Genomic DNA, 111,175 nt, shown 5'->3' with positions numbered 1-111,175 from the left:
TTTGCTTTCTGTGGCACTGTCCCGCGAGTCGCCTCGGGTGGCCGTTAGCCACCACCCTGCCCTGTGGAGCCCGGACGTTCCTCGGGAAGCCCCCGTCAAGGGGACTCCACGCGGCCGTCCGCCCGGCTCGTCTGCCGTGTCGACCATGTTACCGGGCGTGCCGGCCTCTTCGGTGCCGAGGCCATCGTCGCCAGCCGGGCAGGTGAGTTCGTCGGCGAGGCGGTCCCGGACGAGCAGGGAGATGCCGTGGGCGCCGGGGATCTCGTCCCGCGCCGGTCGTGCCGTGGAGTGGCGGCGGGACAGGGCCGTCAGCAGCCAGGGGAGGCGGGTCTCGGCCTCCAGGGGGTCGGGGCAGGCGGCCAGGTCGGTGTGGGCCTGGCGGATGGCCGCGGTCAGTTCCGGGTCGTCGACGACCGGGTCCCGGAAGTGCGGTACGGCGTCCAGCGTGCCGTCCGCCAGCAGGGACGGGTCCGCGTACAGGGCGCGGTAGGCGTAGCCCTCGGTCGGGGTGGCCGGTCCGCCGGTGTGCATCTCGCCGGGGGCGAGGACGACGATCGCGCCGGGTCCGGTGTGGATGTGGCCGCCCCGGTAGGCGATCACCTCGGCGCCGCCCACGGTCACCCCGATCGAGAACTCGGAGTGCGTGTGCGGGGCGTACACGTGTTTGTCGAAGCGGGCCGTCAGCATGTCGAGCGACGGGCCGCAGCGGCCCAGCCGTGCTCTTGTCCACCGTGCGTGTTCAGCCATCCTCGGTACCCCCCTGGCTAAGGGTGCAACGCCTTCAGGCCCCGTTTCCATGCCGCGTCCAGGTCGGCGTCCGCCGGGAAGCGGCCGTGGATCTCCAGGACCACCATGCCGTGGGCGAACGCCCAGGTGGCGCGGGCCAGGTCCCGGTCGCCGCCGCAGGCTCGCAGGAGCGGGAGGGCGGCCCGGTCCTCCAGGCCGGCGGGCAGCGCGGTGCGCGGGAGGGGGCGTTCCGTGGCGAGGCAGTAGAGGTGGGGGTGGGCCAGGGCGTAGGTGCGGTACGCCCTGGCCAGCGCGTCCAGGGAGCCGGAGGACTCCCCCGCCGCCGCCTCCAGCGCCTCGGCCGACTCCTCCAGCATCTGCGCGGTCAGTTCGACCTCCACCGCGTGCTTGTCGGGGAAGTGCTTGTAGAGCGACGGTGCCTTGATGCCGAGGCGGTCGGCGATGGTGCGCATGGTGAGGACGGAGGGTCCGGACTCCTCCAGCAGTTCCCGGGCCGCCGCCACGATCTCCCGCGCCCTCGGCGTCAGCCGGTCAGTCACATCAGTCCCGTCAGCCACGCTGGAAGCCTTCCGTCGTCCGCAGTCCGTATCCGAAGGCGCGATCGTACGAGATGTGGGCCAGCCAGCCGCACAGCGCGGCGAAGGCCGGGGGCCAGGCGAACGGCGCGAAGGCGTAGACCACCAGCAGCGCCAGCGGGACCAGCGCCCGGTGCATCGCGTTGTAGTACGGCACCGCGCGCGGCGGCAACTGCCCCTTCGCCATCCGGGGCGCCTCGTCGAGCGCGACCAGGAAGGTGAGGTCGGGGAGGAGCAGGAAGAGCAGGGCGAGGGCGCCGGCGAGCCAGCCGTGGTTCACGCCCTCCAGGACCGCGAACGCGGTCCAGAACAGGGCGGCGGCCAGCCAGGCCGTGCGGCGGGCCACCGTGGCGGCGGTGCGGAGGGCGGGGGTGACGTTCGTGGTGCTGGTCATGGCTGCCTCCAGGGCAAGTCAGCTAACGCCGTTAGCCATGACTGTAGGGCTAACGGTGTTAGCCGTCAAGGAGGAGGGGCGGCTACCCACGCCCGAAAAGGACGGGCGGCCACCGCGCGCCAACAAGGACCGGCAGCTACCCCACCATCCGCTCCAGCGCGTCGAACGCCGCCCCCATCCGCCGCCGGTGGTCCTCGACGATCTCCGCGAACGGGTCGCCCGCGAGCTGACGGCTCACCGAGGTGACGCACACCGAGCGGTACGCGGCCACGGTCACGGCCGCCACCAGCTCCGGGTCGGCGAGCCCGGCCTCGGCGAGCGCCCCGGCCAGCGCCCGCTCCACCTCCTCGACCGCCTCACGGGCCCGGGCCCGCAGCGCCGGCGAGTCGGCGACGACCGGCCAGAAGCCCCCGAAGTTCTCCCCCACCCCGCCCAGCGGATGCCGCGTGTCGATGAAACGGAAGGCCAGGCGGCGCAGCGCCGCGAGCGGGGCCTCGCCGGGCGCTCGGTCCCGTACCGCGCCGGCGAAGGCCGCGACGGCCTCCGGGATGCGGTCGAGGAACAGGTCCTCCTTGCGCGGGAAGTAGTTGAACACGGTCATCGCCGACACCCCGGCCGCCCGCGCGACCTCCGCGACGGTCACCCGGTCGAAGCCGTGCTCCCGGAACATCACCGTCGCGACGTTCGAGATCCGCTGCCGCGTCTCCCGCTTCTTGCGCTCCCGCAGGGATTCCCGCTGCCCGCCTGGCCTGTTCTCCTCGATCACGAGAAAACTATAGCCGCTCGAAAGTTTTAGTGACTACAGTGAAATCATGAGCGAGAGCATGACGACTGCAGACAGCAGCAACGGCAAGGACGACACGAACGGCACGGACTACGACGTGGTGGTGGTCGGCGGCGGGCCCGTCGGGCTCTTCCTCGCCGGCGAGCTGCGGCTCGGCGGCGCGGAGGTGCTGGTCGTGGAGCGGCTGGCCGAGGTGGACGAGACCATCAAGGCGGGCGGGATCAACACGGCCGGCGCGGTGAGCCTCTACCGGCGCGGACTGCTGCCCGAGCTCGCGGCGGCCTGGGAGCGGAACCGGTGGCGGATGCGGGCCTTCCTCGGTGACCGGGACCGGGAGCAGCGGGCCGACGGGGCCGACGCGCCCCGGACTCCCCCGAAGTTCGCCGGGCACTTCGCCGGGATCATGATGCGCGGTGACCTGTTCGACGGCTCCGACCCGGCGTTCGCCGACATCGGTCCCGCCGACGGCGTCGGCCTCGGTGTGCCGCAGGTGGAGCTGGAGCGGATCCTGGGCGCCCGCGCCGAGCGGCTCGGTGTCGAGGTGCGCCGGGGCGTGGAGCTGACCGGTTTCGACGCCGACGACGAGGGGGTGTCCGTACGCCTCGGCGGTGACCACACCGTCCGCACCGGCTGGCTGGTGGGGTGCGACGGCGGGCGGAGCACCGTCCGCAAGCTCGCCGGGTTCGGCTTCCCCGGGACCGAGCCGGAGATCACCGGGTACCAGGCGGTCGTCGAGATGAGCGGCGGCGAGCGGCTCGGGGCCGGGTGGAACACCACCGACGTGGGGACGTACGTCAACGGGCCCTTCCCCGGCCGGATCCTCACCGTCGAGTTCGACGGGCCGCCCGCCGACCGCTCCGCTCCCGTCACCGCCGCTGAGCTGCAGGCCGCCCTGCGCCGGGTGTCGGGCGTGGCCGAGGTGACCATCCACGAGGTGCACTCCTCGACCCGGTTCACCGACAACGCCCGGCAGGCGAGCGGTTACCGCAAGGGCCGGGTGCTGCTCGCGGGGGACGCGGCGCACGTGCACTCGCCGTTCGGCGGGCAGGGGCTCAACCTCGGGCTCGGGGACGCCATGAACCTCGGCTGGAAACTGGCCGCCGTGGTGCGCGGGGCCGCCCCCGGCTCCCTCCTCGACAGCTACACCGCCGAACGGCACCCGATCGGCGCCTGGGTGCTGGACTGGACCCGCGCCCAGATCGCCGTGATGCGCCCCGACCGGCACGCCCGCGCCCTGCGCCGGGTGGTCACCGACCTCGCGCTGACGACGACCGGGACGACGTACCTCGTCAAGCAGATCTCCGGCGTCTGGCAGCACTACGACCTGCCCGGAGACCACCCGCTGACCGGGCGGAGCGCCCCGGACCTGGAGCTCTCCGACGGCACCCGGCTCGGCGACCACCTGCACGACGGCCGCGCCCTGCTCCTCGACCTCGCCGACGACCCGAAGCTGCGCGCCCGCGCGGAGGCGTACGGCGACCGGGTGGACGTCGTCACCGCGGCCTGCCCGGGTCGGCCGGAGCTGACCGGTCTCCTCGTACGGCCGGACGGGTTCGTCGCCTGGGCCACGGACGGGAACGACCGGGACGAGGGCAACCAGGGTTCGAACGGCCGGGGGGCCGACCTCGACGACGTGCTGGCCCGCTGGTTCGTCGCCGCCTGAGGCTCGCTCGCGTCCGGCGGCTCCGCGCCGTCGTACGACGGCTCACGCGGGCGCGAAGCGTACCTTCGTCGTCCCCGGATCGGCCTCGGTCAGCCGCACCGGCAGCCGCTCGCCCAGCGGAAGAGGGGTGGCGGCCTCGATCCGGCCTATCACGGCGGGCTGCTGCAACAGCACCTTGCCCACGGTCGGCCGGTGCGGCTCGACCTCCACCACACACCCGTCGAAGACCTCCCCGACCCGGTCCTTGAGCAGGGCCGCCTCGACGATGTCGACGCACTCCCGCTCGACCGTACCGGCGCGCCGCGCCCCTTCGGCCATCTGCTTGGGGAGCGTGTCCAGCGCCATCAGCACCCAGTCGGGCGGGTCCTCGCCGGCGGCCGCCGCCAGGCACAGTTCCGAGGCGTAGCGGTCGGCCAGCCGGCGCAGGGGCGCGGTGCAGTGGGCGTAGGGGGCGGCGACGGCCGCGTGGGTGGTGTTCGAGGGGAGGACGCCGTCCTGGAAGACCGTGTAGCCGGCGCCGCGCAACAGCGTGGTGCACTCCTGGAGGAAGGCCGCGTGACGGGGGCGGCGCGGGTTCAGGGAGCGGATCAGCGCGGCGTAGGAGACGTGGTGCGGCCAGTCGATGCGCAGCGCGTGCGCGGTACGGCGCAGGCGGGCCACCGCGCCGTCGGGGGCGGTCGGGAGGGTGCGCAGCACGCCGGTGCCGTGGGCCAGCATCAGGTCGGCGGCTGCCATGCCGGTGAGCAGGGAGATCTGGGCGTTCCAGGCGTCGGCGGGCAGCGGGGCGCGGTAGGTGAGCTCGTAGGTGTGGTCGTACTCGACGATCTCCTGCTCGGGCACGTTGAGGGAGATGCCGCCGCGCGCCACCTCCAGGCGTTCGCGGGCCTCGCCGATCTCCCTGAGCAGGGCGACGGGCTCCTCGGCGGTTCCCTCGTCGATCCGCTTCTGCACGCCCGCGTAGTCGAGCTTGGCCCGGCTGCGGACGAGGGCCCGGCGGACGTCGGCGGTCACGGTCCGGCCCTCCCCGTCCAGGTCGATGGTCCACAGCACGGCCGGGCAGGTCTGGCCGGGGAGCAGGCTGGCCGCGCCCTCGCTGAGGACGGCGGGGTGCAGGGGGACCTTCTCGTCCGGGAAGTAGAGGGTGTTGACGCGGTGGTGCGCCTCGGAGTCCAGGGCGCCGCCGGGTACGACGAAGGCGGCGACGTCGGCGATGGCGTACCGGACGCGGTAGCCGCCGTCGTGCCGGGACAGGTGCATCGCCTGGTCCAGGTCGTTCGCGGTCGGCGGGTCGACCGTGAAGAAGGGGATGTCGGTCGCGTCGTGGCCGGGTACGGCCGGGAACCTGGCGGTGCTCTCGGCCTCCGCGAGGACCTCGGACCGGAAGGTCTCGGGGACGCCGAGGTCGGCCCGGAGGGCGGCGAGCGCGGCCCGGAGGGGAGCCTCGGGGGCACCCTTGACACGGATGTGGCGGCGGGGCATAGGACGAGCGTAGTCACATCGCACCGCTCCGGCGCCTTACGCTGGCGCGAAGCGTTGATGATGAACGTCGTCGGTGAAGAGGAGTACCCGTGCTGGTCCTGCTGCCGCCCTCGGAAGGCAAGGCGCCCTCGGGCCGTGGCGCCCCGCTGAAGCCCGAGTCGCTGTCCCTGCCGGGACTGGCGGCGGCGCGCGAGGCGGTGCTCGCGGAGCTGGTCGACCTGGGCGCCGGTGACGAGGAGAAGGCGCGCGAGGTGCTCGGGCTGAGCGAGGGGCTGCGCGGCGAGGTCGCGAAGAACGCGGCGCTGCGGACGGCGGGCACCCGCCCGGCCGGGGAGATCTACACCGGGGTGCTGTACGACGCCCTGGACCTGGCCTCCCTGGACGCGGCCGCGAAGCGGCGGGCCGCGCGGTCGCTGCTGGTCTTCTCCGGGTTGTGGGGCGCGGTCCGGGTGACGGACCGGATCCCGTCGTACCGCTGCTCGATGGGGGTGAAGCTGCCGGGTCTCGGCGCGCTGGGCGCGCACTGGCGCGGGCCGATGGCCGAGGTGCTGCCGCAGGCGGCCGGGACGGGGCTGGTGCTGGACCTGCGGTCGGCGGCGTACGCGGCCGCGTGGAAGCCGAAGGGCGAGGTGGCCGGGCGGACGGCGACCGTGCGGGTGCTGCACGCGCCGACGCGGAAGGTGGTCAGCCACTTCAACAAGGCGACGAAGGGGCGGATGGTGCGGAGCCTGCTGGCCGCCGGGATCGCGCCGGCCGGTCCGGCTGAGCTGGTGGAGGCGCTGCGGGAGCTGGGCTACGAGGTGGAGGCGGAGGCGCCCGCGAAGGCGGGACAGCCGTGGGCGTTGGACGTGCTGGTGACCGAGGTCCACTGACGTCACTCCCACGCCCGCTGCTGCATTGCAACATGCGCAACGCCCTTTGCGTGCTCTGCATCGCATCGGCAGGATGTTCGCCATGCCCACCTCCGTGCTGGACCTCGCGCCCGTCGTGCCCGTCGTCGTGATCGAGGACGCCGCCGACGCCGTACCGCTGGCGCGGGCGCTGGTGGACGGCGGGCTGCCCGTCATCGAGGTGACGCTGCGGACGCCGGCCGCGCTCGACGCGATCCGGGCCGTCGCCGCCGCGGTGCCGGACGCGATGGTCGGTGCGGGTACGGTCCTCACGCCCGCGCAGGTGACGGAGTGCGTCGCGGCCGGGGCGCGGTTCCTGGTCAGTCCCGGCTGGACGGACAGGCTGCTGACGGCGATGGCCGCGTCCGGGGTGCCGTACCTGCCGGGGGTGTCGACCGCCTCCGAGGTGGTGACACTGCTCGAACGCGGGGTGCGGGAGATGAAGTTCTTCCCGGCGCAGGCCGCGGGCGGCACGGCCTACCTCGGGTCGCTCGCCGGTCCGCTGCCGCAGGCACGCTTCTGTCCCACCGGGGGGATCGGCCCGGACAACGCGCCGGAGTACCTCGCCCTGCCCAACGTCGGCTGCGTCGGCGGCACCTGGATGGTCCCGGCGGACGCGGTCGGCGCCGGGGACTGGGACCGGGTTCGGGAGCTGGCCCGGGCCGCGGCGGGGCTGCGGACCGGGCTCGGGCCCGGGGGCGGGTCCGGGGTCAGGGACGCAGGTGGGACGTGTCGTTGAAGAGCCGTACGCTCGCGTTGCCGTCCGCGTAGTACGCCACCGCGGACAGCGAGGCGGCCGAGAGTTCCATCCGGAACAGGGACTGGAGCGGGGCGCCGAGGGCGAGTTGCACGAATGTCTTGATCGGCGTGACGTGCGTGACCAGCAGCACTGTGCGGCCCGCGTAGGCCGCGATCAGCTTGTCGCGGGTGGCCGCGATGCGGGCGGCGGTCTCGGCGAAGCTCTCGCCGCCGCCGGTGGGGTGGGCCGACGGGTCGGCCAGCCAGGTGGTCAGGTCGTCGGGGTACCGCTCGCGGACCTCGCCGAAGGTGAGGCCCTCCCAGGCGCCGAAGTCCGTCTCCTTGATCCCCTCCTCGATCGTGACGTCGAGGCCGAGGCGGTCGGCGACGGCCGCCGCGGTCTGGCGGGTGCGGGTGAGGGGGGAGGCGAGGATCGCCTCGATCGTGCCGCGGCGGGCGAGGGCCTCGGCGACACGTCGCGCCTGCTCCAGGCCGACGTCGGAGAGGGCGGGGTCGGTGCCGCCGCTGCCGGAGAAGCGTTTCTGGGGGGTGAGGGGGGTTTCGCCGTGGCGGAGGAGGACGAAGGTGGCGGGGGCGCCCATGTCTGGCGACGCCCAGCCGGAGGTCGGCTGAGGTGCCGTCGCGAGATTGCGTGCGGCGCGGGAGGTGGCGGTGGGTGCGTCGGTCGTCGTCACAGTGCCGGTGAGTGGGGGCTGGTCGCGCAGTTCCCCGCGCCCCTTACGGGGCGCTGCAGTCGGCGTCGGCGACCAGGGCTCGCCCCGCTTGCCCGCGTCCATCGCCTCGTTGGCCAGGCGGTCGGCGTGTTTGTTCTCGGCTCTCGGGATCCACTCGTAGGTGACCTGGTCCGGCGGGAACACCCGGGACGCCTCCGCCGCCAGCGGCTTCATGTCGGGGTGCTTGATCTTCCAGCGGCCGGACATCTGCTCGATGACCAGCTTGGAGTCCATGCGGACGTGGACCCTGGCGGCCGGGTCCAGGGCGTGGGCCGCGCGCAGGCCCGCCAGCAGGCCGCGGTACTCGGCGACGTTGTTGGTGACGACGCCGAGGTATTCGGCCGCCTCCGTCAGCGTCTCGCCACTCGCCGCGTCGACGACCACCGCGCCGTAGCCGGCCGGCCCCGGGTTGCCCCGGGAGCCGCCGTCCGCCTCGACGATGAACTCCCTTGCCACGTAAGCCCCTTGAGACCCTCGGCTGTTCCTACAGGCCCGACTCGGAGGTGCGCACCAGGATCCGGCGGCAGTTCTCGCAGCGGACCACGGTGTCGGGTGCGGCCTTGCGGACCTCGGCCAGCTCGGTGATGGCGAGCTCCTGGCGGCAGCCCTGGCAGGTGCGGGCATAGAGCTTGGCCGCGCCGATGCCGCCCTGCTGCTCGCGCAGCTTGTCGTAGAGCTTGAGCAGGTCGGCCGGGACCGAGCCGGCGATGACCTCGCGCTCCTTGGTGACCGTCGCCGCCTCGGCGTCGATCTCCTCGGACACGGCGTCACGGCGGGCGGTCGCCTCGTCGATCCGGCCCTGGACCGCGCCGACCCGCTCGGTCAGCTCGGCGACCCGCTCCTGCGCGGACTCGCGGCGCTCCATGACCTCCAGGACGACGTCCTCCAGGTCGCCCTGGCGCTTGGCGAGGGAGACGATCTCCCTCTGGAGGTTCTCCAGGTCCTTCGGGGAGGTGACCGCGCCGGAGTCCAGGCGCTGCTGGTCGCGGGCGGCGCGCTGGCGCACCTGGTCCACGTCCTGCTCGGCCTTGGTCTGCTCGCGGGCGGTGTCGCTCTCCTCGGTCTGCGCGGCCACGAGCAGGTCGCGCAGCTGGGTCAGGTCTTTGGTCAGCGACTCGATCTCGGCGTGCTCGGGCAGCGACTTCCGCTTGTGCGCCAGCTGCTGGAGGCGTACGTCCAGGCCCTGGACGTCGAGGAGTCGGATCTGGTCGGCGGGCGCTGCGTTCAGTTGGGGGCTCCAAGGGACGGTGAGTGGCTGGTCCAGGGGTCGGTGACCGTCCTGGAGACGTGCACGCGCAGGTCCCAGCCGTGGCGGTCGGAGATTTCGTCGAGCTGGGTCGCGGCCAGCTCGCACCAGGGCCATTCGGTGGCCCAGTGCGCCGCGTCGAGCAGCGCGAGGGGGCTGTGGGCGACCGCCTCCGACGCCGGGTGGTGGCGCAGGTCGGCGGTGAGGAAGGCGTCCACGCCTGCGGCGCGGACGACGTCGAAGAGGCTGTCGCCGGAGCCGCCGCTGACGGCGACGGTACGGACGAGGGCCTCGGGGTCGCCGGCCACGCGGATGCCCTGTGCGGTGGCGGGGAGGCGGGCGGCGGCCCGGTCGGCGAGCTCGCGGACGGTCACCGGGTGGTCCAGCTCGCAGACGCGACCGAGGCCCCGGCGGCCCTCCGGGTCGGTCGGGTCCGGGACGAGGGGTCGCACGACGCGCAGGTCCAGGGCGCCCGCGAGTGCGTCGGAGACGCCCGGGTCGGCGGTGTCGGCGTTGGTGTGGGCGACGTGCAGCGCGATGTCGTTCTTGATCAGGGTGTGCACCGCCCGGCCCTTGAAGTGGGAGGCCGCGACCGTCGTCGTACCGCGCAGGTAGAGGGGGTGGTGGGTGACCAGCAGGTCGGCGCCGAGCTTCACCGCCTCGTCGACGATCCGCTGGACCGGGTCGACGGCGAAGAGGACCCGCGTGACCGCCTGGTCGGGGTCGCCCACGACCGTACCGACCGCGTCCCAGGACTCGGCCCGCTCGGCGGGCCAGAGGTTCTCCAGCGCGGTGATGACTTCTGACAGACGGGGCACGGGGAAAGGCTACCTGCCTGTTCCGTGGGGCTGTACCTGCTCGCCCATCGGAGTCGGCACCCAGCACACCGGCCCCGGTTTCCTCAGGCGAATCGTCGAGTGTGCACCCGTATGTGTGAAGCCGTCGGCAGCCGCTGCCCCGCCTGTGCGTGCGAAAACTAGCTTCGTGGCCGGAGGTGACCGAGCGATGACGGCCTGTGCGATCGAACCCTCGGCTGCGGACGGGGAAGACAGCGCGCCAGGGGCGGGCTGCACGATCACGGTGGACGGGGCGTACGCGGCCCGGCTGACCCAGCAGGAAGGTTCCTGGTACCCGGAGCGGTGGACGCTGGACGGCCCCGAGCCCTACGCCGTACCCCTCCCCGGCAACCAGCCGGAGGAGCCGGACACGGAGGTGCAGCCGCTGGGCGACGGGCGGGTGCTCATCCGCCGGCTGGTGGACGGGCGGCACCACTTCGCCCTCCTCTATCCGACCGGGCCGGGTACCGGCGAGCTGCCGCTGGGCGCGGTGGAGTGCCCGGACGAGGGTGCCTCGCTGCGGCTGCTGCCGCCGGCGCCGGGGGGTGTGCACGCGTGCGCGCTCGCCGTGGGGCCGCGTTCCTCCGCCGTCTGGCTGGTGGCGGGCGGGGCCTTCGGGCCGGAGCGGCTCGCGGTGGTGCCGGGGCGGTGTTCGGGCGGGGTCTGGCTGGACCGGGCCGGGCGGATGCTGGCCCTGGACCGGGAGCTGGGCGGGCGGACCAAGGCGGTCGTGGTCGATCTGGAGCGCGCCGGCGAGGTGTCGCCGCTGCTGCAGATCGCGCCGGACAGCGACGACCGGCTGCTGCTCGCCGACCCGGACAGCGGGCTGATCCTGGTCGGCTCGGACGCGCCCAGCCCCGGGCAGGAACGATTGGGCTGGGGTGTCCTCGGCAGCACGCTGCCGGTGCGCTTCCCGGAGAGCCTGCGGGTGCCGGAGTGCCCGGACTGCGTGGTCACCCCGTTCGCCGCGCAGCCGGGGCAGGTGCTGGTGCCGGAGAGCTGCGCGGTGGCGCTGCGGATCGACGGCCCGCTCGGCAGCTGGCTGGGGGCCTGGCGGCCCAGAGCGCGCAGGATGTGTCATCTCCCGGCGCCCGAGGGGTGGTTGACGGGCGCCGGGGTGTGGACGCGGGACGGGGTGCTGCGGCTGCCGTACGCCACGGGGGAGGTCCCGTGCGGCGTGGCGGCGGTGGCGGTGCCCTGGGGGGAGACGGGGGAGCACGGGGGGCCGGGGGACGCCGGCCCGGAGGATCCGGTTCGGGACGGCACGGCTGCCGGGGCGTCGGGTACGCCCGGGGAGCCGGCGGAACCGGATCCTCCGGGACCTGTCGTGGCCCGGCCGGTGCCCCTGCAACAGGCCCCGCTGGCACGGCTTGTAACGAACTAGCTGCGGTCGGCGTGCCCGCCTGGATTCGCCCCGTGGTGGGCCGGTTAAAATCACCGCGCTGTAAGGCTTGTTGTCGGCTGTGCCGGCGTGCCACTTGGGTGCGGCTGTGCCGGCGTGCCGCTTGGGTGCGGCTGTGCCACTCGGGTGCGGCTGATCGGTGCGCGCGGCGGCATACCAACCAGTGGTATGTCACACATCACTGCCGCTTCAGCCCCAGCACCTCCGCCGCCGCGAACGTCTCCCCCACCGGCCGCTGCGCGTAGTGCGGCGTGAGCGCGGCGTCGAGTTCGGCGTAGTCGAAGGTGTCCTGCTTGCTGTCGAACTTGGCCTGCACGCGCGGTCGTTCCACGATCGCGACCATGCCGCCGTGCACGACGAGCAGCTGGCCGTTGATCCGCCCGGCGGCCGGGGAGGCCAGGTAGCCGACGAGCGGGGCGACGTGTTCGGGGGCCAGGGGGTCGAGGCCCTCGGCGGGCTGTTCGAAACCGGCGAAGACGTCCTCGGTCATCCGGGTGCGGGCGCGCGGGCAGATCACGTTCGCGGTGACGCCGTACTTGGCGAGCGCGAGGGCCGTGGAGGTGGTCAGGCCGACGATGCCGCCCTTCGCCGCCGCGTAGTTGGGCTGGCCCGCGGAGCCGGCGAGGAAGGCCTCGGAGGAGGTGTTCACGATCCGGCCGTAGACCTTCCCGTCCCCCGCCGCCTTGGCGCGGTCCCGCCAGTGCGCAGCGGCGAAGTGGGTGGTGTTGAAGTGACCCTTGAGATGGACCCTGATCACCGAGTCCCACTCGTCCTCGGTCATGGAGAAGACCATGCGGTCGCGCAGGATCCCGGCGTTGTTGACGAGGATGTCCAGCTTTCCGTAATGGGCTGTCGCCAGGGCGAGAAGGTCCCGTGCCTGGGAGAAGTCGGCGACGTCTCCCGTGTGGGCGACGGCCCGGCCGCCCGCCGCGCGGATCTCCTCGGCGACCTGCTCGGCGGGCGCCGCGGAGGCCGCCCCCGAGCCGTCCCGGCCCGGCCGGCCGAAGTCGTTGACGACGACGGCCGCGCCCAGCCGGGCCAGTTCGAGCGCCTCGGCCCGGCCCAGGCCCCGGCCGGCCCCCGTGACGACGGCTGCCAGCCCTTCCAGCGGCCTCTCCTGCATACGGCGGCCCCTCAGATCTCTATGCAGGTGCGCAGGGCGGTGCCCGTGCGCATCTGGTCCAGGGCCTCGTTGATGTCGGCCAGCGGCACCCGGTGGGTGATCAGGCCCTCCAGGTCGATCCGGCCCGCCCGCCACAGGGCGATCGTCCGCTCGTAGGAGCGGACCACGTCCCCGCCGCCGTACATGGACGGCAGGATCCGCTTCTCGTCGAAGAACAGCTCGAACATGTTGAGCTGGAGGAAGTCGTCCATGCCGCCCGCGCCGACGACCACGAGGGTGCCGCCGCGCCGGGTGTTCTCGTAGGCGGTCCGGGCGGTGGCTGACCTGCCGACGACCTCGAAGACGTAGTCGAAGCCCTCGCCCGCGGTGACCTCCTGCTTGGCGCCGGGCAGCTCGTCCGGCGAGACCGCCCTGGTCGCCCCGAACCTGAGCGCGGACTCGCGCCGCGACTCGACCGGGTCGACGGCGACGATCTCGGCCGCGCCCTTGAGCCGGGCCCCCTGGATCGCCGAGATCCCGACGCCTCCGCAGCCGATGACGGCGACCGACGAACCGGCCTGCACGTCGGCCGTGTTGAGGGCCGCGCCGAGCCCGGTGGTGACCCCGCAGCCGATCAGCGCGGCGATGTCGAAGGGCACGTCGTCCGGGATCGGCACCGCGCACCCGGCGTCGACGACGACCTCCTCGGTGAAGGTGCCGGTGCCCGCGAAGCCGAAGACGTCTCCGGTGGGGCGCTTGAAGTTGGGGGTGCCGGCGTTCATGAAACCGGCGAGGCACAGCTCGGTCTGGCCGCGCTTGCAGGCGGGACAGGCGCCACAGGCCGGGAGCCAGCAGACGACCACCCGGTCACCGGGTTTCACCCGGGTGACGCCCTCCCCCACCTCCAGGACCTCGCCGGCGCCCTCGTGGCCCGGCACGAACGGTCCCGGCTGCGGCAGCACCCCGCTCATCGCCGACAGGTCCGAGTGGCACAGCCCCGTGGCGCGCACCCGGATCCGCACCCTGCCGGGCCCGAACCCCACCGCCTCGACGTCGTCGAGGACCTCCAGCTTCTCCTGGCCGATCTCGTGCAGTACGGCTGCGCGCATGGTGCGGCTCCCCTCAACTGCTCAGCTGCTCAACTGATCAAGAGTGTTCGACGATCGTGTCGGCGAGGACGGGCGCGTCCTCCCGCTCCACAGCGCTGACGGCCACCTGGACGCGCCCGTCACCGCGCCACATGCGGATCCGCAGCGTCTCCCCCGGGTACACCACCCCGGCGAACCGCGTCGTGTACGACCGCACCCGGCTCACGTCCCCGCCGAGCAGCGTGTCCACGACCGCCTTGAGCGTGATCCCGTAGGTGCACAGTCCGTGCAGGATGGGCCGGTCGAAGCCGGCGAGCTTGGCGAACTCGGGGTCGGCGTGCAGCGGGTTGTAGTCGCCGGAGAGGCGGTAGAGCAGGGCCTGGTCCTCGCGGACCGGGCGCTCGACGGTGCGGTCCGGTTCGCCGGCTGGCGGCTCCAGCCGGGTCGAGGGGCCGCGGTCGCCGCCCCAGCCGCCCTCCCCCCGTACGAAGATCTGCGCGTCGTTGGTCCACAGCGGTCCGTCGGCGTCCGCGACCTCGGTGCGCATCACCAGGACGGCCGCCTTGCCCTTGTCGTGGATCGCGGCGATGCGCCCCGTGGCGGTGGCGGTGCCGGCGGCCGGGATGGGGCGGTGCAGGATGAGGGACTGGCCGCCGTGCAGCACCTTGGCGAGGTCGACGTCGATGCCGGGCATGGACAGTCCGCTGATCACCCCGGGGGAGCCGGCGCCCGCGACGGTGGCGAAGCTGGGCAGCACGTGCAGCCGGGTCTCCAGGGTGTAGCGCAGTTCGTCGGGGTCGGTGGCGGGGCGGCCCGCGCCGATGCCGAGGTGGTAGAGCTGGACGTCCCGGCGCTCCCAGCGGATCTCCCCGGACCTGGGTTCGGCGGCGAGGGCCTTGGCGGCGTCGATGGGCATACGGCTCCTGAGGTGTCTCAAGACCTCGGCACGGCCGTCCGCACCGTCGGCCGCACCGAGGTCGTCCACGGGTGCAGATCTAGAACGCGTTCCATTCCAGCGCCCCTTGTATAGCCCAGCGCTCCGCACTTGTGAAGGCTCCTGACGTCGTGTCAGATGCAGTGCCGCCGGACCATGACATTTGTCCTGCCCGCCGCCGTACATCCGCCTCTGCCGGACCGGCGCGGCCTTCCGTAGGGTCGTACCGCCGGACAGTACGGCCGGACGGAGCGGAACGGAACAGATCCGCACAGAACGGGGGAAGAGTGTCATGGCGTGGTGGCAGCAGGTGAAGTGTCAGGCGGACGGCTGGCGGACGGCTCGCGCCCAGTGGCGGGAGGACATGACCCGCTTCAAGGAGCAGCAGAGGGCCGCCCGGAAGAACGGTGAGGTGCCCGAGCACGCGGGGCCGCCGCCCTCCGGGTTCGCCCTGCTCCCGTGGCTGCTGATGGGGCTCGGCTCGCTCTCCAACCTGCTCCAGGGCAAGACGGCCGACCCGCTGATCGGCGGCTTCGGCCTGCTCGTCTTCAACTCCCTGTACATCTACGTGACCTTCCGCTCCTTCCGCAAAGAGGCCAGGGAGGCCACCTCCACCCGCGTCGCCCTGCTGCTGATGGGCCTGCTGACCACGGGCCTGGCCCTCGGCTACGGCGGCAGCTGGCTGATGTTCTTCCCGCTGCTCGGCCTGGCCGCGGGCGCGGCGCTGCGCGGGCCCTGGCTGGGCCGCACCGGCATCCTGCTGGCAGGCTTCGCGGGTGCGGTCTCCTGGTACCGGGACGGCTCCGACGCCATCACCATCGCCTACGGCACCTTCCTGTCGACGATGATCACCGCCGCGATCCTCTCCCTCTCCGAGGCCGTGCGGGAGCTGCGCGCCGCCCGCGAGGAGCTGGCCCGGCGGGCGGTGGAGAAGGAGCGGCTGCGCTTCTCGCGGGATCTGCACGACCTGCTCGGGCACACCCTCTCGGTGATCGTCGTGAAGTCCGAGGCGGCCCGGCGGGTCGCGCCCCGGGATCTGGACGCGGCGCTGACGCAGATCTCCGACATCGAGTCGGTCGGCCGGCAGGCGCTGACCGAGATCCGCGAGGCGGTCACCGGCTACCGGGAGGGCAGCCTGGCCGCCGATCTCGTCCGGGCCCGCTCGGCCCTGACGGCGGCGGGCGTCGAGCCGGTGGTCCGGCAGGCGGGGGCACCGCTCGCCCCGCAGACCGAGACGCTGCTCGGCTGGGTGGTGCGCGAGGCGGTCACCAACGTGGTCCGGCACAGCGGCGCCACGCGCTGCGAGATCATCGTCGACAGCGCCGCCGGGCGGGCCCGGCTGACGGTCACCGACGACGGCTCGGGCGCGGTGGCCGCCGAGCCCTGTCCGGAGGGCATCGGCGGCACCGGCCTGAAGGGGCTGACCGAGCGCCTCGCGGCGGCGGGCGGCTCCCTCACGGCCGGCCCGGCGCCGCGCGGCGGCTTCACGGTCACCGCGGAGCTGCCCACCGAGGCGCTGGAGCTTCTGACCCCGGCGGCCGCTACGGCGCCCAGGGCGAGCTGACCACCCAGCTCACGTCGTCGGTCCAGGACGTGGCGCTGTCCCAGGCGTTGGAGCCGCCGTCGCTGGCTATGTAGAGGTTGTAGTTGTAGTGCCGCAGGTATTTCGTCGGATAGTTGTACGAGGCGAAGGACGTGCCGGTGCCGCTCTTGCCGGTCGTCGGACAGAAGGTGGCGTCCTGTCGATACGTGGTGGTGCCGTCCATGGGCTGCCGGTAGATCTTGAAGTTGTAGTGGCGCAGGTAGTCGCCGGGGTAGTTCCGGGACTCGAAGGAGACGCAGGAGCTGTCGGCGAGACCGGGGCGGACGATCCAGGTGGCGTCGCTCTTGTCGAGGGCGGAGCTGCTGGAGGTGATGGCGGACAGCACGCCGGCGTTGTTCTGGTGGCGGACGTAGTCGGCGGTGCAGCAGGACGTGGTGGCCTTCAGGGAGATCTCCGAGGCGGAGCCGAGGCTGCCGGCGGAGCCGGTCGCGCCGCCGTAGCCGACGGAGACGATGTTGGACTGGACGGCGTCGTCGGCGGCGTCGGTCGGGATGCCGGAGGTCATCACGCCCTCGAAGAACGAGCCGATGGAGCCGTTGCTGTTGTCGCCGCCGGTGCCGAGGACGATCGCACCCTCCTGGTGCATCGGCGAGTAACCGCTGCTGGTACTGGGCTCACCGCCGGAATAGGTGGTGGTGAGACCGCCCGATTGTGCGTTTCCCCATTTCAGTGCGAAATGGTCCTGCCCGTTGTTCTTCAGCAACGCGGTGACGAACGGTATCGCGCCGGTGCCCGTGTTGGAGGAGTTGGTGCTGTAGCCGAGGTTGGACTCGAACAGCCCGTTCTCCAGGTCCGCCTGGACCCAGGGGCCGGAGCCGTAGCAGGGCGAGAACCAGCACTCGGTGCCGAAGTTGATGGCGTCCATGTGGCCGTTGCCGGTGTCCTTGTTGTTGGTCTCGGCGTTGCCGTAGTCGAAGCAGCAGCTGCCGTTCACATGGGTGCCGGAGGTGACCATGTACATCCCCTCGGCGGCGCCGTTGGTGGCGACACCGGAGGTGGAGTTGTCCCGGTAGCCCATGCCGGCCGAGATCTCCAGGCCGTAGACCTGGTGCCCGCCGACGGTCACCGGCAGCGCGTCCGCCGGGGCCCCGACATCGGCCGCGCCGGCCCCGCCCGCGCCCTCGACCGTGAGGTCGTTGTGCCTGCTCGACTGGTCGTAGATCTTCGTGATGATGCAGGTCGTACCAGCGCAGAAGGAGTTCTGCGCGGCCGCGTTGGCGTAGCCGCCGGTGGCCAGCAGGCCGATGTCGGCCGAGGCGCCGTCCGAAGCGCGCTGCACCCGGTAGAGGGAGCCGCTGTACGACGAGTACAGCGCCCGGACCATGCTGTGCGCGGCGACGCACGGGGTGCCGGCGGCGGCGTAGACGTCACAGGGCAGCGAACTCGCGGCGGACGCCTCGGGGACGCCGGCCCCGACGACGAGGGCGGCGATCGTCGCTAACGCGGCGAGCACGGACAGGACGGCTCTCCGGATGCGCGGCGGACAGGAGCGCAGGGCTCGTACGGGCACTGAGAACACGGTGCACCTCTTCTTGGTTCCTCGTAGGGCGGTGCGGGTTCCTGGCGTTCGGTATCCCGAACGCCGTTCGATCGAAATACCGAACCTATTCAGCTGTCGAAATGCCGACCATTCGCCGACCATTCGGGGAATTGCAGAGGCGATTGTTTGAGCACCGTCAACCGCCGTCAAGACCTGCGGCGCGGAACAATGGCTATTCTTTAATTGCCGGGCCCGAGGCTACGCTTGGGCTGTGTACGAGCCTGCGAACGAGATGCCCCGGGACCACCGGCCCGCCAAGTCCATCCGGGTGCTCCTCGCCGAGGACCAGGGGATGATGCGCGGGGCCCTCGCCTTACTGCTCGGGATGGAGCCGGACATCGAGGTCGTCGCCCAGGTCGGCACCGGCGACGCGATCGTGGACGCCGCGCTCGTCCACCGGCCGCACGTGGCCCTCCTCGACATCGAACTGCCGGGCATGAGCGGCCTGGACGCGGCGGCGGAGCTGCGCGAGCAGGCGCCGGACTGCCGGGTGCTGATCCTCACCACCTTCGGCCGGCCCGGCTATCTGCGCCGGGCGATGGAGGCCGGGGCGGCCGGGTTCCTCGTCAAGGACGGGCCGGTGGAGGAACTGGCCCGGGCGATCCGGCGGGTGCTCACCGGGGAGACCGTGGTCGACCCGGCGCTCGCCACCGCCGCGCTCAGCGCCGGGCCGAACCCGCTCACCGCCCGCGAGTGCGACGTACTGAAGGCGTCGGTGGACGGCGCGACCGTCGCCGACATCGCGGCGAAGCTGCATCTGTCGGAGTCGACGGTCCGCAACTACCTCTCCGCCGCGATCGGCAAGACCGGCACCCGCAACCGCGCGGAGGCGGTACGGGAGGCCCGGCAGCAGGGGTGGCTGTGACCTCCCGGCGAGCCGGCCGGCGGACGGCGGTGCGTCACTTCGTCACCTCCGCCGACTGGTAGACCGTGCCCTGCGGGGCCACGCAGACGAACCAGTTCGCCGTAGGGAAGCCGTCGACCGCACGGATCGCGTTGCCGTCGTCGTGCGCCGAGAAGCCCACGAGGGGGTGAGCCACGCCGGTCCTGCCGTCCTTCCAGTGGCAGGTGACCTCCTGGGCCGTCTTCGCGACGATGCCGATCACCAGCCGGCCCGAGCTCGCGGGGTCGGACGAGAACCGGGTGGCGATGGCCTCCAGGTCCGTGCCGGCGTAGGTCTCCGGTGTGCGGACGGTGTTGAACATGACCTGCTGGCCGTGTTCCCCTTCCCAGCCCCGGGTCGCGAAGTACGAGATCTTGCCGATCAGATCGGCGGGCACCCGGACGTCCGCCGGCTTCATCCCCATCGCGTCCATAGCGTCGAACTGCCGGTCCGCCTCGGTCTCGTTTCGGGGCGCTCCCCACACCTGGACATTGGCGCTCCACTCCCTGCCCTGGTACGTCCCGCGGGACAGCGTCGTCCACTGCGGGTCGTACACATGCCGTGCCTCGGGTGATGCCGGGTGTGCCGCCACCTGCGTCCGGTGCTCCCCGGGCAGCCCGGCGACCGCCAGCGTCGCCCCCGCCGACCCCGCCAGCACCGCCACCGCCGTGGCCGCCGCCACCGCCCACCGCCGGGTCCTGCGCCGGCGGCCGCCGCGCAGGACCGCCTGCACGGGGGCTATGCCGATCTCGACCTCGTCCGCGGCGTCCGCGAGGAGGAGGGCGATGTCCGACTCCGCCTGTGTCATGTCGTGGTTCTCCCGGTCCGCGCTCATCAGTTTCGCCCTCCCTGCGTCACCATGTCGGCCAGTCCCGGTATGGCCCTGAGCTTCGCGATCCCCTTGGCCGCGTTGCTCTTGACCGTGCCCGCCGAACAGCCCATCGCCTGCGCCGCCTGTGTCTCCGTCAGGTCCTCCCAGTAGCGCAGCACCACCGCCTCCCGCTGCCGTGGCGGCAGTTGGGCGAGTGCCTCGATCAGGGCGCTGCGGTCGTCGGCCTGGGCGATCCGGTCCCCCGTGTCCGGCGTCTCGCGCACCAGGCCCGAGTCGTCCTTCGGTGCCAGGAACTCCTTGAGCTTCCTTCTGTGCCTGCGCGCGTGCGCGTTGATCATCACGCGCCGTACGTACGCTTCCGGGTCGTCGGCCGAGCCGACCTTCCGCCATGCCACGAAGACCTGTTCGAGCGTCGACTGGACCAGGTCCTCGGCGGCGTGCTGCTCCCCCGTGAGGAGAAATGCCGTACGCATCAGCCGCGGCCAGCGGCCGATCATGAAGCTCTGGAACTCCTCGCTCCGAGCATCCTTCCGCTCCCCCATGGGCACCTCCTAGATACACAAAGGAGTCCACGAGCCGCCCGGACCGTTGCCCGCCGTCCCGGAATTCTCCGGCCTACTTCGCGGAGGCCTTCCGGCGCGGCAGCCACAGCAGCATCAGCACCGCCCCGGCCAGCAGCACCCCGGTGCCGGCGCGGAAGACGGCCGCGTACCCCGCCGTCAGGGCGGCCGCCCCGTCGCCCCCGCCGGTCCGGGCCGCCGCGACCGTCGACATCACCGCGAGTCCCAGCGAACCGCCCATCGTGCGCGAGGTGTTGACGAGCCCGGAGAGCAGTCCGGCCTCCGCCGGCGCCGCCCCGGACGTGGCCAGCGCGGCCAGCGGGGTCGCGGCCAGGCCCGCGCCGAGCAGCATCAGGATGCCGGGGAACATGATGGCCGTCGGATAGGCGCCGTGCGGGCCCATCGTCGACTGCCAGGCGAACCCGGCCGCCGCGACCAGCGTGCCGGAGACCGCCACCGTCCGCGCCCCCGCCCGGCGCATCAGCCGCGGCGCCGTCTTGGAGCCGACGAGCACGGCGACCGAGCTGGGCACCAGGGCGAGACCGGCCTCCAGCGGGCTGTAGCCGAGGACGTTCTGGGCGTAGAGCGTCATGAAGTACCACATGCAGAACATCGCCGAACCGGAGACCAGCATGGCCGCGTTGGCCGACGCCACCGGCCGCCGGGCGAGCAGCCCGAGCGGCATGAGCGGGGCCGCCGTACGCGCCTCGACGGCCAGGAACAGACCGAGCAGGGCGAGGCCGGCGGCGAGCGGGAGCAGGGTGGCGGCCGCCGTCCATCCCTCGGCCTCGGTCTGCGAGATGCCGTACGCCAGGGTCCCCAGGCCCGCCGTCACCAGCAGGGCGCCGGGCAGGTCGAGGCGCCGTCGGTCACCGGCCCGGCTCTCCGTCAGCCAGAGCACGGATCCGGCGAGGACCAGGGCGCCCACCGGCACGTTGATGAGCAGCACCCAGCGCCAGGACAGCGCGTCCACCAGCACCCCGCCGACCAGTCCGCCGGCCGCGCCGCCGCCTGCGCCGACCGCCGTCCAGGTGGCGATCGCCCGCGCCCGGGCCGGCCCCTCCGGCACGGCGGCCGTGAGCAGGGTCAGCGTCGAGGGCGCCAGCACGGCGGCGCCCAGCCCCTGCACGGCGCGGGCGAGCAGCAGCTGCCAGCCGTCCTGGGCGAGCCCGCCGCCGAGCGAGGCCAGCGTGAACAGGCCGAGCCCGACCAGGAACATCCGCTTGCGGCCGTACAGGTCGCCGGCCCGCCCGCCGAGCAGCATGAAACCGGCGAAGGCGATCGCGTACGCGTTCACCACCCACTGCAGGCCCGAGGCGCTCAGAGCCAGGTCGGTCCGCATCGACGGGAGCGCCACGTTCACCACGGACACGTCGAGGACGACCAGGAACTGCCCGGCGCACGCCAGCGACACCACCAGCCAGGTGGGGGGCGCGACCCGGCGGGATATGTGTGAGGTGTCCGCGGCTTCGAGCATGGGCGTCATGCTCTCAAGGCGGTTACGGTCCTTGCATCGGCTTTTCGGCCCACCCGGCCGCCCGGCCCTCGGTCGCCGGCCCTCGGTCGCGGGCCCTCGGTCCCCGGTCGTACGGCCTACGCCGCCCGCCGGAACAGGGTCACCACGGCCGCCCCGCCCAGCCCGATGTTGTGCGCGAGTGCCACCCGGGCCTCCGGCACCTGCCGGTCGCCGGCCGTGCCGCGCAGCTGCCAGACCAGTTCGGCGGTCTGCGCGAGCCCGGTCGCGCCCAGTGGATGCCCCTTGGAGATGAGCCCGCCGGAGGGGTTCACCACCCAGCGGCCGCCGTACGTGGTCGCGCCGGACTCGACGAGCTTGCCCGACCCGCCGAGGGCACACATGCCGAGCGCCTCGTACGTCAGCAGCTCGTTGACGGAGAAGCAGTCGTGGAGTTCGACGACGTCGACGTCCTCGATGCCGAGGCCGGAGCGGTCGTACACCTGCCGGGCAGCGGCCCGTGACATGGGCTGCCCGACGACGTCGATGCACGAGCCCGACGCAAAGGACTCCTCGGTGTCGGTGGTCATCGCCTGCGCGACGATCTCGACCAGCCCGGAGAGGCCGCGCCGTTCGGCGAACCGTTCGGAGACGACCACGGCCGCCGCCGCGCCGTCGGAGGTGGGCGAGCACTGGAGTTTGGTGAGCGGGCGGTGGACGGTGCGGGCGGCGAGGATGCCGGCGACGTCGTACACGTCCTGGAACTGGGCGTACGGGTTGTCCGCGGAGTGCCGGTGGTTCTTGGCGGCCACGGCGGCGAGTTGCGCCTCGGTCGTGCCGTACCGCTCCATGTGCTCGCGGGCCGCGTCGCCGAAGATCTGTGCGGTGGGCGGGGTCATCTCGAAGCCGTGCCGGGCGGCCATGACGCCGTAGTGCCGGGCGACCGGGGAGGTCGAGAAGTCCCCGCCGTCGGCCCCGCCGCCCAGCGCACCCCTCTTCATCTTCTCGAAGCCGAGGGCCAGGACGCAGTCGGCCGCCCCGCCCTCGACCAGCTGGCGGGCGAGCATCAGCGCGGTCGCACCGGTGGCGCAGTTGTTGTTGACGTTGTAGACGGGGACGCCGGTGAGACCCAGCTCATAGGCAGCGCGCTGACCGGCGGTCGAGGGCTGGAAACAGTAGCCGACGGGAACCTGTTCCACATCGGCGTAGGAGATCCCGGCGTCGGCGAGCGCGGAGCCGCCGGCCTCCCGGACCATGTCCCAGTACTGCCAGTCACGGGTCTCGGGCTTCTCGAACTTCGTCATCCCGACCCCGGCCACATAGGCCTTCATGGCACTCATGGCGCGTGAGATTAGAACATGTTCCACTAACAGGCCAGCCCCTGACGGGAGATCAGAAACCCATGGGACGGTCAAGGATTCGTTAGGAGCTCGAAGCAACGGAATAGTTGCCTGTGCATACGAGGTTTACCGAGCACTTATCCCGCACGCATGCCGTACTTCCCGTCACTCTCTCGGCCCGGAGGCCCCACTCAATGACGCACACGACGACCGACCAGCCCGCCCGGGGCGCGAGCGGGGCCGTGGTCCCGGTGCTCGCCTTCGCGGGCATCGTGGTCGCGGTGATGCAGACCCTGCTCGTTCCGGTCATCAAGGACCTCCCGCAGCTGCTGGGCACCGAACCCAGCAACGCCACCTGGGTCCTCACCTCGACGCTGCTGTCGGGAGCCGTGGCCACCCCGATCATGGGCCGCCTCGGCGACCTCTACGGCAAGCGGCGGATGCTGATCCTGAGCCTCGCCGTGATGGTGGTCGGCGCGCTGATCAGCGCGCTCACCAGCGACCTGCTCACGATGATCGCGGGCCGGACCCTCCAGGGCTTCGCCATGGGCGCGATCCCGCTGGGCATCGGCCTGATGCGCGACATGCTGCCGCGGGAGAAGCTCGGCTCGGCGATGGCGCTGATGAGCTCCTCGATCGGCGTCGGCGGCGGCCTCGCGCTGCCCGCCGCGGCCCTGGTCGCGCAGCACATGGACTGGCACGCCCTGTTCTACGGCGCCGCCGGCCTCGGCGTGCTCTCCATAGCCCTGACCCTCCTCGTCGTACCAGAATCCCCGATGCGCGCGGAGGGCTCCTTCGACGTGCTCGGTGCGATCGGCCTGTCGGCCGGTCTGGTGCTGCTCCTGCTGCCCATCACCAAGGGCAGCGACTGGGGCTGGTCGTCCGGCACCACGCTCGGCCTGTTCGCCGCCTCGGTGGCCGTCCTGCTCCTCTGGGGCGTCTTCGAGCTGCGCCACTCGGCCCCGCTGGTCGACCTGCGCACCACGGCCCGCCCGGCGGTGCTCTTCACCAACCTCGCCTCGATCATGGTCGGTGTCAGCTTCTACGTCGTCTCGCTGGTCCTGCCGCAGCTGCTCCAGCTCCCGAAGGCCACCGGCTACGGTCTCGGCCAGTCGATGGTCACGGCCGGTCTGCTGGTCGCCCCGCTGGGCCTGACGATGATGTTCACGGCCCCCGTCTACGCCCGCCTGTCGGCCAAGTACGGCCCGAAGACCACCCTGATCCTCGGCATGCTGATCATCGGCATCGGCTACGGCTCCGGTCTCGGCCTGATGAGCGCGCCGTGGCAGAGCCTGGTCATCGCGGTCGTCCTCGGCGCGGGCATCGGCCTCGCCTACTCCTCGCTGCCGGCACTGATCGTCGGCGCCGTCCCGGCCTCGGAGACCGGTGCGGCGAACGGCCTCAACACGCTGATGCGGTCCATCGGCACGTCCGTGTCCAGCGCCGTCATCGGCATGGTGCTGGCCAACACGGCGAACCACGTGGGCGGCGTCGCGATCCCGACCATGCACGGCTTCCGGGTCTCGTTCCTGATCGCCACCGGAGCGGTCGCGGTGGGTCTGGTGCTCGCCCTGCTCCTGCCGAAGCGGGGCCGGCCGGCCGAGGTCGCCCAGCACACGCAGCTGCGGGCGAGCAGCGAGGAGGACGCGGTGCTCGCGGGCGCCGAGGCGGTGCTGCGCGGCTTCCGCGGCCGCGTCCTGGACGCCACGGGGGTGCCGGTGGCCCGCGCCAAGGTGACCCTGATCGACCGGCGGGGGCGGCAGGCGGGGGCGACGCTGTCCGCCGAGGACGGCACGTATGCGCTCGCGGTGCCGGCCGAGGGGGCGTACGTGCTGGCCGCGAAGGCGGCGGGCCACGGCCCGCTCGCCTCGGCGGCGACCCATGCCGGGGACGACCGGGCGGTCGACCTGGACCTCGCGCTTCCCGGGGAGACGGTCAGCGCGTGACACTCCGTGGGGGCGGCCGCGACTGTCGCCCCCACCACCGTCTGCCGTCTGCGGCGCCGTCGTGGCCGGTCGCGCAGTTCCTCCCCCAGCCTTCGGCCGGGGGTACCCCCAGCGCCCCTTTGGGGCGCTTGGGCCCAGGTCGACTTGGTCCTCGCGCTCCCCGGGGAGACGGTCAGCCACACCACCGTCCGCCATCCGCCGTCCGCGGCGCCGCCGTGGCCGGTCGCGCAGTTCCTCCCCCAGCCTTCGGCCGGGGGTACCCCCAGCGCCCCTTTGGGGCGCGGATTACGCGGGCTCAGCCTGCGGCCGCGCGTTCCCCGGTGGGGCGCCTGCGGGTGGACTGGTCGGTGAGGGACGGTGGCTGCCAGACGCCGTCGGCCCGGTAGAGGTCGGTGCCGGGGGCCACGATCTCGTCGATGCGGTCGAGCACCGCGTCGTCGAGGAGCAGTTCGGCCCCCTTGAGCAGCCCGGTGAGCTGGTCCATGGTGCGCGGTCCGATGATCACCGACGTCACGGCCGGGTGCACCAGCGGAAACGCGACGGCCAGCTCCGGCAGGGTGCAGCCCATCTCCTCGGTGAGGGCGATGAGCTTCTCGACGGCCGCGTACTTCGCTACGTTGCCGGGGATCGCGGGGTCGAAGCGCTGCGGGGAGAGCCTGGCCCGGCCGGTGGCGAGGTCGACGGGGCGGCCCTCGCGGTGGGCGCCGGAGAGGAATCCGGAGGCGAGCGGCGACCAGGTCAGCACGCCCATGCCCAGGCGCTGCGCGGTGGGCAGCACGGCCCGTTCGATGCCGCGGGCGAGGATCGAGTACGGCGGCTGCTCCGTGCGCATCCGCATCAGCCCGCGCCGCTCCGCCACGTAGTGCGCCTCGACGAGGTCCTCGGCGGGGAACGTGGAGCAGCCGAACGCCCGGATCTTCCCCGCCGTCACCAGGTCACCGAGGACGGACAGGGTCTCCTCGATGTCGGTGGTGTGGTCGGGGCGGTGCACCTGGTAGAGGTCGATCCAGTCGGTGTCCAGCCGCCGCAGACTGTCCTCGACGGCCTTGAGGATCCAGCGCCGCGAGTTGCCGCTGCGGTTGCGGCCCTCCCCCAGCGGAAAGTGCACCTTCGTGGCGAGCACCACGTCGTCGCGCCGGCCCTTGAGCGCCTTGCCGACGATCTCCTCGCACTCACCGGCCGAGTACATGTCGGCGGTGTCCACGAAGTTGACACCGGCGTCGAGCGCCGCGTTGATGATCCGGGCGCCGTCCTCGTGGTCGGGGTTGCCGATGCCCCCGAACATCATCGTGCCGAGACAGTGGGTGCTGACCTCGATGCCGGTCTTGCCGAGGACGCGATAACGCATGTCGGTGCTCCGTCACAGGTGGGGCGGGTTGGCGGCGTCAGTGTAGGTGCTGGAGTGCGCTTGAAAGCCAGCTCCTGCGGCCAACTTGATGGGCGCACAGCGGACTTGGAGGAGGTGCCCCGCTCGGGCGGCCCTCTTCCGCCACCGCCCGCGGCGGGCCGGCGGGGCCGCCGCAGACCCCCTGTCGACCGGACGGCGAAGCGCGTGCGGCAGCATGGACGCCCGGACAGCAGACACGAGTGAACGAGTGAGAGGACGCCCATGACCGCGGCAGCCCCCAAGCCCGAGATCCTGGCCGCGTTCGAGGCGGCGAAGGGGTTCATGCCCGTCGGCGAGGGACTCGCGCTGTACGCGGCCGCCGTCGAGGCGGGGCGGCTCGGCCTGCCCCTGCTGGAGGTCGGGACGTACTGCGGGCGGTCGACCGTCCTGCTCGCCGACGCGGCCCGCGCGGCCGGGGTCACCGCGCTCACCGTCGACCACCACCGGGGCAGCGAGGAGCAGCAGCCGGGCTGGGGCTACCACGACCCGGAGACGGTCGACCCGGAGATCGGGCTGATGGACACGCTGCCCACCTTCCGGCGCACCCTGCACAGGGCGGGCCTGGAGGACCACGTGGTCGCCGTCGTCGGCCGGTCCCCGCAGATCGCCGCGTTCTGGAACTCCCCGCTCGGCCTCGTCTTCGTCGACGGCGGCCACACCGACGAGCACGCCACCGCCGACTACGAGGGGTGGGCCCCCCATGTGGCCCAAGGCGGACTCCTCGTGATCCACGACGTCTTCCCGGACCCGGAGGACGAGTTCACCGGCCAGGCCCCTTACCGCGTCTACCTCCGCGCCCTGGAGTCGGGCGCCTTCACGGAGGTCTCGGCCCACGACTCGCTGCGTGTCCTGCGGCGAACGGGGGCGGGGATCTGAGGACGCGGTTAGAGTCGCCGCCATGTCGGAGTCGAGGATCAAGGCGGCCGTCGACCGGGGCGTCCGGGAGGCCCTGGCGAGCCCGGAGTTCGCCGAGTCCGTCGACCAGTACACGCAGGCCACCACACCCATGCCGGAGGCGCCGCAGGCCCCTGCGAAGCCCCTCCACGAGATGTCGCCGGAGGAGTGGGACGCGCACCGGCGTACCTACTGGGAGGCGGCGATGCCGACCCGTTCCAGGACGTTGACGATCAGCGACCTGATCGGGCGCCGGTACGACGGCGACGAGGCGTAGACAGGCGCATTGCCGAGGCACCCGTCGTACGCCTGCCGGTGCCGGTTACGCTGCACCCGTCCCGCATGGGTGTTCGGGACTGCCGGGCCTCCCGATGGGGCCCGGCTCCACCATGACGGGGCGGGGGCCAGCGTGAGCCAGTGCACGACCACGACGACCAGAGGAACGCGCTGCTCCATGCCGCTGATGGTCTGGTACGGCCTCGGTCCTCACCCGGGGGTCTGTACGCGTCACGCCACCGGCGAGCAGAAGGCAGCCTCAACAGCGGCGTTGGACATCCCCGTCGACATCGCGACCGCGGACCCCGCCAGGGTGTTCCCCGGGGTGTCCATCACGCCGGACCGGGTCACCTGTGACGCGGTAACTGGCTGGGTGGCCAGGATCCGCGGCACGAACAAGAAGTACGTGTACGCGCGCGCCTTCCTTGAGCGCAGCCATACCGCCCCCTACGGTTTCCCGCTGCCCGGTACTGGCCTGTACGAGTGTCGGGAGATCGGCCCACTAGGCCGCTTCTCGTGCTTCTTCGTGATCAAGGGCGCGTTTCGCCGTAAGGTGCGGCTGGTGACTCCGGAGGAAGCTGCGCGGATGGCCAGCCGGATGGGACCACAGTCCTCGGGGTGACGCCGGACCGGACACGCCCCTGGCCGTGGAACACTCCCTTCGTGAAACTCCCTCGTGACCCCCGATACTGGATCACTCTGGTGACGCTCGCGGTGATAGCCGCTGGTGCTGCTCTCGTCGTAGGCGCCGCCTTCGCTGGCTGGACGTTGGGGCTTGGCACTCGTGACCGGGCGGTCACCGTGAACACGGCCCTGGTGATCTACACCTGTCTTGTGACCGCCGTGGCCGCCATCGTGGCGCTATGGGCCTACCGGGCCGCCACTGGCCGCCCTGCCCTAGACATTGAGATCACGTTCAACTTCAGCTTCCCGAACGAGCCCGTCTTCGCGGCGGTACATGACGAGGACGACATCACGGGGTGGCGAAAGCTGGAGAGCTTCAAGCAGACGTGGGCGACGGTGACGCTCAACAACGCGAGCGCGTACGCCGCCAAGAACCCGGGCGTCAGGATTGGCCTGGAGGGATTGGGCAGCCTCGGACCGCAAGAGGGCTGGCAAACGGTCACCTTCGTCTCGTCCGTGGGGATCACGGCGATCCAGTGGGACGGCGGAACCGACAGCATCGTCCACGGGCAGTGGTCACGGGCACTGCCGACACTTGATTTCAGTGACGTCCGTGAACTCGTGCCCGGTGAGACTGCCCTGGTCGTCACCATCGTGGCGGACGGCGTCGAGCCGCTCGTCAAAAGGCTTCCTGTCAGGGTTCTGGACCAGGAGGAGTACGGCGCTTATACAGAGCAGCGAGCCCAGCAGGTGACGCTGGACTGAGTTGACTGTGCCTTCAGTGTCGCCTTGCGGAGACGCCGACGGCCCGCTGCCTGGGGCGGGTGGCAGCGGGCCGTCGAGGGCGGCCGGAGCGGGGGCCGCGCGAGGGTGCTGGCAGTGTATGGCGACGGGCGGCCACCACGGCGGCGCGTCATCCTGACGACGTTTTTGTGCTCGCCTTGGCCGGCGCGCTTCCCAACGGTTCTGGCCAAGGCGAGCGATCACGGGCCCGTCCGCCCATGCCGCATGGGTGCGGGGCTGACGGGCGTCTTTCGAGCCCAGGCTGGCCCGCGTGGAGGCCTCAGGCTCGGGCCTGGACGATGAGGGTCCCGATGTGCCCGGCCTTGGGCGCGTCCACCACCGTCGCCTCTGCCGCGGTGAACCCTGCCCGGAGCAGATGCCGCTCCCACACCGCGGGCCGGTAGCTGTACCGGTAGGTGAACGTGGCCTTCCCCGCGAACCCGCCCTTGTACATGCCCTGCGGACCGTAGGCGCCCGGGATGGCCGGCGGCTGGGAGAACACGAAGACGCCACCCGGGGCCAGGTGCTGACGGACGAGGGGAAACAGCCGAGACGGATCGGTGAACCAGGCGGCGCCGAAGATGGAGTACACCGCGTCGTACCGGCCGCCGTCCGCGGCGAGCCAGTCCAGGATCTCGCCCTGCTCGATCCGCACCCCGAGCGGCGCCCACTTCTCGCCCGCCAGCTGCACCATGCGCGGCGACAGGTCCACACCCGTCGCCTTCACGCCCCGCTGCGCGAGGCGGGCCAGCGCGCGGCCGGTGCCGCACCCGACCTCAAGCACGGACTCCGGGCTGCCGAGGAGTTCCGGGCCGGGGCCGTGGCCGGCGTACTGGGTCCAGCAGAACGACGGTTCGGCGTCGTCCTTGAACGCCGACTCGGCGAAGGCGTCCCACAGTTCGGTCTCGGCGGCGATGTCGTGCGGTACGGGCACAGCGGTTCCTTGGGTCGTCGGGATGCGGAGCCCCCGCCCTCGGGGGTGCTGTGAGGGCGGGGGCGACTGTAGCCGGGGTCAGTGGCTGTCGGGGACCTTGTCGTCGCACGGCGAGCACTCCGTGCCGTCGATGGCCCACAGTTCCTCGTCGATCGCCCAGCCCTGGGAGCGCAGGAAGTCGCCGGTGCGCAGGCACAGGCCGTCGCGGCGGCGCTCGATGAACGGGGCGTGGTGCTTGAACCGGCCGCCGTTGTAGAGGCGGCAGATGCCCCACCAGACGGGTGTGTCGAGGATGAGCTGGTGGACGCCGATGTCGACGAGCCTGCCGACGCCGAGGTGCTGGTCGGGGTTCTCGATGGAGCCCATGACGTACATGACGGCGTTGGCGAGGATCCGTTCGGCCATGTCGCGGACCATGGTGTGGTCGCGGAGGAGCAGGGCGACCTCGCGGTCCCACAGGCTCATGCCGGAGTCGAAGATGTTGGTGGTCAGCTCGGTGATGTGGGGGGCGACCGCGTTGAGGAGTTCCTGCGGGTCCCGGGTGCGGGTGGTGGCGGGGTGTTCTAACGCAACGGTCACGTTGTCCTCCTGTTGTGGACGAGTGCCAGCAGGTTGTGGGGTGCTGACCCGCCCGCCCCATGGAGCCTGGGGTGCGGGACGGGCGGGAGTTCAGGGGGGCGGCTACGGGCGACTACGGGCGGGCGGAGCCGCGGCGGGCGGCGCATCCGCCGGGCCGCCGGAGAACGGACTGAGGCCGCGCAGCCGGATGTGCGCGGGGCAGGCGTAGCGGCTGACCTGGCGGCTCCCGGACCCCTGGTCCTCGACGTTGATCAGCCGGACGTTCGCGGTGTAGCCGCGGCACCAGGCGCAGAACCCGAACCCCGGCATCAGGCGCCGCCGAGAATCCGATAGTGATCGCACAGGGCTTTCACCGACCTGGCAAGCTTCATCGCCACCGTCATCTGACCGGGGCTGTTGTAGCCCGGACGCAGGCCGAGCCGCATGCGGGCCTCCCGGCAGCAGACCAGCGCGCACGCGCTCGGGACGTCGCCGGCCGGGAAGTCGCGGGTCATCGCCTCGATGGTGGGGATGAGTTCCTCGACATGTCCGCGGAGGGCGGCGGCGAGCGTCGTCACCTCGCTGGTGGGGATGGGGCGGGCGTCCGGGGCGAGGAACCGGTGCGCGGTGCTGCGCATGGTCTCGATGTCCGGCGCGAGCTGCTGCTGTGCCTCGGTCATGGACGTGTCCGCGGTCATGCCTGCACCCCCACGCGGTAGCGGAAGCCGCCCGGACCGAACGCCGCGGCGAGGACCGCAGGGTCGGTGAGGACGCCCGACCCGTCCGGGTAGTTCAGCCACAGGTGCTTGCGCAGAACCTGGCCCGAGGGCGGGCAGTGCAGCGTCCAGCCGTGCGGCTTCACGGACACCGCCCGGACGTCCGCGAGTTCCTCGGCGGCATCGAGCGGCACGAGCCACCACGCCACATCCCCGAGGGGTGTCCGTCAGCACGGGGCCACGCTGCCCTTCGCGGATCCGGGTGAGGGCGGGCATGGTGTGGTCGAGGCGGGCCTCGGCGACGAGCCAGTGCGCGCCGGACTCTATGGGCGCGAGCTGCTCGGCCTGCCAGGCCTGGCGTACGAGATCGGGGTGTGCGGAGCAGTCGGCGAGCCACACGTCACCGGCCGCGTGCCGCACTTCCATGCGGGTCAGTTGGGCCATGACCTGGACGGTAGGGAGACGGGTTCCAGCCGCGGGCGCCGATTGCGCCGGATTGCGCATCCCGGCTGCGGGTTGGCGCGGGTTGCTCAACCGAGGTCGAGTGACGCCCTTGCCCGGCCGATCAGCCGACGCGCCTGCTGCCCGTAGACCGCGGACTCGTCGAGCCGCTCCCACACCCGCCCGTACAGAGCGACGTCCTCCGACGACTCCAGCGTGAACTCGGTGTTGATGGTCTCGACGACGACGCGTTCCTCGTCGAAGACCCAGAACCCGTGCTTCGGGGTGAGCCTCAGGCGGGCGCCGAACGGGACGATGCCCAGCTCGATCTGCGGGAGCCCAATCAGCCCGATGAGCCGGTCCATCTGCCCGGCCATCACCTCAGGCGGCCCTACGTGGGCATGGAGTGCGCCCTCCCACACCAGGACCCGGAACGTCTTGTCGCCCTCGTACAGGACCTCTTGGCGGCGCATGCGGGCGTTCACGGCCTCGTCGGTGTCGCGGGGCGACTGCATCAGCTCGGCGTTCAGGATGAGCACGTGCCGGGCGTAGTCCGGGGTCTGGAACAGGCCGGGGATGACGGTGGCCTCGTAGCCGCGGATGGTCGCGGTGCGCCGGTACTCGGCGACGTAGCGGTCCTGGACCGCCCGGTGCCCGGTGGCGAGCTGGCGGCGCCAGGAGCGTTGCTGGGACTCCAGACCGCGCAGACGGCTGTGAAGGTCCGGGACGGCGGCGGGAGCGTCCAGGGCGAGCGCCCACGCCTCCAGGTCGGCGGCGGTGGCGGTCTGCTTGCCGTTCTCCAGCCGGGACACCTTGGAGCGCTGCCAGCCCAGCCGCTCCGCGAGTTCCTTGCCCTGCAGGCCGGCCTCGGTGCGCAGCTCGCGTAGCCGCTCACCGAGGGCCTCGCGGCCGGACTGGTAATCGGTCACCCGGCAGACGGTACCGGGGCTTGGAACTGCCTGGTAGGTACGGCGAAATGCCAGGCAGCGTCACGGGCTTGGCAGGCGCGGACGACGGTCTCAGGGTCCCCGTGAACCGTCACTCCGAGGGTCACGCCGTCCTCGTCGATGACGAACTTGACGACCGTGCGGGAGTCGAAGATCCAGAAGTCGTACGCGGGGAGGCCCAGCTGCGCGGCCTCGGTGCGCCGAAGGTTGCGGATGTCTTCGCCGGCGGCGACGTTGCCGAGGCCTGTGGCGAGGAGGAACCGCTGCCCTTCGGTGGGCGGGTCGTCGACCAGGCGTACCCGCTCGAACCGCTTGCCCTGCTCGGTCTGTGCCCTGACGTTGGCCTGCCAGGGGTTGCCGGGGTCGTAGTCGAAGGTGGCGCCGGCCTTCCAGCGGGCCCAGTTCGGGCTCGTCCGATCGGAGGCGTACCCGCGCTGGGTCTCCAGCCGCCACGCGGTGTGCTGGCAGTCGGTGAACAGGTGGGTGATCTCGTCGAACGGGATCAGGTCGGGCACGCCGTCTACTCCTTGGGGGCGAAGCGGGTGAGGAGTTCGCGGGGGATCCGTACGAACGTCTCGGACGGCTTCACGTCCCGCAGTTGGGCGAGGTGCTCGGGGTCGGTCTCGCGGTCGCCCTGGACGAGGATCTCGCCGGTCTCTACGACCTCGTACAGGGTTGGGCAGTTGCCGTTCTCGGAGGTGGTGCCGAGGAACCTGAGCGTCATGGGTGCTCTCCGTTCTGGCTGGTGGGATGCCCAGCATCCTCGGTGTTGCGGCGGGATGCTGGGCGATTGCGCGGGATTGCGGGAGCGGGGCGACCGCTATCCGGTTGTCTGCAACAGGCCACGGCAAGAGTCCCCAAACGCATCGAGAGACCGACAGATGGGGCCTTCGACTGCGTGCTGCGCCTACTCCTGCACGGTGCCGTCCAGGGCGGCGGCGACCTTCGGGGCGAGCCGCTTACTGTCGGCGCGGGCGCCGGTCGCGATCGTGGGCAGGCTGACCGCCCACGTGTCGCCCGTGACCGATACGCCCCCGAGGCTCTTGGACATCGGCACCCACGCGGCGAGAGCCTCGGGGTTCGGGAACAGGTTGATGCCGGCACTCCCGGGCTTCGCCTTGGCGGTCTGGTCCGTCACCGAGAAGTCGTAGGCGGTGCCCCCGATCTGACTGATGTAGCCGTCGTCGGTGTTCTTCTGCGGCTTGGAGGCGGTGAGCCCTGCGGCGTTGAGCGCGTCGACGATGGCTTGCGCGCTGGCGTAGTGCCGTCCCTTCGCCGAGGTGCCGGCGGTCGCCGTGCTGGCGGTGCTCGTCTGCTTGCTGTCCTGGTCGCTGTTGCTGCACGCGGTGAGCGTGAGGGCGAGGGCAGCGGTGAGGCTGGCGATGAAGGTGCGGGTGCGCATGGTCCCCCCTGGACGTGCGTGTCGAGGTGGGCATCATGCTCGGCGTGAGCGGCCGGGGTGGGCGCTGTGTCCCTGTTGTGACCCTTGGGTCGGTGAAGGTCAGGTGGGGGCGCCGTTCACCGTGTCGCCCGGCTTACGCGGCGCGATCGGCGCCATACCGGGCATCTTGGCGGCGGCCGCGTTCCATCCGGCGCGGAACATGTCGGCGCGCAGGACCGCGACCTCGTCGGCCAGCGCCTCCATCTCCTCCACGGAGACAGACATCCGATGCGGTTGATCAGTCAAGCTGTGTTGGGGAAGGCGGTCTGCTCGTCGTAGGGGATGCGGTGGGTGAGGCAGTGGTGCAGGCAGCCGAGTAGGCGGTTGAAGAGGTTGCGTTGGGCTGCGACGTGTCGGTCTTCGGCTGCGCGGCGGCGGTCGTAGTGGGCTCGTGCTCCGGGGGATGCGGTGAGGGCGGCGAAGGCCCAGATGTAGCCGGCCGAGGCGAGACGCTGGTTCTTGATGTGCCTGGCCAGGACGGTGGTCTTGCGTCCGGAGGATCTGGTGATGGGGGCGGATCCGGCGTAGGCCTTCAAGGCGCGGGGGCTGGTGAAGCGGGTGTGGTCATCGCCGAGTTCGGCCAGAACGCGGGCTCCGGTCAGTGCGCCGAGACCGGGGAAACTGGTGATGATCTCGGCGTCCTGGTGGGTGGTGAAGGCCGTGGTGGTGGCTGCTTCCAGGTCGTTGGCACTGGTGCAGGCCGCGTCGAACTGCCGCAGCAGAGCGAGGGCTTTGGTGCCCATGGCCTGCTCGATGACGGGTGGCTGGTGCATCTGGGGTTCGCGCAGCAGCGTGTGAAGGCGTTCGACCTCGCCGGTGATCTCGCGCTGGCGTCCGGCCTTCTTCAGGATCGCTTGCAGCTGGGCGCATGTGAGCTGGGCGGCCTGGGTCGGAGTGGGGGCTGCGGCGAGCAGAGCGCGGGTGACGGGTGAGGCGAGGCCTTCGCGGAAGTGGCGGAAGACGGTGAGGAAGCCGGGGAAGTATTCGCGCAGGTGGGAGCGCAGCCGGTTGCCGGTCTGGACGCGGTCCCAGACGGCGTCCTGCTGGGCTCGGGCCAGGACGGTGATGGCCTGGGCGAGGTGGCTGTCCGCGGACAGGGGCCGATGTTCGGCCGGGTCGGTGCGCAGGATGTTGGCCAGGACTTTGGCGTCGAGGTGGTCGGACTTCTTGCGGCTGAGTGCGTAGCGGTCGCGGTAACGGGCGGCGGTCAGCGGGTTGATCACGTAAATGGGTCTGCCGGTGGCGCGTAAGCAGGCGACCAGGAGTCCGTGAGAGGTCTCGATGGCGACCGAGATCGGGTTCTCTGGGGTGTCGCCGTGCTGGGTCAGCAGGTCCAGGAGCTGGCTGAGGCCGGTGGGTGTGTCGTCGATGCGGAGCTTGTCCAGGAGGGTGCCGGCTTCGTCGAGCAGTGCGATGTCGTGGTGGTCGGTGGCCCAGTCGATGCCGCAGAACACGCTGGTCATGGTGGTGTTCTTGGGTGGGTGGCGGTGGTGTGAGGTCGTCGCCGTGGCGGGTTGCGCGTCTCCCTAATGGCAGGGCTCGGGGCCCGTCATCCGATTAGCCGTTCGCAATCCCAGCGGTCGCCAGGGGCCTCGGTCAGCTGCGGAACTGGGAGCGTTCGCCGAGCGGTGAGAGGTGTTCCCTGGCGGCGGCTTGGACCACGAGAGGCAACGATGCCGCTGTTTGTGTGCGAGCGGGGGTGGCGGGGCCGGTCCGCGCGGGACGAAGGCAGGAGCGCGGCCGGGCCCCGCCACCCCCGGCGCTGCTTCACAGAGCGGGAAGGCATGTGGGGCCGACTCTGTCTTGAGAGGTCAGGCCTCAGGAGCGACTACGGATCACCACATGCCCGCCCGCTTATGGCGCCATTAGGAGTGGAGTTGTAGCCGAACTTCTTCCTGGTCGGGTTCATCGCCTCTATACCGATGCCGGACTCGGTCGGCATGTACAGGGCGTGGACGATGGTGTTGCGTCGCTCGCGGAACTTGTCCGCTCTGGTGAGACAGGCTTCGATGTCGGGAACGTGTTCATCGGCAATGACGCCAACCTTGAGGGACAGGCGGCAGAACTCGATGAGCTGGCTGGTGTTCGCAGCGTTCGCGTACATGAGCAGCGTCGGCTCGTGGGCAATAGCGCCAAGCAGGCTGCGCAGGCCGAAGTCGAGTTCGGCACCCGCGACGGTGACGCGGCCGACGGCTTCGAGGAAGGGGTTCCGCTCGCGGGGAGCGGCGTCCGTGGTCATGCCGGGCATGGTACGGCGACGCATTGGGACGATGCTGCTGATTTCCGAGCCCGTACAAGATCCCTCACACCGCATGAGGCATGCGGTGTGACGGTACATGACCTGCGGGTTCTCATGGTGATGGCCCCCGCATGTCATACCAGGGAGCAGGCGTATGCCATGCCACTATGCGCGCCATGAGCGTAATCCACTGGGGCGACGTCCCGGCGTGGGCGGGTGCAATCTTCGCGGCATCGGCTGCGGGTGCGGCCATTTGGACGTTGGCCAGCCAGCGAGCCCAGCTCAGCGAGCAGCAGCAGTTCATCGGCGAACAGCGGAAGCTCATGGCCGAGCAGTCCGCAACCTTGGCCCTGGAGCGCGCGGAGCGCCTTGCAGTCGCCAAGGCCCGCAGACTTGAGCAGGCACGGCACATTGAAGCGGCCAAGACCACCGACCGCTTTGCCCGAATGGCGAGACTCTTTATTACCAACCGTAGCTCCGCACCCATCACCGATGTACACGTCAAGTTTGGAGAGTTGGCTCCAGGCTGGGTGTCGGAGGGAGACAGCGGCTATGTGGACAAGGACAGAGGAAATGAGCGCCCACATCCTTTGCCAACTATCGGTCCCAGTCGCACATTCTGCTTCGCCGCGTATAACGACGTTGAGGTCCCGGGTGGACTTGCGGTAGCCGCATTCACTGACGATTCGGGCGTGCGGTGGCAGTTGGACGAGCACGGCAATCTTGAGGAGATGCCGTCCGATCCCACGGCTCCCTTGCCTCCCTGACTGGCCGATTCCGTAGGTCGCGGCCCCGGTGCGCTCTCGCCGGAAGCCGTCAACCTACCGGCCGTGGAGCGGCTCGGCCGACCGGTGCTCGATCGTCGTGCCGCGGTGCGACGGTCGGTCTTCGGCCATCAACCGGGCCTCGAAGGCCAAGACCTCGGTCAGGGGGAAGAGCACGGGGGCGCTCCGGCTCTCGCCGCGCTTGAAGGCCTTCGGTGCCTTGCCGCGGTGCCGGGCGATGTAGATGGCGCGCGTGGTGGTGTTCCAGCGCTTGGCCAGGTCGGCGACGGTGAGGTGGGTGGACTCTTCAGCCTGCTGGTCGCGTGTCATGCCAACCCTTGGTTGCCCGTACGTCACTGGCGTGCCAGGCCTTGACCTTCTCCAAGTCGAAGCGGCGGGTTGCCTTCTTCGAGCCGGTCGACCGCATCGGCTCGACAGGCATGCCGTCCTCGATCCAGCGCAGGACCATCCAGTCGGAGACGTCGTAGTACGTCTCCAGTTCGCGCTGGCTCAGGAGGGGGACGAGGCCGGCGGGAAGGTCGACGCGGCGGTCACTCTTCTTCGGCATCAGGCCTCCGTACTTCCTCGCGGGCCTTGCGGCGCTTCGCGGCCGACGCGAGCCCCATGCGGGCGTAGTGCGCCTTCCGCAGGTTCTCGGCGACCTTCACGATGAACTCGTCGTCCGCGTCGGGGTGAAGCTCGCGGGCCTGCTTCTCGAAGCGGGCCTCGGCAGCGCGGCTGCCGGGGGCAGTGCGGGCGGTTCGGTCAGTCGTGTTGGCCCAGCTGATGTGGGCGCCGAGGGTGGCGCGATGCTCGCGCTCGACCTTCAGCGACGGCGCGCACGCCTTCATCGGCACCGGGCCAAGGTTGTTGGCCTTGAAGATCGCAGTGATGGCGGCGAGGTCCGGGGTCTGCCGGGAGGCCGGGGTGCGGAGGACGCGCCACGTGCCGTAGATGCCGGCGGGCAGCTTGTCGAGGATCTTCTTCGCGGCGCGCTTGCCGCGGTCGGCGCGGCGGGCGGCGTCGGTGGCCCGCTCGTACTCGCGGGCGGCGGCCTCGATGGTGGTGGTTTCGGGCATCTCATCGGCGCCGTACACGTCGGCCGGGTCGGGCGCGATGTCCTCGACGGCCGGGGTCTCGACCGGAGAGAGGGAGCGGAGGGTGTCGGCGGCCGACTCGACGAGCGCGCCGATCAGGCCACGCACACTACGGGCGCGGCGAGGGGCCATGAGAAGGTTGAACACAGCGGATCTCCTGTTCAGAGCAGGTAGTCCGTCAGGCCCCGGCCGGTGTTGCGAGCACCGGTGCGGGGCCGCCCCGTTTCCGGAAGGGACCGTGTTTCTGTGTACACAGACTAGGCCGCACACGCCTAGCCATGCAAGGGTTTTGCCGATATTCTCGTGTACACAGAAATACCGACCTTCCAAGAAGGGCTGACTATGATCCCGTGGACACAGCAACCGACCAGCACGGGAGGCTCAGTGGCTCGGCCACGCACAGGAGAGATGCCGATCCAGCACGTCAGGGCCCCCGACGAGGATTGGGCGGACCTGGACACGGCATCCGACGGCCGGCGCCCCGAGGTCGTACGGGAACTCATCCGCTGGTACCTGCGCCGGCCTGGCGCCCGCCTCCCTGAGCGCCCTCCGGCGGCCGACTGGCCAGCCACACGGGCCGCGGCCGCAGTCGCGTGGTTCGCATCACTTGGCCACGACGTCGACCTCAACGCCCCCGAGGCAGACGCCTACGGCCAACGGATCTGGCGCTGCCGTAAGTGCGGCAGCCACGTGGCCATGAACGACAAGGGCAAGCCGCACTCGCCGAGTGGCAAGGCTCGGTGCGCCCAGGAACGTTCGACGGCCGTCGAGTCCTGACAGAAGCGGCGACCGTCTCACACATCTCTCACAGTCCATGCGGATGGAGCGTCATCCAGACGGGCTTTTCGGGTCACTCGAAGGGCCCTGGTGGACCGTATGGACACCCCGGACGACGGTTAGGGTGGCAGACGTGTCGTACACAGGCCCGGAATTCGATCCCCCGCGGCGGCCCCGGTTCCGGCGGGCGCCGCTGGCCGTCGGTCTTGCCGCGCTGGTGCCCGGTGCGCTGCTCGGATGGGTGGTGTACGAGGGGGTGGGCAGGCCCGGCGGGAGCTCCGGCACGAGCGGTGCCGGGCAGGCGGACGCGGCGACGCCCAAGTCGGCGGCCGCGGTGCCGGGTGACGACGCCAAGGTGCCGACCGCGAGCCCGAGCGCGGCCCGCCCGCTGCAGGGCAAGGTCGTCGTCATCGACCCGGGGCACAACCCGGGGAACTTCCAGCACCCGTCCGAGATCAACCAGAAGGTGGACATCGGGACGAACTGGAAGGAGTGCGACACGACGGGCACCTCCACGAACGCCGGGTACAGCGAGGCCCGTTTCACCCTCGACGTCGCGCACCGGCTGCGCACCCTGCTGGAGAAGCAGGGCGCCACGGTGAAGCTGACGCACGACGGGGACCGGCCGGCCTGGGGGCCGTGCGTGACGAAGCGCGCGGAGATCGGCAACGCCGCGCACGCCGACGCGGCCATCTCCATCCACGCCGACGGAGCACCCGAGGGCGACCGCGGCTTCCACGTCATCCTCCCGGCCTCCGTGCACGCGGGCGCCGCCGACACCCGCCCGATCGTCGACTCCTCCCGCACCCTCGGCGAGCACGTCGAGAGCGACTTCGCGAAGGTCACGGGCAGCGCACCGTCCAACTACGTCGGCAACGGCACCGGTCTCGACGTGCGCAAGGACCTCGGCGGTCTCAATCTGTCGACGGTTCCCAAGGTGTTCATCGAGTGCGGCAACATGCGCGACAGCAAGGACGCGGCGCTGCTGACCAGCGGGGCCTGGCGGCAGAAGGCGGCGCAGGGCATCTCGGACGGCATCGCGGACTTCCTCAGGAAATAGCGGACTTCCCCGGGAAACGGACGGAGGGTGCCGAGCCGGCTCACGCCGACGCCTCGCGGCATGCGGCCTGTCGGCACCGGGCAACCGCCGGGATGCTGAGGAATCACTGAGTCCCAGGTAACGGAATCGTGAGTTTCCCGCGCCAGGTGGCCATCGGCGGGCCGGACCGGGCGGACACCCTGATCGGCCGGACGATAGTGTCCTTCCTACGATGAGAGGCCACGCGCGACGCCTCCTTTGCCGAGACGACCCACGAAGGACCTGAAGTGAATATCCGCTCCCTCACTAGAGGCGACGGCGCGGTGATCGGAGCAGCGGTATTGCTGTTCATCGCGTCGTTCCTCGACACGTTCGACAAGTCCGGCCCGAACGCCTGGGACAACCTCGGCCTCGTGATGAGCATGTACGTCGGCGGCATCGCCGGCGCGGTCCTGATCGTCCTCGCCCGCGCACTGCCGCAGCCGTTCAAGTTCGCCGGGCTCGACCTGGGCCAGATCGGCGTCGGCCTCACGGTGTTCTCCCTGTGGACCGCGTTCTGGTCGACCATCGACCCGCTGGGCGCCTTCTCCGACCAGTTGGGCGGCGCCGACGTCGGCGCGGGTTCCGGTCTGATCCTCGGCCTGATCGCCACGCTGGTCCTGGCCGCGGCCGCGATCGCCACCCCGCTGGTCCCGGCGCTCCAGGCGGCCCTGATCCCGGCCCCCAAGCCGCAGGCCCCGCAGCCCTACGGCGCCCAGCCCCCCGGCGGCTACGGCTACCCCGGTGCCGCCGCCCCGCAGCCCGGCCAGCCCTACGGCGCGCAGCCGCAGCCCGGTCAGCCCTTCGGCCAGCAGCAGCCCCCGGCCGCCGCGCAGCAGCCGGCCCCCGACTTCTCGCCGTTCTGGTTCGCCGTACCGGTGGCGCGGCCGCTGTTCGCGGAGGACGGCTCGACCGCGCCGATCGCCGAACTGGCGCCCGGAACCTGGTACTTGGCGGTCGAGCAGCGGGGTGCCGCCCTCGTGGCGCAGACCCAGGACGGCCGCCGCGGCGTGCTCCAGGACACCTCAGGCATCCAGCGCGGCTGAACAGCCCCGCACGTGCGGCCCCTTGCCCTTCCGGGTGAGGGGCCGCTGTCGTACAGTCACCCGGCAGTTGTCTGACGTGTCGTCAGGAGGTGGCCATGCGACTCGGGTTGGCACTCGGCTACTGGGGGCGCGGGCCCTCCCCCGACCATGTGCCGCTGGCGCGGGAGGCGGAGCGGCTCGGGTACGACTCGGTGTGGACGGCGGAGTCCTGGGGCTCGGACGCCTTCACCCCGCTCACCTGGATCGCCGCCCAGACGTCGACGATCAAGCTGGGTACGGCCGTTGCCCAGATGGCGGCCCGGTCGCCGACCACCACCGCGATGCACGCGCTGACCCTGGACCACCTGTCCGGGGGCCGGATGCTGCTCGGGCTCGGGCTGTCCGGGCCGCAGGTCGTCGAGGGCTGGTACGGCCGCCCGTTCCCGAAGTCGCCGCTGACCGCGACGCGGGAGTACGTGGACGTCGTACGGCAGGTGCTGCGCCGGGAGGGGCCGGTGACGGTGGACGGGCGCTTCCACCCCCTCCCGTACCGGGGGCCCGACGCCACCGGTCTCGGCAAGCCGCTGAAGCCGATCACCCACCCCCTCCGGGCCGGCCTGCCGGTCCTGCTCGGTGCCGAGGGGCCGAAGAACGTCGCCCAGACGGTCCGGATCGCCGACGGCTGGCTGCCGCTGTACTGGGCGCCGAGCCGGCCCGAGGTGTACGGCCCGGCGGTCGCCGGCCTCCCCGAGGGTTTCCTGGTCGCCCCCATGGCCCAGGTCAGGGTCTGCGACGACGTGGCGGCCGGGCTGCTGCCCGTGAAGGCGATGCTCGGCTTCTACATCGGCGGGATGGGCCACGCGGCCCGGAACTTCCACGCCGACCTCATGGCCCGCATGGGGTACGCGGAGGAGGCGCGGCGGATCCAGGAGCTGTTCCTGTCCGGCCGGCGCGAGGAGGCCGTGCTGGCGGTGCCGGACGCGTTCGCCGACGAGATCTCGCTGGTCGGTCCTCGCGAACGCATCGCCGAGCGGCTGGAGTTGTGGCGCAAGGGCCCGGTGACCGACCTGCTGGCCCTCGCCCCGGACCCTCACACCCTGCGGGTGCTCGCCGAGCTGAACTCCTAGCCGCCGGTCAGCTGACCGGCCGAGGGCACCTGGTTGTGCACCGGGGCGCCGGCGCTCTTGCCCGCGTCCTTCACGCTGTTGATGACGTCGTTGAACGAACTCGCCGCGCCCGTGTCGCCCTTGCGGAGCTTGGCCGGCAGGCCCTTCAGCCCGTCGATCGCAGTGGTGAGCGGTGCGAGGGCCTTGGAGAGCAGCGGATCACCCTGGGCGTTCCGTTGGGCTGCCTTGAGCCGTTTGTAGGCGAATCCGCCCGCTGCGGCGGCTTTGATCAGCGCGAAGGTGCGGCCGTGGGCGCCCTTCTTGAACTTGCCGGCCTTCCACGGTTTCACGATCCACTGGTAGGTCGCGCCCGCGGCGAGACCCGCGTTGGCGACGAACCGGGTCTTGGCGAACTTCTGCTTCTCCGCGGACGTGCTCGGACTGGGCGTGTCGGCCACCGGGGCCGCTGCCAGGCCGGTGTCGACGGACTTGCTCCGGGTGCTGCCGGCGCAGGCGGTGACACCGGCGACCAGGGCGCAGCAGAGGGTGAGCGTGACGACGAGGCGCCGTATCGGTACGGGCACGGGGTCCTCCCGTGTGTCTCGGTGTCCTCCCCGAGCGGGTTGCTTCCTCCGGCAGCGTCACCCAGATGGCGGCACCTCGCCACTCGGGAGAAGGCGGTGCAGGTTTCAAGGACCGTTCAGCGGCAAGCCGCAGGGTATGTCCTCTGAACGCGGTGCCAATCAGGCCGGTAGGGTCGTCGCGCTCATCGCCGACGTCATGGCCCTCATCCTGGGCCTGTGGATCCTGATGTACCTTTTGGACGCGAACCGGGCGAACAGCCTGGTCCAGTTCGTCCATGACACGGCGGCCTGGCTCGCAGGCTGGTCGCGCGACCTGTTCACCTTCGACAAGGCATGGGCGCGAGTGGTGGCCGGCTACGGGCTGGCCGCGGTGGTCTACCTGTTCGTCGGCCACGCGATAGCAAACCGCATGCACCGCCACTGAGCATGCGCCCCGTAGGGGCGCGGGGAACTGCGCGATCAACCACGACGCGCCCGCACCCGCCGTAGCACAGAACCCCCCGCCCCGCTAGGCGCAGCAATCCACCTCAAGCCCAGAAGGAAGCTCCTCGCCCCCGAACACGGCGCAGGTGGCGTCGTGCCCCCCGAGCGCGGCCACGGCGAGCAGCAACGACCCCGCCGTCCACGTCGTCAGCTCCCGCGGCCACACCGCGTCGTCCTCGAAGACGTACCCGGTCCAGTACAGCCCCGACTCGGCGTCCCGCAGATGTTGGATGGACTGGAGGATCTCCAGCGCCCGGTCGGACTCCCCCACCGCCCACAGCGCGAGCGCCAGCTCGGCCGACTCGCCGCCCGTCACCCACGGGTTGGGCACGACGCACCGCACCCCGAAACCGGGCACGACGAACCGTTCCCAGTCCTTCTCGATCCGCGCGCCCGCCTCCGCACCCGTCAACGCCCCGCCGAGGACCGGGTAGTACCAGTCCATCGAGTACCGGTCCTTGTCCAGGAACCGCTCCGGGTGCCGTCGTATCGCGTGCCGCAGGGCGCCCACCGCCAGCTCCCAGTCCGGCTGCGGCTCCTCCCGCTGCTCGGCGATGGCGAGCGCGCAGCGCAGCGCGTGGTGGATGGACGAACTCCCGGTCAGCAGCGCGTCGTCGGTGGGTGTGCCGTCGTCCTCGCGGCGCCAGCCGATCTCGCCGCCGGGCTGCTGCAGCCGCAGCACCCACTCGACGGCCGCGTAGACGGCGGGCCACATCCGGTCGAGGAACGTGTCGTCGCCGGTGGACAGGTAGTGGTGCCAGACGCCGACGGCGATGTACGCGACGAAGTTGGACTCACGGGCGCGGTCGGTGACGTCGTCGTGCGCGCCGTCGGCGTAGGCCGCGTACCAGGAGCCGTCCTCGTTCTGGTGCCGGGCCAGCCAGCGGTACGCCCGCTCGGCGGCCGCGTGCTCCCCGGCCGCGTCCAGCGCCATGGCGGCCTCGGTGTGGTCCCAGGGGTCGAGGTGGTGCCCCCGGAACCACGGGATCGCGCCGTCCTCCCGCTGTACGGCGAGGATGCGTCACTTGGCGGCCGCCCCGGTCTTCGCGGCCTTCTGGGCCCTCCCGGCCCTCACGGTCTTCCCGGCCCGCTCGGCCTGTTCAGCCCGCTCGGTCTGTTCGGCCCGCTCGGCCTGTTCGGCGTGCTCGGCCTGTTCGGGGAGCCGGGGCAGGTGCGGCTTGGTGGCGTAGACGACGAAGCTCTTGCCCATGACCGGGTTCAGCGCCTGCTCGGCGACGCGCGTGGCCAGCGGCTTCTTCATGATGTCCCAGACCAGGAGCTTGTGGTACGCCCGTACCGGCAGCGCCTTGTCGTTGTCGACGCCGAACGCGCACTTCAGCCACCAGTACGGCGAGTGCAGCGCGTGCGCGTGGTGGCTGCCGTACGGCCGCAGACCGGCTTCCCTGATCTTCCCGACCAGCTCGTCGGCCTTGTAGATGCGGATGTGGCCGCCCTCGACCTCGTGGTAGGCGTCGGAGAGCGCCCAGCAGACCTTCTCGGGGCCGTAGCGGGGCACGGTGACGGCGATCCGGCCGCCGGGCTTGAGCACCCGCACCATCTCGGCGAGCACGCCCTTGTCGTCGGGTATGTGCTCCATCACCTCGGAGATGATGACGACGTCGAAGGACTCGTCCGGGAAGGGCAGCGCGAGGGCGTCGCCCTCCATGGCGGTGGCGGTCGCGCCCTCCGGGGCCTCGCCGGCCTCCTTCATCGCCGCGAACCACTTGGCGACCTCGCGGATTTCCTCGGCGTTCTGGTCGAGGGCCACGACCTGTGCGCCGCGCCGGTAGCACTCGAAGGCGTGCCGGCCGGCCCCGCAGCCGAGGTCCAGGACGCGGTCGCCCGGCGCGAGCGGGAACCGGGAGAAGTCGACGGTCAGCACGTGGCCCTGCTTTCGGAGGAGACGCCTGCAACACTTACCGGGGCCGCGGAGCCGCCGGGGGTCTGGGCCGCGGGGCGGCCGGCGGTCGCCGCGGCGCGGCGGGGGCCCGCAGAGCGGGCGATGGCCTGGCGGTACCGGGCGACGGTCCCCTCGGCGGCCCGGGCCCACGTGAAGTGCTTCAGCACCCGCTCACGGCCCGCCCGGCCGAGCCGCAGCCGCAGCTCCGGGTCGCCGAGCAGCCGGCTCAGGCCGGCCGCCAGCGCGCCCGCGTCGCCCGGCGGTACGGCCAGGCAGGTCTCTCCGTCGCGCCCGGCGACCTCGGGGATCGCGCCGCCGGTCGTGGCGACCAGCGGGGTGCCGGTCGCCATGGCCTCGGCGGCGGGCAGTGAGAAGCCCTCGTAGAGCGAGGGCACGCAGGCGACCTCGGCGGAACGGACCAGGTCGACGAGTTCGGCGTCGGAGATGCCCTTCACGAACTCGACGGCGCCGGCGAGGCCGTACCGCTCCACGGCCTGCGCGACGGGCCCCTCGGTGGGCCGCTTGCCGACCACGACGAGGTGGGCGGAGGGGTGCTCGGTCCGCACCTTGGCGAGCGCCTCCACGAGGTGGACCAGCCCCTTGAGCGGCACGTCCGCGCTGGAGGTGGTGACGATCCGGCCGGGCACCTGGGGGACGGCGGGATTCGGCGCGAAGAGGTCGGTGTCGGCGCCGATGTGGACGACGTGCACGCGGTCCTCGCGCACGCCGAGATGGTCGACGATCTCCTGGCGGGAGGTGCCGGAGACGGTGAGCACGGAGGGCAGCCGGCGGGCGACCCGCTTCTGCATCCGGGTGAAGGCGTACCAGCGCCGTACGGAGTACCGCCGCTTCCATCCCTCGGCCGCGTCCAGCTCCCCCCGGCGCGGGCGCGCAGATGGCGGCGGGCGCGCAGCGAGAAGGTCAGCGGTTCGGGGAAGCCGCCGGTCCACATGGTGGCCACTTCGAGGGCGTCGACCCAGTCCCGGTACTCGTCCCGCTTCGGCGTCCGGAAGGGGTCCGGGGAGCGGTACAGGTCGAGGCTGGGCAGCTCGGTGAGGGTGAGGCCGGGGTAGCCCGCGTCGAGGACGGGGTAAGGCTGCGAGCCGATCACCTCGACCCGGTGGCCGAGCCGGGCCAGCTCGCGCGACAGGTGCCGTACGTAGACGCCCTGGCCGCCGCAGAACGGGTTCCCTTTATAGGTGAGGAGCGCGATGTCGAGCGGTCGCTCGCCGTCGGCGGCGGGTTCCTCGTCGGCACCCGCCCGACTGGCCTCAGCGGTCACTCCGGGCCCCCTTCTCCCTGCACTTTCCCGTGAGATTACGCCGGGACGCTAATCTAGAACAAGTTTCAGACTTGATCGTTCAAGAGGCTCTGAATCTACCGGCAGGTAGGGGCGGAGTGAGCAGTGGATCGGGTGATTCGCGCCACGGCGGGAACCCCTGCCATGCTGTCTGATCACTCGCCCTGAGCACTGCCCTCACCGATTGTCACGGACGGGACCCATGCCTGCGGAAGCCAAGGTGGACATCGGCGCCAGATCGGCCACCCCGCCGCTCACCGAGCGGCAGGAGGCCCGGCGCCGCCGGATCCTGCACGCGAGCGCCCAGCTGGCCAGCCGGGGCGGTTTCGACGCAGTGCAGATGCGGGAGGTGGCCGAGTCCTCCCAGGTGGCCCTGGGCACGCTCTACCGCTACTTTCCGTCCAAGGTGCACCTGCTGGTCGCGACCATGCAGGACCAGCTGGAACACATGCACGGCACGCTGCGGAAGAAACCGCCGGCGGGCGAGACGGCGTCGGAGCGGGTCGCCGAGACCCTGATGCGGGCCTTCCGCGCCCTCCAGCGCGAGCCGCACCTGGCCGACGCGATGGTCCGCGCCCTCACCTTCGCCGACCGCAGCGTCTCCCCGGAGGTGGACCAGGTCTCCCGGCAGACGACGGCGATCATCCTGGACGCGATGGGCCTGGCCGACCCCACCCCGGCCCAGCTGTCCGCCGTCCGGGTGATCGAGCACACCTGGCACTCGGCGCTGATCACCTGGCTCTCGGGGCGCGCCTCGATCGCCCAGGTGAAGATCGACATCGAGACGGTGTGCCGCCTGATCGACCTGACGGAGCCGGAGGAGAAACCACAGGTGAAGCCACAGGGGCCGCGGGAGAAGCCGTGAAGCCGTAGGCGCCGCCGGGCATGCGAAGACCTACGAGACGGGTTCCCTTCGCCGGCATGGTCCGGATCAGGTGCTGGGGGTCGCCGTCCGGCCTTACTGCTGCCTTCCGGCCTCTCAGCCCGAGCGTCGACGTCGGCACTGGCGGATGCGTATGCATCTGCGTCACGCCTGAGTCGGCTACTCCGCTCGGACTCCCTCACTCGCCTCGTAGGCTGATTCCAGAATAGAACGCCTGGAGCAGAAGAGAACCCCCAAAGATGGATTTTTTGGACTTTTCTGGTTAGGTGCGGCGATCGGGCGCGGAAACCACCTGGCGAGGCGGCGCCGCCCGACCGCAGAATCCCCCCATGGCACTCATCCACCGCACCACCCTCAAGCCCACCAAGGTCGAACTCCTCGCCGACTGGCTCCCCACCCGCCCCTGGTACCACGGCCCGGCCGCACCGGAGTTGGCGAAGGCCGGCGGCTTCCGGCTGGACGACCCGGCGGGCGAGGTCGGGATCGAGTTCATGATCGTCACCGGCGGCTCGACGGCCCACCTCGTACCGCTCACCTACCGCGGCGCCCCGCTGCCCGGCGCCGAGCACGCGCTCGTCGGCACCATGGAGCACGGCGTCCTCGGCACCCGCTGGGCCTACGACGGCTGCCACGACCCGGTCCTGACCGCCGCACTGCTCGCCCTGATCGAGGGCCGCGCCCAGGCCCAGGCGCAGAGCATCACCGACACCCCCGACCGCGAGGTCGCGCGGTCCTACGCCGGTGCGGGCCCGGTGCCCCGCCTCGGCGCCCCCGTCGACACCGACGACGGCACCGAGTTCGCGGTGCCGGACGGCGGCCTGGTGCTGCGGCTGCGGCGCGTGCTGACCGCCGGTTCGACGGCGCCCGACGGTGCGGTCGGGCACGTCACCGGCGCCTGGGAACAGCCGGACGGCACCCGCGTCCGCTCCCTGTTCGCGGTCCTGCAGGCCGGCTAGCCCCCTTCCGGCTCGCTCAGTCCTCCGGCGGGAACACCGGCTCCCCGCTGTCCAGCAGGGTGATCGTGATCGCCTCCACCGGGCAGTTCTCCGCCGCGTCGAGGACCCTTCCGCTGGCGTCCGTCTCCGGGTCCACGGGGTGCGACTGCATGGCGGAGTCGAGGCGGAAGGCCCCGGTGGCGCGGTGGACGCACTGGGCCGAGCCGATGCAGATCGATCGGTCGACCTCGACGTGCCAGCGGTCCCCCATGCGCGCTCACCCCTCCCAGCCGGCCGGGAGGTGGATCATCTTGTGTTCGAGGAACTCGCCGTACCCCTCCGGCCCGAACTCCCGCCCCAGGCCGGAGTTCTTGTAGCCGCCGAACGGCCCCAGCATGTCGAGGCTGAAGGTGTTCACCGAGTAGGTCCCGGTACGGACCTGCCGCGCGACCTCGATGCCGTGCGCCACGTCCGCCGTCCAGACGCTGCCGCTCAGGCCGTAGTCCGAGTCGTTCGCGATCTTCAGCGCCTCGGACTCGTCGCCGTAGGGGAGCAGGCAGATCACCGGGCCGAAGATCTCCTCGCGGGCGATCCGCATGGAGTTGTCGACGTCGCCGAAGAGGGTGGGCTCGACGTACCAGCCCTTCTCCAGACCCGGCGGCCGTCCGCCACCGGTGAGGATCTTGGCGCCCTCCTCCTGGCCGATGCGGATGTAGTCCAGGTTCCGCTGCTGCTGACGGCGGGCGACCAGCGGGCCCACCTGGGTGGCCGGGTCCAGCGGGTCGCCGACCTTCAGGGCGCTCGCCGCGGCCGCGAAGGCGTCGGCGAACTCGTCGTAGCGCGAGCGCGGGACGAGGATGCGGGTCTGGGCGACGCACGCCTGGCCGTTGTTCATCCAGGCCGCCGGGACGATGCCGGCGACGGCGATGGCCACGTCCGCGTCCGGCAGCACGACGGCGGCCGACTTGCCGCCGAGTTCCAGGGTCACCCGGGTGAGGTTCCGCGAGGCGACCTCCATCACGCGCTTGCCGGCCGCGACCGATCCGGTGAAGGAGACCTTGTCGACGCCCGGGTGCGAGACCAGGTACTCGCTCACCTCGTGGTCCGCCGGAAGGATGGAGAGCACACCGTCCGGGAGCCCGGCCTCCTTCGTGATCTCGCCGAGGATGTAGGCGTCCAGCGGCGACTCCGGGGACGGCTTCAGCACCACCGTGCAGCCGGTGAGCAGCGCCGGGGCGAGCTTGGCGGCGGCCACGAACTGGGGCACGTTCCACGGCACCACGGCCGCCACCACCCCGACCGGCTCCCGCCGCACGAGGATCTTCCCGAGCACCCCGTCGCGGGTCTCCTCGTACGTGAAGTCACGCGCGACCCTGATCGCCGCGTCCCACACCATCATCGCGCCGAGCGCCTGCGCGAGGACGCTCCAGGAGAACGGCGAGCCGTTCTCGGAGGAGATCACCCGGGCGATCTCCTCGTGCCGCACGGCGATCGCGTCCTTGATGCGGGTGACGACCTCGATCCGCTCGTCGAGCGTCATCCGCGGCCAGGGCCCCTCGTCGAAGGCCCGCCGCGCCACCGCCACCGCCCGGTCCACGTCCGCCCGCGAGGCATGCGGCACCCGCCCGAAGACCTCCTCGGTATGCGGAGAGACCACCTCGATGACGTCCTTGCCCAGGGGGTCGGTCAACTCCCCGCCGATGAAAAGCTGTCCGTGTTCCAGGAACTCGGTCATGGCGCCCCGCCACCCTTCCTGACGATGTCTCAGAACTGATACCAGTTCTAGTTGAACTAAGCCAGGGGCAGGGCCGAATAGGCTCCCACCAGCACTTTTGACGCCCCCGAGAGGACCGATGTGCGCGCCGGGCCGGGCACCGAGTCCGGTCAGCCGGTCAAGTGGCGGCGGAGGAAGTCCAGTTGGTGGCCCAGCAGCCGGGCGAAGGTGTCGTCGGTCGGGGCGGCGTGGGTCGTCCCGCTCAGCGGCAGCACCTCGTGCGGCTTCCCGGCGGCCAGCAGGGCACTGGAGAACCGCAGCGTGCCGGCCACGAAGACGTTGTCGTCCGCCAGCCCGTGCACCAGCAGCAGCGGACGGCTGAGCTTCGGCGCGTCGGCGAGCAGCGAGGACCGCTCGTAGTGCTCCGGGTAGAGGTCGGGCGGGCCGAGGAAGCGCTCCTTCCAGCAGGCGTCGTAGAGCCGCTGGTCGGTGAGCGGGGCGCCGGACACCGCGGCGTGGAAGACGTCGGGCCTGCGCAGCACCGCGGCGGCGGCCAGGATCCCGCCGAACGACCAGCCGCGGATCCCGACCCGGCCGAGGTCCAGCTCCGGGTGGCGCCCGGCCGTCGCGTGCAGCGCGGCGACCTGGTCGTCCAGGGTCGGGCCGATCAGGTCGCCGAAGATCTCCTTCTCCCAGCGCGGCCCGCGGCCGGGCGTACCGGCACCGTCCGTCACCAGCACCGCGAAGCCCTGTTCGGCGAACCACTGCGAGACGAAGGCGTGCGAGGCCTGTTCGGCCAGCACCTTCTGCATGGCGGGGCCGCCGTAGGGGTCGACCAGCACCGGCAGCGGGGCGTCACCGGCCCGGTGCCAGGACGGCAGGAAGAGGCGGGTGCGCAGTTCGCGCGGCCCGACGACGGCGGACTCGGCGCGCAGTCGCAGCAGCGGTCGCTGGGCGTACGAGCCGATCCCGACGGGGGCGGGGCCGTCCGGCTCCGGCAGGCCGTCCGGGGTCAGCCGGTGCACGGTGGTGCGCGAGCCGGGCAGCTCCGGGGTGCGCGTGACGCGGACGAACGTGCCGCCGCCGAACGCGCCGGAGTGCACGCCCGGCTGCTCGGTCAACCGGAGCACGCCCTGGCCCGGACGGTAGCTCCACACGTGGCGCTCCGTGGGTTCCGCGGCCGCCGTGAAGAACACCGTCTCCCCGTCCACCGCGAGCACCTCGTGCAGTTGCAGGCCGGCCGGCGTGACCGGCGTGCCGTCGATGCTCAGGTGCCGCGTGTCGTCCCGGTCGAGGTAATCGACGAGCCGGCCGCCGGCCGTCCGCGCGGGCACGCCGGGCACCAGCAGCTCCACCCAGCGCTCGTCGCGCCGCTCGGCCAGGAGGCCGGTCGCACCGCTTTCCGCGTCGACGGCCAGCACCCGGAGCGTGCGCTGGTCGCGGCTGAGGACGGCGGCGAACGGGCCGTGCCCGTCCCAGCCGGCCGCGGGCAGGTACTCGAAGGCGGCCCGGTCCCAGCGGACCTCGGTGCGGTGGCCCTCCAGATCGGCGATCCAGAGCGTGACGTCGGCGTTGGCGGTACCGACCCGCGGGTACCGCATCGTGCGCGGCGGCTTGGCGGGGTCGGCCGGATCGGCGAGGTACCAGAGCCCGACCGGGCGGTTGTCCACCCGGGTGGTCAGCAGCCGCTCCCCGTCCGGTGCCCACCAGTACGCCCGGTGGCGGCCCATCGACTCGCCCGCCACGTGCTCCGGCAGGCCGAAGAAGACGTCCGGGCCCTCGGCCGGATCGGGCGCGGCCACCGCCCGGTCGCCGCCGCCGTCGGCACCGATCACCCGGAGCGCGCCGCCGCAGACGTAGGCGACGTGCCGGCCGTCCGGGGACGGGCGCGGGTCCACCACCGGCTGCCGGGCGGGCAGTCGCCGTACGGCGCCGGAGACCGTGTCCACCGACCACAGTTGTCCGGAGAGCGCGAACGCGGCCGTCCGAACGGCCGCGTCGGTGGCGTAGTCGGTGATCCCGGCGCCCTGCTGCCGGGCGCGCTCGCGCCGGATGCGCTCCTCCTCGGGCACCTCGTCGGCCGCGTCGCCGAGCAGTCCGGCGGGGTCGGCGAGCAGTCGTTCCGCGCCGGTCGCCGGGTCGAGCGTCCACAGGCACCCGACCGGGTCGTCGCCGGCCCGGCTCCGCAGGAACAGGACACGGGCGCCGTCGGGCGCCACGGTGAGACGGGCGGGTGCGCCGAGGGTGAAGCGGCGGGTGCGGGCGATCTGTCGCAGAACCGGGGGAGTCACCATGTCCGGCAACTGTGCCATTCGTGCGGGAGGGCGGCACGGAATTATCGCGGCCGCCCGTTCACCGCCGGCGCGTGCGCGCGACAGGCCCACACACGGACCTGGGCCCGGGTCAGGGCCCAGGTCGGGACCTACGCCTTCGAGGCCGGCTGCCACTCGTCGGCGAGGAGTCCGAGCAGCACCTCGTCCACGAACTCGCCCATCAGCCAGGCGGAGGAGCGCAGCACGCCCTCGCGGACGAAGCCGTTGCGCTCGGCGGCACGCAGCATCGCCGCGTTGCCGGACAGGGTCTCGATCTGCAGGCGGCGCAGGCCGCGGACGACGAAGCCGTAGTGGCACAGGACCGCGACCGCGTCGGTGCCGTAGCCCTGGCCGCGGGCGGACGGCAGCAGGCCCAGTCCGATGTGCGCGAGGCGGTTGTGGGTGTCGATGCCCCAGAGCGTGGCGGTGCCGACCAGCGTGCCGCCCGCCAGCTCCACCACGGAGAACCTGACGCTCGCGTCGTCCTTGTGGTCCACCGTGAGCCGTGAGTCCTTCGACCCCGGCGGTACCGGCCGCCACGGGTCGCTGTCGGCCAGCGAGGAGTAGACCACGTCGTCGTAGAGCTCGGCCCGCAGGACCGGGATGTCCTCTTCGTGCCGGGCCCGGAGCCCGACCGTGCTGCCTGTGAGCATGCGTGCTTCCTATCCGGCCGGACCCGCGGGCGGCAAACCGTTTTACGCCGCCGCAGGCCGGAGCGTCGCCAAGTGAACTTCGCCCACCGGCTGTCTGACGCTTCATCAGTTCTCGTTATAGTGGGCAGTGGCCGTGGGGCCGGCGGGACCGGGCGGGGGCGGAGGAAGGCTGATGACGGACGGTCTGGGCGAGTCGGCGGAGGTGCGGCCGGGGGTCGCGGTGCGGGATCTCGGCGGGGGTGTGCGGTCGGTCGCGGTACCCATCCCGGACAATCCGCTCGGCCACACGCTGGTGTACGTGATGGACACCGACCGGGGGCCGGTGCTGGTCGACACCGGGTGGGACGACCCCGGGTCGTGGGACGTGCTGGTGGCGGGGCTGGAGGCGTGCGGTACGGACGTCGGCGAGGTGCACGGGGTCGTCATCACACACCACCATCCCGACCACCACGGCCTGTCGGGGAAGGTACGCGAGGCGTCCGGGGCCTGGATCGCGATGCACGCGGCCGACGCGGCGATCGTGCGGCGGGCCCGGGAGACCCGGCCTGAGCGGTGGTTCACGTACATGGCGGCGAAGCTGACGGCCGCCGGGGCGCCGGACGAGCACGTGGCGCCGCTGCGCGGCGGACCTCGCCGCAGCACCCCGCCCGGCCTGGCCCCCGCCCTCCCCGACCGCGAGATCCTCCCCGGCGAACTCCTCGACCTCCCGGGCCGCCGGCTGCGCGCCGTCTGGACGCCCGGGCACACCCCCGGCCATGTCTGCCTGCACCTGGAAGAGGAGCACCCCGGCCAACTGCAGGGCCACGGACGCCTGTTCTCCGGCGACCACCTCCTGCCCGAGATCACCCCGCACATCGGCCTCTACGAGGACCCCGACGACGCGACCGTGACCGACCCCCTCGGGGACTACCTCGACTCCCTGGAACGCGTCGGCCGCCTCGCCCCCGCCGAGGTCCTCCCGGCCCACCAGCACACCTTCACCGACGCACCGGCACGGGTACGCGCACTCCTGGCCCACCACGAGGAACGCCTCGCCGACCTGCTCTCCCTCCTCCAGCAGCCGCTCACGCCCTGGCAGCTGGCGGTGCGGATGGAGTGGAACCGCCCGTGGGACCAGATCCCCTACGGCTCCCGCAACATCGCCGTCTCGGAGGCCGAGGCCCATCTGCGCCGCCTGGTGAAGCAGGGCCGCGCGGAAGCGGTGGCGGGGAGCGAGCCGGTCACGTACGTGGCGGTGTAACCGGTCACGTACGTGGCGGTGTAACCGGTCACGTACGTGGCGGTGTAAATCGTTCGGCAGCCGACGCCCCCGGCTGTTAGACAATCTCATGGACCCCGTGCAGCGACTCCTCGCCGAACACGCCTGCGAGCGTCTCGTCATCGACTTCGTCCGCCGCCTCGACCTGGGCGAACCCTCGTCCGTCGCCGAGTTGTTCACCGAGGACGGCTGGTGGGAGTGGCCGCCGCCCGGGGACGGGCGGCGGGCCGACGGGCGGGCCGCGCTCGCCGCGTACTTCGGCTCCCGGCCGCCGGGCCGCCTCTCCCGGCGCGTGATGTCCAACATCCTCGTCACGGTGACGGGACCGGACACGGCGACCGCGACGTCGTACTTCCAGACGTACCGGGTCGACGGTCACGACGGGGGAACGGTCCCGGCCGGGCCGCCCGTCCAGGTCGGTCACTACGAGGACCGGTTCCGGTGCCTCGACGGCCGATGGCTGCTGGCCTCCCGGTCCCTGGTGCTGCCGTTCGGCGGGCCGACCCCTTTGGCGAGCGGCTGAAGCGCGGCCGCCCGCACCTCAGCTGACCGCGCCCTCGGCGGTGATGAGCATCTCCGCCAGGTCGGCGAGGGTGGCCAGCTGGCGGGGGTTCATCTGGGGGGCGCGGGCCGCGAGGCGGACCAGGCCGCTTTCGCGGAGGCGGGAGAGCGGGTCGGCCCGGGCCTCCAGACCCTGGAGCACCGGCTGGAGCGCCTCGTACAGCGCCTCGGGCTCGTCGGCGGTGAAGAAACCGGGCGGGAGGCCGAAGAACCGCCGCAGCCGGTCGGTGTGCTCGAGGCTCGGCAAGCCGCTCTTGCGCCACTCGCTCAGCCACTGCCTGCTGGTGCCGGCGATCGCCGCGAGCTCGCCCAGCGAGTACCGCTTGCCGTCCGGGCGGCGCCGGTTCTCGCGGATGAAGTCGAGCCGCTGCCGGACCCGTTCGGCGAGCCCCGTCTCGGGCGCGGCGCCACCTGCCAGAAGTTCGGCGACCACACCGACCGGGATGCCGGTGCGGTACGACAGGTCGGCAACGTCCAGCACCTCGGCCAGGCGTCCCGGACGGCCGGTCAGCTCTCCGAGCCGTTCCAGTACGCCGGTCAGCGGGGCATGGGCGTCACTCACCAAGGTCCCCCTGGACGCGCGTGATCGGTCGGCCGGCCGAGCGGGGCCGGACAGACGCGAGGCTATCGAATCACCGGTCCCGGCCACCAGACATGACAAGAACCCCTGCCCAAGAGGGCAGCAATTGTTGACATATGACGGGCTGACAGGAAAGGATCACCCCACCAGGCCACGGTCGAACCGACCCGCCCCGGGTGCCGCCGATGGGGGAGCGGCATCCGGGGCGACCAGCCGCCCCGCCTCCTCCCCGGAAGTGAGGCGAGCCGATGCCGCAGCCCGTGCTGCTCCTCGGTGCCGGACACCGGTGCGCGTACGACGAGTTCGTGCTGACGCGCATCGCCGCGGCCCGCCCGGTGCTGCTGGTGGACGCCGCGCCGCCCGCCTGGGCACAGCCGTGCCTGGCCGGTCACCTCGCGGCGGACCCCGGCAAAGGCGGCGCGACAGCGTCGGCGGTGGTGCGGTTCGCGGCCCGGCACCGGGTCCGCGGCGTGCTGACCTTCTCGGGCGAGTACGCGGTCGCCGCCGCGAGGATCGCCGGGCAGTTGGGGCTGCCCGGCCCCTCCCTCGCCACGGCCGAAGCCTGTACCGACCCGCCCGCCCTGCGCGCGCTGCTGGCCGCCTGCACCGTTCCCACCGGCGACCCCGGCGGGCCCGCCGCGCCCCGCGTCTCGGCCGAGACGGTCGTCCTCGACGGCGAGATCCGCATCGCCGCCATCACCCGTACGACCCTGGGCCCGGCGCCCGCCCGGCAGCCGCTGAGGCACACCGTGCACGCCCACGACGGCCTGCTGCACAACCGTTTCCTGCGTCTGGCCGTCGACCGCACCGTGCACGCCCTCGGCGTCGACCGGGGTGTCCTGCACATCGGCCTCACCCTCACCGACCGCGGCCCGCGGGTCACCGACGCCGCCCCGCATCTGCCGGGCGACCTGATCCCGCTCCTCGTCAAGCGGGCCACCGGCGTCGACCTCGCCCAGGCCGCGGCGGCCCTCGCCACCGGCGAGGTGCCCGACACGACGCCCACCCGGCAGCGGGCGGCCGCGATCCAGTTCGCCTACCCGGCCGCCACCGGCCGCCTCGACCGCCTGGACCTCTCCTCCGACGCGGCCCACGAGCCGGGCGCCGAGCGCATGCTCCTGACCCAGCACACCGGCAACCACGTCACCGCGGGCCCGCAGGCCACCGCCGCCGACCGGCTGGCCCACTGGGTGGCGGTCGGCGAGACCCCGGACGCCTGCGACGACGCACTGCGCCGCATGGCCCACCACCTGTCGGCGGAGATCGCCCCGCTCGCGGACGCGGCCTGAGCGGTCCGCTGGAAGTGCCGCGATCCGACGTCCGCCGACCGCGGTGCCGTCGTGGCCGGTCGCGCAGTCCTCCCCCGGTCTTCGGCCGGGGGTGCCCCCAGCGCCCCTCCGGGCGCTGCCGGCATCCCGTTCGGGAAAGGCGCTGGATCGCCGGACGCGTCCCGCCCTACGGTGCCGCCATGAGCAATCACCCGGAAGCCGCTGTCGCGCCCGTCGAGGCCTACGAACCCCCTTACTACGTCGCTGTCTTCACCACGGTGCGGACCCAGGAGCAGAGCGGCTACAGCGAGACCAACGCGCGGATGGAGGACCTGGTGAAGGACATCCCCGGTTATCTGGGGATGGACCACGCGCAGACGCCGGGCGGGCTGGGCATCACCGTCGGGTACTTCCGCGACGCCGAGGCGCTCACCCGGTGGCGGACCGACGCCGAGCACCGCGCGGCACAGAAGCGCGGGCGGGCCGAGTGGTACGAGAGCTACACCCTGCACGTGGCGAAAGTGGAGCGGAGCCACGGTTTCACGCGAGGGGAGTCCGCGGACGCGGCGCCGGAAGGCTAGAAGGCGAGCGACCGTATCAACTGCTCAGCCGCACCGAGCAGTTCGACCTCGTCCCTGCTCATCGTCGGATTGGCCGCCCGGCGGCGCAGGGCTTCCGTCAGCCCCTCCTCGGTCAGCTCGCCGGGATCGGCGAGCAGGGCCGTCAGCATGTCGTGGGCCGGCGGGTACGCGCCGAGGGCCGCTTGGGCGAGGATCACCGCGGACATGCCCCAGTCGAGTCCGGGCGGGCCGTCCTCGGCGTTGCTCCAGTCGATGACCCGGGGGCCGTCAGGGGTCACCATCACGTTGTCGGGGTGCAGGTCGAGGTGGAGGACCCGGGCGCCGGGGTCGGCCGGGTCCCGGCCGGGCACGGCGTGCAGCCGCCGCAGCAGCGAGGCGAGCAGCGCACCGCCCTCCGCCGCGTCCGTCTCCCCCGCCAGCAGCGCCGCCAGCATGGTCGGCCCGGACAGCCGCTCCATGACCAGTTCGGTACGGGACCCGGTCGGCCGCACCCGGGGCGCCGGGTACCCGTGCTCGCGTACGTACGTCATCACCGCGCCCTCGGCGGCCGCGTCCCCCCAGCCGTCCCGGTCCCGGCGCAGTACCCAGGCCCCGTCGAGCTCGTACACGTCGGCCGAACGCCCCGAACCGAGCAGTCTCCCCGTCATGGCATGACCATAACGAACTGGTCCCCGCACAGCCCCCTCTCAGCTTCTCCCGGGCGGCCGGTAAAGTAGCCGGGTCGTCATCACCCGTACGGGGGGAAGCCGGTGCAATTCCGGCGCTGACCCGCAACCGTGAGCCACCCACCCGTGGCAAGCCGGACCGCCGCGGCCGGGACGTTGATCGGCTCATGTGCGCCGGCACCCGTCGTCGCACGGCACCGTCGAGGTTTACGGAGCCGAGCCGCCGGGGTCTCCCCTGCTGCCCGGCTCCCCGCAGGGAGAGGCACCCGCCGACCATGACCGTCCTCCGCCGCGCCGCCGGAGTGCTGGCCGCCACCGCTGTCATCGGTACCGCCACGCCCGCGACGACCGCGCTGGCCGCCGGCAGCCCGTCGCCGTCCACGTCGGCGGTGCTGCCGTCGGGGCTGTACGGCGGTGCGGACCCCAAGTTCGACGGCGTCTGGCGCCAGTCCCTCGCCCTGCTGGCGCAGCGCGCGGTGGGGGTGACCCCTGCCGTGAAGGCGGTGGACTGGCTGGCGGGGCAGCAGTGCGCGAACGGCGCGTTCGCCGCGTTCCGCGCGGAGCCGACGTCGGCCTGTGACGCCAAGGTGACGGTCGACACGAACAGCACCGCCGCCGCCGTACAGGCCCTGAAAGCGGTCGGCGGGCACGACGCCGCCGCGGACAAGGCCGTGAGCTGGCTGAAGTCGCAGCAGAACAAGGACGGCGGCTGGGGCTACGCCCCGGGCTCGCCCAGCGACACCAACTCCACCGGCGTGGTCATCGGGGCGCTCGCGGCGGCCGGCGAGAGCGCGCAGAGGTCGCCGTACGACCTCCTCGCCAAGTGGTCCCTCGCGTGCGGCAAGGACGGTGGCGGTGCCCTCGCCTACCAGCCGGACAAGCAGGGGAAGCTGACCGCCAACGCGGACGCGACCGCGGCCGGGGTGCTCGGGGCCCTCGGCAAGGGGTTCGTGACGACGGCCGGGAAGGCCCCGGCGAAGGCCCCCGCCTGCGCCACCTCCGGCAAGACGCCCACGCGGGAGGAGGTGGCCCGCAACGGTGCCGCGTACCTGGCGGACGCCATGTCCAGGAGCGGCCACCTCGTCTCCACGCTCCCCGGCGCCTCACCGCAGCCGGACTTCGGAAACACCGCCGACGCCGTTGTCGCCCTGGCCGCGCAGGGCTGGACCGGGCAGGCGCAGAAGCCGTACGCCTGGCTGGAGGCGCACGCCGCGCCGTGGGCGGAGCAGAGCGGACCCGCGGCCTACGCCGAACTGGTCCTCGCCGCACACGCGATGGGCGCGGACCCGCGCGACTTCGGCGGTACGAACCTGGTGACGGCGCTGAACGCGACCGGACCGGCCCCGCAGGCCGCCGCCGCGAAGCAGGGCGGGAAGCACGCCGAGGGGAAGAAGTCGGGCAACAGCGTGTGGTGGATCGTCGGCACCGGGCTCGTCGCCGGTATCGGCATCGGCTTCCTGTTCAGCGGCCGGCGGAAGCAGCAGCTGTGACCGCGGGCCGCCGTGCGGCGCTGCTGTTGCTGGCCGCGCTGACGCTGTGCGCGACGGCCGCCGCCGGGCCGGCGGCGGCGACCGGCTACCGCTACTGGTCCTTCTGGGAGCGGGACGGCGCGCACTGGACGTACGCCACGCAGGGCCCCTCGACCGCGCAGCCCGCCGACGGTTCGGTCGAGGGTTTCCGCTTCGCGGTGAGCGCGGACTCGGCGGACGCGTCGCGGCCGCGCGGCACGGCGGACTTCGGGACGATCTGCGCGGACACCGCAGCCGTCGGGGGCCGCAAACGGGTGGCCCTGGTCGTCGACTTCGGTACGGCGGCGGACGCACCCCCGGGAGAGAAGCCGCCGGCGCGGCGGACGGCCTGCGCGGTGGTGCCCGGGGACGCGACGACGGCGGAGGCGCTGGCGGCGGTGGCGAAGCCGCTGCGGTACGACACGAACGCGTTGTTGTGCGCGATCGGGGGGTATCCGTCGCGGGGCTGCGGAGAGAAGGTGACGGCGGGGGCCGGGGGTTCGTCGTCTGGCGGCGGCCCGTCGCTTGGCCTGGCGGCCGGCGTGGCGGTGGTCGCGCTCCTCGCCACGGGAGCCTTCTGGCAGACACGGCGGCACCGACATGCCTGACACCGCGGGCCGGTGGGGGTTCTCCGCGCAGTTCCCCGCGCCCCTGACAGGGCACGCCCCCGCCGCCGGCAGCCGCACCACCGCAAGCCGGTGGGGGGCCTCCGCGCAGTTCCCCGCGCCCCTGACGGGGCACGCCCCCGCCGCCGGCAGCCGCACCACCGCAAGCCGGTGGGGGGTCTTCGCGCAGTTCCCCGCGCCCCTGAAGGGGCGCTGCGGCCCCCTGCTCAGTCTGCGGGCGGTCGTGCCGATGGGGAGATGGGGGTCCCCCCGCGCGAGCGAAGCCGAGCGTGGGGGAGGGTGGGCGCAGGCGGCGCCCCGCAGGCGTGGGCGAGCGGCCCTGCCCCCGGGCCGGCCGCCGCGCGCCCGCGCGCTGCATCCCGGTGCCTGGTGGCTCTGGTCGCTCTCGATGGGGGTCGGGGCGTCGCGGACGAGCAACCCGCTTCTCCTCGGGCTGCTCATCGCGGTCACCGCCTACGTCGTGGCCGCCTGCCGCAGCCGGACCGCCCCCTGGGCCCGCTCCTACGCGGCGTTCGCGCGGCTCGGTCTCGCCGTCCTGCTCGTGCGCCTCGCGTTCACCGTCGTCCTCGGCTCCCCCGTCCCCGGCGCGCACACCCTCGTCACCCTCCCCGAAGTCCCGCTCCCGCACTGGGCCCAGGGCATCCGCCTCGGCGGCCGGGTCACCGCGGAGGCACTCGTCTTCGCCCTCTACGACGGGCTCCGGATCGCCACCCTCCTCATCTGCGTCGGTGCCGCGAACGCGCTCGCCAACCCGGCCCGGCTGCTCAAGTCCCTGCCCGGTGCCCTGTACGAACTGGGCGTGGCCGTCGTCGTCGCGCTCACCTTCGCACCGCACCTCGTCACCGACGTGCAACGGCTGCGGGCCGCCCGGCGGCTGCGCGGCCGTCCCGACTCCGGCATCCGCGGCCTGCTCCAGGTCGCACTCCCGGTCCTGGAGGGCGCGTTGGAGCGGTCGGTCGCCCTCGCCGCCGCGATGGACGCGCGCGGGTACGGCCGCAGCGCCGACGTCCCGGCCCGGGTCCGCCGTACGACGGCCGGGCTGACCCTCGGCGGTCTGCTCGGCGTCTGCGCGGGGCTGTACGGGCTGCTCACCACCGAGGGCGGCGGCTACGGGCTGCCCCTCCTGCTGGCCGGGGTGGCCGCCGCGCTGGCGGGGCTGCGGCTCGGTGGCCGGCGTTCGCCGCGCACCCGGTACCGGCCGGACCCGTGGGACGCGCGGGCCTGGCTGGTGTCCGGGGCGGGCGCCGCCGTCGCCGCCCTGCTCACCCTGGCGTCCGTCCGCGACCCGGCCGCCCTGCAGCCCGGTGTCGTACCGCTGGTCGCCCCCACGCTTCCGTTGTGGCCCGCGGCCGCCGTGCTGCTCGGCCTGCTGCCCGCCCTGATCGTTCCCGAGGGTCCCGGCGGTCCCGAGGAGGAGTCGTCGTGATCCGTTTCGAGGACGTGTCCGTGACGTACGAGGGTGCCGCCCGACCCGCGGTGCGGGGCGTCGACTTCGAGGTGCCGGAAGGGGAACTCGTCCTGCTGGTGGGCCCGTCCGGGACTGGGAAGTCGACGGTCCTGAACTCCGTGAGCGGGCTCGTGCCGCACTTCACCGGCGGCACCCTGCGCGGCCGGGTGACGGTCGCCGGCCGGGACACCCGGACCCACCGGCCGCGTGAACTCGCCGATGTGGTGGGCACGGTGGGGCAGGATCCGCTCGCCCACTTCGTGACCGACACGGTGGAGGACGAACTCGCCTACGGGATGGAGTCGCTGGGGATCGCCCCGGCCGTGATGCGGCGGCGGGTGGAGGAGACCCTCGACCTGCTGGGGCTCGCCGAGCTGCGGGACCGGGCGATCGCCACGCTCTCGGGCGGGCAGCGGCAGCGGGTCGCGATCGGGTCGGTGCTCACCCCGCACCCCGCGGTCCTGGTGCTCGACGAGCCGACCTCCGCCCTCGATCCCGCCGCCGCCGAGGAGGTGCTGGCCGTGCTCCAGCGGCTGGTGCACGACCTGGGCACGACGGTGCTGCTGGCCGAGCACCGGCTGGAGCGGGTCGTGCAGTACGCCGACCGGGTCGTGCTGCTCCCGGGGGACGGGGCCGCGCCGGTGTGCGGGACGCCCGCCGAGGTGATGGCCGTGTCGCCGGTGTGTCCGCCGGTGGTGGAGCTGGGGCGGCTGGCCGGGTGGTCGCCGCTGCCGATGACCGTGCGGGACGCCCGGCGCCGGGCGGCGGCGACCGGGCTGCGGGAGCGCCTCGGCAGGCGGGTCCCGGCGCAGCGGCCCGCGAGCCCCGTGGCCGCCCCGGCGGCTCCCCTCGCCGAGGTCCGCTCCCTCGGCGTCCGCCGGGGCCGGGTCGACGCGCTGCGGGGCGTCGGTCTCACCGTCGCCGCCGGGGAGACCGTCGCCCTGATGGGGCGCAACGGCGCCGGGAAGTCCACGCTGCTCAACGCGCTGGTCGGGCTCGTCGAGCCGGGTTCCGGCACGGTGCGGGTCGGCGGCGCGGTCCCGCACCGCACCCGCCCGCGCGACCTCGTGCGCCTCGTCGGGCTGGTCCCGCAGGAACCCCGTGACCTGCTGTACGCCGACACGGTCGGTGCCGAGTGCGCGGCCGCCGACCGGGACGCGGGGGCGGAGCAGGGGACCTGCTGCGGGCTGGTGTCCGGTCTGCTGCCCGGGGTGGCGGACGACACGCACCCCCGTGATCTCTCCGAGGGGCAGCGGCTCGCCCTCGCGCTGGCCGTCGTCCTCACGGCCCGGCCGCCGCTGCTCCTGCTCGACGAGCCGACCCGGGGCCTGGACTACGCGGCGAAGGCCCGGCTGGTGGGCGTGTTGCGCGGGCTCGCCGCCGACGGGCACGCGATCGTGCTGGCCACGCACGACGTGGAGCTGGCCGCGGAGCTCGCGCACCGGGTGGTGCTGCTCGCGGAGGGCGAGGTCATCGCGGACGGGCCGACCGAGGAGATCGTCGTCTCCTCGCCGTCCTTCGCGCCGCAGGTGACGAAGGTCCTCGCGCCCGAGCGGTGGCTCACCGTGGCCCAGGTCCGCGAGGCCCTGGCGTGAACGGCCCGGTGCGGCTCGGCCCCCGCTCCCTCGTCGCTCTGCTCCTCGTCAGCGTGGTCGGGGTGGTCGCCGTCGGCTGGCCGTTCCTCGCGCCGCCCTCCTCGCGGATCGCCTCGCACGCCCAGGACGCGCCCTGGCTCTTCGCGGGCCTGCTGGTGCTGCTGGTCGCCGTGCTCGCGGCGACGATCGCCGAGTCGGGGCTCGGTCCCAAGGCGGTCGCGATGCTGGGCGTGCTGGCCGCGACCGGGGCGACGCTGCGGCCGGTCGGTGCCGGGACCGCCGGGATCGAGCCGATGTTCTTCCTGATGGTGCTGAGCGGACGGGTGCTCGGGCCGGGCTTCGGGTTCACCCTGGGCTCGCTGACCATGTTCGCGTCGGCGCTGCTCACCGGCGGGGTGGGGCCATGGCTGCCGTTCCAGATGCTGGCGATGGGCTGGTTCACGATGGGGGCCGGGCTACTGCCGGGCGCCGGACGGCTGCGCGGCCGCGGTGAGCTGGCGCTGCTGGCGGGCTACGGCTTTTTGGCCGCGTTCGCCTACGGCCTGGTCGTCGACCTGGCCGGCTGGCCGCTGCTGGCCGGCAACGCCTCGAACCTCGCCTTCGACCCGCACGCCGGGCCCGCCGCCAACCTGGCCCGTTTCCTCGCCTACAGTCTGGCCACCGCCATGGGCTGGAACCTGGGCCGGGCCCTGTGCACGGTCGTCCTCACCCTCTTGCTCGGTCCGGCGCTGCTGCGGGCGCTGCGCCGGGCCACCAGGCGGGCCGCTTTCGAGACCGCGGTCACATTCGACGGTCCCGGGACGTGAGGCGCCGTACGCGCCCGGTGACGTGAGCGGTGAAGCGCCCCACATGACGCACGTCACCTACGATCCGGAACAGTAGTCGGACTCTTCCACTATGTCCGTTTTGACACCCTCGATGACCTGCGGTTCGAGAGCCACGCCACACAACGGACCAAACCCTCCTATGCGACCACCACTAGTAAAAGGGGTGATTGCGGACGGCTTTCCGGCCTGCTTGTCTGGACGACGTCGCCAGGCGCCACGAGCCCACAGCGGGCCGCGGCGCCGACGCACACGGACCGCCCCCACGGGTGGTTCCGGAGCACACGGCGACTCCCTGTCCCCGACGAACGAGGTTCTCCGTGTCCGTGTCCTTCATCCGCCGCATCGCTTCCCCGAAGAAGGCCCTCACCACCGCCGCCGTGGCCGCTGCCGCCGCCGGCATGGCCCTGACCGCGGCGCCCGCCCAGGCCGCCACCACGTCGGCCTCCTCCGCCCAGGCGATCGCGCACAAGATGATTCCGGACGCCACGCAGTTCAACGCGTTCAGCAAGATCGTCTCGCACGAGAGCGGCTGGAACCCCTCCGCCACCAACTCCTCCTCCGGCGCCTACGGCCTGGTCCAGGCCCTGCCCGGCGCCAAGATGGCGTCCGCAGGCTCCGACTGGAAGACCAACCCCGCCACCCAGATCAAGTGGGGTCTGGACTACATGAACTCCCGCTACGGCAGCCCGGCCGCCGCCTGGAGCTTCTGGCAGGCCAACGGCTGGTACTGAGCCGGCCGACCCGCGGTCAATCGCGGCCGAGCCGCGCACCCGCCGCTGATCCCCGGCGCCGCGCGCCTTTGAACCCCGGCACCCTCGCCCCCCTCTCCTGGGCGAGGGTGCCGACGCGTGTCCGGACACCGCCGGAAGGGACGGGACGGTGACCGGCGTCTCGGGGGAGGCAGGAACGGGGCGTAGGGAGGGGTGCTCCTGCCTCCCTCGGGACGGGCCGGCGGCGCCGGGAGCCGTCGGCCCGGGTCGGAGGGGTGACGTGCGGCGTGCCTGGGGTCCGGGGCGGTCTACGCCGTGGTGACCTGCAGGTGTTTCACGCCGTTGATCCAGGCCGAGCGGAGCCGGTCCGGGTCGCCGGTCAGGCGCAGGTTCGGCATCGCGTCGGCGATCGCGTTGAAGATCAGGTCGATTTCGAGGACGGCCAGGGACTTGCCGAGGCAGTAGTGGGGGCCGCCGCCCCCGAAGCCGAGGTGGGGGTTGGGGTCGCGGGTGATGTCGAAGGCGTCGGGGTCGGCGAAGACCTCGGGGTCGTGGTTGGCGGAGGCGTAGAAGACGCCGACCCGGTCGCCCTTGCGGATCAGCTTGCCCCCCAGCTCGGTGTCCTGGGTGGCGGTGCGCTGGAAGGAGTTGACCGGCGTGGCCCAGCGGACGATCTCCTCGGCCGCGGTCGCCGGGCGCTCGCGCTTGTAGAGGTCCCAGGCCTCGGGGTGGGTCAGGAAGGCGTGCATGCCGTGGGTGATGGCGTTCCGGGTGGTCTCGTTGCCGGCCACCGCGAGCATCAGCACGAAGAAGCCGAACTCGTCGGAGTTGAGGTTGCCCTCGTCCTCGGCGGCGACCAGCGTGGAGACGATGTCCTTGGCGGGGCACTGCTTGCGGTCGGCCGCCATGTTCATCGCGTAGGCGATCAGCTCGGTGGCGGACTCGGCGCCCACCTCCTCGGTGATCGCGTACTCCGGGTCGTCGTACGAGATCATCTTGTTGGACCAGTCGAAGATCTTGGCCCGGTCGTCCTGCGGGATGCCGATCAGTTCCGCGATCGCCTGGAGGGGAAGCTCGCAGGCGACCTCGGTGACGAAGTCGAAGGGGCCCGTGTGGGCGCGCGCCGCCTCGACGATCGCCCCGGCGCGGGTGCGCAGGCGCTCCTCCAGGGCCCGGATCGACCGCGGTGTGAAACCGCGCTGGATGATCTGGCGGACCCGGGTGTGCTCCGGCGGGTCCATGTTGAGCAGGATCAGCCGCTGGGCGTCGATGGCGTCGCGCTGCATGTGCTCGCCGAAGCGGATGATCGCCGTGTTGAGCCAGGAGGAGAAGAGCTCGGGGTGCGTGGAGACGTACTTGACGTCCGCGTGCCGGGTGACGGCCCAGTAGCCGTCGTCCGCGAAGCCGGCGAGGCCGTGCGGCTGTTCGATCCAGCGGACCGGTTCGGCCTGGCGCAGGGCTGCGAACTCCGGGAGCGGCACCCGGTGACGGAGCAGATCGGGGTCGGTGAGGTCGAACCCGTCGGGCAGCGCGGGACAGGGCATGGCGACTCACTCCCACCGTGTACGAACCTGGATGTGTCGGTGTTCCGGCGGTCGTTCCGACAGCCGTTCTGACGGACCATCAGAAATGCCGGTTGTCGTGAAGGTAATAACGGGTTCTACAACTCGCAAGGGGCACGGTCACCCCAATTGCATGCACCCCTCTTGCGGTTGTGGACGGCCTGTCAGCAGACTGCACCCAGAACTAGTACGCGTTCTAGTTCTGCGTGGCGGGCCGGGCCGGGACGCCCCTGCGCCGCGCGGGTGACCGAGGAGAGGACCGAGCCCCCATGGCCGCGGAACCCGTGATCGTCGAAGCCGTACGCACCCCCATCGGCAAGCGCGGCGGCGCGCTCGCCAACCTGCATCCCGCCTACCTCCTGGGCGAGACCTACCGTGAACTCCTCGGCCGCACCGGCATCCCCGCCGACGCGGTCGAGCAGATCGTCGGCGGCACGGTGACCCACGCCGGCGAGCAGTCCATGAACCCCGCGCGTACCGCCTGGCTGACCATGGGGCTGCCGTACGAGACCGCGGCCACCACCGTCGACTGCCAGTGCGGCTCCTCGCAGCAGGCCTCGCACATGACCGCCAACATGATCGCCGCCGGGGTCATCGACGTGGGGATCAGCTGCGGGGTCGAGGCGATGTCCCGGGTGCCGCTGGGCTCCGGCTCCAAGCACGGGCCGGGCAAGCCCTTCCCCGACGAGTGGAACGTCGACCTGCCCAACCAGTTCGAGGCCGCCGAGCGCATCGCCCGCCACCGGGGCCTGACCAGGGAGGACGTCGACGCCCTTGGCCTGCTCTCGCAGGAGCGGGCGGCGCACGCCTGGGCCGAGGAACGCTTCAAGCGCGAGACCTTCGCCGTCCAGGTGCCGACGACGGAGGAGGAGCAGCACGCCGGGCAGGGCATGTGGCGCCTGGTCGACAAGGACGAGGGGCTGCGGGACACGTCGGCGGAGGCGCTGGCGGGCCTGAAGCCGGTGATGCCGACGGCTGTGCACACGGCGGGCAACTCCTCCCAGATCTCGGACGGCGCCGCCGCCATCATGTGGGCGTCGAAGCGGATGGTCCGCGCCCTCAAGCTCCGCCCCCGGGCCCGGATCGTCGCCCAGGCCCTGGTCGGCGCCGACCCGCACTTCCACCTCGACGGCCCCATCGACGCGACCCGCGCGGTGCTCGGCAAGGCCGGCATGACCCTCCGGGACATCGACCTCGTCGAGATCAACGAGGCGTTCGCGTCGGTGGTGCTCAGCTGGGCCCGGGTCTTCGAGCAGAACCTGGACAAGGTCAACGTCAACGGCGGCGCGATCGCCCTCGGCCACCCGGTGGGGGCCACCGGCGCCCGCCTCATCACCACCGCCCTGCACGAACTGGAGCGCACGGACAAGGAGTTCGCCCTGGTCACCATGTGCGCGGGCGGCGGCCTGGCGACGGGGACGATCATCCAGCGGCTGTAGCGACGGACGTCTCCGGACGGCGGCTCCGAGCGCTCAGCCGGACATGCTGCGCCGCGCCGCCGTCCGAGCATCCGCGGCGCCGTCGTGGCTGGTCGCGCCCACGCGGCGGAGCCGCACATGGAAACGGCCCGCGCCCCTTCGGGGCGCTGCCGCCCGCGGCCCCTGCAGCAGGTACCCCACCCCGAAGCCCGCGCCGACCACCGCCGCGCCGCCCACCGCGTCCAGGACCCAGTGGTTGCCGGTGCCGATGATCGCCGAGACGGTGAGGAGGGGGTGGATCAGGCCGAGCGCCTTCAGCCACCACCGCGGGGCGACGACGGCGATGACGATCCCGCACCACAGCGCCCAGCCGAAGTGCAGCGAGGGCATCGCCGCGTACTGGTTGGTCAGCTGGGTGAGGGTGCCGTAGTCCGGCTTGGCGAAGTCCTGCGGGCCGTGCACGGTGTCGATGATGCCGAGGCCCGGCATCAGACGGGGCGGGGCCAGCGGGTAGAGCCAGAAGCCGATCAGGGCGAACGCGGTGGCGAAGCCGAGGGCGGTGCGGGCCCAGCGGTAGTCGACCGGGCGGCGGACGTAGAGGACGGCGAGGACCGTCAGCGGGACGACGAAGTGGAAGGACTCGTAGTAGAAGTCGAGGAAGCTCCGCAGCCAGCCGACGCCGTACACGGTGTGGTTGGCCCAGTGCTCGATGTCGAGGTGCAGGAACCGCTCGATGCCGTGGATCTGGTGCCCGTGGCGCTCCGCGCGGGCCCGCCCGGAGGTGCCGTTCCCGTCCCCGGCGGCGGCGAGCCGGATCTGCTGGTAGACGAAGTAGACCAGCCGCATCGCGACCAGTTCGAGGAAGAGGTTGGGGCGGGTCAGCACCCGGCCCAGCGAGGGGGCCAGCGGGACCTGCCGGAGACGGGCCGGGACCGGTTCGGCGTAGTCGGTCGGGACCGGGCGGGCGAACTCCGGGGCGGTGCGGGACAGGAACGGGACGACCATGGCCGCGGCCAGGGCGGCGAACAGGATCGTGTTGTCGCGCACCGGCACGAAGAGCGACTGGTTCGGCAGCATCGCCTTGGCGGGCAGCGTCATCACGAGGACCACCACGACCGGCCACACGGTCCGGTCGGCGGCGCGCCGCCCGGCCCGGCCGACCACCGCGAGCAGCACCCACAGCAGCTGGTGCTGCCAGGCCGTCGGCGACACCGCGATCACCGCGCAGCCGGTGATCGCGACCGCGAGCAGCAGCTGCCCGTCGCGGGCGTAACGCACCGCCCGGCGCAGCGCGACGACGGCCACGGTCGCGCCGAGCCCGAGGAACACCACGATCTCCAGCGGGCCGCTCAGCCCGAACCGCAGCAGGGCACCGTGCAGCGACTGGTTGGCGAGCGCGTCCGCCTCGCCGCCGAGGCCGGTGCCGGCGATGTGGTGGATCCAGTAGGTGTACGAGTCGTGCGGCAGCGCCGCCCAGGCCAGCACCGTGCAGACGGCGAAGGTCGCGCCGGTGGTGACGGCGGCCCGGCGGCGGCCGGTGAACCACAGCAGCGGGGCGAAGAGCAGCAGGGCCGGCTGGAGGGCGGCGGCCAGCCCGACGCACACTCCGCTGTCGCGCTGTCCGCGGGCGGCGAAGCAGCCCAGCAGCACCAGCAGGACCGGGATGATGCTGGTCTGGCCGAGCCAGAGGGTGTTGCGGACGGGCAGCGAGAGCAGCAGCAGGCTGATCGCGACCGGCGCGGCCAGCAGCGAGGTGCGGCGGTTCACCGGCTGGGGCAGCGCGCGGGCGGCGACCAGCCCGAGGGCGACCACCAGCAGCAGCGTGCCGAAGGTCCAGCCCCAGCCGAGGGCCTGCTCGGCGGCTCTGGTGAGCGGCTTGAGCACCAGCCCGCCGAAGGGGGTGCCGGTGAACTGCGTCGAGTCGTACAGGGAACCCTTGACGTGCAGGACGCCGTCGGGGCCGACCCAGGTCTCCAGGTCCGTCAGCCGTTCACCGCTCGGCGTGCCGAGGACGGCGGCCAGCTGCCGTGCGACGAGGATCGCGGCCACCGCCCACAGGCCGAGCCGGGCCATTCTGAACCGTGCTCCGGCCTCCGCCCTGCCGAAAGCCTCCCCCGCTCGTCCACCGTGCTTCACGTCCGCCACGCCTCGCCGGCCTCCCGCCCCGTTACGCACACCCGCTGATGCGCTCGATCGCTCCGAGAACCCTACGAGGCTCTCAGCACCCCTGGACAGAGACGCAGGCAACCCCCGTGTCACCTGACGTCCCTCCGCCTTTTGTCCGGAAGACGACAGCGCCCCGGGGGTCTGGTTGACACCACGGAGCGCGACAAGGGTCACACTGCGCAACACGCATACCTGCGCGGGAGCGGGCAGACGTCCCTGCACAGAGCGCGTTTGGCCGCACTGTGCAGGTAAGCGCGTACGCGACGTAACACCCCCAAGTGCTCCTATCGTCGCTTTTCGTCCCGTCCGCCGCCGTACGGGCCGCGTCCCTGTCCCCCACGAAAGGTAGGCGAGCCCCGTTTTGGCGACCGCCGCAGCAGTCACTCCGTCCCTCCAGGCCCCCGGTCCCCGTACCGCCACCGCACCCGCCCCGACCGTCACCGACCCCGCGCTGGTGAAGCGCGCCGTGAAGGCGGCCGCGCTCGGCAACGCCATGGAGTGGTTCGACTTCGGCGTCTACAGCTACATCGCGGTGACGCTGGGCAAGGTCTTCTTCCCGTCCGGCAACCCGACCGCCCAGCTGCTGTCCACGTTCGGCGCCTTCGCGGCGGCCTTTCTGGTCCGCCCGCTGGGCGGCATGGTCTTCGGCCCGCTCGGCGACCGCGTGGGCCGCCAGAAGGTCCTCGCCCTCACCATGATCATGATGGCGGCGGGCACCTTCGCGATCGGCCTGATCCCCTCCTACGCGGCGATCGGCGTCGGCGCCCCGCTCCTGCTCCTCGCCGCCCGCCTGGTCCAGGGCTTCTCCACCGGCGGCGAGTACGCGGGCGCGTCCACGTTCATCGCCGAGTACGCGCCGGACAAGAAGCGCGGCTTCTTCGGCAGCTGGCTGGAGTTCGGCACGCTGGCCGGCTACATCGGCGGCGCCGGCCTGGTGACCCTGATGACGGCCCTGCTGTCCTCGGACGACCTGACCTCCTGGGGCTGGCGCATCCCCTTCCTGATCGCGGGCCCGATGGGCATCATCGGCCTCTACCTGCGGATGCGCCTGGAGGAGACCCCGGCGTTCGCGGCGGAGGTCGAGAAGGCGGAGTCGTCCCGCCCGAAGGTCCCCCTCCGCGAGATGATCACCGGCCAGTGGCGGGCGCTGCTCCTCTGCATGGCCCTGGTCCTGGTCTTCAACGTCACCGACTACATGCTGCTGTCGTACATGCCCAGCTACCTGACGAGCGAGCTGAAGTACGACGAGACGCACGGCCTGCTGGTCGTCCTCGGCGTGATGACGCTGATGATGATCGTCCAGCCGTTCGCCGGGGCCCTGACCGACCGGGTCGGCCGCCGCCCGGTGATCGCGGCGGGCTGCGCCGGGTTCCTGCTCCTCTCTGTCCCCGCCCTGCTCCTGATCCGCCAGGGGAGCCTGCTCGCGGTCGCCCTCGGCATGGGCGCCCTGGGTCTGCTCCTGGTCTGCTTCACGGCAGCGATGCCGGCCGCCCTCCCGGCCCTCTTCCCCACCCGGGTCCGCTACGGCTCCCTGTCGATCGGCTTCAACATCTCGGTCTCCCTCTTCGGCGGCACGACCCCCCTGGCGGTGACGGCCCTGATCGGAGCGACCGGAAACCTGATGATGCCCGCCTACTACATGATGGCCGCAGCGATAGTGGGCGGCTTCGCCGCCTGGCGCATGACAGAAACAGCAGGCAAGCCCCTACCGGGCTCGGCCCCTTCGATAGAAGCCTCCGCTTGATAGAAGCCCCCCGCCAAAAGCGCCCCTTCAGGGGCGCTGGGGGTACCCCCGGCCGAAGGCTGGGGGAGGAACTGCGCGACAGGCCCCCACCGGCCCGCACCCGGCGAAACAGGCCCAGCCACCACCCGGGGGGCGCAGGGAACTGCGCAAATCCCCCACTCGCCTGCACGTTCGAACGATCGGCCCCGTCCGCCCGTACCGTCGGTAGACAGACGGTGGCTGTCCGGAACGGCCCAGGAACCACGCACTCCGCCCTACCGTCTGCAGTCCTGATCGACGGTAGGGCGGAGGGCATCGGTTCATGATCGGCCAGCGGCGACCCCGCCGACGCACACGTCTCCTCGCGGTCCTCCTCATCCTCACCGGCATCCAGTTCGGCGGGCTCGCCGCCCCCGCGTTCGCCTGCGCCTACGGCGCCCTCGTCCCCGACGCCGCCCGGCGGGTCACCGTCGGCCGCGAGGAATCCGTACTGCGCTGGGACGGCACCCGCGAACAGATCGTGATGCGTCTGACGGTCGGCGGCGACACCGACCGCGCCGCCTGGATCATGCCCGTCCCGCACCGCGCCACCGTCGCCCTCGCCGACCCGGCCCTCTTCGACCAGCTGCACACCCTCACCGCCCCGGTGCACCGCACCCGCTCCCACTTCTGGCCCGGGGACGGCGACTGGCCCCTCACCACCGGCGGCGACACCACCGGCGGCCCGCCCGGCGCCGGCGTCGGCGCCGGGCCCCGCGTCGGCGTGGTCGCGCGCCAGCGGCTCGGCCCGTTCGACGTGGCCCAGCTGACCGCCACCGACTCCGGCGCCCTGGACGGCTGGCTGCGCAGCAACGGCTTCCCCTTCCCGTCCCGCCTGGACGCCGCGCTGCAGCCCTACGTCGCGGACCACTGGGAGTATGTCGCGGTCAGACTCGCCCCGCAGACCGCGGGCACCGCGCTGCACGGCGCCCTCGACCCGCTCCACCTCGCCTTCGCCAGCGACCGCCCGGTCTACCCGATGCGGCTGTCCCGGCTCGCGGCCACCCCGCAGTCACTCGGCCTGTACGTCCTCGCCGCGCACCGCATGGAGCCGCGCTCGGCGATCGGCGGCGACCGCCCGCGGGTCGTCTACGCCGGCCGGCTCGGCCGCCCGTCCGGCGACCTGCGCGAGCTGGCCGCGGGCACCCCGTACCTGACGGCGATCGGCCAGGAGTTCCCGTACCCGTCCCGGATCTCCGCCGACCTGGTGCTGCGGCGGGCGGCCGCGGACACCCCGTTCCAGCAGGTCGTCTACGAGGACCGGCTGCGCCAGGTGGCCGGGATCCCGGCCTGGCTGCTGACAGCCGGCACCGCGCTGCTGCTGGTCGTCACCACCGCCTCGCTCGCGGCCGTACGCCGCACCCGCCACCCGGCCCCACCGCCCCCACCGGCGCAGCCCCCCGGCACCTCCGGCGCGGCCGCCGGCCGGACCACCGACGCCCCCTGCGCCGATCGGCTGAGTTCCGTACGGCACCGGGGCGGTGGATCACCGGCGCGCCCGTCGCCTCAGTAGTGCTATCCAGGTAGCTGTCACTGGACAGCCATCTGCATAGGCGAAAGGCAGCGGACGCATGAGCGGCTCTCAGCTCTGGGACGACGTCGACTTCTACTTCACCAGCCACCTGTCACCGGACGACGAGTCGCTCCAGGCGGCCCTGCGGGAGAGTGAGGCGAATGATCTCCCGCACGTCAACGTCACTGCCAACCAGGGCAAACTCCTCCAGCTCCTGGCCCAGATCCAGGACGCCCGGAACATCCTGGAGATCGGCACCCTCGGCGGTTACAGCACCATCTGGCTGGCCCGCGCCCTGCCCGCCGACGGGAGGCTGATCTCGCTGGAGTACAGCGCCCGGCACGCCGAGATCGCGGTCCGCAACATCGCCCGCGCGGGCCTGGAGAAGCTGGTCGAGGTGCGGGTGGGGCCCGCCCTGGAGTCCCTGCCCAAGCTCGCCGACGAGAACCCGGCCCCCTTCGACCTGGTCTTCATCGACGCCGACAAGGCCAACAACCCGCACTACGTCGAGTGGGCGCTCCGGCTCACCCGCACCGGCAGCCTGATCATCGTCGACAACGTGGTGCGCGGCGGCCGGGTCGTCGAAGCCGAGAGTGCCGAGCCGGACGTGGTCGGCACCCGCGCCGCGATCGAGCTGATCGCGGCGCACCCGAGGCTGACCGGTACGGCGATCCAGACCGTCGGCAGCAAGGGCTACGACGGCTTCGCGCTGGCGCGGGTCCTCGACTGACCGGGCTCAACCCTCCTGGTAGAACCCCACGTTGACGCTGCGCGGGGCGGTGCGGTCCCGGATGACGATCTCGCCGGAACCGCCCCGGGGCAGCGTGACCGTGCCGCCGTACGCGATGGCCTGGGCGTACTCGCCGACGGTGAGCAGCACCTCGGAGGACGGTTCGGCCTGCGAGCCGCGCAGCCAGGTGACCTGCCAGCCGCCCTCGGGCCCGCACAGGAACTCCAGGTGCACGCGGGAGACGAACAGCCAGTCGTCGGGGGTCGCGAGCCGGCAGGCGGCGGCGTCGCGGCCCACCCGCAGCACGGCGCCGGGGTCGCTGGGCGCGTCGGCCATGAGCATTCCGGCCGTCTCGCCCGCTTCTCCGGACACGGAGGCCATGGTGAGTTCGAGCACGTGCGTTCCCCCTGCGCGGTTCCGGAATCCTTCGTGGATCTCCGGCGCATGATAAAACGCCCGGCCGGGCCGCGTCCGGCACAATGGAGTCATGACCGAGCGAAAGCCACCCGGGGTGCCGTTCGAGTCCTGGGTCGACAAGCAGATCCAGGACGCCCAGCGGCGCGGCGAGTTCGATCAACTGCCGGGCACGGGCGAGCCGTTGCCCGCCGCCCTGGAGACGTCGTACGACGAACTGTGGTGGATCAAGCGGAAGATGGCCCGGGAGGGCCTGGCGGTGCTGCCGCCGACGCTCGCCCTGCGCAAGGAGGCCGAGGACGCGCTGGCGGCCGCCTGGGCGGCGCCCTCCGAGCGGATCGTCCGCAAGATCATCACGGACGTCAACGTCAAGATCCGCGACATGATGTTCAAGCCGCCACCCGGGCCCCCGCTGGGCAAGAAGCCGTACGACGTCGAGGCGGTCGTACGCGAGTGGCGGGAGCGCCGGACGGCGGCCGGGGCCGGGGCGGACCGGGACCCGGAGCCGGACCCGCACGGGTGACCGGCCCGGGGACCCGGGTGACTCACATGTGCAGCAGCCGGTCCGCCAGTTCGCGGTAGTCGCGCAGGGCCAGCCGGAGCTGCTCGGTGTCGGCGCTGCCGGGGCGGTTCGCCTCGGCCGACTGCCAGCTGCCGCGCAGGGTGCGGCGGCGCCTGTCGATGGCGTCGGTGAAGCGGGCGGTGATCTCCTCGACGGCCCGGTCGGCCTCCTCGACGGCCGCCCGCGGCTCGTCGACGAAACCGGTGACCGCGTGCTGGAGACGGCGCTCCAGCTGTCCGCACTCCTCGCGGGGCATCAGCTGCCCACCGCCGCGGCCCGCGTCCGTCTCGGGCCCCGGGCCGTCACCGGCGTCCCTCTCGTGCCCCGGGCCGTCACCGGCCACCAGCACCGCCTGCCCGGGCGCACCCCGGTCGTCCCGGTCGTCCAGGTCGTCCCGGTCGTCCATGCGTCGGGGTTCCTCCTGCCCCGGGGTGACGCCGCTCACCGAGGCGTCGCCCCAGTCGGTCGTCCCCTGCTCTCGTCCCGGGGGCATCGCGGTACCGCCGGGATACACGTCGCCGCCGACGGGGCGGCGGCCCGATCCGGTCCTGGCGTCGGTCATGGGTCAACTCTCCTTCGGGCGGCTCTGGTCGGCGGACCAGGGCAGGTGTCCGCCGGTGTCGGTGTCGGCACCGACACCGGCGCGGTGCCGGCCGTGTTCGCGGGACGACGGGGCGACCAGGTCGTCGAAGAGCGAACGGGCCTCGAGCATGGCCGTCCGCATCTCCTCGGTACCGGCCTGGCCCAGCGGGGAACCGCCCACGGGAGCCAGGGCGGCGCGGTGGATGCGGCGGTAGCCGTCGACGTGGTCCGCGTGGTGCACGGACAGGGCGTCGACCTGGTCGTCGTACTGGGCCTCGGCCGGGAAGCCCCGGGCGGCCGCCACCTCGGCGAGCAGCCGGTCGATCTCGGTCACGGACTCCCGGGGCGAGTCGACGAAGTGCTCCTGCGCGGTGGTCCAGCGGGCCGCGTAGCGTTCGCGTTCCGCCGGGTCCAGCTCGCGCTCGTGCAGTGCGCCGTGGCGCTGCACCCGCTCGGCGAGTTCCCGCTCGGCCGCCTTGGTGTCGCCGCCGTGCTGGGCCACCGTCCGCTCGTACTCGGGCCCGAAGCGCCGCTTCAGACCCTGCGGGCCGCTGCCCCTGGCGCGCACGGCCAGGAGGGCCGCGACGACGAACACGGCGGCCGCGATCACGATCGCGATGATCAAGCCTGTGGACATGGTTGCCTTCCGGTGTCTCGGCCCGACGGGCCGTCTCCCTCACCGGGTGACCCGCGCACCGGCCCGCAAACAGCCCGGCCGGACGGAGCCGTCCCGCGGCCGCCGATATCCGGTTGCGCAGACCACCCCGGTCCGCCGGAGACTACGGCCCATGACCTCCTGGACGATCACCCCGGAACGCCCGGACTCCCCCGCCGCGCTCGCCCTGTGGCGGGCGTACTACACGGAGGTCAGCGACCGCTGGTACCTGCGCCACGAAGGCCACCGCACCGACCCGGCCGAGCTGGACCGGGAGATCGCCGCCCGTCCGGGCACCGAACTGGCCCCGCCCACCGGGCGGTTGCTGGTCGCGCGGTACGACGGTGAGCCGGCCGGCAGCGCCGGCGTACGGCTCCTGGAACCGGCCACCGCGGAACTCACCCGGGTCTTCGTGCACGAGGGGCTGCGCGGCAGGGGCGGCGCCGCGCTCCTCGTCACGGTGGCCGAGGACGCGGCCCGTGCCCTCGGGGCCCGGCGGATCGTCCTGGACACCCGCACCGACCTGGTGGAGGCCCGCGCCCTGTACGCGCGGCTCGGCTACACGGAGACCGCGCGGCACAACGACGACGTCTACGCCGAGCACTGGTTCCGCAAGGAGCTCGTCAGCTGACCCGCCCCGCCGCGGGGCTCTGCGGCTGCTCGCGTTCGGTGCCGCACAGTTCGTCGGTCAGCTCCCGCACCAGGCGGTCCAGGTCGGTGGGCCGGTCCGGGCGCCACCAGTCGCCGAGGAGGTCGGCGAGGGACTCCTCACGGGCCCCGGCGAGCCGGTCGGCGACCTCGCGGCCCTGCCCGGTGAGGGTCAGGTCGAGGCCCAGGCGGTCCACGAGGCGCCGCTCCTCCAGCTGCCGGGCGCCCGCCAGGACGACGTTCATCGGGACGGGGCCGCGCTCGGCGAGCCGCCCCGGCTCCACCGAGCCGTACTTCCGGATCCGCAGCAGCAGCCAGCCCGAGGCGGGCAGCAGGTCGGCGTACCCGGCGCGTGCGTTGATCTTCCGGTAGACCTCCCGGCGCCCCTCCCGGGTGCCGAGCAGGGACAGGGCACGGGAGCACTCGTCGTACGAGGACCGCTGGACCGGGTTGGGCGGGATGGTCTCGGACGCGTCCGGCGCGGTGACCGAGCCGCGCAGCCGGTCCTCCTTGAGGAACCAGGCGAGGACGAAGCCGAGGGCGGCGACCGGAGCGGCGTACAGGAAGACGTCGGTGATGGAGGACGCGTACGCGTGCAGGGCCGCCGGGCGCAGCGCGGGCGGCAGGGCGGCGATGCCCCGCGGGTCGGCCTTGAGGGCGGACGGGGTGGCGCCGGGCGGGAGGTGGACGCCCCGGAAGGCGTCGGCGAGCTTGTCGGCGAGCCGGCTCGCGAAGACGGAACCGAAGACGGCGACGCCGAAGGAGGCCCCGATGGAGCGGAAGAAGGTCGCACCGGAGGTGGCGACGCCGAGGTCCTCGTAGGAGACGGAGTTCTGGACTATCAGCACCAGCACCTGCATGACCAGTCCGAGGCCCAGTCCGAAGACGAAGAAGTAGCCGCTCATCTCGGCGGTCGAGCTGTGCTCGTCGAGGCGGTGGAGCAGCAGTAGCCCGATGGTCGTCACGCCGGTGCCAGCGACCGGGAACACCTTCCAGCGCCCCGTACGGCTGACGATCTGCCCGGAGATCGTGGACGACAGCAGCAGGCCGGCCACCATCGGCAGCATGTACACGCCCGACAGGGTCGGTGAGATGCCCTGCACCACCTGGAGGAAGGTCGGCAGGTAGGTCATCGCGCCGAACATCGCGAACCCGACGATGAAGCTGATCACGGCCGCGAGGGTGAAGGTGCGGATGCCGAAGAGCTTCAGCGGGAGCACGGGTTCGGCGGCCCGCCGCTCGGCGGCGACGAAGGTGGCGGCGAGCACCACCCCGACCACCACGAGCCCGATGATCTGCGCCGACCCCCACGCCCACGTCGTCCCGCCCAGTGAGGCCACCAGCACCAGGCAGGTGGCGACGGCGGCGATCAGGCAGGTGCCGAGGTAGTCGATGACGTGGTGGGCGGTCCGGCGCGGGATGTGCAGCGCGGCGGCGATCACCGCGAGCGCGACGACGCCGACGGGCAGGTTGACGTAGAACACCCAGCGCCAGCTGAGATGCTCGGTGAGCACCCCGCCGAGCAGCGGTCCGAGCACGCTGGCCGCACCGAAGACGGCACCGAACAGCCCTTGGTACCGACCCCGTTCGCGCGGCGGCACGATGTCCCCGACGATCGCCATCGACAGCACCAGCAGCCCGCCGCCGCCCAGCCCCTGCAGGGCACGGAAGCCGATCAGCTCCCCCATGTTCCGGGCCGTCCCGCACAGCGCCGACCCGACGAGGAAGATCAGGATCGCGAGCTGGAAGAGCCGCTTGCGGCCGTACTGGTCGCCGAGCTTGCCCCACAGCGGGGTGGCGGCGGTGGAGGCCAGGAGGTAGGCGGTGACCACCCACGACAGGTGCTCGAGCCCTCCGAGGTCGCTGACGATGGTCGGCAGCGCCGTCGACACGATCGTCTGGTCCAGCGCGGCCAGCAGCAGCCCGAGCAGCAGCGCGCCGATCGGGACCAGCACGTTGCCGGGTACGCGCTCGGCTTCCTTCGCCTGGGTGTGCGTCGTTTCCAGGGCCATGGAGACCTCCCGGGGCTTTCGGCCATCTTCCATCGTGGACGGTGTCACCCGGTATGGCCCGTCGAGTCCTTTTCGGTGCCGTTGAGACGAGGGGTTCCGAGGAACGTACGTGTGGGTGCTCTGCATAATCTGTGGAGTTCGTGAGGGGAGGGACGAGCGCCGTGACGGACACGACGGGCAGCGGGGGCCACCAGTGCCCGGAGTGCGGGACGCCGAAGAGCGCGGACGGCTCCCCCTCCTGCGACTGCAACCGGCGGACCGCCGACGCGTTGCGCGACGCGCGTACGGCCGAACAGGCGGCGGCGGAGGACTTCGACCCGCTGCGGATACGGCCGTACATCGACATAGAGCGCGCCGGCGGCGCGGAGACCGAAGCGGTCCGGGCGGTGGGGGAGCCGACGATCCCGTTGCCCGCGGTGACGGGGCCGGCGCCCGAGCCGGTCTCCGGCGTCGAGCCGCCGGACGCCCCCGAGGAACCTCGCCGGCGTTCCCGGCGGACCCTGCTGCTGGCCGTCGCCGGAGCGGTGGTGGCGGTCCTCGCCGCGGCGGGGTTCGTGAGCGGCCTCTTCGCCCGGCTGACGCCGGAGCGGGACGGGGCGGCGCCGCAGGACGTACGGGAGAGCGTCCCGGACGTGCCGCCGAGCACGGCGTCGCCTTCGGTCGCGGCGCCGACGACGTCGCGCCCTTCGGAGTCGGCGTCCGCGTCGGCATCGGCGAGCCCGAGCCGCTCCGCGGCGGCGTCGAGCGCGCCGCCCTCGCCGACCGACGCCCGCTCGGCCACGCCCACCCGGTCGACGCCGACGGCCACCGCGTCCGCCACCGCGCAGCCCTCCTCACCCGCGGTCCTCCGCCCCGGCGACAGCGGCGCGCAGGTCACGGAACTCCAGCTCCGGCTGAAGCAGGTGGGCCTCTACTCGGGGGACGCCGACGGCCACTACGACAGCAAGACCGAGAGCGCGGTGCGCACGTACCAGCTGACGCGGGGGATCCTGACCGACGAGTCGGGGGTGTACGGGGCGGCTACCCGGGCGGCACTGGAGTCGGAGACGACGAAGCCGTAGGAGGGGCGGGCCGACGGGGGGTGTTGCCGGGCGGGCGGTGAGTGGTGCTGGTCGGGACGGTTGGGGCGGTGGGTTGCGGTGGGGGTGTCACTGCGGGTGCGTGGGGGCTCGTCGCGCATTTCCCCGCACCCCTGACCGGGCACTGACCCCGCCGCTTCTCCTCAGCCGCGGGCTGCGGTGGCGGTGAGACTGCGCGTGCGTGGGGGCTCATCGCGCCGTTCCCCGCACCCCTGACGGGTGCTGGGGCGGCACGGGTGGGCGCGGGGGGCGCCCGGCCGGCGCCGGTGAGCGTCCCTACCCCCGGCGTCAGCCCCCGTTCGCGGTCACCCGGAGGGAGCCGTCCGCCGCCGTCTCGACCCGTACCTGTGTCAGGTCCGGCACCACCACGTCCGGCCCGTGCACCCCGGCCCGCGGGCCGACGCCGACGACGCGCATCCCGGCCGCCCGGCCCGCCGCGATTCCCGCGCCCGAGTCCTCGAACACCACGCAGTCCGCCGGAGCGACCCCCAACTCCGCCGCCCCCTTCAGAAAGCCCTCGGGATCGGGCTTGCTGGCGCCCACCGACTCCGCGGTCACCCGCACCGCCGGCAGCGGCAGCCCGGCGGCGGCCATCCGCACCGTGGACAGCGCCACGTCCGCCGAGGTCACCAGCGCGTGCGGCAGGCCCTGGAGGGAGGCGAGGAAGGCCGCGGCGCCCGGGACCTCCACCACGCCCTCCACGTCGGCCGTCTCCTCCGCCAGCATGCGCGCGTTGTCCGCGAGGTTCTGCTTCATCGGCCGGTCCGGCAGCAGCACGGCCATGGACGCATGCCCCTGGCGCCCGTGCACCACCTTCATGACCTCGTCGCCGTCCAGCCCGTGCCGCTCGGACCAGCGCCGCCAGATGCGCTCGACGACGGCGTCGGAGTTGACGAGGGTGCCGTCCATGTCGAGCAGGAGGGCGCGGGCGGTGAGGACGGTGGCCGTCATCGGGCAGCTCCTAGTGCACAGGCCGAAAGCAGGCCGGGAAGAACAAGGCGGCCCCGCCCGCCGGTCAGGGAAAACGGGCGGGAGCCACTTTGTTTCTCCACGGTACAAAACAGAACCCGGATCCCGCCACCACCTTCGCCGACCGTTCACCGAGTCTTCAGCTCACGATCCGACCCGCTCAGCCCGCGATCGCCTCCCACAGGCTCCACACGCCCAGCGCCAGCATCAGCACCGCCGCGATCTGCGTGATCAGCCGCAGCGGCACCTTCTTCATCAGCGCCTTGCCGCCGACGATGCCGAGGCCGGCCACCGCCCACAGGCCGAGCACGGCGCCGAGGCCGACGGAGAGCGGGTCGTCGTAGCGCGCCGCGAGGTTCGCCGTCATGATCTGCGTGAGGTCGCCGAACTCGGCGACCAGGATGAGGGTGAACCCGGTACCCGCGACCTTCCAGAAGGACTGGTCGGCCGGCTTGCGGATCTCCTCGTCCTCCTCGTCCTTCTTCAGCAGCAGCACGGCCGCACCGCCGAGGAAGAGCACGCCGGTCAGCGCGTGCACGATCTGCTGCGGGAGCAGGGTCAGGACGCTGCCGGCCGCAACGGCGAGCACGACGTGCAGAAGGAAGGCCGCGGCGACACCGGCGAAGACGTAGGACGCCCGGTAGCGCGTGCCCAGGACGAGACCGGCGAGCGCGGTCTTGTCGGGCAGCTCGGCGAGGAAGATGACGCCGAAGACGATCGCCGTCACGGTGATGCTGATCAAGGGTCCTCAATCGGTCGGGCCACCCCACCGAGAGCACCGCACTTCGCAGACCACAGCCTCGGCATGGCAGCACACACGGTCACCCGTGCCGTACGGCACGGGTGTGCACTGCTTGCCGAAGGTCTCGCTGGCGGCCCCGTGACCGAGATGGCCGAGGTCCGCCTCCGGGCGCCGGCTCAGACGGGCTGAGCAGTATGTCGACGGTCCGGCGAAGAGCTACTCCCCTTCAACGCCGTCAAGAGTACGTGACCGGGCCATCGATCCCAAGGCCGGGAGTCCCGCCTGTGAGTCACGTCGCACATCTTGTCGTGTCATGAACGCGTCATTAGTTTCTTACCGAACGCTCACCCGCCGGCAACACGGCGACGCGAGCATTCCCTCGCTCGCGCTCCAACACCCCACCCCCACCAGGGAGTTCGCATGCCGAAATTCTACGCGCGTCGACGAGTCAGCAAACTCGCGGCTCTTACCGCACTCATAGCCTCTGCCGCCCTCTTCAACTCGCCGAGCGCCTCCGCCGCCCTCCCCACCCCGGTCAGCGCCGCCACCGCACGCACCTACCTCGCCTCACTCACCGTCGCCACCGAGAACCGCACCGGTTACGCCCGCGACCTCTTCCCCACCTGGGACACCATCAGCGGCACCTGCAACACCCGTGAGTGGATCCTCAAGCGCGACGGCACGAACGTCGTCACCGACTCCGCCTGCACCGCCACCAGCGGCTCCTGGTACTCCCCCTACGACGGCGCCACCTGGACCGCCGCCTCCGACGTCGACATCGACCACCTGGTCCCGCTCGCCGAGGCCTGGGACTCCGGGGCGAGCAAGTGGACCACCGCCCAGCGCGAGGCGCTCGCCAACGACGTCACCCGCCCCCAGCTCCTCGCCGTCACGGACAACGTCAACCAGTCCAAGGGCGACAAGGACCCGGCCGAGTGGATGCCCTCGCTCACGTCCTACCGCTGCACCTACGTCCGCGCCTGGGTCCAGGTGAAGTACTACTACAACCTCTCGGTCGACTCCGCCGAGAAGAGCGCGCTCACCAGCTACCTCTCCGCCTGCTGAGCGCCGGAACCTCCCCGCGGGCCTCCGTCGTTCCGTACCGTACGGGGCGACGACCGAGGCAGGCCGAAGGGGCTCACAGCGCCCCGTAGGCGAGCCGAAAGAGGAAAAGGGGGGGGGACTGTGGCCGGACTGCGCCTGGGACCGCTGCTGAGGTACACCGACGGCTCGTCGGCGACCGTCTGGGTCGAGGCGAGCCGTCCGGGTACCGCCGAGGTGCGCTGCTCGGACGGCGCCGGCGGCACCGCGCACACCTTCCAGGTGGCCGGCCACCACTACGCCCTCGTCCCGGTCACCGGACTGACGCCGGGCACCTCACCGTCGTACGACGTCCTGCTCGACGGCACCCGCGTGTGGCCGCCGCCCGGCTCCCCCTTCCCGCCCTCGGTGATCCGCACCCCGGCCGCGGGCGAGCCCCTGCACGTCGTCTTCGGCTCCTGCCGCTGGGCCGCGCCGCCCGCCGACGGCCGGGACCCGGTCGGTCCGGACGCCCTCGACGGCCTCGCCGCCCGCATCGCCGCCGGCGGCGAACGGCCCGACGTGCTCCTGCTGCTGGGCGACCAGGTGTACGCCGACGAGACCTCGGCGGCCACCCGGCGCTGGCTGGCCGCCCGCCGCGACCTCGCGGACCCGCCCGGCGCCGAGGTCGCCGACTACGAGGAGTACACCCGCCTCTACCACGAGTCCTGGCTCGACCCCGAGGTGCGCTGGCTGCTCTCCACCGTGCCCAGTTGCATGATCTTCGACGACCACGACCTGATCGACGACTGGAACACCTCCGCGGCCTGGCTGGCCGACCTGCGCGCCACGCCCTGGTGGCAGGAGCGGCTGCTGAGCGGGCTGATGTCGTACTGGGTCCACCAGCACCTGGGCAACCTCTCCCCCGCCGAGCTCGCCGCCGACCCGCTGTACACCGCCGTGTGCGACGCACCCGACGGCACCGACGAGTTGCGCGCCTTCGCCGCCGGGGCCGACGCCGATCCGGCCTCCGTACGGTGGAGTTACCGGCGTGACTTCGGGCGGGTGCGGGTGCTGATGGTGGACACCCGGGCGGCACGGGTCCTGGACGAGACGAACCGCGCCATGCTCGACCCCGGCGAGGCCGAGTGGCTGCGCGAACAGGCCCTGACCGGCCGGGAGTCGTACGACCATCTCCTCGTCGGCACCTCGCTGCCCTGGCTGCTGCCGCCCCTGATACACGACCTCGAGACCTGGGACGCGGCACTGTGCCGGGGCCAACGGGGCACCCGCTGGGCCCGGTTCGGGGAACGCCTGCGCCGCGCCGCCGACCTGGAGCACTGGGCGGCCTTCCCCGCCTCCTTCGCCGAACTGGCCGGCCTGTTCGCCCGGACCGGCTCCGGCCCCGAGGCACCCGCCTCCGTCTGCGTGCTCTCCGGAGACGTCCACCACGCCTACGTGGCCGAGCCCGCATGGCCCGCCGGGACCGCACCGAAATCCCGTGTGCTGCAGCTCACCTGCTCCCCCGTCCACAACTCCGTGCCGCCGACGATCCGGGTCGGCTTCCGGGTCGGCTGGAGTGCCCCGGCCCGGCTCCTCGGGCGCCTGCTGCTACGGCACGGGCGGTGCGCACGGCCTCCGGTGACCTGGCGGAAGAAGGGCGGCCCGTGGTTCGGCAACCAGCTCATGACGCTGACGCTGCACGGCCGTTCGGCCCGGCTGCGGCTGGAGCGGGCCCGCCGGAACGGGACCCTGGAGACCGTGACGGAGTCCGTCCTCACCACCCGATGACGTCCGCCAGCCGCACGGCACGCGCCGGCTGCCGTATGACGCCGCATGGCACCCGCATGACCGTTCCCCGATATCCCTTTGCCGAACATACGAGCCCCCCGTGACACTCCTGTCACACCCCCCGCGTACGCTGTATGGCTGTCGTCGGGGGGCACAACAGGACAATCGCGGGGGAACCGTCGTGTGGGAGAGCATGGGATCACTGGAGGCCGGGCCATGGATATACGCCATGGTGGCCCTCTCCGTGCTGCTTGACGTGTTCCTGCCGGTCCTGCCGAGCGGAGTACTGGTCATCACCGCGGCCACGGCAGCGGCGGCGGGCACCGGCGCGTCGGCCGATCAAGTCCCGCCGCACGCCCTGCCCGACATCCTGGCGCTCACCCTCTGCGCGGCCACCGCATCGGTCCTCGGCGACCTGTTCGCCTACCGGCTGGCCCGGCGCGGCGGGGCCCGCCTGGACCGCGCGATCGCCCGCTCCCGGCGCCTGACCAACGCGCAGGAACGTCTCGGCGAGGCCCTCTCCCGGGGCGGCGGCGCGCTGGTGGTCCTGGCCCGTTTCGCCCCGGCCGGCCGCTCGATCGTCTCCCTCGGCGCCGGCGCGACCCACCGCAGCGTCCGCGACTTCCTCCCCTGGTCCGCCCTGGCAGGCCTGACCTGGGCGATCTACAGCGTCGCCCTCGGCTGGCTGGGCGCCCAGTGGCTGGGCGCGACCTGGATGGCGACGGCGGTATCGGTGGCGGCGCTGTTCGGCGCGGGCGCCGGGGCCGGGTACCTGATGCGAAGACGCCGCCCCGCCTAGTACGCACCGCCCACAGCCGCGGCCACCCCTGTCGATTCAGCAACCGCGGACACTCACGCCCCCGCCTCAGCCCCCACCCACGGTGCCCGGCGCAGCCGCCTGACCCCGCACCTCCAGTCCCCCCAACAACGCAGCGGTGGCCTCCGCGACGGCGTCCACCGCCCGCTCGAACACCTCCCGGTTGTGCGCGGCCGGCGCCCGGAACCCGGACACCTTCCGCACGTACTGCAACGCGGCAGCACGGATCTCCTCCTCGGTGGCCTCCTCGGCCAGCTGAGGCGGACGCAGGGTCTTGATACTCCGGCACATGTCCCCAGTCTCCCGCAGACCGCCTCCCTCCTGCGAGGATCTTCCAGAGGCGGCCACCGCTCCCGGGGCCGACCGACGAGAGGACACCTCCATGCCGAACAACCCGGACGCCCCGGACACCCCCACCGCCCCCGGTCCCCGTCTCACCGTCGCCGTCCTCGGCCCCGGCGGCGTCGGCGGCCTGCTCGCCGCCCTGCTCTCCCGCTCCGGCCATCGCGTTCTCTGCCTCGCGGGCGAGGAGACGGCACGCACCCTCCGCACCACGGGAATCCAGGTCCGCAGCACCCGCTTCGGCGACTTCACGGCCCCCGTCGACGCCGGCACGGCCCTCCGCGAACCCGTCGACGCCTGCCTGATCACCGTCAAGGCCACCGCCCTGGACGCGGCCCTCACCCGGATCCCGCCCGAGGCCCTCGGCGACGGCCTCCTCGTCCCGTTCCTGAACGGCGTGGAACACCCCGCGCTGCTGCGCGCCCGCTACGCCCCCGACCGCGTGGCCCCCGCGGTGATCCGCGTCGAGTCGACCCGCACCGCCCACGGCCTGATCGAACACACCAGCCCCTTCGCGGAGATCGACCTGACCGGCGCCAAGGCCCCACGCCCCCGTCTGGACGCCCTGGCCGAAGCCCTCACCGCCGCCGGCCCGGTCACCCACGTCCTGGACGACGAAGCCACCGCCCTCTGGGCCAAGATGGCCTTCCTCGCACCGTTCGCCCTCCTCACCACCCGCTACGCCCTCCCCCTCGGCGAGGCCCGCACCCGCCACCGCGAGGAACTGGCCTCCCTCGTGGCGGAGACCGCGGCCGTCAGCCGCGCCTGCGGCGTCCCCGCCGACCCGGCGCAGGCCCTGGCCCGGTACGACGCCTTCCCGCCCGCCGCCAAGTCCTCGATGCAACGCGACGCGGAGGCCGGCCGCCCGCTCGAACTCGACGCGATCGGGGGCGCGCTGCTGCGCGCCGCGGACCGGCACGGCGTACCCGTGCCGGTGACGGCCCGCATCGTCAGGGAGTTGCGCGAGGCCGGACGCTAACGGCCGTTCCGCCCGGGGGTGCGGGCCGCGGCGACGAAGGCGGCCATCTTCTCGCGGCTCTTGACCCCCGGCGCGGTCTCCACACTGCTGGAGACGTCCACGCCGTACGGCCCGAACTCCTCGATGACACCGGCGACGTTGTGCTCGTCGAGGCCGCCGGCGATCACCACCTTCCCCGGTACCTCGCCGACCCAGTCCGGGATGTCCGCGAACACGCCGCTGCCCGCGCTGGCGTCGTAGAAGAAGTACCGGAGCGCCTCCGGCTTCTCCGGCGGCGCGCCGGAGGCGAGGGCGAGGTTCGGGATGTCGGCCGGCTCATAGATCTGGACGACGTCGAAGTGGCCGGCGACGGCGGCCGTCTCGGCGTGCGTCAGGGCCACGGCGAAGACGGGGATCCGTCCCCGGGCGTATCCGGCCAGCGCCACGGCCCGCTCGGGCGGGCAGTACCGCTTGCTCTTCGGCGTCACGACGATCCCGACAGCGTCGTACCCCAGCTCGACGGCCCAGTCGATCTGCTCCTCCCGGGTGAGCCCGCACACCTTCACGAACGCCGGCTGCCGCTGCCCGCTCATCCTGTCCCTGCTCCGTTCTCCCGCCCGGCGGGAACACGCTCCTGCCCCCAGCTTCTCAGCCCGCGGGCCGGGCCGTTGTCAGTGCCGGCTGCCAGGATCACCGGCATGACGCAGACGAGCGAGGACTGGCGGCCGTTCCTGGTCCGGTGGAGCCAGGAGTGGGCGGACGCGCAGGGCGGCGACGCGACGGAGCGTGACGAAGAACCCCTGCGGACACGCTGGCTGGGATTCCCGCCCGCACCGGAGGAGCGCATCCGCGAGCTGGAGGAGCGGCTCGGGCACCGGCTGCCGCCGTCGTACCGGTCCTTCCTCGCGGTGACCGACGGCTGGCGGCACGCGGGCGGATTCCTCTGGGTGCTCGCCGGCACCGGCCAGGCCCGCTGGCACGAGGACGCGGCGGGCCTGTCCGAGTACTTCCCGGGAGAACTGGACGACGGCCCCGCCCCCGAGGACCAACTCCTCGCCGGAATGTGGGGGCGGGCACTGCAACTGGACGTGGAGTCGGACGCCCTCTACGTCCTGCTCGACCCGGGCGACGTGGACGGGGCGGGCGAGTGGGCCGTGTACACGTGGGCCCCCTGGCACGCCGAACCCCCGACGCGGTACGGGTCGTTCCGGGTGTTCATGGCGGCGATGTACCGCGAGTTCCACCACCTCCAGGTGAGCCGCTCGGAGCGACAGGGATCGGTGTTCGTCAACGCGACGACCCGGGCCCTGGACGCCTCCGTGGCGGCCGCACGGCTGGACGCGCTCGCCGGAAGGTACGAGCAGGCCGCGGCAGCGCTGGCGGAGGCGGTCGCCTTCGGCAGGCCACGCGCGCGAGGACTGCACGACCAGATCCGCCGACTGCTCGGGGAGACGTACCTGGTGTCCTTCCGCGGCCTGGCGGCCGACCCGGTGTACGCCCCGGAGATCGTGCCCGTGCTGGCGGCCGAGCACGTCCGCATGCGCCGGGACGGGGGTCTGGCGGCCCATGACCTGCCCGGCGCCGCCGACGCGGTGCGCGCGACGGCGGACGAGGTCCTCGGGCAGATACGGGAGGGCACCTACCGCTACACCGCCGAAGGCCCCTTCGGCCGGGCCGTCGAGGAGGCCCGGGAACTGGCCCGCTGGGGCGAGACGGACGCGGCCTGGCACACCCTGCGCGCCGCCCTGCCCGACTGGCGGCCGCTGAGCCCCGAGCACCTCGCCCCGCTCGGCCTGTGCGCCGACCCGCTCCTCGGCCCCCTGATCACACCCGACCGCGGCCGCGAACTCCTCGCCACACCCCGTGCCGGACAGCCGGGTGCCACCCCGCCGCCCACCGCCGACCTGGACCCCCCGGGCCTGGCCTGGCTGGCCGACGAGACCCCCGGCACCTTCCTGACCTCCTACCGCTTCCTCCTCCTGGAAGGCGTGGCCCCGCTCGCACTGCCCTCCCTCATAGCTCCCGACGCCGACACCGACGGACCCACCGCCCTCAACGCCCCGGCGGCGCCGGGGGACGCCCGGATGCGTTTCCGTGCCGCAGACACCGTCCCGCCGTGGGCGGACACGGCACTGGCCGCCGTCGGCCGGGCGGGCACCGGCTGGAGCTTCGCGTTCGAAGGGCGGCCGGGCGGGGGCTTCGACGAGCGGCGCCTGGTCTCCCCTGGCCTGGCCGCCTCCCGGGACACCCGCGCGGTCACGGTGTGGAGCCGGCCGTCGCGCGACCACCACCCGGGCGTCTTCTACCTCTCCGTGGCCGAGAACGGCGAGGAGCGGTACGGCCTCACCGCCGTCGGCACCACGACCGAACACCGGGGTCCCGTCCCGGAGGCCCTCCGCTTCCCACTCGACGGCCCCGACGAGCACCGGCGGCACGAGCGCCGCGTCCTGGAGGCCCTCGCCACCGAGTTCGGCGTCCGCCTGCCCCGGTTCGCACTCGCCGAGGGCCGCCTGCACACCCTCCGCACCCGCCCCTGGAACCGCGCCCCGGGCCCGGGCGAGTCCTACCTGACCGTCCGCCTCGTGCCGTACCGGCCGTAGCGGAGCCTCGTGCCACCCTGCGCTACACGTGCCGGGTGCGGACCGGGGTCGGACGCGTCCACGGTATGAGCGCCGGAACGCGGGCGCGGTAGGCCTGGTACGAGGCCCCGAACCGGCCGGCCATCAGCGCGTCCTCGGTCCGTACCCGGCTCAGCAGCCACGGGGCGGTGACCGCCAGGACGGCTGTCCAGACGCCGAAACCGCAGGCCAGCATGGCGCCGACGACCAGTCCGAGCAGGCCGGTGTATATGGGGTGGCGAACCAGCCCGTAGGGCCCGTCGGTGCGCAGTTCGTGGTGCTCCTGGACCGTCGGGACGCTGGCCCACATCGTGCCCAGGACCCAGCGGGCCCACAGCAGCAGAGCGGTGGCGGCGACGGCGAGGAGGGCGCCGAGGAGCGCGAGTCCCGGCTGCCAGTACTGCAGACGGTGCCAGAACCCGGCGGTGTGCCCGACCAGCCAGGAGAACAGCCAGGCCCCCGCGACCAGCAGTACCCGGCGGGGCAGCGTACGGCGCAGTCCCCGCACCCAACCGCGCGCACCGGCCGGGCTCTTCATTCCGAAATAGACGGCACCCGCGATCCAGGCCACGACGAAGACCAGGACGCAGACACCGGTGAGAGCGACAAGTCCCGAGTGCAGTGATCCCATGCCCCAAGGCTCCTCCGGCACCCGGCCCTTCACCACCACCCACGGGTCGATGGAGAGAACCTCCACCCACCGGTCGGGTCCCGGTCCGGTCTCGTTCTGAGGGCGGAGCCGGCGGAGTCCGCGGCTCCGGGAGACGCTTCCGCGGTGGACGGCGGAATCAGACGGTACGCGAAGTGGGTCGGGGACGCGGTCGCGGCGGTGGCCATGGTGGTGTTCGAGGCGGTCGCGCTGTTCGGAGTCCTGGCCGTTCTGACACTCGGCACGTCGGGGGCGGCCTGGGTCCCCCGGTCGTGCCTGGGAGGTCTCGCCCTGTGTGCGGGGATCATCGCGGCGGCGGCGTGGAGCGCGCGGATGTGGGTCACGGCTGCGCTGCAGGGGGCGGTCGCCGGGGTCTGCCTGGTGGCGGTGATCGATCTCTGGGGCGGCGGGTGACGACGCGGACCGGCGGCACCGCGCGTCGAACACATGAACCCCACGAACAAACTCGCCACCTAAAATCGAACAGGCGTACCATTGCCGCGTGGCTGCGACCTATGACTTTCCGAGTGACCTCCTCGCCGGTCAGGAGGAGCTGCATCAGGTCCGGGCCGAGCTGTCGGCCCTGCTGAAGCGGCTCCCCTGGTCGGTCGAGCCGCTGGACGGATTCAGTGACGAGGGCGGCTGGCGCAAGGTGGAGCGCCCCGCCTCCCCGGGCTGGACCGAGGACGAACAGGCCGAGGTGGAGAAGCTGCGCCGTCGCGAGCACGAACTCGCGGTGTTCGTCAGCGGCCACCGCTTCTGGGCGGAGGTCACCGCACCGGACCGCATGGACGCCCGGAGCCGGCTCAAGCACGCGCACGAGACGGATTGAACACACGAGAGGCCCCGGCCGCTCGGCCGGGGTCGTCTGTTCACGTGGGCGCGGACGGCGTCGAACCGCCGGCCTCCTGCCCGCAGGAGCAAACGAGCCGCGCCGACTCGCACTAGTGGCCGGATCGGCGAGAACGGGAGACGGGGAACCGCTGCCGGATCCTTGACGGCGCCTGCGACGCTCGCGAACAGCAGCGCACGGGCACCTGGATCGCAGTCGGGTACGCGAAGTCGACGGGTGGCGTGCGAGGCCCCTGACGTCGGCCGACTTCGTTCAGGTCGCGCCGGCGTCGCTCTCGCGGCCGGATACGGGCCGCCCGAGCTGCCCGCGGCCGACCAGCCCACGCGGTGCCACACAGGCAGAGCGGCGGCAGGCCGATGCCCACGCCGAGGAGGGCGACTTCCGGTTCGGCGGCGGCACCCGCAACCAGGCAGGGGATGTGCGGCCGCAACGACACCTCGAAGACATCGCCCCTCAGGCGGAGCGCACGGCTTCAGCCCGGCGTATACGACTCGGCATCCCGTACGTGAGTGGCTGCGGCTACCTCCCGAGGCGGCGGATCCGGCTGACGCTGTGGCGGTACGGTGTGCGACAGTCGATCGCCCATTCCGCGACCGCGGACCAACAAGGGGGTTCCATGAAACACCGCCGCCCGCGCCACCGCCGCCAAGTGATAGCCAGAGCGGCCGGCACGGCGAGTGCGCTGGCCGTCGCCCTGGGTGCGGGGATGACGCCGGCGATGGCCGCCGGGAACACCGCCGCCAAGCCGGCGGCCAACGGGTTCTCGCCCGACCAGACCGACCAGACCGACCAGACCACGCCTTGGGCGCCCACGAACGACGAGGCGGTGCTCCAGAAGTCCCTCAGCACCAAGACCCTCAGCGCCCAGACTCTCGCAGCCGGCCGCGCCAACGCGACCGGTCTCCAGCTCACCATGCCCGCGCCGGCGGGGAAGTACAGCGTCGGCATGGTCGGCCTGCACCTCGTCGACAAGTCCCGTACGGATCCTTACGTTTCCGGCAGCAAGCCTCGCGAGCTGATGGTCTCGCTCTGGTACCCGGCCACCAACACGTCCGGGCACTACCAGGCGCCCTGGATGCCGTCGATCTCCGGCGCCCACTTCCTCGCCACCCGTGGCCTGTCGCCGCAGCAGGTGACCCTGCCGAAGACCGCGGGACATGTCCTCGCCCCGGTGAACACCAAGCTCGGCAAGCTGCCCGTCCTGCTGTACTCGACCGGCCTGCACTCGGACCGCGCGATGGGCACCGCCCTCGCCCAGGACCTCGCCAGCCGCGGCTACCTTGTCGTCACCGTCGATCACACCCACGACGCCAACGAGGTGCAGTTCCCGGGCAACCGGCTCGAGGTCAACACGATGCCGGCGGGCGCCCATTCCTCCGACACCCTGAAGGTGCGCGCGGCCGACATCAAGTTCGTCATCAACCAGCTCGGCACGCTCAGCAAGGGCGGCAACCCCGACGCCGGCAAGGCCACGCTCCCCGCCGGGCTGACGAAGTCGGTGGACATGTCCCGCATCGGGATGTTCGGCTGGTCACTGGGCGGCGCGGCGGTCGCCACCTCCATGCAGCTCGACAGCCGTATCGCCGCCGGTGCCAACCTGGACGGGCAGTTCTTCGGGTCGGCTCAGAACAAGGACCTCAAGCGCCCCTTCATGCTCTTCAGCTCCGGCAGCCACAACCGCAACAACGACTCGTCGTGGCGCACGATGTGGTCGCACCTCAAGGGTTACCGGGTCGACATCAAGCTCAAGGGCTCGGCGCACCTGTCCTTCAGCGACAACGAGTGGATGGTGCCCCAGCAGGCGCGCCTGCTCGGCATCTCCCAGTCGCAGCTCCAGCAGCAGTACGGCACGATCGACCCGACCCGGGCGGTCAGGGTCCAGAGCGTCTATCTCGCGGCCTTCTTCGACCAGGAGCTGAGCAAGAAGCACAGCACCCTGCTCGACGGGCCCTCCACGAAGTACCCGGAGATCTCCTTCGTCCGCTGACCGGACGACCGACCGGAGAGGTGAGGGGCGGGTCCTGTTCGTGGGTCCGCCCTTCGTCCTGTCGGGGGTGGTCGCCCACCGCGGGCCGGCCTTCTCCCCATGGCCAGTTCACACGTACGACACTGGCATGATTATGTGACGGTTATGTGATGGCGTGAGGCTAGAGTGTTTGCGACGTCAAACATTCGAACGCTTGGCGCCAGTTGAGGAAGGATCCGCTGCCCTGCCCTCCGCCCCCCGGGCGCCGCGCCGACACCGTGTCCGCCGCCGCGCCGATATGCCGATACTTGGCGGGGTGCGCCCGCCGATAGCCGCTCTCGTCGGACTGCTGCTGGTGGTCGCCGTCGTGACCGTGATCGGTCTCGACGGCATCCACGCGACGCGAGTGCCGCAGGCCGTGCTGAACGGGGAGCAGCAGATCGCCGCGGACACCGCGCTGTCGATGCGCACCGCGATCGACGTCGAGGCGAACTCGGTGCACCGTACGGCGAACACGTACCCCGCGACGAGCGCGTCGACCCCCACGACCACGCTCAAGGCGCTGACCTCCGCCAGGAAGGCGGTCGTCGGCAGCGCGCTGATCGACGCGCGCACCGGCAAACTGCTGGCGGCCGGCGGCAAGTCGGTGCCGCTGGCCGGGGTGGACGTCGCCAGGACGGCGTCCGGGCACGGTGTGCTCCGGCCCCGCCTGGTGACCTCGAACGGCACCCGGGAGCTGCTGTACTTCGCCAAGGTCACGGTGCCCGCGCAGCAGGACGACGCCAACCAGGACCAGCTGGTGAACCGGGCCGACCGGCAGTGGCTGCTCGTGGTCTCCGAGGTGCTCCCCGCTCTCACGACGTACGGCGACGGACGCGCCGCCGCAGTGCTCGACGCGAACGGCACCGCACTCGCCACCACGACCCGCGGCACGGCGGTGCCGGCCGCCGCCGACAGCGGGCTGCCCGCGACGGCGGCCCGTGCGGCGAAGGCAGGGCCTGACACCGACGGCTCGGGAAGCCTGCTGGGCGCCGCCACGGGCAGCCGGCGCACGGTGGCCGGCTGGGCCCAGGTCGCCTCGGCGACCGGTCCGGGCAGCACCGACGACCTCGGTCTCGTGGTGTTCACCTCCCGCGCGGTGCCCGTCACGACCGCCGCCACCGACTACCTGCCCTTCGCCCTCAAGGCCGCGGGGGCACTGGCCGGGGTCGCGCTGCTGCTCGGGCTGGCGCTGCACTTCTTGGTGCAGCGGCCGCTGCTGCGGCTGTATCTGTCCGCCGGCCGGCTGGCCCGGGGCGCGACCGAGGACGGGACGGCCGCGCTGGAGGAGCTGTACCGACCGGTTCCGGTGCACGGCTTCGGGGAACTGGCCCGCATCGGGCGGGCACTGGAGTCACTGCGCCGGCAACTGCTCGGCGAGAGCGGCCCCGAGGAGATCCCGGCCCGGCGCGGACCGGGCTACCGGGCGCTGGCCGTGGTCGGCGTCGTGGTGGTGGCCTGCTGGGCGGTGCCGATGATCTCCGTGCTGAACCGGGCGGACGTCGCGACCGCCGTTCCCGCTCCGGTCCTCGCCGACCAGCAGGCGCGCACCGAGATCGCGACGAACCGGATCCGGCAGTCCCTCGACCAGTCGTACACCGACCTGACCGAGACGGCCGCACGGCTGCCGGGCACGAGCCGGGCGGACCAGGCCAAGGCCCTGCGGCACGCCCTCGCCGGCCACCGGTCGTACCGCTCGCTGTATCTCCTGGACCGCTCGGGCGGCATCACGCTGAGGGTGGGCGAGACGCCACTGCGCACCCTCGTCCACGTGCCCCGGGGCGGCGGGATCACCACCGTCAACACCTCGGGCCGGATCCCGGCGATCGCCGCCTACGCCCAGGTCCGGGCCGTCACGGGCAAGACCCCGGCGGCCGGCGTGGTGCTGTTCGGCGAGATCGACGTGAAGGCTCTCAACTCCCTTCTGGCCAGGCCGAAGCTGGGCAGCGTCTGGGTGACGGACCGCAACCACAAGGTGCTGGCGGCGAGTGTGGGCTACCGCGCCTTCCAGGCGCTGCCCGACTCCGGCCTGACCCGCCTCGCCCGCTCCACCCAGGGCGCCCCCGGCACACCGGGCACCGCGACCTCGGCGGTGCTCCGCACGTCCTCCGGCCCGTCCGTCGACGCTGCCGCACCGCTGGCGCAAAGCGGTCCGACGGCCCAGCTCGGCTGGCACGTGGTGACCGCCGAACCCGCGGCAGCGCTCCAGATCCCCGCGATGCAGGCCCAGCAGCGCACCATGCTCGCCGGGATCCTCGGCCTCACCTTGGGCGCACTCTGCCTGGGCTGGCTCCACGTCCTGGTGATCCGGCCACTGCGCTCGGTCGCCGTGCTCGTCGCACGGCTCGCCGGCGGAGACCGCCGTACCGTGCTGCACCCGGTCAACCACGACGAGATCGGCTCGGTCACCCGCAGCCTGGAGCTGATCCGCCAGGCTCTGGCGGAACAGGACCGGGCAGCGAGATCCGGCCATGCCGCCGGGCCCTACCGGCCCCTGCGCGAGAACACCCTCCAGCGGTAGAAGGACGGAATCGGCATGCTCTTCCTCTATGTCATAGTCCTGCTCTGCTGCGCCGGACTGTGGATCGCTGGAATCCTCGAACAGCAGCGGCACTTCGCCTCGCTGGAGCAGATACCCACGCGGGTGCTGGTCAACGGCATCCGCGGCAAGAGTTCGATCACCCGGCTATGCGCGGGCGCCCTGCGCGGCGGTGGTCTGGTCACGGTGGCCAAGACCACCGGAACCGCGGCCCGGTTCATCCATCCGGATGCCACCGAGGAACCGATCTACCGCAAGTTCGGGCTGTCCAACATCGTCGAGCAGATCGGCATCGTGCGCCGGGCGGCGACCTACCGGCCGGACGCGCTGGTGATCGAGTGCATGGCGGTGATGCCCGCGCTGCAGGAGATCAACCAGGAGAAGCTGATCCGTTCCACGATCGGCGTGCTGTGCAACGTCCGCGAGGACCATCTGGAGGAGATGGGGCCGACGCTGGACGACGTCGCCCGCTCGCTCTCCCGCTCCATGCCGGTGGGCGGGGTGTGCGTGACGGCGGAGAAGGACCGTTTCCACATCCTCCAGGAGGAGGCCGACGCCCGTAACTGCAGGCTGGTCTACGCCGACCCGGAGATGGTCACCGACGAAGAGCTGCGTGGCTTCAGCTGGTTCACCTTCAAGGAGAACGTGGCGATCGCGCTCACCGTCGCCGAGTTGCTCGGCGTGGAGCGGCACACCGCGATGCAGGGCATGTGGGACGCGCCGCCCGACCCGGGCGTGCTGTCGGTGGAGCGCTACATCACCCCCGGCGGGGGGCGGCTGCGGTTCGCCAACGTCTTCGCGGCCAACGACCCCGAGTCGACGCTGATGAACGTCAAGCAGCTGGAGGACCTGGGCGCGATCAGGCGGCCGGTCAACGCGGTCATCAACTGCCGCCCGGACCGGGTGGAGCGCAACGGCCAGATGGGCGCGATCGTCCCCGACCTCGGCGCCGAGACGGTGTTCCTGATCGGCCACCCGACCAAGAGCGCCCGCGACGCGATTCCGGCCGACTTCGCCGGGCGGGTGGTGGATCTCGGCGGCGACCGCCGGGACCCCGAGGAGGTGACCGCAGCGATCCTCGCCGAACTCGGCCCGGCCGCCTCCCTGGTGGCGATCGGCAACATCCACGGCCAGGGCGAGCTGTTCCTGGAATGTCTCGCCGAGCTGCCGCTGGACGAGTCGGAGGAGCTGCTCAACGCCGTTCCGGGCGGCGACGGACTGGACCAGGAGACCATGCAGATCGCGCTGGTCCGGCCCCAGATCGCGACGGCCCGGCCGCCGGAGTCGGAGCCGTACAGCTGGGTGGCGCCGCTGGAGACCCCGACGATGGCCTTCCACTTCCCGGAACAGCGCGAACTCGCCCGCCGGGTCGCCGCCCGCGAGGGCCGGCCCGACGGCCGGAACGCCACAGACGACTCGCGCCACCCGTACGATCCGTCCCAGTCCACGAGGAACCCGTGATCCCCGCCAATCTCAACGCACAGACCGCCGCGCTCGGGATCGCCCTCGGGCTGGTCTTCTCGCTCGTCTGCTATCTGACCACCAATCTCTCCCCCGGTGGGATGATCACCCCGGGCTGGATCGCCCTCACGCTCGTCACCGACGTGCAGATGGCCGGGCTGATGGTCGGTGTGGCGGGGCTGACGTACTTCATGACGAAGCTGCTGCAGCGCACGGTGATTCTCTACGGAAAGCGGCTGTTCGCGGCCGTGGTGCTGTGCGCGGTGCTGATACAGACCACCGTGATGCTCGCCCTCAGTCACGAGTTCCCGCTGCTTTATACGTCACAGACCCTTGGTTTCATCGTGCCCGGCCTGGTCTCCTACCAGATGGTCCGTCAGCCGCTGGCGCCCACGCTCATCTCGACCACCGCGGTGACACTGGCCACCTACGTGGTGCTGGTCTCCGGTCTGCTGATCGGCGTCCTGCCCACCGCCTGACCCGGCCCCCGCCCTCTCACCTCGTGCTTCAGGAGGATCGTCCATGCATTCCCAACACGCAGGCAAACGCAGCCAACCGAACCGCCGCGCCCTGCTCGGGACGATCGCGGGCGTCGCGGCCGCCGGGGTGGCGGGCGCGTTCGCCTGGGACCGCCTCGGGCAGGACAGCGGTGACGCCTCGGCCGACGACGGCACCGGCACCGGCCCGAGCTCCCGGCCCACCGGGGCCCACACCTTCGAGCGGCTGACCGCCCCCGACCGCACCGTGGCCCGCTCCGCCGACGGCGGCACGCTCGCCACGTTCACCGACGGAGCGCGTACGGCCGTACTCACCGGGCCCGCCCGCACCTTCAGCGAGCCGCGGACCACCGAGGCCAAGGTGACCACGGACGCCTGGGTGCGGGTGCTGCCGCACGCGTGGCAGCAGGGCATGGAGAAGTCCGCCTGGTTTAGGGGCTGGTTCCCCAAGGCTCTCGCCGACACCAGCCCGGACGTCTTCGCGGTGGCGTTCCAGTACAGCAGCGCCGGGGCACGCGACAAGCGCAACGCCGACGGTGTGCGCTACGCGGGCACCGCGCACTTCGGCCCGCGCAATTCCAAGGTCAGCAACCCGCTGGACTTCGCCTACTACGACGAACAGTCCGACTTCTTCGACTATCTGGGCGTGCCCTGGGACTTCCCGGACGGCACCCGGGTGCAGCCGGAGCAGGCCCGCTACGGCTGCGTCGACTGCTCCGGCTTCCAGCGACTGGTGTGGGGCTACCGCATGGGCATCCCCCTGCACAACACCAACACCAAGGGCGTCGGCCTGCCGCGCCGCGCCTACGCCATCGCCGCCTACGGCCCCGGCCGCCTGATCATCCCCCAGACCGACGAGCGGCCCACCGATCTGGGCGTCCTGCAACCCGGCGATCTGGTCTTCTTCGCCATCATCAAGGACCGCCCGAACTTCATCGACCACGTCGGCTTCTACATGGGCCTCGACGACCAGGGCCGCCACCGCTTCTACTCCAGCCGCTCCGCCGCCAACGGCCCGACCATGGGCGACCTGTCGGGCCACGCGCTGCTGGACGGCACCGACTTCTACGCCCGCGGCTTCCGGGCGGCCCGCCGCCTGTGATCCCGCCGCCCGCGCCCCGGCCTGTGCACCGCTGCCTCACCTGACCTGCCGATCCGAGGACCCCCACTGCCATGACCGCCATCCCCGCCGTCCGGCCCACCGGAGCGCACCGAGGCCGCCGGGCGGCGAACCGACGCCCCGGCCGGCCGGAAGACGCCCCGCGCTGGGAGCGCCCGGCGCTCGCCGCGGTGCTGGTCGTCGCCACCGTGCTGTACTCCTGGGGCATCGGGCACGCCGCGCTCCACCCCTTCTACGGGGCGGCGATACGGTCGATGTCCAGCGGCTGGCGCGCCTTCTTCTTCGGCGGGCTCGACGCCAGCGGTGCGATCAGCATCGACAAGCTGCCCGGCGCCTTCTGGCCCGACGCGGTCTCCGTCTGGCTCTTCGGCCCGCACACCTGGGCGGCCGCGCTTCCGCAGGTCGTCGAGGGCGTCCTCACCGTATGGCTGCTGCACCGGATCGTACGGGCCTGGGCCGGTCCGTTCGCCGCGCTGACCGCCGCGCTGGTGCTCACCCTCACCCCGGTCACGGTGGTCCTCGCCCGGGCCACCATCCCGGACACCGCGCTGACCCTGCTCCTGGTGGCGGCCGCCGGGGCGCTGCAGAAGGCGGTGCGCACCGAACGGCTGCTGCCGCTGATCACCTGCGGTGTCTGGGTGGGGCTCGCGTTCCAGACGAAGATGCTGCAGGCGTGGCTGGTGCTGCCGGTCTTCGCCGCCGTGTACCAACTGGCCGCGCCCGGCACCGCGGTGAGGCGGGCGCTGCGCGTCCTGCTGGGGGGTGCGGTCGCGCTGGCGGTCTCCTGTCTCTGGGCGCTGATCGCGTGGGCGACGCCGGCCGGCAGCCGCCCGTACCTCGACGGGACGACCGACAACAATCCGTTCGCCCTGGTCTTCGGCTACAACGGCCTGAGCCGCTTCAGCAGCGACTCCACCGCGTTCGGCGCCGTCGCCGGCACCGCCACCAGCCGCACCACCGGCAACACCGGCTGGGACATGCTGATCAACAACACGGTCGGCCCGCAGGTCGCCTGGTTCCTGCCGCTCGCCGTGCTGGCCGCGGTCCTGGGCGTCGTCTGGCGCAGCGGGCAACCGCGAACCGACCTGCTCCGCGCGGGATTCCTGCTGTGGGGCGGCTGGCTGGCGGTGCACGCCGTGGTGTTCAGCGCCTCCAACGGCAACCACGCCTACTACACGGCCGTCATCGCCCCGGCGCTCGCCGCACTGGCCGGCGGCGGCCTCGCGCTCTTCCGGTCGGAGTACGAGTCGGCGTACGAGCCGGAGCAGGGACCGGACCACGAGCCGGAGCACGGGCCGAACCACCAGCCGGAGCAGGGGGCGGACCACGAGCCGGAGCGCGAGCCGGTGCCCTGGTCGCCGTACCTGTCGGCGCACGAATCGGAGCCATGGTCACCGCAGGTGGCCGTGGACGAATCCGAGCACGGGCCGGCGCGCGCATGGGGCGGCCGGCGGCACATGGCACTGCCGGCGGCGATCGCGCTGACGGCGGCATGGGCGCTGGTGCTCGACTGGCCGACCCGGTTCGTCTCCTGGCTGCTGCCGGTCGCCGTGATGCTCGCCCTGTGCGGTGTGGTGGGCCTGTGGAGCCGCGGGCCGCGCACCTCCCCACGGATGATCCACGCGGCCCTCGCCGCCGGGATCGGGGCCACTTTGGTGGTACCGGCCGGCTGGGCCGTCTCCAGCCTCGACCCGCTCTACGCGGGCGCCGCGGCCTCGCCGATGACCGGTCCGGTCGGCAACTCGTACTACCAGCACCAGCACCGCGCCCCGCGGAGAATAGGGCTCGACCAGCCCAGCACCCGCGACACCGCCCTGCTCGACTACCTCTCCGCGCACCGCAACGGCGAGAAGTACCTGCTCGCCACCCAGGCCGCCTACACCGCGGAGCCCCTGCTGCGCGCGAAGTCCGAACCCATCCTCGTCATGGGCGGCTTCACCGGCGACACCCCCTTCCCCACCGCCCAGCAGTTCGGCAGCCTCGTCGCCGACCACCAGGTGCGCTATGCGCTGCTCACCACCCAGCGTCCCACCAGTGCCACCACTACCTGGGTGAAGTCGCACTGCAAGCGCATCCGGCCCACCGCCTACGGCCGCCGCGCCGACGGCAGCTTCAGCCTCTACGACTGCAGCCCCCGGAAGTAGGACGAGGCCCCCGGGCAGAGGGACCGCGGACACGTCGACGGCCCCCGGTGATCACACCGGGGGCCGTCGACGTGCTACCCGCTTCTGGTGGGCGCGGACGGTTTCGAACCGCCGACATCCTGCTTGTAAGGCAGGCGCTCTACCCCTGAGCTACGCACCCGAGACGAGTCGACAGCCTACATCGTTCAGGACTCTGCCCCGCAATTGCGTTCTCCGGACCGGGCGGCACGCCTCGCCGGAAAAACCGAAGTGATCGAGCGAACCGCGAACTGACCGGCCCGTGTGTTCGTCTGTCACGGGTGGGAGAATGATTCCACCGCCTGAGCACAGGGCGTACCGCGGCACGGGAGAGGGATGTGACGGCGACAACGGCGACACCCGGGCAGTCGTATGCGCCTCCCCCGCCACCCCGGCACGGTGCCCCCGCCGCTCTCCGGGACGCCGTCGCCCTCATGAGTCTGCCGCTGGTGGCCGCTCTCGTGCTGCCCGCGGCGTTCGCCGGCGGCGGGACCCGGCGGTGGTTCGGGGGGCGGGCCGAGAGTCAGCGGGCCGAGGCCCAGGCCGCGAAGGACGCCGCCGCTTCCGCCTTCTACGAGCTGGACACCGCTCAGCGGGATCTGCGGATCTCCATAGAGACCATCTCCGCCGTCGACGACTCGCCGGCCGCCCGTCGTGCCGTCTCCGACTTCGAGGCGCTGGGGCGGCGGATCGACGACGTGAGCGATCGGTACATCCAGGCCATCGACGCCTACGACCTGGACCGGGACGACCTGGAGGCCGCCGCCGCGTCGCGGGCCCGGGGGGAGATCACCCGCGCCAAGGACGAGCTCGTCGGGGTCAAGCGGGAGCTGGACCGGTTCGGGGAGTCGCTCGGGCCGCTGCTCGGCAAGGCCGAGACGCAGCTGGCACGGCTCGCACCCGCCGTGGAGCGGGCCCGGCAGGCGCTGCTGGCGGCCAGCAACGCGCTGGACGCCGTACGGAAGACACAGCTGCGGGCCGATGACCTCGCGGCTCGGCTGGCCGCTCTCTCTCCCGAGCTGACCAAGCTCAATCAGGGGGCCGGGCAGCACGGTGCGCAGGCCACGCTGGAGCGGGCCGGGCGGGTGCAGCGGGAGGCCGAGGCGATCCGGGTCGAGGCGGAGCGGCTGCCGGAGAAGGCCGCCGAGATCGACCACCGGCTGGTGAGCCTGCGGACGCGCGCGCAGGCGCTGACCACCCGGGCCGGGCAGGTCGACCCGGTCCTCAGCGAGCTGCGGCGGCGGTTCTCGGCGGCCTGCTGGCAGGATCTTCAGCAGGTGCCCGAGCAGGCCGTGGCGAACGTGCGGCAGGCCGAACTCAAACTCACGGAGGCGCAGGCCGCGCGGGACGCGCAGAAGTGGGCCGAGGCCACCTCGCTGCTGGCGACCGTGCGGGCGCTGCTGAACAGCACCGACGAGGCCGTGTCGGCGGCCGGTGACCGGCTGGGCAGGCTGAACGGTGTGCAGAAGGATCCGCAGCAGGAGGTCGAGCGGACCCGGTTCGCGATCCGGGACGCGCAGCGGCTCGCGATGTCGGGGCGGACCAGTCCCGATCCGCGGCACGCGCGTCCGCTGGACGACGCGGTGGCGCGGCTGGACCGGGCGGTGGGGTCGCTGCAGGGGCGGCACCCGGACTACTGGCACTTCCTGACGGAGACGGAAGCGGTACGGGAGTCGGTCGCGCAGGTGGTCGCGCGGATCCGGGAGGACCGGGGCACCGGCGGTCACTGAGGCGTTTGCCGAAGAGCCGTCGCGGGCGGATATTGGGTAGGGTCCCGCAGTCGACACCAGGAGGCGGAGATGGCCTCACACGTCACGCACCCGGGGACGCGGCGGAAGAAGATCGACTTCGACGAGGCGCTGCCCGTCGACCACCGCCTGAACAGGGTCTACCGGATCGGGGCGGGCCTGATGGGCCTGTTCCTGCTGGCCTTCGGCATCCTCGGGCTCACCCGCCACATCGGTTACTTCGACACCGGCGGGAACACCGCGCTGGGTCTGAACACGAACGGCGCGCTGAGCGTGCTGTCGATCTGTGTCGGGCTGCTGCTCTTCGTCGGCATGGTGGTCGGCGGGAACTTCGCGTCCACACTGAACATGGTGCTCGGCGTGCTGTTCATCCTGAACGGCTTCCTGTTCCTCGGTCTGCTCGACACCGACTCGGACTTCCTGGCCTTCAAGATCCAGAACGTCCTGTTCAGCTTCATCGTGGGCCTGGTACTGATGGTGTTCGGGATGTACGGCAGGGTCAGCACGAACCTGCCGCACGACAACCCGTACTGGCGGGCCCGCCACCCCGAGGCGGAGCAGCGGGCCGGATCAGAGGCTCAGGCGCAGTAGAACCGAGGAGCGACCGCGTCGACGGCAGTCCTTGGCGCTGAGGTCTCCGGCCATGTCGTTGATGTGGCGCGTGTAGGCGCTCGCGCTCTCGCGAATCCAAGAGGGCGAGTCCGAGGAACGACGGTATTTCCCGGCCCGCCTCACATGGCTTGACACGCCCTCCGCATCACTGCCGCTAGCCTGTCCCTCATGCCCCGCTACGAGTACCGCTGCCGCACCTGCGGCGACACTTTCGAACTGTCCCGCCCCATGGCCGAGTCATCGGCTCCGGCAGCATGCCCGGAGGGGCATCAAGACACGGTAAAGCTCTTGTCGACGGTGGCGGTGGGGGGCACGGCCTCCGCGTCCGCCGCCGGCTCCGGCGCCCCCGCCGGCTCCGGTGGGGGCTGTTGCGGCGGCGGTTGCTGCGGCTAGCTCCCGGCACGGACCGCCTTCAGGAATTCCCGCAGGATCCGCTCACCGGCCAGCACCCCTCGCTCCGGCAGCGCGGCAATGGCCGGCCCGGTCCATCCGGCGTCGGCCAACTCCCCGTGCCCCGGCCGCCAGCCGCGGTCCGCGGCCAGCAGCAGGTCGGCGTCCAGCAGGGAGTCACCGGCGGCCAGCGTCAGCTCGGCCCCGGTCCGGCGCGCGACCTCCCGCATGGCCGCGCTCTTCGTCAGCGGCTTCGGCACGGCGTAGATCTTCCGCCCCTGCAACGACACCGTCCAGCCGCGGTTCTCCGCCCACACCGCGAGGCTCTTCACCCACTCCTCGGGCAGCAGCTCCCGCTCCACGACCAGGTAGGCGAACAGGTCCTCGGCGACCCGCTGCTTGCGCAGCCACACCGGGTCGGCGTGCTCCGCCAGGTACGCCCGCACCTCGTCGAGCGGCGCGCACTCGTCGGACAGCCGCGCCAGCACCCGCCGGTGCCAGTCCCCGTCGGACACCCCGTCGACCAGCAGATGCCCGCCGTTGGCGCAGATGGCGTACCTCGGCGCGGGCCCCGGCAGGTTGATCCGCTCGTACTGCTTGCGGGTCCGGGTGGTCGTCGGCACGAAGACGGCCGCGTCCCCCAGCTCGGTCAGCAGCCGCGCGGCCGTCTCCGTCAGGTACGACAGCGGCCTGGCCTCGTGCACCTCGACGCAGAGCAGCCGGGGCGCCCGCGCGTCCGGCATGGTCAGCGCGAGGGCGCCCGCCGAGTAGATGAGCGTACGGTCGAGGTCGCTCGCGACGATCACCGCCATCAGACGTTCACCGCCCGGCCGTCGGCGCCGGTCGCCCCGCGCGTGTACCTGGGGTGGATCAGCCCGACACAGGTGTACGGCAGTTCGCCGACCTCCTCCACCGGCACCCCTCTCTGCTCCGCGAGCAGCCGCACGTGGTCGAGGTCGGCGCCCGCCCCGGCCCGCGCCAGGATCTTCCAGGGCACCCGGCGCAGCAGCACCCGGGTGGTCTCGCCGACGCCCGGCTTGACCAGGTTCACGTCGTGGATGCCGTACTCCTCGCTGATCCGCTCGACGGCCGCCCAGCCCTCCCAGGTCGGCGTGCGGTCGGCGACGGCCAGTTCCTTCACGGCCGCGTCCACCGCGTCCACGACCTCCGCGAACCGCGCCGCGACCGCGTCGATGAAGGCCACCGACACGTCGGCCCCGGCCAGCTCGCGGTAGAACTTCGCGCCGTGGAAGTCGTCGGGGCCCACCAGGTCGGCCCGCAGCACGGTCCGCGAGATCAGCCCGGAGACGGTGGAGTTGAGGCACGCAGAGGGGATCAGGAAGTCCTCCCGGGTGCCGTACGTCCGCACGCACGACCCGGGGTCGGCGAGCACCGCGATCTCCGGGTCGAAACCGGAGACACCCGAGCGCTGCTCGAACTCCGCGACGGCGTCCGCGAGTTCCCGGGTGATCGCGCCCTTGCCCGTCCAGCCGTCCACGAACACGACGTCCCGCGGGTCGTGGTGGGCGGCCAGCCAGCGCAGCGCGTTCGCGTCGATGCCGCGGCCGCGCACGATCGACACCGCGTAGTGCGGCAGGTCGAGGCCGTACCGGAACCGCGCCCAGCGGCGCATCAGCACGCCCACCGGGGTACCGGCCCGCGCCAGCGACACCAGCACCGGCCGCGGTGACCGCTCGGCCAGCACGGTCTCGGTGACCACACCGACCGCCTCCGCGAGCCGCGCCGCCGAGGTCTCAAGGGCGGCGTGGAAGAGCGCCTGGTACTGGTCGCTCGGCTGGTACTCCACCGGCAGCGACTCGGCGTAGTGCGCGCCGCCGCTCTGGATCGCCTCCTCGCGCTCCTCGGTCGGCGCCTCCAGCGTGACGTCCGAGAGGTCCTGGAGCAGCCAGCCGACGTCCTCCGCCGGGTACGAGGAGAAGGCGGGGCCGCGGAGGGGCTCGGGCAGCATGGCGGGGCTCTCTTCGGTCAGCGCGGGGACGTACGACGGTACAACCGCGAGCAGGACGTGCGGGGCATGCGCGCCGAGCCGGTCCAGCAGGCCGCCGGGCGCGTGCAGTTCGGGGGTGTCGCCGGCCGAGTCGACGAACAGGACGACGGCGTCGAACCCGGCGCCGGCGACGTTGTACGCGTAGCGCTCGCCCGGGCCGTCGGCGGGGTTGTCGTGGGCCGGGAAGACGAGGCGGCTGCGGATGGCGTAACCGGGGTCGTCGACGGCCAGGACCGGCGAGCGGGTGGTGGTGGAGTACCGCACCTCGGCGGCGACCAGGGCCTCCAGCTCGCGGGCGATTCTGAGGGGGGCGTACATCAGCTCCTCGAAGCCGAGGGTGAGCACGCGGCGGGCGTCGGGGGGGAGCGCTTCGGCCACGCGGGCCGCCATCAACGGGAGGGCCGATTCGAGGCGCATCCGGTGGGCCGGGGTGAAGCCGTGCCGTCCACCGTCGGGGAGGCCGTGCGGCCAGTGCAGGTCGACGCGGGTGAGGTGGAGGTGGGGGGTGGTGCGGTCGCCGGTCGGCTGCGGACCGGTGGGGGCTTGTCGCGCCCACGCGGCGGCAGCCGCAGATTCAACACAGCCCCGCGCCCCGGGGTGGGCGGACTTGAAGTCGGCTTCAAGGGCAACGCCCTCAAGGGGCGCGGGGAACTGCGCGGCCGGCCGCGACGCTGGAGCGGACGACGAAGCACCCGGCGCGGCACTCTCTTCGTACCGCGCCACCAGCTCCTGTCCCTTTTCCAGCACCCCCTCCGGCAGGAGTACTGTCCCCGACGCCGCCGCCACCAGGTCCACCCTGGCGCCGATCTCCTCGGCGAACGCCGTCAGTCGCCCCGCGTCCGCCGCCGACCGCATATCCACCAGAGCCACCACGACGTAACGTTTCCGCGGATAACGGACGTGCAGGTCGCGGATCGTGTTCAGGACCGTGTTGCCGGTGGAGAACTCGTCGTCGACGAGGACCAGGGGGCCGTCGCCGGAGAGCAGGGCGGGGTCCTCGGGGAGCAGCAGGTGCGAGGTGGCGTGCGAGTGGGACTCCTCGAAGCCGCCCGCGGGGGCGACCCCGGCGACCGGCCGGCGCGTGGAGTGGAGATACGGGGCGAGGCCCATTCCGTCGGCCACCGAATGCCCGAGGCCCGTGGCCGTCTCGGCGTACCCCAGGACGACCGCCTGCCCGGCCTGCGACTCACCGAGCAGGTCACGCACCCGCCGGCCGAGCGCGAAGCCATGCCCGTACACCATGGACGGCGACTGCGGTACGTGCTTGCCGAGCACGTTGGAGACCAGGAGGTGGGCCCGTCGGGGGTTGCGGCGCAGGGCGAGGCCGAGGAGGGCCGTCAGGCCGTCGTCGCCCACGAGCTCGACGCCGAGCCGCTCGGCGACCCAGCTGCCGGACCAGACCCCGTTGTTCGCTGCGATGTTCATGGGTTCCCTGTGTCGTCCCGTAGCGTCCGTCAACCCGGTATCCCGGCGGCGAGCAGCTCCACGAAGCCGACGTCCTCGTTGGCCACGCCGAACACCTCGGCGCGGAGCATGGTCCGCTCGGCCCAGGCGCGGTGCGGCTTCACCTCGTTCATCTTGTTCGTGTAGGCCGAGCGAAGTACACCCCCGCCGCCGCGTTCCGGCCGCAGGATGTCCTGGGCGTCGGAGAACTCCTCGTGACTGACGACGGACAGCGCGTGCACGGGGATGACGTGGGACGGGTGGATGCAGGTCTTGCCGAGCAGCCCGTTGGCCTGGTCGAGGGAGATCTCCCTCAGCAGGCCGTCCATGGCGTGCTCGATGAGCCGGTTGCGCAGTTCCACGGCCTGCTCCTCCAGGAAGGGGCTGGTCCGCAACATCGGCTTGAACATGCGTTCGGGGACCCGGAAGTACTCCCAGACCGGCCCGGTCACCGTGAACCCGGTGCCGTCGGCCCGGCCCAGCATGTTGACCACGTCGGCGATGACGGAGGCGATGATCTGCACGTCGTAGGCGGTCATGTCGGGGGCGCGGCGCAGCCCGTACGACGAGCAGAAGTCGGTCACGCCGAGGCGCAGCGCCAGCACCTTGTCGCGGTACTTGTCGACGGCGCGGGCGATGCCCTCCAGGGCGTCCACGCGCGTCTCCCGGTACATCAGCTCGGGCGTCTCGAGGACCGGCATGCCGAAAAGGCGGCGCCCGCTGCTGAGTGCGGCGCCGTCCAGGGCCTGGAGGAAGGGGATGCCGCGCTCCTCGGTGAACTTCGGGAACACGAATCCGGACAGCAGCGACACGCTCGCGCCCAGCCGCCGTACCAGGTCGGAGATCTGCTCGGGCTCCCGCACCCGGATGAAGAGCAGCGGCAGCTCCACGCCCGCCCGCTCCCGCTCGGCAAGGTCGGCGAACTGCCGGACCAGGTTCTCCTCGCCCGCCGGCACGTCCTCGTCGCCGATGGAGTCCTCCAGGCACAGCACCATCGAGACCACGCCCAACGCCGCCTGCTTGACGATGTCGTCGGCGAGCCGCGGCCGGGTGGCCGGGCTGTACAGCGTGGCGCCCAGGGCCGCGGAGAGCAGCCGGGCCGGGGAGTCGGCGGTGAACTCGCACGGCTCCTGGTGGAAGAGGCGCTGCCGCACCTCAGGTGCGATGTGCCCGAAATGACGCATAAAACTCCCCCGTGGCATGGGCCGAGCCTGTGGAATTGGTAAAGGGTGGCCGGTAATAGTACGTACAAAGCCATGTCCGGGGTTCCCGCCGGGCATGAATTTCAGGTAACCCGCCTGTGTCGGTCGCGAGGCCCCCCGCGTTGTCGTGACCAGGACGGAGAGGGCAGGATGACCGCATGACGCACGCGATGCTGAAGGGGTCGAACGTCCCGCTGGAAGCCACCACGGTCCGGGCCGTGCTGCGCTGGACGCCCGGGCAGGGGGTTCCGGACGTGGATGCCTCGGCGCTGCTCCTCGGCCCCGACGGACGTGTGCGCTCCGACGAGGACTTCGTCTTCTACAACCAGCCCCGGCACCCCTCCGGGAAGGTCTGGCGACTCGGCAAGAAGCGGGTCGCCGAGGGCCTCACCGACACGATCCAGACAGATCTCCCCGGTGTCGAGCCCAACGTCGGCCGAATCCTCCTGGTCGCATCCGCGGACGGCGTCCCGTTCGAACACGTACCCGCCCTGCGCATCCTGCTGTACGACGCCTCGGCGCCCGATGCAGAACCGCTGGCCCACTTCGACATCAAGCCGGAGACCGGCGCCGAGACGGCCCTGATCTGCGGCGAGCTGTACCGCAGGGGCGAGGGCTGGAAGTTCCGCGCGCTCGGCGAGGGCTACAGCAACGGCCTGAAGGGCCTGGCCACGGACTTCGGCATCTCGGTCGACGAGTCCGAGCCGATGGAGGAGCCCCTGACGTCCCTCCCGCTCCCGCCCGAGCAGCCGACGTCGGTCCCCGCCCAGCCGGCGTACGGCTACCCCCAGCCGGCCACCTACGCCTACCCGCAGCCCGCCTACACCCAGCAACAGCCCCAGTCGGGCTACGGCTATCCCCCACCGGCCCCGGTTCCGGTGGCGACGGTCCCGAACACGGACTTCCGGCTGCCTCCGCAGGGGCCGCAATTCATCGGGCGCTAGCTGGATGTTTTTCAGGGGTGCGAGGAACTGCGCGAGCAACCACGAACCACCCGCACTCGCGCACTCACCGCACACCCCACCCCCGTACGCGAACTACCGCTCCGCCGTCTTGTAACCCCGCCCCCACTGCAGCCCCCACCCGTACAACCGGTCCAGCTCCCCCTGGAACCCGTACACGAACTTCACCTCACGCCGGACGACCAGCTCGCCCTTCACGTTCTCGATCATCACCACCGCGCACGACCGGGCCTGCGGATGCCGTTCGTCGAGGCCTATCTCGATCCGCGGCCCGTTGCTCGGGTACAGCGTGACGACCGCGTGGGTGCGGTCGAAGGCCGGCGTCTGGTCGTAGATGTAGACGAACACCAGCAGCCGTTTGATGTCGTCCCGGTGGTCGAGGTTGACGTACATCGTCTCGCCGGACGCGGAACCGAACCGGTCGTCGCCGCTCAGCTTGACGTACGGCGGTGCGTTCACGTCCCCGAGCAGGCCGCCGAGCGGCTGGACGACCCCCTTCGTCCCGTCGGCCAGCTCGTACAGCGCCCCGAGGTCGAGGTCGACGTTGACCATGCTCTGCCCGTGCCCGATCACCTCCGGCGGCCTGAGCGCCTTGAAGGGGTGCCGCAGCAGACTCGTGCGCTGCTCGCCGTCGAAGTCGGACGTCCGCATCCGCCAGCTCAGGTTGATCCGCAGGTTGCCGGTGGCCGCGCCCTGCTTGGTGAGCGACACCTGCTGGTGCCGCCTGGTGAGCTCGATGGAGTTGGACGCGGCGCTGCCCGAGTCGAACTCGGCCGCCCTGCCGCCCAGCAGCCCGTCGAAGAAACCCATTCCCGCCCCCAGTAACTCCTGAAAACGCCTGGGGGCGGCCGACCGGTCGGCCGCCCCCATCAGAGCGTTCCTCGTCGAGGAGGGCGTCACACCCTCCGTTTTCGGCCCGGCGAGCCGCTTCAGACCCCCGAGGAGACCTCAGCCTTGTCGTCCGACCCGGCGTTTCCCTCGGCTTCCGCGAGCCGCTGGTTGCGCCGTACGGAGGACCAGAACGACCAGCCGATCAGGACGACGCCGACGAGGCCGGTGATGACCTCGTTGATCTCGTACTGGATGGTGACCATCAGGATCACGGCCAGCGCGCCGATGGCGTAGTGGGCGCCGTGCTCCAGGTAGACGTAGTCGTCCAGGGTGCCCTGGCGGACCAGGTACACGGTGAGCGAGCGGACGTACATCGCGCCGATGCCGAGGCCGAGGGCCATGAGCACGATGTCGTTGGTGATGGCGAAGGCGCCGATCACGCCGTCGAAGGAGAAGGACGCGTCCAGGACCTCCAGGTAGAGGAACATGAAGAACGCGGCCTGGCCGGCCAGCTGGACCGCCGACTTCTTCTTGCCGCTGCGCTCGGCCTCTTCCTCCTCCTCGTGCTCGCGCTCCTCCTCGGCCTCGAGGCGGTCCTCGAAGAAGCCGGAGAGGCCGCCGACGATCATGTAGGTGATCAGGCCGGCGATGCCGGCGATCAGGACCGTCTGCGCCTTGTCGACGTGGCCGCCGCCGTGCTGGTGGGCGTGGGTGGCGAAGGTGAAGGAGGTGATCAGCAGGACGATCAGGGCGATGCAGACCGACAGCATGTCGACCTTGCCGAGCTTGGCGAGCGGGCGCTCGATCCAGCGGAGCCACTGGATGTCCCGGTCCTCGAAGATGAAGTCCAGGAAGATCATCAGCAGGAACATGCCACCGAAGGCGGCGATCGCCGGGTGGGCGTCGGTCACCAGTTCCTGGTAGCGGTCCTTGTTGTTGAGCGCGAGGTCGACGGCCTCGATGGGGCCCATCTTGGCGGTGATCGCGACGATGACGACCGGGAAGACCAGCCGCATGCCGAAGACCGCGATGAGGACGCCGACCGTGAGGAAGATCTTCTGCCAGAAGGCGTTCATCTTCTTCAGGATCCCGGCGTTGACGACCGCGTTGTCGAACGACAGGGAGATCTCCAGGACGGCGAGGATCGCGACGATGCCGAAGGCCTCCCACCCCCCGTAGAAGACCGCGGCGACCAGGCCGAGCGCGGTGATCGCGAACGACCAGCCGAAGGTTTTCAGAAGCACTGGCTACCCAATCTTGTGTGTACGGGTCTCGCTCGCGCCGTACTCGGCTTTACCTACTGTTGACCACGAAGTGTAGAGGGCGCCGGTGTCCTACGGGTGGGTCGGGCCCTACATCCGGACTGTGCGGTGCTATGAGACGTTCACACCGAAGTCGAGCGCGATGCCGCGCAGACCGGAGGCGTAGCCCTGGCCGACGGCACGGAACTTCCATTCGCCCTGGTAGCGGTAGAGCTCGCCGAAGATCATGGCCGTCTCGGTGGAGGCGTCCTCGGACAGGTCGTAGCGGGCGAGCTCCTGGCCGTCGGCCTGGTTGACGACCCGGATGAAGGCGTTGGAGACCTGGCCGAAGGTCTGGCCACGCTCGTCGGCCATGTGGATCGAGACCGGGAAGACGATCTTGTCGCAGGTGTCCGGCACCTTGGGCAGGTCGACCAGAATCGATTCGTCGTCGCCCTCGCCCTCACCGGTGAGGTTGTCGCCGGTGTGCTCCACGGAGCCCTCCGGGCTCTTGAGCTGGTTGTAGAAGACGAACCACTCGTCGCCGAGAACCCGCCCGCCCTGGCACAGCAACGCGCTGGCGTCCAGGTCGAAGGGGGCGCCGGTGGTGGAGCGGGCGTCCCAGCCGAGTCCGATCATGACGTTGGTGAGGTTCGGTGCGGCCTTCGAGAGGGAGACATTGCCTCCCTTGGCGAGCGTGACGCCCATGGTGATGGTCCTCCCCTAGCGGTGTTTCTCCGGTTGTCCTGCGCGTCCGGCGCCGACCGTAAACGGTGCGGCGCCGGACAGAGCGGACTTTCGAACGCCCCGGGGGCGCTCACTGGCTCAGACGTTGACGCCGAAGTC

Annotated in this window: 110 protein-coding genes, 1 tRNA gene, 1 other RNA gene, 2 pseudogenes and 2 riboswitches (1 of these 116 cut by a window edge); of the genes and pseudogenes, 53 read left to right on the top strand and 61 right to left on the bottom strand. The window is 72.2% G+C overall.

All coding sequences use genetic code 11. The annotated features are described in order from the left end of the window. From rnpB to JF597_RS23465, 5 genes and pseudogenes are all read right to left on the bottom strand, one after another. An RNA gene (gene rnpB / locus JF597_RS23485) (RNase P RNA component class A) lies at positions 1–130 on the bottom strand (it extends 276 nt beyond the left edge of the window). Positions 131–204: 74 nt separating this feature from the next. Next, positions 205–747: pseudogene (locus JF597_RS23480) on the bottom strand (AraC family ligand binding domain-containing protein); the annotation flags it as partial. A gap of 17 nt (positions 748–764) precedes the next feature. Next, the gene (locus JF597_RS23475) at positions 765–1,286 is read right to left on the bottom strand and encodes a TetR/AcrR family transcriptional regulator (RefSeq protein WP_293998033.1); all 522 of its coding nucleotides are present in this window, start codon (positions 1,284–1,286) and stop codon (positions 765–767) included. A gap of 10 nt (positions 1,287–1,296) precedes the next feature. Further along, positions 1,297–1,716 carry a DUF4260 family protein gene (locus JF597_RS23470; protein WP_293998000.1) on the bottom strand — a complete coding sequence of 140 codons (420 nt, stop codon included), beginning with the start codon at positions 1,714–1,716 and terminating at the stop codon, positions 1,297–1,299. A 136-nt stretch (positions 1,717–1,852) separates the two neighbouring features. Then, positions 1,853–2,482 carry a TetR/AcrR family transcriptional regulator gene (locus JF597_RS23465; protein WP_293997998.1) on the bottom strand — a complete coding sequence of 210 codons (630 nt, stop codon included), beginning with the start codon at positions 2,480–2,482 and terminating at the stop codon, positions 1,853–1,855. A 58-nt stretch (positions 2,483–2,540) separates the two neighbouring features. Here JF597_RS23465 and JF597_RS23460 point away from each other — a divergent pair, with 58 nt between their 5' ends. Beyond that, the gene (locus tag JF597_RS23460; RefSeq protein WP_293998030.1) at positions 2,541–4,163 is read left to right on the top strand and encodes an FAD-dependent monooxygenase; all 1,623 of its coding nucleotides are present in this window, start codon (positions 2,541–2,543) and stop codon (positions 4,161–4,163) included. 42 nt (positions 4,164–4,205) lie between these two features. Here JF597_RS23460 and JF597_RS23455 read toward each other — a convergent pair whose 3' ends face one another. Beyond that, positions 4,206–5,642 (bottom strand): RNB domain-containing ribonuclease, encoded by a 1,437-nt coding sequence (locus JF597_RS23455; protein ID WP_293997996.1) that lies wholly within the window; start codon positions 5,640–5,642, stop codon positions 4,206–4,208. A gap of 89 nt (positions 5,643–5,731) precedes the next feature. Here JF597_RS23455 and yaaA point away from each other — a divergent pair, with 89 nt between their 5' ends. Both yaaA and JF597_RS23445 read left to right on the top strand, forming a co-directional pair. Continuing rightward, a complete protein-coding gene (gene yaaA, locus JF597_RS23450) occupies positions 5,732–6,514 on the top strand; it encodes a peroxide stress protein YaaA (protein ID WP_293997994.1) in 783 nt (260 codons plus the stop codon). A gap of 82 nt (positions 6,515–6,596) precedes the next feature. Then, complete coding sequence (locus JF597_RS23445; protein WP_293997992.1) at positions 6,597–7,271, top strand: bifunctional 4-hydroxy-2-oxoglutarate aldolase/2-dehydro-3-deoxy-phosphogluconate aldolase; 675 nt, start codon at positions 6,597–6,599, stop codon at positions 7,269–7,271. On the opposite strand, the gene JF597_RS23440 is transcribed toward JF597_RS23445, so the two are convergent. Genes JF597_RS23440 through JF597_RS23430 form a run of 3 tightly spaced genes read right to left on the bottom strand, consistent with a single transcriptional unit; the run spans position 7,243 to position 10,068 of the window. Beyond that, positions 7,243–8,460, bottom strand: coding sequence for a bifunctional RNase H/acid phosphatase (locus JF597_RS23440; protein ID WP_293997989.1), 1,218 nt, complete (start codon positions 8,458–8,460; stop codon positions 7,243–7,245). The genes JF597_RS23445 and JF597_RS23440 overlap by 29 nt on opposite strands. A gap of 28 nt (positions 8,461–8,488) precedes the next feature. Continuing rightward, complete coding sequence (locus JF597_RS23435) at positions 8,489–9,232, bottom strand: C4-type zinc ribbon domain-containing protein (protein ID WP_293998027.1); 744 nt, start codon at positions 9,230–9,232, stop codon at positions 8,489–8,491. Continuing rightward, a complete protein-coding gene (locus tag JF597_RS23430; RefSeq protein ID WP_293997987.1) occupies positions 9,229–10,068 on the bottom strand; it encodes a Nif3-like dinuclear metal center hexameric protein in 840 nt (279 codons plus the stop codon). The genes JF597_RS23435 and JF597_RS23430 overlap by 4 nt, the downstream gene beginning before the upstream one ends. A 187-nt stretch (positions 10,069–10,255) precedes the next feature. On the opposite strand from JF597_RS23430, the gene JF597_RS23425 reads away from it, so the two are divergent. Next, positions 10,256–11,470 (top strand): hypothetical protein, encoded by a 1,215-nt coding sequence (locus tag JF597_RS23425; protein ID WP_293997984.1) that lies wholly within the window; start codon positions 10,256–10,258, stop codon positions 11,468–11,470. A gap of 196 nt (positions 11,471–11,666) precedes the next feature. Here JF597_RS23425 and JF597_RS23420 read toward each other — a convergent pair whose 3' ends face one another. From JF597_RS23420 to JF597_RS23410, 3 genes are read right to left on the bottom strand one after another with little or no spacing between them, the layout of a single operon-like run. Beyond that, positions 11,667–12,611, bottom strand: coding sequence for a 3-oxoacyl-ACP reductase (locus tag JF597_RS23420; RefSeq protein ID WP_293997981.1), 945 nt, complete (start codon positions 12,609–12,611; stop codon positions 11,667–11,669). A gap of 11 nt (positions 12,612–12,622) precedes the next feature. Then, positions 12,623–13,699, bottom strand: coding sequence for a Zn-dependent alcohol dehydrogenase (locus JF597_RS23415; protein ID WP_293997979.1), 1,077 nt, complete (start codon positions 13,697–13,699; stop codon positions 12,623–12,625). A 37-nt stretch (positions 13,700–13,736) separates the two neighbouring features. Then, a complete protein-coding gene (locus JF597_RS23410; protein WP_293997976.1) occupies positions 13,737–14,594 on the bottom strand; it encodes a MaoC/PaaZ C-terminal domain-containing protein in 858 nt (285 codons plus the stop codon). Positions 14,595–14,904: 310 nt separating this feature from the next. Here JF597_RS23410 and JF597_RS23405 point away from each other — a divergent pair, with 310 nt between their 5' ends. Then, entirely contained in the window at positions 14,905–16,176 is a 1,272-nt protein-coding gene (locus JF597_RS23405) for a sensor histidine kinase (RefSeq protein WP_293997971.1), read from the top strand. Here the strand turns inward: JF597_RS23405 and JF597_RS23400 are convergent. Next, positions 16,154–17,725 carry an alpha-L-arabinofuranosidase B gene (locus JF597_RS23400; RefSeq protein ID WP_293998024.1) on the bottom strand — a complete coding sequence of 524 codons (1,572 nt, stop codon included), beginning with the start codon at positions 17,723–17,725 and terminating at the stop codon, positions 16,154–16,156. The two genes, JF597_RS23405 and JF597_RS23400, sit on opposite strands and share 23 nt — an antisense overlap. A 262-nt stretch (positions 17,726–17,987) precedes the next feature. Between JF597_RS23400 and JF597_RS23395 the strand changes: the two genes are divergently transcribed. After that, entirely contained in the window at positions 17,988–18,620 is a 633-nt protein-coding gene (locus tag JF597_RS23395) for a response regulator transcription factor (protein WP_293998022.1), read from the top strand. 34 nt (positions 18,621–18,654) lie between these two features. Here JF597_RS23395 and JF597_RS23390 read toward each other — a convergent pair whose 3' ends face one another. The 4 genes from JF597_RS23390 to JF597_RS23375 all read right to left on the bottom strand — a co-directional run bounded on the left by JF597_RS23390 (position 18,655) and on the right by JF597_RS23375 (position 22,814). Beyond that, positions 18,655–19,473 carry a hypothetical protein gene (locus JF597_RS23390; RefSeq protein ID WP_293997968.1) on the bottom strand — a complete coding sequence of 273 codons (819 nt, stop codon included), beginning with the start codon at positions 19,471–19,473 and terminating at the stop codon, positions 18,655–18,657. Then, positions 19,473–20,012 carry a SigE family RNA polymerase sigma factor gene (locus JF597_RS23385; protein WP_293997965.1) on the bottom strand — a complete coding sequence of 180 codons (540 nt, stop codon included), beginning with the start codon at positions 20,010–20,012 and terminating at the stop codon, positions 19,473–19,475. Before JF597_RS23385 ends, JF597_RS23390 begins: the two co-directional genes overlap by 1 nt. A 73-nt stretch (positions 20,013–20,085) precedes the next feature. Next, entirely contained in the window at positions 20,086–21,507 is a 1,422-nt protein-coding gene (locus JF597_RS23380; protein WP_293997962.1) for an MFS transporter, read from the bottom strand. Between the two features lie 116 nt (positions 21,508–21,623). Next, positions 21,624–22,814 (bottom strand): lipid-transfer protein, encoded by a 1,191-nt coding sequence (locus JF597_RS23375; RefSeq protein WP_293998019.1) that lies wholly within the window; start codon positions 22,812–22,814, stop codon positions 21,624–21,626. Between the two features lie 203 nt (positions 22,815–23,017). Between JF597_RS23375 and JF597_RS23370 the strand changes: the two genes are divergently transcribed. Next, positions 23,018–24,769, top strand: coding sequence for an MFS transporter (locus JF597_RS23370; protein ID WP_293997959.1), 1,752 nt, complete (start codon positions 23,018–23,020; stop codon positions 24,767–24,769). Positions 24,770–25,064: 295 nt separating this feature from the next. Here JF597_RS23370 and JF597_RS23365 read toward each other — a convergent pair whose 3' ends face one another. After that, the gene (locus JF597_RS23365) at positions 25,065–26,117 is read right to left on the bottom strand and encodes an aldo/keto reductase (protein WP_293997956.1); all 1,053 of its coding nucleotides are present in this window, start codon (positions 26,115–26,117) and stop codon (positions 25,065–25,067) included. Positions 26,118–26,378: 261 nt separating this feature from the next. On the opposite strand from JF597_RS23365, the gene JF597_RS23360 reads away from it, so the two are divergent. From JF597_RS23360 to JF597_RS23345, 4 genes are all read left to right on the top strand, one after another. After that, positions 26,379–27,032 (top strand): class I SAM-dependent methyltransferase, encoded by a 654-nt coding sequence (locus tag JF597_RS23360; protein WP_293997954.1) that lies wholly within the window; start codon positions 26,379–26,381, stop codon positions 27,030–27,032. 22 nt (positions 27,033–27,054) lie between these two features. Next, entirely contained in the window at positions 27,055–27,327 is a 273-nt protein-coding gene (locus JF597_RS23355; protein WP_293997952.1) for a hypothetical protein, read from the top strand. 177 nt (positions 27,328–27,504) lie between these two features. Beyond that, entirely contained in the window at positions 27,505–27,948 is a 444-nt protein-coding gene (locus JF597_RS23350; RefSeq protein ID WP_293997949.1) for a hypothetical protein, read from the top strand. An 80-nt stretch (positions 27,949–28,028) separates the two neighbouring features. Next, positions 28,029–28,715: a hypothetical protein gene (locus JF597_RS23345; protein WP_293997946.1), complete on the top strand. Its 687-nt coding sequence runs from the start codon at positions 28,029–28,031 to the stop codon at positions 28,713–28,715. A 298-nt stretch (positions 28,716–29,013) separates the two neighbouring features. Here JF597_RS23345 and JF597_RS23340 read toward each other — a convergent pair whose 3' ends face one another. From JF597_RS23340 to JF597_RS23285, 12 genes are all read right to left on the bottom strand, one after another. Next, positions 29,014–29,667, bottom strand: coding sequence for a class I SAM-dependent methyltransferase (locus JF597_RS23340; RefSeq protein ID WP_293997944.1), 654 nt, complete (start codon positions 29,665–29,667; stop codon positions 29,014–29,016). Positions 29,668–29,745: 78 nt separating this feature from the next. Then, a complete protein-coding gene (locus tag JF597_RS23335; RefSeq protein ID WP_293997941.1) occupies positions 29,746–30,246 on the bottom strand; it encodes a hypothetical protein in 501 nt (166 codons plus the stop codon). A gap of 102 nt (positions 30,247–30,348) precedes the next feature. Next, positions 30,349–30,555 (bottom strand): hypothetical protein, encoded by a 207-nt coding sequence (locus JF597_RS23330; RefSeq protein WP_293997938.1) that lies wholly within the window; start codon positions 30,553–30,555, stop codon positions 30,349–30,351. Continuing rightward, positions 30,555–30,923: a DUF6415 family natural product biosynthesis protein gene (locus JF597_RS23325; protein WP_293997936.1), complete on the bottom strand. Its 369-nt coding sequence runs from the start codon at positions 30,921–30,923 to the stop codon at positions 30,555–30,557. Before JF597_RS23325 ends, JF597_RS23330 begins: the two co-directional genes overlap by 1 nt. Next, positions 30,920–31,135 (bottom strand): hypothetical protein, encoded by a 216-nt coding sequence (locus JF597_RS55645; protein ID WP_366916440.1) that lies wholly within the window; start codon positions 31,133–31,135, stop codon positions 30,920–30,922. Before JF597_RS55645 ends, JF597_RS23325 begins: the two co-directional genes overlap by 4 nt. 336 nt (positions 31,136–31,471) lie before the next feature. Beyond that, a complete protein-coding gene (locus JF597_RS23315; RefSeq protein ID WP_293997933.1) occupies positions 31,472–32,311 on the bottom strand; it encodes a helix-turn-helix transcriptional regulator in 840 nt (279 codons plus the stop codon). Continuing rightward, complete coding sequence (locus JF597_RS23310; protein WP_293997930.1) at positions 32,308–32,844, bottom strand: DUF6879 family protein; 537 nt, start codon at positions 32,842–32,844, stop codon at positions 32,308–32,310. Before JF597_RS23310 ends, JF597_RS23315 begins: the two co-directional genes overlap by 4 nt. Before the next feature lie 5 nt (positions 32,845–32,849). Continuing rightward, the gene (locus JF597_RS23305; RefSeq protein ID WP_293997928.1) at positions 32,850–33,053 is read right to left on the bottom strand and encodes a hypothetical protein; all 204 of its coding nucleotides are present in this window, start codon (positions 33,051–33,053) and stop codon (positions 32,850–32,852) included. Between the two features lie 183 nt (positions 33,054–33,236). Next, complete coding sequence (locus tag JF597_RS23300) at positions 33,237–33,731, bottom strand: hypothetical protein (RefSeq protein WP_293997926.1); 495 nt, start codon at positions 33,729–33,731, stop codon at positions 33,237–33,239. 99 nt (positions 33,732–33,830) lie between these two features. Beyond that, positions 33,831–33,995 (bottom strand): hypothetical protein, encoded by a 165-nt coding sequence (locus JF597_RS23295; protein ID WP_293997924.1) that lies wholly within the window; start codon positions 33,993–33,995, stop codon positions 33,831–33,833. 17 nt (positions 33,996–34,012) lie between these two features. Further along, positions 34,013–35,233, bottom strand: a complete 1,221-nt coding sequence (locus JF597_RS23290) for an IS110 family transposase (protein ID WP_293997921.1) — start codon at positions 35,231–35,233, stop codon at positions 34,013–34,015. 365 nt (positions 35,234–35,598) lie between these two features. After that, positions 35,599–36,009, bottom strand: coding sequence for a hypothetical protein (locus tag JF597_RS23285; protein WP_293997919.1), 411 nt, complete (start codon positions 36,007–36,009; stop codon positions 35,599–35,601). 176 nt (positions 36,010–36,185) lie between these two features. On the opposite strand from JF597_RS23285, the gene JF597_RS23280 reads away from it, so the two are divergent. After that, on the top strand, positions 36,186–36,776 hold the full coding sequence (locus JF597_RS23280) for a hypothetical protein (protein WP_293997917.1): 591 nt from the start codon (positions 36,186–36,188) through the stop codon (positions 36,774–36,776). A 54-nt stretch (positions 36,777–36,830) separates the two neighbouring features. Here the strand turns inward: JF597_RS23280 and JF597_RS23275 are convergent, their stop codons facing one another. From JF597_RS23275 to JF597_RS23265, 3 genes are read right to left on the bottom strand one after another with little or no spacing between them, the layout of a single operon-like run. After that, positions 36,831–37,103 carry a DNA-binding protein gene (locus tag JF597_RS23275; RefSeq protein ID WP_293997915.1) on the bottom strand — a complete coding sequence of 91 codons (273 nt, stop codon included), beginning with the start codon at positions 37,101–37,103 and terminating at the stop codon, positions 36,831–36,833. Then, complete coding sequence (locus JF597_RS23270; protein ID WP_293997912.1) at positions 37,081–37,341, bottom strand: hypothetical protein; 261 nt, start codon at positions 37,339–37,341, stop codon at positions 37,081–37,083. The genes JF597_RS23275 and JF597_RS23270 overlap by 23 nt, the downstream gene beginning before the upstream one ends. Next, positions 37,325–38,017 carry a hypothetical protein gene (locus tag JF597_RS23265; RefSeq protein WP_293997909.1) on the bottom strand — a complete coding sequence of 231 codons (693 nt, stop codon included), beginning with the start codon at positions 38,015–38,017 and terminating at the stop codon, positions 37,325–37,327. Before JF597_RS23265 ends, JF597_RS23270 begins: the two co-directional genes overlap by 17 nt. A 261-nt stretch (positions 38,018–38,278) precedes the next feature. Here JF597_RS23265 and JF597_RS23260 point away from each other — a divergent pair, with 261 nt between their 5' ends. The 4 genes from JF597_RS23260 to JF597_RS23245 all read left to right on the top strand — a co-directional run bounded on the left by JF597_RS23260 (position 38,279) and on the right by JF597_RS23245 (position 41,877). Then, a complete protein-coding gene (locus JF597_RS23260; protein WP_293997906.1) occupies positions 38,279–38,647 on the top strand; it encodes a hypothetical protein in 369 nt (122 codons plus the stop codon). 133 nt (positions 38,648–38,780) lie between these two features. Next, entirely contained in the window at positions 38,781–39,707 is a 927-nt protein-coding gene (locus tag JF597_RS23255; protein WP_293997903.1) for an N-acetylmuramoyl-L-alanine amidase, read from the top strand. Positions 39,708–39,973: 266 nt separating this feature from the next. Then, complete coding sequence (locus JF597_RS23250) at positions 39,974–40,771, top strand: hypothetical protein (RefSeq protein ID WP_293997901.1); 798 nt, start codon at positions 39,974–39,976, stop codon at positions 40,769–40,771. A 95-nt stretch (positions 40,772–40,866) separates the two neighbouring features. Further along, a complete protein-coding gene (locus tag JF597_RS23245; RefSeq protein WP_293997898.1) occupies positions 40,867–41,877 on the top strand; it encodes an LLM class F420-dependent oxidoreductase in 1,011 nt (336 codons plus the stop codon). On the opposite strand, the gene JF597_RS23240 is transcribed toward JF597_RS23245, so the two are convergent. Continuing rightward, on the bottom strand, positions 41,874–42,440 hold the full coding sequence (locus JF597_RS23240; RefSeq protein ID WP_293997895.1) for a hypothetical protein: 567 nt from the start codon (positions 42,438–42,440) through the stop codon (positions 41,874–41,876). The two genes, JF597_RS23245 and JF597_RS23240, sit on opposite strands and share 4 nt — an antisense overlap. Before the next feature lie 136 nt (positions 42,441–42,576). Between JF597_RS23240 and JF597_RS23235 the strand changes: the two genes are divergently transcribed. Beyond that, positions 42,577–42,864, top strand: a complete 288-nt coding sequence (locus tag JF597_RS23235) for a hypothetical protein (protein ID WP_293997892.1) — start codon at positions 42,577–42,579, stop codon at positions 42,862–42,864. 84 nt (positions 42,865–42,948) lie between these two features. On the opposite strand, the gene JF597_RS23230 is transcribed toward JF597_RS23235, so the two are convergent. The 3 genes and pseudogenes from JF597_RS23230 to JF597_RS23220 form a co-directional block, all read right to left on the bottom strand. Beyond that, positions 42,949–43,857: a prenyltransferase gene (locus tag JF597_RS23230; protein WP_293997889.1), complete on the bottom strand. Its 909-nt coding sequence runs from the start codon at positions 43,855–43,857 to the stop codon at positions 42,949–42,951. Between the two features lie 87 nt (positions 43,858–43,944). After that, on the bottom strand, positions 43,945–44,805 hold the full coding sequence (locus JF597_RS23225) for a class I SAM-dependent methyltransferase (protein WP_293997886.1): 861 nt from the start codon (positions 44,803–44,805) through the stop codon (positions 43,945–43,947). Next, positions 44,799–46,105: pseudogene (locus tag JF597_RS23220) on the bottom strand (glycosyltransferase family 4 protein). Before JF597_RS23220 ends, JF597_RS23225 begins: the two are co-directional and overlap by 7 nt. 220 nt (positions 46,106–46,325) lie before the next feature. On the opposite strand from JF597_RS23220, the gene JF597_RS23215 reads away from it, so the two are divergent. Both JF597_RS23215 and JF597_RS23210 read left to right on the top strand, forming a co-directional pair. Beyond that, on the top strand, positions 46,326–46,988 hold the full coding sequence (locus tag JF597_RS23215; RefSeq protein ID WP_293997884.1) for a TetR family transcriptional regulator: 663 nt from the start codon (positions 46,326–46,328) through the stop codon (positions 46,986–46,988). A 26-nt stretch (positions 46,989–47,014) separates the two neighbouring features. Beyond that, positions 47,015–47,196: riboswitch (TPP riboswitch) on the bottom strand. A 139-nt stretch (positions 47,197–47,335) separates the two neighbouring features. Further along, the gene (locus tag JF597_RS23210) at positions 47,336–47,962 is read left to right on the top strand and encodes a 1,4-alpha-glucan branching protein (RefSeq protein WP_293997881.1); all 627 of its coding nucleotides are present in this window, start codon (positions 47,336–47,338) and stop codon (positions 47,960–47,962) included. A gap of 16 nt (positions 47,963–47,978) precedes the next feature. Here the strand turns inward: JF597_RS23210 and JF597_RS23205 are convergent, their stop codons facing one another. From JF597_RS23205 to JF597_RS23190, 4 genes are all read right to left on the bottom strand, one after another. After that, a complete protein-coding gene (locus JF597_RS23205; protein WP_293997878.1) occupies positions 47,979–48,212 on the bottom strand; it encodes a ferredoxin in 234 nt (77 codons plus the stop codon). A 6-nt stretch (positions 48,213–48,218) separates the two neighbouring features. Continuing rightward, positions 48,219–49,676 (bottom strand): aldehyde dehydrogenase, encoded by a 1,458-nt coding sequence (locus JF597_RS23200; RefSeq protein WP_293997875.1) that lies wholly within the window; start codon positions 49,674–49,676, stop codon positions 48,219–48,221. Positions 49,677–49,825: 149 nt separating this feature from the next. Then, complete coding sequence (locus tag JF597_RS23195; RefSeq protein ID WP_293997872.1) at positions 49,826–51,949, bottom strand: prolyl oligopeptidase family serine peptidase; 2,124 nt, start codon at positions 51,947–51,949, stop codon at positions 49,826–49,828. A 128-nt stretch (positions 51,950–52,077) separates the two neighbouring features. Beyond that, entirely contained in the window at positions 52,078–52,620 is a 543-nt protein-coding gene (locus tag JF597_RS23190; protein ID WP_293997869.1) for a GNAT family protein, read from the bottom strand. A gap of 172 nt (positions 52,621–52,792) precedes the next feature. Here JF597_RS23190 and JF597_RS23185 point away from each other — a divergent pair, with 172 nt between their 5' ends. Both JF597_RS23185 and JF597_RS23180 read left to right on the top strand, forming a co-directional pair. Then, a complete protein-coding gene (locus JF597_RS23185; RefSeq protein WP_293997866.1) occupies positions 52,793–53,860 on the top strand; it encodes an MBL fold metallo-hydrolase in 1,068 nt (355 codons plus the stop codon). A gap of 88 nt (positions 53,861–53,948) precedes the next feature. Next, the gene (locus JF597_RS23180) at positions 53,949–54,401 is read left to right on the top strand and encodes a nuclear transport factor 2 family protein (RefSeq protein WP_293997863.1); all 453 of its coding nucleotides are present in this window, start codon (positions 53,949–53,951) and stop codon (positions 54,399–54,401) included. A gap of 18 nt (positions 54,402–54,419) precedes the next feature. Here the strand turns inward: JF597_RS23180 and JF597_RS23175 are convergent, their stop codons facing one another. After that, positions 54,420–55,001, bottom strand: coding sequence for an XRE family transcriptional regulator (locus JF597_RS23175; protein WP_293997860.1), 582 nt, complete (start codon positions 54,999–55,001; stop codon positions 54,420–54,422). 266 nt (positions 55,002–55,267) lie between these two features. Here JF597_RS23175 and JF597_RS23170 point away from each other — a divergent pair, with 266 nt between their 5' ends. Both JF597_RS23170 and JF597_RS23165 read left to right on the top strand, forming a co-directional pair. Further along, positions 55,268–56,308 (top strand): hypothetical protein, encoded by a 1,041-nt coding sequence (locus JF597_RS23170; RefSeq protein ID WP_293997857.1) that lies wholly within the window; start codon positions 55,268–55,270, stop codon positions 56,306–56,308. 179 nt (positions 56,309–56,487) lie between these two features. Continuing rightward, positions 56,488–56,868, top strand: a complete 381-nt coding sequence (locus JF597_RS23165; protein ID WP_293997854.1) for an antibiotic biosynthesis monooxygenase — start codon at positions 56,488–56,490, stop codon at positions 56,866–56,868. Here the strand turns inward: JF597_RS23165 and JF597_RS23160 are convergent. Next, entirely contained in the window at positions 56,865–57,515 is a 651-nt protein-coding gene (locus JF597_RS23160) for a phosphotransferase (RefSeq protein WP_293997851.1), read from the bottom strand. The two genes, JF597_RS23165 and JF597_RS23160, sit on opposite strands and share 4 nt — an antisense overlap. 37 nt (positions 57,516–57,552) lie before the next feature. Further along, positions 57,553–57,695, top strand: a riboswitch (cobalamin riboswitch). Positions 57,696–57,808: 113 nt separating this feature from the next. Here JF597_RS23160 and JF597_RS23155 point away from each other — a divergent pair. From JF597_RS23155 to JF597_RS23130, 6 genes are all read left to right on the top strand, one after another. Continuing rightward, entirely contained in the window at positions 57,809–59,023 is a 1,215-nt protein-coding gene (locus JF597_RS23155; protein WP_293997848.1) for a prenyltransferase/squalene oxidase repeat-containing protein, read from the top strand. Further along, on the top strand, positions 59,020–59,649 hold the full coding sequence (locus JF597_RS23150; protein WP_293997846.1) for an SCO2322 family protein: 630 nt from the start codon (positions 59,020–59,022) through the stop codon (positions 59,647–59,649). Before JF597_RS23155 ends, JF597_RS23150 begins: the two co-directional genes overlap by 4 nt. Positions 59,650–60,055: 406 nt before the next feature. Next, positions 60,056–61,093 carry a CbiQ family ECF transporter T component gene (locus JF597_RS23145; protein ID WP_293998017.1) on the top strand — a complete coding sequence of 346 codons (1,038 nt, stop codon included), beginning with the start codon at positions 60,056–60,058 and terminating at the stop codon, positions 61,091–61,093. Beyond that, a complete protein-coding gene (locus JF597_RS23140) occupies positions 61,090–62,709 on the top strand; it encodes an ABC transporter ATP-binding protein (protein WP_293997844.1) in 1,620 nt (539 codons plus the stop codon). The genes JF597_RS23145 and JF597_RS23140 overlap by 4 nt, the downstream gene beginning before the upstream one ends. After that, entirely contained in the window at positions 62,706–63,515 is an 810-nt protein-coding gene (locus JF597_RS23135) for an ECF transporter S component (protein ID WP_293997841.1), read from the top strand. Before JF597_RS23140 ends, JF597_RS23135 begins: the two co-directional genes overlap by 4 nt. Positions 63,516–63,853: 338 nt before the next feature. Next, complete coding sequence (locus JF597_RS23130) at positions 63,854–64,267, top strand: transglycosylase SLT domain-containing protein (RefSeq protein WP_293997838.1); 414 nt, start codon at positions 63,854–63,856, stop codon at positions 64,265–64,267. A gap of 287 nt (positions 64,268–64,554) precedes the next feature. On the opposite strand, the gene JF597_RS23125 is transcribed toward JF597_RS23130, so the two are convergent. After that, a complete protein-coding gene (locus JF597_RS23125) occupies positions 64,555–65,790 on the bottom strand; it encodes a cytochrome P450 (RefSeq protein ID WP_293997835.1) in 1,236 nt (411 codons plus the stop codon). A 287-nt stretch (positions 65,791–66,077) separates the two neighbouring features. Between JF597_RS23125 and JF597_RS23120 the strand changes: the two genes are divergently transcribed. Then, entirely contained in the window at positions 66,078–67,247 is a 1,170-nt protein-coding gene (locus tag JF597_RS23120) for a steroid 3-ketoacyl-CoA thiolase (RefSeq protein WP_293997833.1), read from the top strand. Positions 67,248–67,280: 33 nt separating this feature from the next. Here the strand turns inward: JF597_RS23120 and JF597_RS23115 are convergent, their stop codons facing one another. After that, the gene (locus JF597_RS23115) at positions 67,281–69,371 is read right to left on the bottom strand and encodes a bifunctional glycosyltransferase 87/phosphatase PAP2 family protein (protein WP_293997831.1); all 2,091 of its coding nucleotides are present in this window, start codon (positions 69,369–69,371) and stop codon (positions 67,281–67,283) included. Positions 69,372–69,753: 382 nt separating this feature from the next. Between JF597_RS23115 and proP the strand changes: the two genes are divergently transcribed. From proP to JF597_RS23100, 3 genes are all read left to right on the top strand, one after another. Beyond that, positions 69,754–71,136: a glycine betaine/L-proline transporter ProP gene (proP, locus tag JF597_RS23110; protein WP_293997830.1), complete on the top strand. Its 1,383-nt coding sequence runs from the start codon at positions 69,754–69,756 to the stop codon at positions 71,134–71,136. Between the two features lie 301 nt (positions 71,137–71,437). Next, on the top strand, positions 71,438–72,667 hold the full coding sequence (locus JF597_RS23105) for a DUF2330 domain-containing protein (RefSeq protein ID WP_293997828.1): 1,230 nt from the start codon (positions 71,438–71,440) through the stop codon (positions 72,665–72,667). A 58-nt stretch (positions 72,668–72,725) separates the two neighbouring features. Beyond that, complete coding sequence (locus JF597_RS23100; RefSeq protein WP_293997826.1) at positions 72,726–73,397, top strand: O-methyltransferase; 672 nt, start codon at positions 72,726–72,728, stop codon at positions 73,395–73,397. Between the two features lie 6 nt (positions 73,398–73,403). On the opposite strand, the gene JF597_RS23095 is transcribed toward JF597_RS23100, so the two are convergent. Beyond that, the gene (locus JF597_RS23095; protein WP_293997824.1) at positions 73,404–73,793 is read right to left on the bottom strand and encodes a hypothetical protein; all 390 of its coding nucleotides are present in this window, start codon (positions 73,791–73,793) and stop codon (positions 73,404–73,406) included. Between the two features lie 91 nt (positions 73,794–73,884). Between JF597_RS23095 and JF597_RS23090 the strand changes: the two genes are divergently transcribed. Continuing rightward, on the top strand, positions 73,885–74,334 hold the full coding sequence (locus JF597_RS23090) for a DUF1992 domain-containing protein (protein WP_293997822.1): 450 nt from the start codon (positions 73,885–73,887) through the stop codon (positions 74,332–74,334). Between the two features lie 22 nt (positions 74,335–74,356). On the opposite strand, the gene JF597_RS23085 is transcribed toward JF597_RS23090, so the two are convergent. Together JF597_RS23085 and JF597_RS23080 are read right to left on the bottom strand one after the other, a co-directional pair. Beyond that, the gene (locus JF597_RS23085; RefSeq protein WP_293997820.1) at positions 74,357–74,935 is read right to left on the bottom strand and encodes a hypothetical protein; all 579 of its coding nucleotides are present in this window, start codon (positions 74,933–74,935) and stop codon (positions 74,357–74,359) included. A 3-nt stretch (positions 74,936–74,938) separates the two neighbouring features. Then, the gene (locus tag JF597_RS23080; protein ID WP_293997818.1) at positions 74,939–75,592 is read right to left on the bottom strand and encodes a hypothetical protein; all 654 of its coding nucleotides are present in this window, start codon (positions 75,590–75,592) and stop codon (positions 74,939–74,941) included. A 151-nt stretch (positions 75,593–75,743) separates the two neighbouring features. On the opposite strand from JF597_RS23080, the gene JF597_RS23075 reads away from it, so the two are divergent. After that, complete coding sequence (locus JF597_RS23075) at positions 75,744–76,241, top strand: GNAT family N-acetyltransferase (RefSeq protein ID WP_293997816.1); 498 nt, start codon at positions 75,744–75,746, stop codon at positions 76,239–76,241. On the opposite strand, the gene JF597_RS23070 is transcribed toward JF597_RS23075, so the two are convergent. Further along, complete coding sequence (locus JF597_RS23070) at positions 76,234–78,270, bottom strand: MFS transporter (RefSeq protein ID WP_293997814.1); 2,037 nt, start codon at positions 78,268–78,270, stop codon at positions 76,234–76,236. The two genes, JF597_RS23075 and JF597_RS23070, sit on opposite strands and share 8 nt — an antisense overlap. Positions 78,271–78,431: 161 nt before the next feature. On the opposite strand from JF597_RS23070, the gene JF597_RS23065 reads away from it, so the two are divergent. Beyond that, on the top strand, positions 78,432–79,331 hold the full coding sequence (locus tag JF597_RS23065) for a peptidoglycan-binding domain-containing protein (RefSeq protein ID WP_293997812.1): 900 nt from the start codon (positions 78,432–78,434) through the stop codon (positions 79,329–79,331). Positions 79,332–79,637: 306 nt separating this feature from the next. Here JF597_RS23065 and JF597_RS23060 read toward each other — a convergent pair whose 3' ends face one another. After that, the gene (locus tag JF597_RS23060) at positions 79,638–80,300 is read right to left on the bottom strand and encodes an HAD-IA family hydrolase (protein WP_293997810.1); all 663 of its coding nucleotides are present in this window, start codon (positions 80,298–80,300) and stop codon (positions 79,638–79,640) included. Positions 80,301–80,478: 178 nt separating this feature from the next. Beyond that, positions 80,479–81,060, bottom strand: a complete 582-nt coding sequence (locus JF597_RS23055) for a TMEM165/GDT1 family protein (RefSeq protein WP_293997808.1) — start codon at positions 81,058–81,060, stop codon at positions 80,479–80,481. A gap of 420 nt (positions 81,061–81,480) precedes the next feature. On the opposite strand from JF597_RS23055, the gene JF597_RS23050 reads away from it, so the two are divergent. The 3 genes from JF597_RS23050 (at position 81,481) to JF597_RS23040 (ending at position 84,670) form a co-directional block, all read left to right on the top strand. Continuing rightward, positions 81,481–82,125: an HNH endonuclease family protein gene (locus JF597_RS23050; RefSeq protein ID WP_293997806.1), complete on the top strand. Its 645-nt coding sequence runs from the start codon at positions 81,481–81,483 to the stop codon at positions 82,123–82,125. Between the two features lie 120 nt (positions 82,126–82,245). Next, a complete protein-coding gene (locus JF597_RS23045; protein ID WP_293997804.1) occupies positions 82,246–83,871 on the top strand; it encodes an alkaline phosphatase D family protein in 1,626 nt (541 codons plus the stop codon). A 193-nt stretch (positions 83,872–84,064) separates the two neighbouring features. After that, on the top strand, positions 84,065–84,670 hold the full coding sequence (locus tag JF597_RS23040; RefSeq protein ID WP_293997802.1) for a VTT domain-containing protein: 606 nt from the start codon (positions 84,065–84,067) through the stop codon (positions 84,668–84,670). 66 nt (positions 84,671–84,736) lie between these two features. Here JF597_RS23040 and JF597_RS23035 read toward each other — a convergent pair whose 3' ends face one another. Next, positions 84,737–84,979: a DUF2277 domain-containing protein gene (locus JF597_RS23035; protein ID WP_293997801.1), complete on the bottom strand. Its 243-nt coding sequence runs from the start codon at positions 84,977–84,979 to the stop codon at positions 84,737–84,739. Between the two features lie 91 nt (positions 84,980–85,070). Between JF597_RS23035 and JF597_RS23030 the strand changes: the two genes are divergently transcribed. Continuing rightward, positions 85,071–86,009 carry a ketopantoate reductase family protein gene (locus tag JF597_RS23030; RefSeq protein WP_293997799.1) on the top strand — a complete coding sequence of 313 codons (939 nt, stop codon included), beginning with the start codon at positions 85,071–85,073 and terminating at the stop codon, positions 86,007–86,009. Here the strand turns inward: JF597_RS23030 and JF597_RS23025 are convergent. After that, positions 86,006–86,581: a hypothetical protein gene (locus JF597_RS23025; protein ID WP_293997797.1), complete on the bottom strand. Its 576-nt coding sequence runs from the start codon at positions 86,579–86,581 to the stop codon at positions 86,006–86,008. The genes JF597_RS23030 and JF597_RS23025 overlap by 4 nt on opposite strands. Positions 86,582–86,686: 105 nt before the next feature. On the opposite strand from JF597_RS23025, the gene JF597_RS23020 reads away from it, so the two are divergent. Then, complete coding sequence (locus JF597_RS23020) at positions 86,687–88,588, top strand: SMI1/KNR4 family protein (RefSeq protein ID WP_293997795.1); 1,902 nt, start codon at positions 86,687–86,689, stop codon at positions 88,586–88,588. 22 nt (positions 88,589–88,610) lie between these two features. Here the strand turns inward: JF597_RS23020 and JF597_RS23015 are convergent, their stop codons facing one another. Then, complete coding sequence (locus JF597_RS23015) at positions 88,611–89,237, bottom strand: isoprenylcysteine carboxylmethyltransferase family protein (RefSeq protein WP_293997793.1); 627 nt, start codon at positions 89,235–89,237, stop codon at positions 88,611–88,613. A gap of 144 nt (positions 89,238–89,381) precedes the next feature. Here JF597_RS23015 and JF597_RS23010 point away from each other — a divergent pair, with 144 nt between their 5' ends. The 8 genes from JF597_RS23010 to JF597_RS22975 all read left to right on the top strand — a co-directional run bounded on the left by JF597_RS23010 (position 89,382) and on the right by JF597_RS22975 (position 99,874). Next, on the top strand, positions 89,382–89,669 hold the full coding sequence (locus JF597_RS23010; protein WP_293997791.1) for a hypothetical protein: 288 nt from the start codon (positions 89,382–89,384) through the stop codon (positions 89,667–89,669). Positions 89,670–89,757: 88 nt separating this feature from the next. Continuing rightward, positions 89,758–90,087, top strand: coding sequence for a hypothetical protein (locus tag JF597_RS23005; RefSeq protein WP_293997776.1), 330 nt, complete (start codon positions 89,758–89,760; stop codon positions 90,085–90,087). Between the two features lie 637 nt (positions 90,088–90,724). Next, positions 90,725–92,095 carry a hydrolase gene (locus JF597_RS23000; protein ID WP_293997774.1) on the top strand — a complete coding sequence of 457 codons (1,371 nt, stop codon included), beginning with the start codon at positions 90,725–90,727 and terminating at the stop codon, positions 92,093–92,095. A gap of 295 nt (positions 92,096–92,390) precedes the next feature. Continuing rightward, complete coding sequence (locus tag JF597_RS22995; RefSeq protein ID WP_293997772.1) at positions 92,391–94,634, top strand: HAMP domain-containing protein; 2,244 nt, start codon at positions 92,391–92,393, stop codon at positions 94,632–94,634. Between the two features lie 15 nt (positions 94,635–94,649). Continuing rightward, positions 94,650–96,113 (top strand): poly-gamma-glutamate synthase PgsB, encoded by a 1,464-nt coding sequence (gene pgsB / locus JF597_RS22990; RefSeq protein ID WP_293997770.1) that lies wholly within the window; start codon positions 94,650–94,652, stop codon positions 96,111–96,113. Then, positions 96,110–96,592: a poly-gamma-glutamate biosynthesis protein PgsC/CapC gene (locus JF597_RS22985; protein ID WP_293997768.1), complete on the top strand. Its 483-nt coding sequence runs from the start codon at positions 96,110–96,112 to the stop codon at positions 96,590–96,592. The genes pgsB and JF597_RS22985 overlap by 4 nt, the downstream gene beginning before the upstream one ends. A 43-nt stretch (positions 96,593–96,635) precedes the next feature. Continuing rightward, complete coding sequence (locus JF597_RS22980) at positions 96,636–97,712, top strand: hypothetical protein (protein WP_293997766.1); 1,077 nt, start codon at positions 96,636–96,638, stop codon at positions 97,710–97,712. Between the two features lie 71 nt (positions 97,713–97,783). After that, positions 97,784–99,874 (top strand): glycosyltransferase family 39 protein, encoded by a 2,091-nt coding sequence (locus JF597_RS22975; RefSeq protein ID WP_293997764.1) that lies wholly within the window; start codon positions 97,784–97,786, stop codon positions 99,872–99,874. An 85-nt stretch (positions 99,875–99,959) separates the two neighbouring features. Here the strand turns inward: JF597_RS22975 and JF597_RS22970 are convergent. Continuing rightward, positions 99,960–100,034, bottom strand: a tRNA-Val gene (locus JF597_RS22970). A 196-nt stretch (positions 100,035–100,230) separates the two neighbouring features. Here JF597_RS22970 and JF597_RS22965 point away from each other — a divergent pair. The 3 genes from JF597_RS22965 to JF597_RS22955 all read left to right on the top strand — a co-directional run bounded on the left by JF597_RS22965 (position 100,231) and on the right by JF597_RS22955 (position 102,645). After that, complete coding sequence (locus tag JF597_RS22965) at positions 100,231–101,622, top strand: hypothetical protein (protein ID WP_293997748.1); 1,392 nt, start codon at positions 100,231–100,233, stop codon at positions 101,620–101,622. Positions 101,623–101,691: 69 nt separating this feature from the next. After that, positions 101,692–102,231, top strand: a complete 540-nt coding sequence (locus JF597_RS22960) for a DUF4383 domain-containing protein (protein WP_293997746.1) — start codon at positions 101,692–101,694, stop codon at positions 102,229–102,231. 189 nt (positions 102,232–102,420) lie between these two features. Then, positions 102,421–102,645: a zinc ribbon domain-containing protein gene (locus JF597_RS22955; RefSeq protein WP_293997744.1), complete on the top strand. Its 225-nt coding sequence runs from the start codon at positions 102,421–102,423 to the stop codon at positions 102,643–102,645. Here the strand turns inward: JF597_RS22955 and JF597_RS22950 are convergent. Genes JF597_RS22950 through JF597_RS22940 form a run of 3 tightly spaced genes read right to left on the bottom strand, consistent with a single transcriptional unit; the run spans position 102,642 to position 107,277 of the window. Further along, a complete protein-coding gene (locus JF597_RS22950; protein ID WP_293997742.1) occupies positions 102,642–103,454 on the bottom strand; it encodes an HAD family hydrolase in 813 nt (270 codons plus the stop codon). The two genes, JF597_RS22955 and JF597_RS22950, sit on opposite strands and share 4 nt — an antisense overlap. Beyond that, positions 103,454–106,075, bottom strand: a complete 2,622-nt coding sequence (locus tag JF597_RS22945) for a phosphoribosyltransferase (protein ID WP_293997740.1) — start codon at positions 106,073–106,075, stop codon at positions 103,454–103,456. The genes JF597_RS22950 and JF597_RS22945 overlap by 1 nt, the downstream gene beginning before the upstream one ends. A gap of 29 nt (positions 106,076–106,104) precedes the next feature. Then, on the bottom strand, positions 106,105–107,277 hold the full coding sequence (locus JF597_RS22940) for an HpcH/HpaI aldolase/citrate lyase family protein (protein WP_293997738.1): 1,173 nt from the start codon (positions 107,275–107,277) through the stop codon (positions 106,105–106,107). A gap of 176 nt (positions 107,278–107,453) precedes the next feature. On the opposite strand from JF597_RS22940, the gene JF597_RS22935 reads away from it, so the two are divergent. Next, positions 107,454–108,239 carry a TerD family protein gene (locus tag JF597_RS22935; protein ID WP_293997736.1) on the top strand — a complete coding sequence of 262 codons (786 nt, stop codon included), beginning with the start codon at positions 107,454–107,456 and terminating at the stop codon, positions 108,237–108,239. Between the two features lie 93 nt (positions 108,240–108,332). Here JF597_RS22935 and JF597_RS22930 read toward each other — a convergent pair whose 3' ends face one another. From JF597_RS22930 to JF597_RS22920, 3 genes are all read right to left on the bottom strand, one after another. Then, positions 108,333–109,067: a Tellurium resistance gene (locus JF597_RS22930; protein ID WP_293997734.1), complete on the bottom strand. Its 735-nt coding sequence runs from the start codon at positions 109,065–109,067 to the stop codon at positions 108,333–108,335. A gap of 119 nt (positions 109,068–109,186) precedes the next feature. After that, positions 109,187–110,332 (bottom strand): DUF475 domain-containing protein, encoded by a 1,146-nt coding sequence (locus tag JF597_RS22925; protein ID WP_293997732.1) that lies wholly within the window; start codon positions 110,330–110,332, stop codon positions 109,187–109,189. A 129-nt stretch (positions 110,333–110,461) separates the two neighbouring features. Continuing rightward, positions 110,462–111,037: a TerD family protein gene (locus JF597_RS22920; RefSeq protein ID WP_293997730.1), complete on the bottom strand. Its 576-nt coding sequence runs from the start codon at positions 111,035–111,037 to the stop codon at positions 110,462–110,464. Positions 111,038–111,175: the final 138 nt, after the last annotated feature.

It is taken from the genome of Streptomyces sp., from assembly GCF_019510245.1.
Lineage (GTDB): Bacteria > Actinomycetota > Actinomycetes > Streptomycetales > Streptomycetaceae > Streptomyces.
This window is presented reverse-complemented; position numbering and strand designations above follow the sequence as displayed.

Coding starts and splice junctions, on each gene's coding strand:
- JF597_RS23420 (WP_293997981.1), bottom strand. CDS start 12,611: ATGCAGGAGAGGCCGCTGGAAGGGCTGGCAGCCGTCGTCACGGGGGCC.
- JF597_RS23195 (WP_293997872.1), bottom strand. CDS start 51,949: ATGGTGACTCCCCCGGTTCTGCGACAGATCGCCCGCACCCGCCGCTTC.
- JF597_RS23025 (WP_293997797.1), bottom strand. CDS start 86,581: ATGAGCGGGCAGCGGCAGCCGGCGTTCGTGAAGGTGTGCGGGCTCACC.
- JF597_RS23070 (WP_293997814.1), bottom strand. CDS start 78,270: ATGGCCCTGGAAACGACGCACACCCAGGCGAAGGAAGCCGAGCGCGTA.
- JF597_RS23395 (WP_293998022.1), top strand. CDS start 17,988: ATGCCCCGGGACCACCGGCCCGCCAAGTCCATCCGGGTGCTCCTCGCC.
- JF597_RS23360 (WP_293997954.1), top strand. CDS start 26,379: ATGACCGCGGCAGCCCCCAAGCCCGAGATCCTGGCCGCGTTCGAGGCG.
- JF597_RS23325 (WP_293997936.1), bottom strand. CDS start 30,923: ATGACCGCGGACACGTCCATGACCGAGGCACAGCAGCAGCTCGCGCCG.
- JF597_RS23350 (WP_293997949.1), top strand. CDS start 27,505: ATGCCGCTGATGGTCTGGTACGGCCTCGGTCCTCACCCGGGGGTCTGT.
- JF597_RS23305 (WP_293997928.1), bottom strand. CDS start 33,053: ATGACGCTCAGGTTCCTCGGCACCACCTCCGAGAACGGCAACTGCCCA.
- JF597_RS23080 (WP_293997818.1), bottom strand. CDS start 75,592: ATGTCCACAGGCTTGATCATCGCGATCGTGATCGCGGCCGCCGTGTTC.
- JF597_RS23085 (WP_293997820.1), bottom strand. CDS start 74,935: ATGACCGACGCCAGGACCGGATCGGGCCGCCGCCCCGTCGGCGGCGAC.
- JF597_RS23275 (WP_293997915.1), bottom strand. CDS start 37,103: ATGACACGCGACCAGCAGGCTGAAGAGTCCACCCACCTCACCGTCGCC.
- JF597_RS23270 (WP_293997912.1), bottom strand. CDS start 37,341: ATGCCGAAGAAGAGTGACCGCCGCGTCGACCTTCCCGCCGGCCTCGTC.
- JF597_RS23445 (WP_293997992.1), top strand. CDS start 6,597: ATGCCCACCTCCGTGCTGGACCTCGCGCCCGTCGTGCCCGTCGTCGTG.
- JF597_RS23200 (WP_293997875.1), bottom strand. CDS start 49,676: ATGACCGAGTTCCTGGAACACGGACAGCTTTTCATCGGCGGGGAGTTG.
- JF597_RS23215 (WP_293997884.1), top strand. CDS start 46,326: ATGCCTGCGGAAGCCAAGGTGGACATCGGCGCCAGATCGGCCACCCCG.
- JF597_RS23000 (WP_293997774.1), top strand. CDS start 90,725: ATGAAACACCGCCGCCCGCGCCACCGCCGCCAAGTGATAGCCAGAGCG.
- JF597_RS23180 (WP_293997863.1), top strand. CDS start 53,949: ATGGACCCCGTGCAGCGACTCCTCGCCGAACACGCCTGCGAGCGTCTC.
- JF597_RS22960 (WP_293997746.1), top strand. CDS start 101,692: ATGGCCTCACACGTCACGCACCCGGGGACGCGGCGGAAGAAGATCGAC.
- JF597_RS23165 (WP_293997854.1), top strand. CDS start 56,488: ATGAGCAATCACCCGGAAGCCGCTGTCGCGCCCGTCGAGGCCTACGAA.
- JF597_RS23210 (WP_293997881.1), top strand. CDS start 47,336: ATGGCACTCATCCACCGCACCACCCTCAAGCCCACCAAGGTCGAACTC.
- JF597_RS23385 (WP_293997965.1), bottom strand. CDS start 20,012: ATGGGGGAGCGGAAGGATGCTCGGAGCGAGGAGTTCCAGAGCTTCATG.
- JF597_RS23155 (WP_293997848.1), top strand. CDS start 57,809: ATGACCGTCCTCCGCCGCGCCGCCGGAGTGCTGGCCGCCACCGCTGTC.
- JF597_RS23470 (WP_293998000.1), bottom strand. CDS start 1,716: ATGACCAGCACCACGAACGTCACCCCCGCCCTCCGCACCGCCGCCACG.
- JF597_RS23300 (WP_293997926.1), bottom strand. CDS start 33,731: ATGCGCACCCGCACCTTCATCGCCAGCCTCACCGCTGCCCTCGCCCTC.
- JF597_RS23230 (WP_293997889.1), bottom strand. CDS start 43,857: ATGGCGCTGGACGCGGCCGGGGAGCACGCGGCCGCCGAGCGGGCGTAC.
- JF597_RS23185 (WP_293997866.1), top strand. CDS start 52,793: ATGACGGACGGTCTGGGCGAGTCGGCGGAGGTGCGGCCGGGGGTCGCG.
- JF597_RS23145 (WP_293998017.1), top strand. CDS start 60,056: ATGGGGGTCGGGGCGTCGCGGACGAGCAACCCGCTTCTCCTCGGGCTG.
- JF597_RS23205 (WP_293997878.1), bottom strand. CDS start 48,212: ATGGGGGACCGCTGGCACGTCGAGGTCGACCGATCGATCTGCATCGGC.
- JF597_RS23060 (WP_293997810.1), bottom strand. CDS start 80,300: ATGACGGCCACCGTCCTCACCGCCCGCGCCCTCCTGCTCGACATGGAC.
- JF597_RS23190 (WP_293997869.1), bottom strand. CDS start 52,620: ATGCTCACAGGCAGCACGGTCGGGCTCCGGGCCCGGCACGAAGAGGAC.
- JF597_RS23245 (WP_293997898.1), top strand. CDS start 40,867: ATGCGACTCGGGTTGGCACTCGGCTACTGGGGGCGCGGGCCCTCCCCC.
- JF597_RS23020 (WP_293997795.1), top strand. CDS start 86,687: ATGACGCAGACGAGCGAGGACTGGCGGCCGTTCCTGGTCCGGTGGAGC.
- JF597_RS23075 (WP_293997816.1), top strand. CDS start 75,744: ATGACCTCCTGGACGATCACCCCGGAACGCCCGGACTCCCCCGCCGCG.
- JF597_RS22935 (WP_293997736.1), top strand. CDS start 107,454: ATGACGCACGCGATGCTGAAGGGGTCGAACGTCCCGCTGGAAGCCACC.
- JF597_RS23035 (WP_293997801.1), bottom strand. CDS start 84,979: ATGTGCCGGAGTATCAAGACCCTGCGTCCGCCTCAGCTGGCCGAGGAG.
- JF597_RS23030 (WP_293997799.1), top strand. CDS start 85,071: ATGCCGAACAACCCGGACGCCCCGGACACCCCCACCGCCCCCGGTCCC.
- JF597_RS22950 (WP_293997742.1), bottom strand. CDS start 103,454: ATGGCGGTGATCGTCGCGAGCGACCTCGACCGTACGCTCATCTACTCG.
- JF597_RS23425 (WP_293997984.1), top strand. CDS start 10,256: ATGACGGCCTGTGCGATCGAACCCTCGGCTGCGGACGGGGAAGACAGC.
- JF597_RS23015 (WP_293997793.1), bottom strand. CDS start 89,237: ATGGGATCACTGCACTCGGGACTTGTCGCTCTCACCGGTGTCTGCGTC.
- JF597_RS23105 (WP_293997828.1), top strand. CDS start 71,438: ATGATCGGCCAGCGGCGACCCCGCCGACGCACACGTCTCCTCGCGGTC.
- JF597_RS23170 (WP_293997857.1), top strand. CDS start 55,268: ATGCCGCAGCCCGTGCTGCTCCTCGGTGCCGGACACCGGTGCGCGTAC.
- JF597_RS23100 (WP_293997826.1), top strand. CDS start 72,726: ATGAGCGGCTCTCAGCTCTGGGACGACGTCGACTTCTACTTCACCAGC.
- pgsB (WP_293997770.1), top strand. CDS start 94,650: ATGCTCTTCCTCTATGTCATAGTCCTGCTCTGCTGCGCCGGACTGTGG.
- JF597_RS22945 (WP_293997740.1), bottom strand. CDS start 106,075: ATGAACATCGCAGCGAACAACGGGGTCTGGTCCGGCAGCTGGGTCGCC.
- JF597_RS23375 (WP_293998019.1), bottom strand. CDS start 22,814: ATGAAGGCCTATGTGGCCGGGGTCGGGATGACGAAGTTCGAGAAGCCC.
- JF597_RS23380 (WP_293997962.1), bottom strand. CDS start 21,507: ATGCTCGAAGCCGCGGACACCTCACACATATCCCGCCGGGTCGCGCCC.
- JF597_RS23410 (WP_293997976.1), bottom strand. CDS start 14,594: ATGCCCATCGACGCCGCCAAGGCCCTCGCCGCCGAACCCAGGTCCGGG.
- JF597_RS23280 (WP_293997917.1), top strand. CDS start 36,186: ATGAGCGTAATCCACTGGGGCGACGTCCCGGCGTGGGCGGGTGCAATC.
- JF597_RS23415 (WP_293997979.1), bottom strand. CDS start 13,699: ATGCGCGCAGCCGTACTGCACGAGATCGGCCAGGAGAAGCTGGAGGTC.
- JF597_RS23160 (WP_293997851.1), bottom strand. CDS start 57,515: ATGACGGGGAGACTGCTCGGTTCGGGGCGTTCGGCCGACGTGTACGAG.
- JF597_RS23455 (WP_293997996.1), bottom strand. CDS start 5,642: ATGCCCCGCCGCCACATCCGTGTCAAGGGTGCCCCCGAGGCTCCCCTC.
- JF597_RS23460 (WP_293998030.1), top strand. CDS start 2,541: ATGACGACTGCAGACAGCAGCAACGGCAAGGACGACACGAACGGCACG.
- JF597_RS23090 (WP_293997822.1), top strand. CDS start 73,885: ATGACCGAGCGAAAGCCACCCGGGGTGCCGTTCGAGTCCTGGGTCGAC.
- JF597_RS23370 (WP_293997959.1), top strand. CDS start 23,018: ATGACGCACACGACGACCGACCAGCCCGCCCGGGGCGCGAGCGGGGCC.
- JF597_RS23260 (WP_293997906.1), top strand. CDS start 38,279: ATGCCGATCCAGCACGTCAGGGCCCCCGACGAGGATTGGGCGGACCTG.
- JF597_RS23050 (WP_293997806.1), top strand. CDS start 81,481: ATGCCGAAATTCTACGCGCGTCGACGAGTCAGCAAACTCGCGGCTCTT.
- JF597_RS22930 (WP_293997734.1), bottom strand. CDS start 109,067: ATGGGTTTCTTCGACGGGCTGCTGGGCGGCAGGGCGGCCGAGTTCGAC.
- JF597_RS23365 (WP_293997956.1), bottom strand. CDS start 26,117: ATGCGTTATCGCGTCCTCGGCAAGACCGGCATCGAGGTCAGCACCCAC.
- JF597_RS23330 (WP_293997938.1), bottom strand. CDS start 30,555: ATGCCGGGGTTCGGGTTCTGCGCCTGGTGCCGCGGCTACACCGCGAAC.
- JF597_RS22975 (WP_293997764.1), top strand. CDS start 97,784: ATGACCGCCATCCCCGCCGTCCGGCCCACCGGAGCGCACCGAGGCCGC.
- JF597_RS22955 (WP_293997744.1), top strand. CDS start 102,421: ATGCCCCGCTACGAGTACCGCTGCCGCACCTGCGGCGACACTTTCGAA.
- JF597_RS23120 (WP_293997833.1), top strand. CDS start 66,078: ATGGCCGCGGAACCCGTGATCGTCGAAGCCGTACGCACCCCCATCGGC.
- JF597_RS23235 (WP_293997892.1), top strand. CDS start 42,577: ATGTCCTCTGAACGCGGTGCCAATCAGGCCGGTAGGGTCGTCGCGCTC.
- JF597_RS23125 (WP_293997835.1), bottom strand. CDS start 65,790: ATGCCCTGTCCCGCGCTGCCCGACGGGTTCGACCTCACCGACCCCGAT.
- JF597_RS23355 (WP_293997952.1), top strand. CDS start 27,055: ATGTCGGAGTCGAGGATCAAGGCGGCCGTCGACCGGGGCGTCCGGGAG.
- JF597_RS23285 (WP_293997919.1), bottom strand. CDS start 36,009: ATGACCACGGACGCCGCTCCCCGCGAGCGGAACCCCTTCCTCGAAGCC.
- JF597_RS23040 (WP_293997802.1), top strand. CDS start 84,065: ATGGGATCACTGGAGGCCGGGCCATGGATATACGCCATGGTGGCCCTC.
- JF597_RS22940 (WP_293997738.1), bottom strand. CDS start 107,277: ATGCGTCATTTCGGGCACATCGCACCTGAGGTGCGGCAGCGCCTCTTC.
- JF597_RS23290 (WP_293997921.1), bottom strand. CDS start 35,233: ATGACCAGCGTGTTCTGCGGCATCGACTGGGCCACCGACCACCACGAC.
- JF597_RS22980 (WP_293997766.1), top strand. CDS start 96,636: ATGCATTCCCAACACGCAGGCAAACGCAGCCAACCGAACCGCCGCGCC.
- JF597_RS23405 (WP_293997971.1), top strand. CDS start 14,905: ATGGCGTGGTGGCAGCAGGTGAAGTGTCAGGCGGACGGCTGGCGGACG.
- JF597_RS23295 (WP_293997924.1), bottom strand. CDS start 33,995: ATGTCTGTCTCCGTGGAGGAGATGGAGGCGCTGGCCGACGAGGTCGCG.
- JF597_RS23390 (WP_293997968.1), bottom strand. CDS start 19,473: ATGAGCGCGGACCGGGAGAACCACGACATGACACAGGCGGAGTCGGAC.
- JF597_RS22920 (WP_293997730.1), bottom strand. CDS start 111,037: ATGGGCGTCACGCTCGCCAAGGGAGGCAATGTCTCCCTCTCGAAGGCC.